Genomic DNA, 115,343 nt, shown 5'->3' on the forward strand with positions numbered 1-115,343 from the left:
TCCTTGCTAGATAAACTAATCCATAATTTAGATGAGCAAAACATTCATATTCCATTCTATCAAAATGATTTTGAGGATGTAAAAAACAATATAAAGGTTTTGCTCAATGCAAAAATTAATGATTGTTATGCTGTAAAAAATTTAGGAATGCCTAATATGGCTGATATTAATCTTAACTCTAATGAATTATGCGTATCAATGGCCAAGGAAATAAGAAAACTAATTGATAACTATGAAAAAAGAATATGTGTAGTTTCTATCACTTATGATAATAATTTAAGTCCTTGGCAACTTTCTTTTATTGTAAAATGTTTTTTTCAGGATGATCGTTTTAAAGAATTTAATATAGAAATCATCTTTAAAAACAATAGATATTGCGAGGTTAAATGAAGGATAATATTTTTTATTATCAAAAAGAGCTTGAATATCTATATGAAAAAAGAGAGTATTTTATAAAAAATTATCCAAAGTTAACACCATTTTTGGCATATGATAGCAAAGATCCTGATATAGAAAGAATTATTGAAAATTTAGCTATTTTAAGCTCTAAAATCCATCAAGAGCTTGATGAAAATATACCACACATTGCAGAATCTTTGATTAATATTGTTTCTCCAAATTATACAAATCCTTTACCTTCTTTATGCATGCAAGAATTTAAATTTGAACAAAATAGTAAAGAAAATAATTTAATTATTCCCAAAGGAACTCTTATTAAATCAAAACCAATAGACAAATGTGTTTGTGAATTTAAAACAGTATATGATGTTTATCTTTATTCTATCTCCATCAGCGAAGTTTTTATATCTAGTAAAAATCAAGATTATACTTTCAATTTAACTTTGCAAGTCAATAAGGCAGAAACAAAAATATGTGATTTGGGTTTGGAAAAAATTAATTTATATCTAGGCAATGATACCTATATGTCTAGTACTTTATTATTATACATGCATTCTTATTTAAAAGAATTAAAAATTCAAAGTTTAGATACTGATGAAGAATTTTTTCTTAATACCTATAATATTGAAAAAATAGGATTGAATCCAGATGAAAGTAGTTTATCTTATAATGATTTAGGTTTTGAAGCATTTTCCTTACTAAGAGAATATTTTTTCATGCCACATAAATTTAATTTTTTAAGAATCAATGGTTTGGATATTTTAAATAATTGTCAAGGAAAGACAATTAATATTGAATTTAAATTCTCTAAACCATTTCCTGCAAATTGTATTTTTAGAAAAGAATTACTTTCTTTAAGCATGACACCTATTATCAATATCTTTACAAAAAGCGCAGAACCTCTTATAAATAATCACAAAAAAGATAGTTATAGAATTTTTGTGGATAGAAGCCAACCTAAAGCTTACGAAATCATACAGACACTACAGGTTAAAGCACATAATAGTGAAGGCGGCAAAAGGTTATTAAAAAACTATAAAAGTTTTGAACGCTTTGAATTTTTAAAAGATAATCAAAAGGATTTTTATAGCGTAAATACTAAAAAGAATTCCAAAGGAGAAGTATTTAGCGAAATTTCTTTCTTTTCCTCTTATATAATGGATGAAACTATAAGTATTGATCTTTTGTGCTCCAATGGAGATTTACCTTCAAAATTAAAAATAGGTGATATTAATACCTGCGATCTAAAAGGTGTCGATACCAAAAATGTGGAAATTCCAAGCGAAACAAGAAGATGTAGTGTTGATGGTAATTTATTATGGAAGCTTGTTTCTGTGTTATCTTTTTCATATCAAACAATATTGAGCAAAAAAGCTTTTTTTGGTGTGTTGGAAAGCTATAGCTTTTTAGATAATCAATCAAATTGGAAGATTTATAAGCTTTTGCAAGAATCTATAATCGATATTCAAAGTAAAAGCACTTATTTAATAGATGAAAATATCACAAAAAAAGGGACCTTAGCTATTTTTAGTATTAAAGATTCGAAGTTTTACACTTTAGGCGAGGTATATTTATTAGGATTGATTATATCTAAATTTTTAGCTTCTTTTGCTAGTATTAACTCCTTTTGTGAGTTAAAAATAAGATGCCTTGACTCAAAAGAAATTTTACATTACCCTGCTTCTTTTGGAAAAAAAGCTTTAATATGAATAATCTTACTTCATATAGTTTTTTTAAATTAATAAAAAAATTAGAAAAAGACTATGGAAGAAAGAATATATTTTTAAGAACAAATAAAAGTTTAAAACATCCAAATAAAGATATAGAAAAAATCATTTTTTCAGAACACGAACAATCAGTTATAGAATTGTTTATAAATTTCATGGGGCTACATGGAGTCTCTTCACAACTTCCTTCATTTATGCTAGATAAACTGTCAAGAAATGAAGATGGCGACCAAGGTTGGACTCTATTCTTTGATTTCTTTAATCATTATTTGCTTTGGATATTTTTTGATGTAATAAGCTTAAAAAATTATCCACGATCTTTTAATGAAAATTTTAAAGATTCTATTTCAAAAATTTTATTTAGCATGTTGGGAATTAAAGAATACGATATTGCAAAAAAATATTTACCATTTGCACCTTTACTACTAAGTTTAAGACGACCTAAAACACACATTGAAAGAGTTTTACAAGTCAATTTTAAACTTAAGGATAAATTATCAATTATTGAAAATTTACCCCATCAAATTTTAATTTCAAATTCGCAAAAAAATAACTTAGGAATAAAGAACAATATTTTAGGAAATAATTTTATATTGGGCGATAAATTTATCTCTTATCAAAACAAAATAGCGATCTATATAAAGGATATTTCATATCAAGAAGCGGTTAAATTTATGCCCAATGGAACCAAACACGATGATTTAAAAAATAGCATAATGTTTTTAACAAATAATGAATTTTGTGTTGATTTATATCTTAAAATCAACTATTCTTCAGAAATGAAGTTTGTGTTAGGAGAAGAAAATACTGCCAAACTTGGTTGGGCAAAAATTTTAGGTAATACGCAAAAAAAATATACAATAGTATATATGAAACTATGTGAATAAGCTAACACAAAAATATGTTTAAAAAAATCACAACCTCTCTTCGCCCATAAACCATACCCTAAAATAAACTTTATTTTACCCACTTTATGCTAAAATAAATCACATAAGCTTATAGGCTATTAATCATCAACAACCCCAAAGGATCATCAATGTCCCTTAATTCTTACATGAGTCTTAATATATCAAATTCTACTTCAAATCCCCTACCCTTTAAAATCACTAAAGCCCTCATCAAAGAAAGTCTTGAAGAGCTTTTTTCTATAGAATGTGAAGGCTTTTTTGAAAGTTTAGAACAAGATTTATTTTCTTTAAATACTTTAACCAATGCTTCATCTCATCCAAGCACCCCTACAACTTTTAATTTTCATCCTAATGTTTTAATCGATCAAGAAGCTATTTTAAGTATCCATAATCCTTATGAGAATAATACCTTAAACTTTGATAACAATGAAGTAAAAAACTATAAGGGAATTATCACTTATATAAAATATCTAGGTATTAATCATGAAAGTGCTTTAAATATTAATGATAGCACTTCAAATACTAAGCAAATAAAATACAAGCATTTTTTTTCTTTTAAGCTTCAATCAGTCTTGATAAGACTTTCTTTAAATAAAGCCAATCGTATTTATACTCATACTAATATTATAGAAGTGATTAAACAAACCCTTGGTTTTTATCAAGATATCTTACATAAAGAAATTGATTATTCTAATATATATTTTAATTATGAAGAACAAGAACTCATCTCTCAATACAATGAAAGTGATTTAGACTTTATTACAAGATTAAGCCATAATAATGGAATCTTTTTTTATGAAGATGAGAACACTATTTATTTTTGTGATGTGTATAAAAATGTAAAAAATAAAGAAATTGAGTATAATCCTAATATTAATAATATTTTAAATCAAGCTTGTATTTCTTCTATTTATAAAGAGCAAAGCTTAAGAACTAATTCTTTTACACATTCTAGTATTAATGCCAATACTCCTTTAAATCTTTTATCTTTACACTCTAGTAAAGTTCCTTATGAACAAGAACTTAATAACAAAGCTTGTTATAATGAACATTTTTATGAGAGTGAATATTCTTTTACAAAAAGCATTGATTTAAAGACTAAGCCTTCTCTTAAAGAAAAAAGAGCCTTAGTATTAAATGAAAGCTTACTAGCAAAAAGTAATATTTATCATCTTAGCTTAGGAGATTTTATCACTTTAAATTATAAGGAGTTTAATCATCAAGAAGAAATAAAAAATCAAGATGAAGAAAAACAAGATAAAGCTTCTTTGCTTAAAGACTTTATTATTATCGCTAATACTCAAATCTTAATTGATGATGCCATCTTAGCTAATTCTATTAATACTAATGATCATTTAAATTTAAAAGATTTAAATTTAAATAAATCTTATTCTAATACTTTAACTTTACTAAAAAAGAATATTATTTTTACTCCAAGTTTTAAAGCTAAACCTAAAGCTCCTAATAGCACTCAAGGTATTGTTATAGGAGAGAGTAAGGATATAGAAAGTGAGAGAAATACTATTTATACTGATGAGCATGGAAGGGTTAAGGTAAGGATTAATCTTTATGCCAATCAAGAAGAATTAGATAATGATACTTTTATTGCAAATGATATAGATATAAATTCTTCTAATTTATCAAGCAATACTTATAAATCTTATCATCACACTCCTTTTTTAAGAGTAGCTTCTCATATAGCAAGCAATCATTCAGGTTTTTTTCATACTCCAAGAATAGGAGATGAAGTGATTATTTCTTTTTTAGATGATGATATAGATAAACCTTATGTAAGTGGAAGTTTATATAATGGGGCTACAACAATGCCCCAATATAATTATCCAAGATATAAAAGAGAAATCGCTACAAATGCATTGAGTTATTTAAGCGTAGTTCCTGCTATGATTGATAAAGGTTTAGATACATTAAAACTTCAAGAAAATACTAATTATGAATTAAGCTCTATAAACAATCATTATCTTACTTTGGCTAATTCCACAGTAGGAGTGGATAACACCGATGCAAGAGTAAGGAATGAAATTACCCTAAAAAACGACAAAGACAAAGAAGAAATTTATATCCTAGCACAAAAAGATTATAAAGAAGAAATAGGTAATAATTATGAGCAAACCATAAAAAATAATAAAACTTCAGAAGTGGGAGCCTTATATACCGAATTTATTACTTTAGGACATATGCAAAATATCATAGGTTTTAAAAATGTCAATGTAGGAGCTGAATATTTAGAAAATACCCTACTTTCTAAAGATACTAATGTGGGCTTAAGTAATACTTTAAATGTAGGAATCAGCAATGAAGTCAATATCGGACAAAACCACGAAGAAAAGATAGGAAACGATAAAAGAGTAATAATCAATAACAATCTAGAGCAAGATATCAAAAATGATTTTATCCAAAGAATAGGACATAACAAAAATGAAACCATAAAAGGTTCTTATGTGCTTCAAACCAATCAAAGTATAAAATTTTATTCCAAACAAGATCTAAGCATAGAAACAAATGAGTATTTCAAAGCTGAAGCTGATGATTCTATTAGTTTTAAAGCCAAGAAAAATTGCTCTTTTACAGCTGATAATGTAAATACTATGGCAAATCAAGAAAGTGTTTTAACAGCACAAAAACAAATCGTTTCTAGGGTAGGAAATACAACTATTACACAAACAAAAGATAAAATTATACTCCAAGTAGGAACAACACAAGTGATTATAGATAGCAAAGGTTTAAGAGTAAAAGGAGGTGATTTAAGAGCGGATTAAAAGCAATTTTCTTAAAATTAAAACTAAAATCATAAAAAACCCAATTTACAAAGAAAGGAAAAACAATGAAAACCTTAGAAGATATCAAAGCTATGAGCTATCAAGAAAAAGATGAATTAGAAGATTTAGTTCTTGAAATTATAGATAATAATGATTTAGTTAAGCTAAAAGATATTTTAAAGGATTATCCTGTAAAAATATCTTGTTATGAGCTTAATATTAAAGATGAGGATGGAGACTTTCCTTTATTTGATCCTTTTAATCTAATAATAAGAGCTGCACATGCTTGTGAAGAAAATAATAATGATTTTTCTATTTTAGATTATTTATTTGATGAGTATGGTTTAAGTTTAAAAGATCCTAAATATAACTTTGCTTTTCATGATATGAAATATATCAAAGAAGCTAATGAAAAATACATCTTAATGGAAGAAGTAGAAGATACCATTATTTATCAAAACGCCCTAATCTATGATTATATACTCAATGCTGATAATCCAAATTCTCAAATCATTAAGTATCTAGTCAATCGTGGAGCTAAATTTGAAGTGCATAAAGATGGCTTTGGTTGGACTCCTATGCATTTTTGGGTTATGCAAAATAATTATGAATTATTAGAATTAGCTATTAAAGGAGGAGCTAATGTAGATATGCAAACCTTGCTTGATCCAAAAAGCGAATACAATGAAACCCTTTTATTTGAAGCTGTAAAAGAAGCAGAAACCTATAGGGTTACACAGCTTTTAATTGAACTTGGAGCTAATGTGAATTTTGCTACCCCAACATCTCCTTTAGATAATGCAAAAGGATCTAGAAATAAAAAGCTTTTAAAAGATGCAGGAGCAATGACTTCAGCTCAACTTGACAAAAAATACAATATATACTGGGATAGTGAAGAGTGCGAAAAAGATGAAAGCTATATGGAAAAATATTGTAAATTACTAAACGATGCTATAAAAAAGGCTAAAGAAAGTGAATGAGGGAATAGAAATTGACTTTGCTAAAATAAATTTTCATATCAAAGAATTCCAAAAAGTTTATATATTAGAAAATTGTAAATTATGTTTTTACAGTCCTTTTCATTTGCAAACACAAAATGGAAAAGAAGTGAAAAAAATAGAAAAAAAAGGCAAATCTAAAATTTATCTTATAGATGAGGATGGAAAAACTGTAGATATTGATAAAACTTCAGAGCAAAACAAAATAAAAGCAAAAGAAGAAACAAGAAAAAAAGAAGAAAAAAGTAAAAATGTATTATTTAGCAATGATGAAAAGGGAAATGATGCAATCAATGCTTATTTTGGTGAGAAGAATATTGATACGCTAAATAAAGCCTATGAAGAAAGAGAAGCCAAGCCTTTATCAAGAAATACAGAAAGTTTTAAAGACTATGATGTATTTTATGATGTTTATACAAGTAAAGATAACAAAGATAACAGTGTAAATAAAAAACTAGGATGCGGTGATGGCTTTGAAGTAAATAATGGCATAGCTGAAGTTGGAGCAGAATTTTTTGATAAATGCTTTGAAAAAGGAATTTATGTTTTAATACCAAGATTAGTATCTTCAGATAAAAACGAAGAATTACACTTTGATCCTGTGCCTTTAGAAGATAAGGGCTTTGTGGTTACTGATTTTAGAAAAGGAAAAAAGGGAGAAAAAAATATAGATTTAAGCTTTCAAAGAAATATAGCTAAAATAAAAAATCCTAATTTAACTTTGCAAAGCCCTAAAGAATTCCTACAAGCCTTAAATGAAAATAAAGAATTTACAGAAGATGATAAAATACAACAAGCACAAGCTATTAAAAAAGCTTGTGGAAAAAAAGCAGATGAAATAACCAAAATATTGCTTAAAGATGATAAAAGTTTAAAAGATGTTATTAGAGATAAGCAAGAATTAAAGAAGAAAATAGGTAAATTACAAGATAAACAAAACAAATCACCTAAAGAACTAAGCCTACTAGGCAGGCTTGAATTTTTACAAAGAAATCAAGATAAAGCTAAAGATTATAAAAAAACAATCAAAGATCTTCAAAACCCTCAACAAGCTAGTAATGCCAATAAAAATAACACTGATGATAACAAGAAAAAGAAACTGACTAAAAAAAATCAAAACCAAGAAGAACAAAAAAATAAAAATATCAATTCAAAAGATATAGGAGATGCAGGTGAATATGCTGCTTCTATGCTTTTTACTAAAAGATCAACTAGGTATTTATCTAATAGAAGAAAAATAGATGCTAATTTTAATACCCATAGTTTTAATCATACCATACCTGATTTTTTAGTAACGCTAAATGATTACCCTACCTTAGTAGAGGTTAAAAATGTCCAAGATCAAGCTTTAACAGAACAAATAAGCTTTGAGTTAAAACTGGCTAGAGAATATGAGCTTGATTATTTATTTATATGCAATCACTATACTAAATTGGTAGAGAATATAGCAGGAGGCAATGTAACTGTAAAAAATGAAAAAGAAATCAAATTAAAAGAAATCCAAAATCATGATGACAAAAAAAAGAAAGGCTATGAAACAAATACCAAAAATCTTACAAAATTTGATGAGCGGTATGATTGGGGATCAAGAAGAGGCTTTATCTACCACAGACATGCTCACAGAAGCATAAAAACAATATTTAAAGAAATGTATCTACATCACATAAAAGGAGCAGCACCTAATAAAATTATCATAAAAAGATTAAATTTAAATAATTCTGCTAATATAGAAGAGGAATTAAACAAAAACAAACAAATACAAAAAAATTAAAGGAAAAACAATGAAAACCTTAGAAGATATCAAAGCTATGAGCTATCAAGAAAAAGATGAATTAGAAGATTTAGTTCTTGAAATTATAGATAATAATGATTTAGTTAAGCTAAAAGATATTTTAAAGGATTATCCTGTAAAAATATCTTGTTATGAGCTTCATTTTAAAAATAAAGATAATGAATACCCTTTATTTGAACCTATGAATTTAATATTAAGAGCTGCATTTGCTTGTGAAGATAATAATAATGATTTTTCTATTTTAGATTATTTATTTGATGAGTATGGTTTAAGTTTAAAAGATCCTAAATATAATTTTTATCATAGCGATATGAAATATATCAAAGAAGCTAATGATAAATATATCTTAATGGAAGAAGTAGAAGATGATCCTTGTATTTATCAAAACGCTCTAATTTATGATTATATATTAAGTGCTGATAATCCAAATTCTCAAATCATTAAGTATCTAGTCAATCGTGGAGCTAAATTTGAAGTGCATGATGAAGGATATTCCGGTAGGACTCCTATGCATTTTTGGGCTAGACGCAATAATTATCAATTATTAGAACTAGCCATTAAAGGAGGAGCTAATGTAGATATGCAAACCCGACTTATTCAAGAGAGTGAATACAATGAAACCCTTTTATTTGAAGCTGTAAGCGAACCTGAAACCTATAGGGTTACACAGCTTTTAATTGAACTTGGAGCTAATGTGAATTTTGCTACCCCAAGAACTCCTTTAGATGATGCAAAAGGATCTAGAAATAAAAAGCTTTTAAAAGATGCAGGAGCAATGACTTCAAATGAAATTAGAAAAAAATATAATTTACCAGCATATGATGATTCTCATTGTGAAATTGATGGAAAAGATGATATGGATTTACTAGGTAAATATCGTAATGAATGTGCCAAACTTTTAAACGATGCTGTAAAAAAGGCTAAGGAAAGTGAATGAGGGAATAGAAATTCACTTTGCTAAAATAAATTATAAGGAAAGATAATGAAAAATAAAAAATTATTGGATGATGAATATATACAAGAAGTGTTTAAATACTATCTTAAAAATGATAATTATTTAAAAGATGCTTTATATGGTTTAAAAAAATACGAACGAAGAGCTTTTATAAGTAGCATTTTAAGCTATGAATATAAAAATTTAGTAGAAAATGGCAATTTAAAAGTTGATGCAAAATATAAAGTTACCTTGCCGCCTAATCTTATTGCTGTTTTAGAATATGATAAAAGTGAATTTAATGGCGTAAATCTTCGAAATTTTATAAATGATTTGGAATTTGAATTAGAACATATAGAAATGGAACTTTATGACGATCCTGCTGACTTTGAAGGGGGAGATTATTATAATGAAGATAGCGATTGTGATGAAGATTATACAGTAGAAGATTGGGTAGAAGATCAAGTAAGTGATATTAAAGACTTTTTATATGCTTTAAAAGATTTTAAATGAAACAAACATTAAGCCCTAATCGAGTAAGCTTTTATCTTTTTTCTACTAAAACTTTTAGTGATGAAAAATATCTTAATGCTTGGAGCTTAAAAGGCGATCGTTTAAATGCCAAAGATTGGTTTGAATTTAAACAAGCCAATAAAGACAAATTTTATAATAAGCATTTAGAAAATACCTTAAAAGCTATGCAAGAGTTTAAAGCTTATTTTAGTGTTGATCAATTTGAAGGCATAAATCTACATGGTGATGATGAATGGCTTGATTTTTTGCCTTCAAATTATACTCAATTTTATAATCGTTTATGTAGAGATAAAAGTAAATATATTTTACATCGATATTATCAAAAAAATGATTTGGCAGAGATTGGTATGCTTAAAAATCTTTCTCCTAATTTTCCTTTTTGGGATGAAAAAGGAGAAAATTTTTCTCAAAATCAAATTGATATTTTTATAGAAAAAGATAATTTAGCACCCTACTTTAATAAATATGATATTTATTTTAATTCTTCACTTGAGCTAAGCTTTAATTTTAGTGATGAAAGCTTAGAATATTTAATTAACAATTATAATCACAGAATCAATCATACTTTTACTCCAAAAAGTCAAGATGAGATACAAAAAGAATTAAATTTAAGCAAAGAAGATAAAATCATTTTAGAACTTGAAAATATGTTTTTAAATCTTTGTAAAGGCATCAGTGCTGATTATGCTTTTATGGATTTTTCTTATTTTTTTGTAGGATATGATCATACTTTAGATTCTAAAAATAATACTTTAAAATCTTATCCCATTAATCAAGATAAATTAATTCATAAAAGAAGTTTTAAAGAATATATAGAAGAATACGCAAATACTTACTTTTTAAATTATTATTCTAAAGAGTTTTTAAATGAACTTGACAATCAAGAATTAAACAAAGATAGACTTAATTATTATCTTATTAATTACAACAAAATTCCAAAAAACACAGAAGAAGAAAACATACAAGGCATACTTTCTAAACAAAAAGATATAGATATCAATTTTGTAAATTTTATAGATTATAAAGACTATGTTTATAAAAATAAAGATGATTTTTGGGAGTTTTCAGCAAAAGAAAATTCTATACTTTGGGAAAAATTTCTAAGTAAAAATACCCTAAAACCTTTTCCTTTAAATTTTGATTGCTCTTTAGAAGAAAAGCTTCTTTATGCTAAAGATGAACAACTAGAAAACATACTTAAAACCCACAAGACTTTTCATGGCTAAAAAAAGAACAATCCTTATTCCTAGAATAGAAGATATTAATATAAGTCCTGATACTTCTTGTATGCATCCTATCTTAGAAGATAATACTTTAGTATGCTTACATGGAGGTAGAGTTAAGTTAAAAGCAAAAAAAGCTAAAAGAATAAAATCAGACAATGTTCCTATTATGCTTGATAATGAAATACAAGGAGCTAGTATAAGTGGATGTTTAAATCCACCTATACTAGGAGGACCTTGTACTAAAGTAGCTATGGTATTTGCTTATACTTATTCAGATCATAAAGTTAATAATAAACATTCTGTATTACAAATGGGTTTGATAGGAATGAGTATAAAAGGTTATCCTATATTTGCTATACCCAAAAAGAATAAGATTAAATTTGCTTTAGCTAAAATACAAGCTAGTCCTCTTGCTAAGATTAAATTTGACAGGATAAGATGGGAAGGGATGGGAGGTAAATTAGGAGCGGCGCAAAGAAGGAGAAGAGAAAAAAGTAAAGAGAAAGCAAAAATGCTTTTATATTTGGAAAATGAAAATAAAAAAGGTAAGGTAAGTGATAAAGAAGTTCATCTTTATAAACATAATGGAATATGGCCTAAAGATACTCCAAAACCTAGAAGTTTTGATAATATTCTTGAAGATGGGGAGATTGATTGGCCTAAAAAATATGGCTATAAAATCCCACCTATACCAAAAGAAATCACTTTAAAAAAAGGGATGAAACTGGACAGATATGGAGATAATTCAGGTAGCTTTGTTTGTCCTTTTAAAGAGAAAAAAGGAGTGATGCCTTATGAAAAAAGATCATTGCCTTATGAAGATAATGAAGCCATGCAAAAAACCTATAAAAGATATGAAGTATTAGAAGATATTAACATGGAGAGTGTTGAAAGAAAGATTAAAATGAGTGGGGATGATAAATTAATAGAAAAAATTAAAGAGTTAAAAGAAAAAAACAAATTCCATTCTCCAAAAATAGGTAAAATATCTCCATATTTTGAACAAGAAGGTGGAGGAACACAGATTAAACTTCCTATTTCCATAGAAAACTTAATACAATTAGATTTTATCAAACAAATATAATAATAAAGGATAGAAAATGACAAGAGAACAAGCAGAACTAATTATAGAAGAAGAAAAGTTAATCTATATAACTTGGCGTGATTATGATAATACAGCAGGAGAATATCATTTTACAATTTGGTTTAATCCTAACAATAATAAATACGAAGCTGTTTATATTGGAGAAAGGGGCGGTGTTGAACTTGAGTATTCTTTTGATAGTGAAAAAGAAGCCATTGATAAAATGTTACAGATGAATTATAAACAAAAATATTTTAGCGTAAATGAAGACTATTCAATGCAAAATAGAAAAGAAGTGGCACTAAGAATCATCCAAGAAGAAAATCTAGAAGTGATTTGGTATGATGAAGCACTTAAACCTTTATGTGCAGGTATTAAACACGATAAACAAAGAGATAAATATATATCTTTTATCACTAATGCTAAAGCAGAGATTATAGAATGGAAAAGTATTGAGTTTGATGGAGATGAAGAATTTGAAGGAAAAATATATAATGATGAAAGTAAAGCCCTTTATGCTCTTATCAATCGTGCTAGAATGATTAAACAAAATAGAATTAGCTTTGTATAAATGTTTTATGATTTAATATAATCTTAGTGGGTTAAAAAACCCACAATAAAAAAAGAAAAATCACTCTTCCTAGAATAGAAGATATTAATATAAGTCCTGATACTTCTTGTATGCATCCTATCTTAGAAGATAATACTTTAGTATGCTTACATGGAGGTAGAGTTAAGTTAAAAGCAAAAAAAGCTAAAAGAATAAAATCAGACAATGTTCCTATTATGCTTGATAATGAAATACAAGGAGCTAGTATAAGTGGATGTTTAAATCCACCTATACTAGGAGGACCTTGTACTAAAGTAGCTATGGTATTTGCTTATACTTATTCAGATCATAAAGTTAATAATAAACATTCTGTATTACAAATGGGTTTGATAGGAATGAGTATAAAAGGTTATCCTATATTTGCTATACCCAAAAAGAATAAGATTAAATTTGCTTTAGCTAAAATACAAGCTAGTCCTCTTGCTAAGATTAAATTTGACAGGATAAGATGGGAAGGGATGGGAGATGATAACAAACAATCATCAATTCAAACCCATCATATTGCCACTGATAAGAATAAAAAATTTACTAAAGAATTTCGAAAAATAACAAAAAAATATAACATGGAATTGGATGAAGACTGGAATAAAGTTAAAATGCCACATCGCGGAAGACATCCTAATGAATATCATGAATATATTCTTGAAAAAATGAGTAAAATTGATAAAATAGCAAGAGGAGATAAGGATAAATTCTTAAAAGAATTTGAAAAACTAAAAGAAGAAGTCAAAAACAATCCTGCTATACTTCATAAAGATTACTATAAGGAGAGAAAATAATGAAATATTATAAAATGATGTATAACTATAATCATAACGATGTGGATAATTGGTACTCTTGTGATCTTGTAGATATAAAAAATAACGATGAATATGCACTTTTAGAATCCAAACCTATCACAAATTGGCAAACACCTAGTTTTGAAATCGATAAAGATGATGGTAAAATACTGACTGATCTTATACACAATGACTGTGGTTGGCGTATAGTCTCTCCTAAATTTATAAATTTAATGCAAGATTTAATTAAAGATTGTGTGCAATATTTAGATGTAGAAATTAAAAGTCAGGAAATAAATTATTATGGTTGTAAAATTATGCATGTAACAAAATCACTTGAGGCTTTAGATTATGAACATTCTGTATATACTTATATGGGTGATAATGATGAATATTTAAGTATTACTAAAGCTGTTTTAAAAAAATCAAAACTTGATGGAAGCCATATATTTAGAATTAAAGATGATGAAGTACCTGTTTTTGTATCAAGTGAATTTAGAAAAATAGTAAGAGAAAATAATTTATTAGGTTTTAGTTTTAGTGAAGTTAAGGTATATGAAAATTGAAAGACTAAAAGCTATAAAAAATTTTGCAATTTAATATAAAAAGATTTTTAGTTATAATTTCATTTTATATTTAAGGAAAAATTTATGGAAGATTTAAAACTTTTACAAAGGCGTTGGGAAGAAGCTTATGAAGCTATGCCTAAACTTTATGAAACACCAGATGGGTTAATAATAAATTTCACCCTAAGTGAAGATACAGATACTATTCTTTTTAAAAAACCTTGGGAAAATTTTGAATTAGATGATGAAGATAAAGAAACCAAATGGAGGCTGAGTTTTTTTAGCATTAGCAAAGATGAGCCTTTGGGGTATTTAGAGTATAAAGAAGCTTTAGAGAAATTGCAAGATTTTTCTTTAATTCAATCAGAAGAAAGGATTTTAATTAGAGCAATGAGTTTAGAAGAGCTTGAAAGCTTAGAGCTTAAAGGGTGGTAATGCTTCCTCAACCTATATTTTTAAATAAACTTATAGAATTTTTATCTGATGAAAATTTAGATATTGTAAATATGAAAAAAGGTGTAGATAAAATTTTTTCTAAAAAAGATTTTTACGCTATATTAGAATTAAATATTAAAATTATGAATATAGCGAAATTAATTTTTAAAAGTGATGAACAATTAAATATATTATTACCACAAGCTTCTGATTATAAGAATACAAATTATTTTCCTCAAGAATTAGAGTTAAAAAAAGAAATGGATGTTAATCTTAATGATTTAAAAAATTGTGATAATAAAAAAATAATAGAAATAATTAAGCAAGAATATCAAAATAATCTAATTAAAGAATTGGATATTAATTCTCAAAAAGAAAAAATCAAAATACTTTTTATTATTAATGAAGTGCCAAAATTTTTAAAATCAATCTATAAAGAATGTGAGTTTAAAGAATATGGATTAGCAAATTATTTGGAATTTGATGAAATTTGGGGTTTTTATGAAAATAATACTAGATATTTTACTATTTTAACTCCCATGGGTGCAAATAAAATAAAATTGCGTTTAGAAAATACACAAAACAGCGAAAAAGAACTCAATATCATAGAAGTAAATTTAGATAAAAAATAGATTTTAATAACAAAAATAAGCAATTTCTTTTTCTACTCAAATTTAGACTATTTGTGTTAAAATAATAAATATAAAAATTAAAAACATAGTGGATTTATACCAAATTATAAACACCATAAACTCAACCCCAAAGGATCATCAATGTCCCTTAATTCTTACATGAGTCTTAATATATCAAATTCTACTTCAAATCCCCTACCCTTTAAAATCACTAAAGCCCTCATCAAAGAAAGTCTTGAAGAGCTTTTTTCTATAGAATGTGAAGGCTTTTTTGAAAGTTTAGAACAAGATTTATTTTCTTTAAATACTTTAACCAATGCTTCATCTCATCCAAGCACCCCTACAACTTTTAATTTTCATCCTAATGTTTTAATCGATCAAGAAGCTATTTTAAGTATCCATAATCCTTATGAGAATAATACCTTAAACTTTGATAACAATGAAGTAAAAAACTATAAGGGAATTATCACTTATATAAAATATCTAGGTATTAATCATGAAAGTGCTTTAAATATTAATGATAGCACTTCAAATACTAAGCAAATAAAATACAAGCATTTTTTTTCTTTTAAGCTTCAATCAGTCTTGATAAGACTTTCTTTAAATAAAGCCAATCGTATTTATACTCATACTAATATTATAGAAGTGATTAAACAAACCCTTGGTTTTTATCAAGATATCTTACATAAAGAAATTGATTATTCTAATATATATTTTAATTATGAAGAACAAGAACTCATCTCTCAATACAATGAAAGTGATTTAGACTTTATTACAAGATTAAGCCATAATAATGGAATCTTTTTTTATGAAGATGAGAACACTATTTATTTTTGTGATGTGTATAAAAATGTAAAAAATAAAGAAATTGAGTATAATCCTAATATTAATAATATTTTAAATCAAGCTTGTATTTCTTCTATTTATAAAGAGCAAAGCTTAAGAACTAATTCTTTTACACATTCTAGTATTAATGCCAATACTCCTTTAAATCTTTTATCTTTACACTCTAGTAAAGTTCCTTATGAACAAGAACTTAATAACAAAGCTTGTTATAATGAACATTTTTATGAGAGTGAATATTCTTTTACAAAAAGCATTGATTTAAAGACTAAGCCTTCTCTTAAAGAAAAAAGAGCCTTAGTATTAAATGAAAGCTTACTAGCAAAAAGTAATATTTATCATCTTAGCTTAGGAGATTTTATCACTTTAAATTATAAGGAGTTTAATCATCAAGAAGAAATAAAAAATCAAGATGAAGAAAAACAAGATAAAGCTTCTTTGCTTAAAGACTTTATTATTATCGCTAATACTCAAATCTTAATTGATGATGCCATCTTAGCTAATTCTATTAATACTAATGATCATTTAAATTTAAAAGATTTAAATTTAAATAAATCTTATTCTAATACTTTAACTTTACTAAAAAAGAATATTATTTTTACTCCAAGTTTTAAAGCTAAACCTAAAGCTCCTAATAGCACTCAAGGTATTGTTATAGGAGAGAGTAAGGATATAGAAAGTGAGAGAAATACTATTTATACTGATGAGCATGGAAGGGTTAAGGTAAGGATTAATCTTTATGCCAATCAAGAAGAATTAGATAATGATACTTTTATTGCAAATGATATAGATATAAATTCTTCTAATTTATCAAGCAATACTTATAAATCTTATCATCACACTCCTTTTTTAAGAGTAGCTTCTCATATAGCAAGCAATCATTCAGGTTTTTTTCATACTCCAAGAATAGGAGATGAAGTGATTATTTCTTTTTTAGATGATGATATAGATAAACCTTATGTAAGTGGAAGTTTATATAATGGGGCTAATCCAAGTTTAGTAAATCTTCCTTTTAGTGATCACCAAACTTCTCTTTCTTCTAAAACCATAGGTGTTAATGAAGAAGGTTATAATGAACTTACCCTCTCAAATATAAAAGATAAAGAACAAATTTATTTAAAAGCGCAAAAGGATTATGATGAATTAGTACAACATAATTTCACTCAAAGAATTTTAAATGATAAAGATTCTATAGTGGATGGAATTTATAATGAAAGGATTAAAAAGGTTCATACTCAAACCATAGACTTAGCTAAAAATGTCAATGTAGGAGGAGAATACTTAACTAATGTAGGCTTATCTAAAGATACCATAGTAGGATTAAGCAATACCTTAAATGTAGGAGTAGATAATAAAGTAAGAGTATCTAAGAATTCTAGCGAATATGTAGGAGAAAACAAAGATATAGAAATAGGTGCTAATCAAAACACTATTATCCATAAGGATGAGATAAGAAATGTGAAGGGAAATAAAAAGGAGGTGGTTGAGGGGCATTATGATATTAATATAAAAGAAACATTAAAAATCCAAACAGAAAAAGAGACTTCTATAAGAAGCAAAAATAATCTACTAATCACCACCAATGCTTCAATGGGCTTTGAAACAGATAAAAATAATACCTTTGTATCTGATAATTCATTATCGCAAACAAAAACAGATTATGAAGTAAAAGCAGGCAATCAAATCCTCCACCAAGTAGGCGATACTCAAATTGTTACTAAGGGAGATTATGTGATTATTAAAGTAGGTGGAGTTGAAGTAGTGATAGATTCTAATGGGCTTGTGGTCAAAGGTGGAGAGATTAGGGCAGAGTAATGGAAGCACTTAATCAAAAAAATAGTTTAAATATTAGGCTTTTAAGTTCTAATAATATTCTTCTGCATAATCAAGAATTTAAGCTTTATGAAATAGCACAGGGCAATAAAAATGAAATCAAGACTATTTTTACAACCAATAGAATGGGGGAAGCTCATTTAAATGCTAGTGAAATTTTTAGTAAAGAAGCACAAAGCTTTGAATTAATTTTAAACCAATCTAGTGTTTATAAAAACAAACCCATCTATAATCATAGATTTTTATTAAGAAGTTATGAGTATGGGCATTGGTGTGAAATAAAATTTGAAAGAAAGGCAGATAAAGGCTCTATAAACTCTATTAGGCTAAAATCCAAAGAATTTACCTTAGAAAATAATGAAAAAATAGTGCGTAATTTCTATACTTTTGGTGATATAGTAGAATTTGAAGCTATTTATGAGGATGCAAAAATCAAAGAAGAGCAAATTAAATGGGGTTATGTTTTTATTCAGGATAAAAACACCTTAGATAAGTTAAACAAAAACCAATTAACTAATGACAAAAAGGAAAGTTCTTTATTTGATGAAGAAATTTTAAAAGATTGTTTTTATATTGAAAAAGAAGAAGATAAAGCCCTATTATCTTCTTCTATCATTTATAGACATTTAGAAAACAACAAAGCTTATTGTGGAAAACATCTTAGTTTGCAACTACCAAACCCTAAAGACACACAAGAGCAAAAAACACTATTAGTCTTTGCTTATAAAGAAATACCCAATTATAATGCCTCTTATCTTATAAGAATTAATGATTATCCACAAATTACCATTGATTGCACTCTAGCAGAAACACTAAGGGCACATACAAACAAAGATGAAATCTCAAGGCTTGGTTGGGGGGTAAGCTATATCTGTCAAAGATTATGGCATGATAATCCAAGTGATGCTAAAGAATTAAAAGATTTAACCTTTAGAAGCTCTACTTCACAAGATTTTATAGATACTATCCCTAATGAAACAATGAAAACAATAGTAAAGGAGATATTGCCTAGAGTAGAGATGCAACAATTAAAGACTGACAACACAAAATCAAGAGATAAAGCAAGATTTTATGCGGAATTAGATTGGGATAGTTTTTATATGAAGTTTCCTATAATGCAAGAGCTAAAGGGCGAGTATATGAATCTCAAAAAGCTTTTTGGAGAAGAATCTGATTTTCAAAAACAATTCGAAGATTTTCTTAATGATACTTTACTAGATATAAAAAACATTAAAAATACACAAGAATATACAATGGCACTCAATATCCAAGCAATGAAAGAGAATAAGACGAAGAATGCAGAAGTCTTTAAGCTATATAAAAAAGAGGAAACACTCCCAGAAACTCATAAAGCTATAAAAGACTTACAAAAACCATCAGATATTATCGATAATAGTTTATATTTTCAAAGGTTTGATATAAAAAATGATGTGTTTTTACCGCATTTAGGCTTAAGTAAATTTGATGCATTTTCATTGCAAAACTCCATACAACATGAAAAAGAAGTTTTAGATAAATTCCACTCTAACCCAAAATACAAGCAGAATTTTGCTCTATACTCTATCGCAGGGGCTTTTAATATCTTATATATACCAAGCCTTATACAAATCACGAGAGTTACAAGATTCTATAATTACCATTCTTTATATGCTGCGTGCAAAAAGGTGCGTGCTTTTATCATTGATACTGTGAATTTTAATAATAATGGTAGCGATCAGCCTATTGGGGCATGGGATTATGAGAAGGTAGGATTTGATTTATATAATTCGATAATGCAATACCGAAATACAAAATTTCATTTTAAATATACCTCACCAAAATCATTCTTATTTCCCTTATATAATTCAGACTTTCTAAAAACAAAACAGTATTTTAATCTAGGCTTAGATTTCTTTTTATATAGCTCTACATTTTTGGATATGGATTTTAGTCATACGCAAATGCAAGATACTGCTTTTATAGTGGGGAAGTAAGATGTTTTTTGCTGGTGGTGATTATGAGCCTTTTATATATGGGCTTAGTCTTATTGCATACTATTTTCTACCCCTTTATTGTCTGACGCTTTTATTGTATAAATATAAGCCTCAATATGTGAATCTTACTCTACATATTGGAGCTTCAGTGTTGTTATACTTAGCTATGTGGGTAATATTTGTCGATACAACTATTATCAGCCTTTTTGAAATTTTTCAAATGTTTTTAATCCCCATTATCTTGCAAATTATACATCTTACCTTTATACTCTATGCTATTATCTATACTTATTTTGATATGCAAAAGATTTCATTTACAAAGAGACTAGGCAGATATATCGTTTCATTTTTTATTGGGATTGGACTACTTATCCTTTCTTTTGTAATGATGTATGCTATTGGATATTATATCAGCTCATGGTGTGATAGATATTATCTTAAAATCGATGAGAGAAATGAGGCGATTCGCACTATAACTTTTTATGTTCTTGTTGTGGTTTTTCCCAGTATAATTACACTACTCCTTAGCTATATCCTCTATAAAAATCATAAGTCATTTTTTACTAAGATTCTATATAGAATCTTATCTATGATAGGCAAGGACAAACCATAATGCAAAAACTTATATATCAAAACCACGACTACCAACAAATACAAATCCAACAAACACAGAAACATTTCAATCTTGGTTGTGATTTTATAGTTACAAGCAAAGGTTTTAAAAATATTAAGATTCCAAATAATTTGGATACAAAGAATCTATTGAGGATTATAGTAAAAAGTGAGGCGAGATAATGACTGATGGATTTGGGTTTTTAGCATATGTCTTTACATTGCCTGTATTGATTCTTGGTGGTATATCTTATGTATGTATAGTATTTTTGATAAGATTTCAAAGCTTTTGTGGGTTTGTATGTTCAAAAAGTTTTTGGATTGCTTGGCTTTTTTCATATTATTTATTATTTTTGATTATCTGCATTACTTGTGAATGGGAGTTATTAATAATGTATATCTGTGGTATTTCTTTACCTTTGGTATATTTTTTAAGAAAATTTTTTATGCAATCACATTCAAATCTAGCTCTAAACGAATTTTCATTATGGATTATCCCAATGAGTATTTTCTCTCTTTGTATTCATAGTAGCCTGTGCGTTGCTATTGCATGGATGTTAATATTTTTTCAAACAAATTATGATACCCAAACACTTCAATCTTGGCTTAGATTTCTTTTTATATAGCTCTATATTTTTAGATATTGTGCTAGAGGAGTAGTTATTATGTTTGAAGCGACAAAAAATACAGAGTAAATTAAAGGAGTTCTTATGCAAAAGTTTTTAATAGTTTTAGGATTGTGTTTAATGTTAGCCATTAGTGCTAATGCACAATCCCCAAAAGAAGCCAAACCTAGTTTTGATTGTGCTAAAGCAAGTACAAAAGTAGAAAAGATGATTTGTAATGATAAAAGTGGGGAGTTACAAAAACTTGATAGATTGTATTCTAAACTCTATTTTTCAATACTAAAGAGTATCCCAAAAGATACAAAAGAGGGGCAAGAGACAAAAAAACAAATGCAAAAATTTGCTAAAAATTTTATAGATTATAGAGACAATATGCGTTGTTTTTTATTGGCAAAAAATGATGATGAAAAAGAAGTGGAAGAAGTATTTAACAAAGGACGCGAAAATGGAATAATGTATGAAAATCTTGACTCGGTTCATTTTGGTTTTAAACCACATCATTACAAGCCTTGTATAGCAAGGGTTTATAAAATGGGAATTTTATTGCTTAGCACCAATACTATCATAGATACAAGTTTTCTCATAGACAAAGATACTTTTTATACTTGCAAGGGCAATATGATACTCGATATTTTTTCTATTAAAGGTTTAGCAAAGTTTAGATTTTACAATAAATTGTTTCCACAAGGATATAAAGAAACCATTATAGAAGCCTCCAAAGCATTACAGGAATTAAGCTCAAATGGTCGCTATACTCAAGTATGTGTGTTTGAAGATGAGGGATTTATATGCACAAATGGAGGGTGTGAGTTTGATTTAGATGAAATGCAAACTAGAGTTATTCAGCCACTTGATAATTTTATTCAAAATATAGATTTTAGGAAACTAAATGCCAATTAAGACAACAAATTTAAGCTATGAGGAATTTTATAATAAACTTTTTAGTCTATTAAGGTTGGTTGAAGGGATTAGAACAAAGATTTATGCTGATAGTGCAGATGATCCAAAAATTACCATTGGTATAGGATTTAATATTGACGAAGATAAATGGAGAAATGTTATTTTGATGTATAAAGCAGGGATTTTGCAATACACAGACTTAGAAAATGGCGTCTATACCCTAGCTAATATACTAGGCAAACAATCACAATCTATGCAAATTCTCATTAATACAACTTCTAAAGAAATAAAAGATAAGATTAATGAATATAAGGCAAGTAATAAAATTCAAAAAAATACCTATCAAACAGGTAAAAACCCAAATCAAAATATGATTAATTTACAAAAAGATATCAATGCCATTTTGCAAAATAATATAAAAATCTACAATCAAAATCCTGAAAATATTAACCAAAAACTTGATGAAAATATAGTTTTTAAGCTTACAGATAACGAAGCAATAGAAGTTAAAAATATCATCAGTTTTAGTGAAATTAGGGCACTAAGACACAAATTAAACAAATGGAATGCAAACTATCTTACTTCTTTTAGTAAGACAGAATTAACCAATCCACAAGAGTTTATTCCCTTATTGTCTATTTATTATCAGCGTCCAGCAAGATTTAACCCAGAGAGTGGACTCATCTTGCTTCAAAAAGTCCTTAAAGATAAGAATAGATTTTTAGTGTGGTTTTCTGTGCGTTATTATGCTGATATACGACAATTCAAAAACCCTTATTATTCTCGCAGAATCCAAGAATCTAACTTTAGAGAAGCCAATACCAAGCAAGGACTGAAGCTGCCAGATAAATACACTTATCTTTCTTTTATGCAAACTTATAAGAAATGCAAAGAAGTTGATGAAAAAAACAGAGTATCTCTTAAGAGAATACAATACATATTATACTAAAGACAAACACTATTATTCTTATGTTGCTAAAGAAGAATTTCAGGGTATAGCTGATATTCTCGCTCCCTATCTTAATTACCTAAACACCCTCACTCAAAAAAATTTTAGCTTAGATAATATTTATTGTATTGCTAATTATTGTGAGAATTTAGGCGCTAATAAATTGGATAATGTTGCCTTGCTTAATAAAACTTTAAGACAAAAGTTTGAAAAACTAGAAGCAAATACACCCCATAATATTCTTATCCTCTATCCAAATCCCACTCCATCTATTATACAAATAGAACAACCTAAAAATACTTTTATTACTTTACTTATAGGAGCAAAAGCAAAAATAGATTGCACTAAATTGATAGAAGATCAATGTGAGCTAATGTATTTAAAATATGATCCAACACAAGAAGAACAACAAGCAATTAATCCACAAGCTTTTTCTTGTAGCACCCAAGAAGAACTTATTTTAAAAAAAGAAAATGAAATATACTTTAAAGCAGTAAAAAACAATATATCATATTTTATTAATAAAAACGATGGAATTTTAAAAGTTGCTCTTACTGGCAATGAAGAAAATGCTATAGAATTATACAGTTTTGCTAAAGAAAATCAATTTAAAATTTTACAAGATAAAGCTTCAAAGATGCTAAAAATCTATTTAAAACTAGAAAGATATAGTAGCGAAGAGATTTTATTACATAGAGGGGGAAATTTTGAATTAACACTTAATAATCTTAAGATTTTAGATAAAAATGGAAATAATCATGAAACCATCACTAAAATATTTCTTCATAATTGTGAGAATAGAAGGATTTATGAAAGTTTAAAGCTAGAGTATCAAGAAGGCATTTATAAGAGCAGTTTTAAAATTGATTTAATTTTAGATGAAAACTCTTCTTTTTTTAAAAGGGCTACAAAATGTATTATAGCTACAAAAACCTTAGAAGGCTTTAGCACAAGTCAAATGCATAAAATTGGAAATGTGGCAATAGTCTCTTTAAGTTCTGCAGATAAGAAAGGTGGAAGCTATACTTTTACAAATAAGGTAAGCATGCAAGATTTTGGAGAAAATCTTTATTTAGATACTGAGGCAAATGGGTATGAAAAACAAATAAAAAATTCAAGAGAGAATTTATATATCACAAATTTGAAAGCTTATAAAGAAAAAGAACAGCAAAATACTACTGATAAAATCCCTTACAATGAAACTATTTTTATTAGAGCCTACTTAAATAATGAGGAGAAATTTTTCTTCGATGAGACAATTAAATGGGCATATTGTATAAAAAAGAAGAGGAATTAGAATGTAATCAATCTAAAATTAAAATTTTAGAAAATCTTCAAGGAAATGATATAACCTTTAATACTTCTATGCTTTCACAAGATGATAGGAATAAACTTTATAATATGAATGAAAAATATCAATTAATCTTATTTGCTTATTTTAGTGCACCTGCATTTAAAACAACACAAGGAATAACGCATTTAGTGTTAAAATTTAAACTATACAAAACAAAGCCATTGAACTTACCCTCTCAAATATAAAAGATAAAGAACAAATTTATTTAAAAGCGCAAAAGGATTATGATGAATTAGTACAACATAATTTCACTCAAAGAATTTTAAATGATAAAGATTCTATAGTGGATGGAATTTATAATGAAAGGATTAAAAAGGTTCATACTCAAACCATAGACTTAGCTAAAAATGTCAATGTAGGAGGAGAATACTTAACTAATGTAGGCTTATCTAAAGATACCATAGTAGGATTAAGCAATACCTTAAATGTAGGAGTAGATAATAAAGTAAGAGTATCTAAGAATTCTAGCGAATATGTAGGAGAAAACAAAGATATAGAAATAGGTGCTAATCAAAACACTATTATCCATAAGGATGAGATAAGAAATGTGAAGGGAAATAAAAAGGAGGTGGTTGAGGGGCATTATGATATTAATATCAGCGATAAAATGCAAGTATTAAGCGAGAAAGAGATGGATTATAAAAGCAAAGACAATATTCTTTTTACAAGTAATGAATCCATAGGATTTGAAAGTGATAAAAATACAAGCATGGTAGCTGATAATATCACAACTATTCATGAGTTAAAAGCCGATAGCGAAGCGACTATACAGGTAGGAGAAACAATTATTAATGCAAAACCTGATTGTGTTATCATTAAAGCAGGTGGAGTAGAAGTAATTATAGACTCTAATGGACTTGTGGTTAAAGGTGGAGAGCTTAAAGCAGAGTAAAGGATAAACAATAAAAAAACCTTTTTACAAACTTAAAAGATTTTATATACCTTGTGGTGTGCTTATAGCTTTGATTATTTTTATAAGCTTAACTTATCATTTTTTACAACGACCTTTAGAGCTTATCTTTTGGGATAGATATTATTATGAAAAAGAATATCAAAATGCTAAAGATATGTATAAACTATTTAAAAGTAATGAAGAAGAATTTAAAAAAGTTTTTAAAGAGCAAAACTTAAATGAAGAATTAAAAACAAATCAAAAAGAATTGTTAAATTATATGCATCATTTCAAAAGAGATTCTAATTTTATGCAAATTTTAGGTTTGGATAATGCTTATCTTAAAGCTCTTAGAGATAAGACAAGTATATTTGGAAGAAAAAGTGAAAATAATCTTAATTATTTTTATCTTGCTTCTAATAGCACTACTAATTTAGATGAAATGAATAATTTTATAAGCATTATAGATAAATATATCATTTTTATCAATAAAATAGATACATTGCCTGACACTTATACACTCATGAAAATAGCCTTTAACGCTGATTATTTTCTTTTTAATCTCGTCCCATTTGCTTCAAGCCTAGATAAAAACTTTATTTGCTCTATACCGCAAAAAGAACAATTATTAGAAAATATGATAAATTCTTATGAAAAAATGGATTTATTATACAAAACAAAACTAAAAACCGAAATTCAAGAAATGATATACCCAGCGATATATGCAACAAAAAAACTTAATCATTTCATAGATATTGCCAAAGGAAGATTAAATGCATGTGGAAAATAGTTTAAATTTTAGATACAATATTATAAATTAAGGAGTAATTATGAATTTATTTTACAAAATTTATTTTTTTATTTTATACCACCCTATAAAAGCTTTTTTTATTCTTGTCCTTATTGTGAGTTCTTTTTCTTTTGTTGATAAATTTATTCTACCTAAAAAAGAAAGGGAGCTATCTCCAATTATACAAATTGTAATAAAAGATTCTGAAAGCATCCCTGATTATATAAGCAATACCAAAAGCAAAGAAGTTTTTCTTTCCCAAAACCCAAGCTTAAAAGATTTATTTGAAAAAATGGCCACAGAATATCCTTTAAAATCAGGACTTAATTTTGGAAAACCTGAATACATTGCAGGAGTTGCCACTGTAGAAAAGGATTGGGGAGAATATATGGAAAAAATTTTAAAAGAAGATAGCGAAGAGCTCTTGAAAAAAGCTAACTCTTGTAAAATTATAGATGTAAAAAGTAAAATGCAATGTTTTATAGAAAAGATAAATTATGTTTTTAAGATTATAGACTCTCAAAGTGAAAATTGCACTCTTAATCTTATTAATAATAAAGATTTTTATAATAATCTTTATGAAGTAATTTACTTTGCTTTTTATGATGATGAATACGATAAAAATTTGAAAAAAGAAGAATATTTCTTTTCAAAAGCTTACTATGCAGCAAGGGTTTATTTTTTAGCAAACAAACAATGCTTCATAATGGAGTAAAATAATGGCTAGCTTAAGCGAATTAAGAGAATCATTGACTTATGTCATACCACTACAAGAATTGTTAGAAAACGAAGATATTCTAGGAGAAGCTGTTAATAGATATATTAAAAAATCACTTAGCCATCTGGATTTAGTAACAAATTTTATAGAATCAGAAGAAGTATATCATAAGACTAAGAATTTTAGAAAAGCTGTAGTTCATTTTACAAGTAATTTAGTTAGCGGTCCAATTATTGCAGTAGGTATTGTAGGTGGCATAAGAACTGGTCAAGTAGAAGTTGCTGTAATTACAATTATTTATGCAAATGATATTCCTGTCGCAATCGAGAATGCAACCAATAAAGCTTTCGATATCTATGATAATACTTTAGATGCAATATTAGAATTTATTTTTGATGGTACAGCTTCTCGCATAATAACAAATTTTCTTAATTCTACATATGAAAAATTTCTTGCACCAAGAAATTTTAAGCAAATTTGCAATAGTCCAGAAGAATGTCAAATTTTACAACAAGATAATTTTCAAATTCTCATAAACGGTTTATCCCTCTTCACCCCACACCCCTACCCTAGCTATTCTAAAGAATACGAATTTGTCCTAGCAAAGAAAAAAGAACTTATAACTAAAACAAGCATAGCTTCTAATTCCTATAATTTTATGGATGAAGAGTATTTAAAAAACATACAAGATTTACAAGAACAAGATCAAATCATTGATCAAGAAGAACAAAAATATCAACTTGCTTTAAAACTTTACAAAGAAGATAGTAAAATCAAAAATGAGATTTTTAATTCTTTATTTAAATCCTTAAATGAAAATCTAAGCTTTCAATTAAAACAAGAAAGAAATACTTTTTTAAATCCAAATCAAAGTTTAAACATTATCGCTACTAAAAAATACTCATTAAAGACTTTAAATTTACAAGATATTGATAATATTAATATCAATTCAGAACTTTATTTGCTAAAAGCTTTATATTTTTGTGAAGATTATGTTTTATTTGACAAAGATAAGCAAGCTTTATTTGATAAAAACACAATAAAAGAATTAGAATTTGATTCTAGTTTTTATACTATCTTTGTCTCCCACAAAGACAAATTAAACAATACTTATTTAAAAGCAAGAAAAGAGCTTTATAAAAGTATTGATGAATTTAAAAAACTTGGCTTTAAAGATTTAGAAAATGCTTATCAAACTTATATTAATTCTTTGATTGTAAATAAAGAAATAAAGATGACAATTTTATAATTAATGTTATAATGCAAAATAATATTATTTTTAAGGATAAAACCTTTGTTTAAATTCTCAAAAAAATCTTGGATTATCATTTTCATCTTGGTGGTTTTATATGTAGTTATTAGCAATATTTATGAATTGTTTAATTCTATGGAAGCTGATAATAACAAAGCAAGAGAAAATCTTAGTGCTTTAATCAAGTGGAGCAAAAACGAAGGCAAGGAAGAATTAGAGTATGCTAAGAATTTAAGCAAAGAAAACTATAATCAAGAAAAAGTTACACAAATGATTATTAAAAATCTTAAGATGATACAAGCTAGTATTGAAGATATGAAAACTTTAACCTCTTACTATCCTACAGAAGAAGATGTTGAGCTTATGAGACAAGCTGGACATGTTACAACAAATTCAAATACTGATATTATACTTTATCTTTTATACAATGAAAGAAATATCACAAATCATAAAACTTATTTTTTATTTGACAAGGAAAGATTTAAAGTTTTTGAAGATTTTTTATTTTTTCTAAATACTCGTTTAGAAGAGGATTTTTTACAAAAAGATATTCATAAGTTTGATAGCTTTGATGTAGTTAGAATCGGAATGTATATTAACGACCTAATTGGCTATAATAGTGGATTTACTAGTATGTATTTGAGTGAATTTTCTCAAGATTATATTTGTGATTTAAATACCCCTAAAACTATGACAATTTTAAATGGTATGAGCAAAATTGATTTTACTTCTAATAGAATTTTATTATTTTTTAATAAAGAATTAGAAAAATATGCTTATACTGATGATAATAATTTAATAAAAAACCTTCAAAAATTGATCTATATTTTTAAAAAATTCAAACTTAACCAAAAACAAACTAATAAACTTAAATCCATACAAACCAAACTAAAAGAATGCACAAATGAATGAGATAAAACTTAACACTCAAAATAAAACCTTAAACGAAACAGAAAAAGACACAAAAACTATTTTTAAAATATCAAGGAATATAAATGAAAAAACCTTTTTACAAACTTAAAAGATTTTATATGCCCTGCGGTTTGCTTATAGCTTTGATTATTTTTATAAGCTTAGCTTATCGCCCTTTAGAGCTTATCTTTTGGGATAGATATTATCATGAAAAAGAATATCAAAATGCTAAAGATACATACAAACTATTTAAGAGCAACGAAGAAGAATTTAAAAAAGTTTTTGTAGAACAAAACTTAAATCAAGAATTAAAACTTAATCAAAAAGAACTATTAAATTATATGCATAATTTTAAAAAAGATTTTAAATTTATGCAAATTTTAGGTTTAGACAATGCTTATTTGGTAGCTCTTAAAAATAAGGATGTATTATTTGGTTTGCAAATGCAAAATAATCTTAATTATTTTTATCTTGCTTCTAATAGCACTACTAATTTAAAAGAAATTAATAATTATTTAAATGTTGCGGATGAGTTGCTTGTCTTTATGAGTGAAATTGAAAAATTACCATCTAAGTATAATTTAGGTAAAATAATGTTTGAAATTAATTTTATGACTTATAATATCTTGTTTTTTGGTTTTACTTTAGATACAAATCTTATGTGTTCTATACCTCAAAAAGAACAGTTATTAAAAAATATGATTAATTCTTATAAAAAAATAAATTTATTTCATGATGCGGATTTAAAATTTCAAGATCAAGAATTATACGAAGCAATATATGTAACAAAAAAACTTAATTATTTCATAAATTTTGCTAAAGGAAGATTAAATGCATGCGGAAAATAATTTAAGTCCTGAAGATAGACAAGGTATAGAAAATGCTGTGCTTGCTAAAAAAGATATAATACCGGATTGGATAGCAAATTTTAATAGACAAGATATAGAAGACTTACAAGATAAAACTCAATATTTGCGGGATACTGTAGATAGATTAAAAAACACCGTAAATTCCTACTCCAAGCAATATCCTACTTTAGAACCAATAGCAAGAAAAATAAGAATAATAACCAAACCAACAGAAAACACTTTAAAAATTATGGATTATTCTTTAGAATATGTCCTTAATGGCGAAAGGTCGGTAGTTATTAAAGCTATAGCTGAAGGGGTTGAAACTATTGTTTATACAGTTGGTATTTCTGCGACTGCAATTGCAGCTGGAATTGTGAGTTTGGTTGGTATATTATGTCCAGATTCAGCACCTTTGGTAGCATTTGGTGCCTTTGTAATATTCACTCAAGGAGAGGAGCTGAGTTACTATATATCACAAAAAGCTAAAGAAATAATAATAAATTTTTTAAATCCAAAAATACAATATTTTCCACAAACTATCCATCTGGGCAATGGACAATATTATAAAAATGATAAAAATATAGATGAAATATTCAACAATATATACGAAGTTCTTGGTTTATCCCTCTTCACCCCACACCCCTACCCCAGATATTCTAAAGAATACGAATTTGCCCTAGCAAAGAAAAAAGAACTTATAACTAAAACAAGCATAGCTTCTAATTCCTATAACTTTATGGATGAAGAGTATTTAAAAAACATACAAGATTTACAAGAACAAGATCAAATCATTGATCAAGAAGAACAAAAATATCAACTTGCTTTAAAACTTTACAAAGAAGATAGTAAAATCAAAAATGAGATTTTTAATTCTTTATTTAAATCCTTAAATGAAAATCTAAGCTTTCAATTAAAACAAGAAAGAAATACTTTTTTAAATCCAAATCAAAGTTTAAACATTATCGCTACTAAAAAATACTCATTAAAGACTTTAAATTTACAAGATATTGATAATATTAATATCAACTCAGAATTTGCTTATTTAAGAACTTTGTTTTTATGTGAAGCTTTTTTAGTTTTAGATAATAATGATAAAGCTTTATTAAATGAAAAAATAGCTAAAGAAATTTTAGAATATGATGAAGATGAATATATTCTTTTTATTTTCCACAAAACCAAACTAAACGATACTTATTTAAAAGCAAGAAAAGAACTTTATAAAAGTATTGATGAATTTAAAAAACTTGGCTTTAAAGATTTAGAAAATGCTTATCAAACTTATATGAATTCTTTGATTGTAAATAAAGAAATAAATAGTAAAGACGAAACAATAAATAAAAATAAAAATAAAGAAATAAATAAAAATTTAAATCAAGATGAAAATTCAAATCAAGAAAGTGATACAAAAGAAAATACAAATAGCATAAAAGAACAAGATTTTTATCTTTTATCTTCCCACTCTAAAAACCTAAACCATTTCATCTTAGAAAATAAAGACAAAAATAAAAAAATTATCTTTTTAAATAATACTTCATCGATGTCAAATTTAATCCATATTTATGATAGTCATTGCGATATTTTTATTAAAAATGAATCTTTACTTGACATTAAAAGAATAGAAAAAGAATATGATATTAAATTTAAAGAATTTAATACAAGAGTGTTTTTTTACGAAAAACTTCTTTTAGGTGCAAAAGAAAATAATGAGTTTTCATTTGAAGATAAAGAAGAAAATTTGCTTTATTATTTTAAATACGATAAAGAGGATTTAAATTCTCTAGGGGATTTGAATATAAAATATAACAATCATAATGCAAAGATTAAAAATTATTCTTTATTAGAAGAAAGTTTAAATATTAAACTAGAACCCAAAGAGCTTAAAAAAGAAATTGTTTACAACAATACAAGTTTTAACAAAATTTCAAAAGAACCCTTAAATGAATCCTCATCCAGTGCTAAAGAACCTTGCTTTATCACTTTATATTTAAAAGATGAACACAATAAACCCATTGCTAATGCTAAAATCATTATCAAAGGTTTTAAACATGATGAAGCTTTAAGAGTAGTTAATCTAAAAAGACGCAGTGATGAAAAGGGTAAAATAAAATTTGATAAAGAAAAGTATTTTAGTGATTGTTATAGCTTTAAAGTAAAGCTTGATGAAAGTGAAGCTTATTTTCCTACTCCTTTACAAAATGCTAAAAGGATATTTAATAATTATACCCATCACAAAGTTGGACTCATGCTTAAATTTAAAGCAAAAGATCATTTAGTTTATGATGGATTTAATCTCTATCATTATAAAGGAAATGAATTAATTAATTCTTATATGGCAAGAAGTGGTACTGCTAAGGCAGATAATGAAAAAAGAAGTAAAAAGCAAATTGCAAATTATTTTTACCAAGATGAAAAAGATACAAGTAAAGGTAAAAAAGCTTATTTTTATTATGATGATGAAAGTATTAAAGATAGATTTGGCACTTTGCCTGAAGGAGAATATTATTTAAAGATTAATGAAATAGCTAAAGATACTAACCCTAGCTTTTTAAAAGATTATCCCTTTGAAATAGGAAAAACTTGGGGAAAATGTTGTGTAAGATTATATACCAATAAAGAATGTTCTAAAACTTTTAAAGAAGTAAAAATAAAAGAAAGTAATGAAAAAGAAAACAAAACAAGCAAAAAAGATAAAAAAGAGCAAAGCATAATAAAAGATAATCTATATCTTTACTCTATCAATGAAAAGGGAGAATTTGGCAGTAATGGTAGCATAGGTATGGCACAAGCACAGTTATTAGAGGATTTAAGTAAGCAAGTTAAGTTTGTGCAGAGTGAGGGGGAAAATATAATCTCACTCAAAGTGGCTTACCCTGAAAAAATAGATAATAAAATTATATTTGTAGGAAAAGTTTATGAATAAAACACTAATATTTCATGAAAATTCCCATATTGATTTAAATGCTTCTTTTGCACCAGAGACTTATATAGAATTGCAATTAGAAAAAGAAAGCGATAAAACGCTAAATTGGAGTTATGTAGAGCGCAATAGTGAGAAAAAATGCGATCTTTGTTGGATGTTGATTGTCGTTCTATTGAGGCTAAAGATCTTAAATTTATAGCGAGTTTTAAAGGTAATATTTGTGGATTTCATTTACCTATAAGTAGAGATAATGAACCAATAAAAGATATAAAAGATTATAAATATTACATCATAGTCTTTGCTTATGATGAAAAAAAGGCTATACCTAGTTTAGAAGATTTTCATATAGTTATAGATATGAGCTTTAGAGTAGGAGTTGGAAGGGATGAGGATGTAAAAGAAAGCAAACTAAGGAATGATTTTAATAGTGATATAATTCAAACAAATTGTATTTTTAGTGTTCTTGAGGCTGTAGAGTTTTTAAAAGCTTGCCAAAGTTTTAAAGAAAAAGCAAAAGAAACAAATAATTATGAATTTTTTAAAAATTATCCCCAACTTACAGGAAAAATTGCTTATATTTATTATAGATTTGATTTAGCTAATGAAAAATTTATTAAAAGTGTAAGTGATGGAGATAAGTATTTAAAAGAAAGAGAGAAATTTGTTAAAAAATTTATAGATGTTTATTCTGATGAGAAATTTTTTATCATACCAAGCTATAAAGCAAAATTTAGTGAATTTTCAAACAAAAGTGATGAGGAAAAAATTATGTTTTTTCAAGAATTTCTTGAAGATTTGGTAAAAGCTTTTGACATAGAACCACCAATTCCAACTATTTATAAAGAGTTTAAACAATACAATAACGGATCTTATAATAGTGTAGGAAAAAAAGCATTATATTTGAATTTAAAAAACAAAAAAGAACAGATATTATCAACTTTTTTTCACGAATTTAGACATTTTTATATTGATAAAAATAATTCTAAAGAAATAAAAAATCAACATACAGAAAGCATTTTTAAACTCATATATTCTAATGGATATTTTAAATTTGAAAATGTTGTTATGTTTTGGGCGTATGATAAAAAATGCATAATTAGTAATAATTATACAGATTGTGTCGGAGTTAAACCTTATAAATACAGTATATTTTCAGATAAGCCTGCAATTTATTGGTTTTCTCCAAGTGAAAGAGATGCGAGAATAAGCACATTTTATTTTGAAAAATATAGGGGTTGATATGTTAGAAGTAGCCATAAAGAATATATTTAAACATAAAGATTTCTTACAAACCAGAAAAGAACCTTATGCTATTTATTTAGCCATAAATACAAACATAAAAAGTTATAATAATATTTGTCCTAGCGAGCAATATTTTTGGAAATTTAATGATATGAATGAGCTTGAATGCTATAATCCAAAATTTGGCATATATCTTGGTAAAATTGTTTTTGATAAAAAAGGCAACAAACTCATCCCAAAATACATACCCGCTAAATTTGAAAATTTAGAAGAAGAAGTTAAAAAGATAAAAAATCCTTTATGGCTTGCTAATAAAAATCCTAATTATATTAAACCTAAATTTTATGATGGTATGGGTGGGGGTTATTATTTTGAAAGTCCAAATAATTTAGAGTATCAATGTAAAATAGAAAAAGACACTCAAATTTTAAGCCAAGAACAAATCATTTCCTATGTGAAAGAACTTTATAGTAAAAACACAATGATAATAAAAAATTATATTGATGCAATCAATAAAAATCATGGCATAAAACCTTTCGTATTTAATGATGAAATTTATGATCAATTAGGAGAAGTTGGCATTCTTACAAAAGAACAAGCTAATAATTTTAAAGATAAAAGTTATATTAAAAAAAATCCAATATTGCTTGCTATGCTTGATTATTTAGCAAAACAAAATAAAAAAGATGAAGATTATTTAATCACTTTTGATGATGAGTATTTTTATGCTGATTTGGTTTGGAGTTTAAAAGATTTCTTATTAGAGCTTTCTTATGGTTTGTTTCAAGATGAAACCAAGCTTCTTTTTAATCCTGCAGCTTATATGGATGACACAAAAATAGATTATAAAAATTTAAACGAAGAAATAAATAAGCGTTATGAAAAAATATTGCTTGATATGGGATTTGAAGGAGAAAATGGTTATTTTAATGATTATTATGATTATAGCTTTGGCAATAATGGTATTTTTAAATTTAACATATATGATTATTTTGCTTATGATGAAATAGGAGTGCGCCCATATGTTTCTCCTAGAAGCCCTTTTTATAGCCCTAATTTTGTCTATTCTGATGGAAATTATCACGGAGATGCAAAGCTTATCCCTTCTGCTTTAGGAAAGTATTATTTTGAGCTTTCCTATCAGAAAGGAGTTTATATAGAACTTTTACGCCCTTATTATCCAAGCATAAAAGATTTACCAGAAGGTTGGGACAATAAAATGCTAGAAAAAGCTAATTTAAAATAAATATGAGCATCCATGAAAAAACCTTTTTACAAACTTAAAAGATTTTATATACCTTGTGGTGTGCTTGTAGTTTTGATTATTTTTATAAGCTTAACTTATCATTTTTTACAACGACCCTTAGAGCTTATCTTTTGGGATAGATATGATATATCGAAATTATCTATTAATAACGAAGAGAAAAATTTTAAAACAATGAAAACTGTGAATTACTCCTACTTTCGCTAACGCTTAGAAGTAGGAGCTTCCTAACTAAAGCCAAGTATTCTTAGCTAGCTCGAAAGGCTTCTTGTTTATAGCTTACACCTAAATTTTCATATAAAATATTAAAACTTATACAAAAATCTTTCATAAATTGTTTCAGAAGTTAAAGAGTTTGTTTGGTAAATTACATTAAGGGTTTAAGCCGCAGGCTGACCCCCTACGGCTAAATTGTGAAACCCCTGAAAGGAGGTAACTCAATGAGGCTCATAAAACTCATTCTAGTGGTTATTATACTGCTTTGTTTATTTATAGTCAAGGCATATTAACCAAGCGCCATTTTGGGGAAACTAGAGTGGGTTACCTGCGGTATCAAACAAACTTTTAACCAAGCTTATCTCCTTTATATTGAATTATTTTATTTTTTAATTTATATTTTTCTTGCTTATACTAAAAGATAAGATTCAATTATAAACAAAATGTATTAAGAAGCTAAAGAGTTTGTTTGGTATAATTATAAAAGGTAGATGCCAAAGGGCTGCAACCCTTTAGCGTTAATTTACCGCCCAGAAGGGAGGTGATTAAATTGCTAAACAAAATTATAGTAATAATTATACTACTTTGTATAATTATAGTCAAGTGTTATTAATACTTGATTTCCCATTTTTTAAAGGGGAGCTATAATTTTCCTTTGGCTTACCAAACAAACTTTTAACTAAACTTCTCTTCTTCTATTGATTTTCTATATTTGAAAAATTTTATTTTTTAAAAAGTATATGTTAAAGTATATGTTTTTTGTATTATTAATTTTTCAAGTATGTTCTTTTGGTTATTTTAACTATAAATCACAGTCCTCTTGAGCGCACCATATTATTTATCTTCTTTAATTTTTCTTTTAGCTAATCCCATATGCTCGTAAGCATCAATTTCTTTTTTGTAAGATCCAGAAATTTTCTTAAGTTCTTTATTTAAGTAACTTACTGTTTGTGCACTTGCATTAATATTTGCAGCCAAAGCAGAAACAAATTCTAGTTTCTTTTTTGCTGCTTCATCTAATTCTTTAGAAATTTTTGAACCAAGTTTATGTGTCTGCACATAAAGTTTGGCAAGTTCTTTTAATTCAATATCCGTTAGTTTAACATCGGAAGCAGCAATTATCATTTTATCTAAGTCTGTATCAAATTTTTTAGTCTTTTCAGCTACATGCTGCTTTTGGCTAGTTTTTTGCTTTTTAATTGTTTTTTTGCCATCACTTGTAATAAGATAAGCAATCATGACTAAAAACAATAAAAGCGCTAAAGCAGCACAAAAAATAACCAAAAAAATATGGCTCATTTAAAGTTTGCCCACAAAATTTCGCTTCCTTTTTGCAAAAAGAGCTAAAACCACCATCAACGCAAATCCCAAATAAACATAATTAGGAATTTGAGCCGCTTCACCTGCGGCGTAAGAATGAAGTCCTGTTAAAAAGTAATTTACTCCAAAATAAGTCATAATAATAACCCAATAAGCAAACATACTCCATAAAGCAAACACAAATTGATTACAATATTTTGGAATCATTCTAAGATGCAAAATTGCTGCATAAACCAAAATACTAACTAAAGCCCAAGTTTCCTTAGAATCCCAACTCCAATATCTCCCCCAACTTTCATTTGCCCAAATTGCACCTAAAAAATTTCCTACAGTAAGCAAACAAAGTCCAAAAATCATTGCCATTTCATTAATTCTTGTAGCCTCTGTAATATTTCTCAAAATATTAAGATTATATTTTCCATCTTTCTTAAGAAAACACATTAAGAACAATGTAAAGATACCAAGTAAGGCACAAAGTCCTAAAAATCCATAACTAGCAGTAATAACAGATACATGAATACTAAGCCAATAAGAATTAAGCACAGGAACAAGATTTGTAATTTGCGGATTCATTTCGCTTAAATGTGCAACCATTAATACAACACCAGATAAAATAGAAGTTAATGACAAGGCTATAGGACTTTTTCTAGAGAAAAATATACCCGACAAAGACAACGCCCAAGCTATATACACCATACTTTCATAGCCATTACTCCATGGAGCATGACCTGATAAATAAGCACGAAGTCCAAGACCTACTGTATGAATTACAAAAGCTAAAACATTTAAAACATATACCACTTTAAATATAAAAGAGATTTTTAAATTCGGTACGACCATTTTAGAAAAAACAAGAATCAAAAGTAAAAAACCCGCAATTAAATATACAGGAGCGAGTTTAACGAAAATTTCAGCCTTATTAGAAAAAATTTCCATTTCAACCTTGGTTTTACTAGGCATGACTTTATATCCTATTTTTTCTTGATATTCTTTGATAAATTTCAAGCCTTCATCAGCTCTAGTCCAATTACCATCTTTAAAAGCATTTTCCACGGCACTAAAATAATTCTGTATTAAAGCCAAAACAATATGCCCTTCATCCCCCTTAAGAGTAGTTACAGCAGAAAAAGGTGCAAGCCAAACATTATTTGGATTATTTTGAATAGGAATAAATTTAAATAATTCACCACTAAAAACTAAATTTACAACATTAGCTCTTTCATCTAGTTTTATAATTTCCTTATCAAAAACTCCTCTTGCATTTGGGTTTTTACGATTTGCATTTTCAACATATTTTTGAAGTTTATATCGGTTATTCTCATCAAAGAAATCTTTATAAGAAATATATTTAGCACTAGGAATTTCTAAAATATTTGCAATAGCATCACGAACTGCTTGATTTTGTGGCATTAAAATAAAAGGTTCCATTTGCCATTTATCTACATCAACGAGCATGGAAAGCATAACAGCGTTAGAATTTTGATCCTTATAGCTATCACTTTGATGAATTTTTTCTAAAATTTCTCTTGATAGCGTATCAAAAGGCACCATTCTTCCATCTGCTGATTTTTGAACTATTAAAGTGGCAAGAGCTTTAGCATGATTAGTATTTACCACAGGTAAGGTCGAATTTAAATCTTGAGCAAAAGTCTTTTCAGAACCAAAAGATAACAATAAAATAAAAATAATCACACTTGTATGTTTTAAAGTGTCTTTATTAATTAATCTTGCCAAAGTTCTAAATCTAGAATGTGGATTTAAAAAATTCATAAACATTCCAAGACAAAGCAGAAAATAACCTATATAAGTCGGTATTTTGCCCGGATCTTTATTTACAGATAAAACAGTCCCTTTTTCATCTTGATCATAAGAACTTTGATAAAATCTATAGCCATCATAATCTAAAACATTATTCATAAAAATTCTATAATCAAAATTTTCATTATTATTTTTTACGGTAATTTCACTTGCATAAGAAGCTGGAGACATAGAACCTGGATAACGATCTAATACAAAATCTCTTAAATAAATATCAAAAGGCAATTGTTCATAAGAAAGCGCCCAAGAAATAAAGAATTTTTGATCTGCAAGTTCTATCATAATAGGTTTATTATATTCAAAAATATAAAATTCTTTACTTTCATTTTTATAGCTTAATTCTAATTTTAAAGCATTAGAGCCAGTTAATTCTAAGTTTTTATTCTTATTGCTTAAGGCAAAATCTTTAAAATGCAATAATAAAGAATTTTTCCAATTTTGAGGCTCGCCAAAAGTAGAAATCAACATAGTTCTACCCACTTCTAACCAAGCAGATTTAAACCATAACCAAAAACTTTCATCTTGAGGTCTATTGGAACCTTCTAAAGCTTCTTGCGCATGCAAAGAAGCAGCTTTAACTACAAAACTAATATCATTAATTTCATAAAGTCTTCTTTCCTTAGCATTTGCCTTTTCTCCAATTTTAAGGTCTAAATTTTGTCCATCTAGCATACTTAGAAAATGTAAGTTTTCACTTGAACTTAAAGTTAAATTTTCATCAATTTTTACAAAAGGTGCTTTAACATTATCGTTCATAAAAGCAAAGTTAACCCCTTCTATATTCTTAACTTCACCTTTTTCAAATTTAACATCAACACCTTGAGATCCTTTTTGAGAAAGCATCAAAACCAATAAAGGATCAGAATTATTATTTTCTTTATAAGTATAATGAGCATTTAAGATTAAATCTTTATATTTTAATACAGCTTGATCATCACCTAAATTAAGTTTTAGTTTAAAAGAATTAGCAAAAGGCAAATTTCCTATATAACGATCATTAACCGCACTATAGCGTTCTCCATCTTTTATAGCAGAAATACGCAAAGAAGTCTTAGAACTTTCTATAAGTGAATTTTGAGTATGCTCTCTAATAGGTAAAATACCTTCAAAACCAGCATATCTTGTCATTGCAGAACCCACTAAAATAAATAAAAAAGAAATATGAAAAATCATTAAAGGTAATTTTTTAAGCCCAAACATTTTATAACGAAACATCCCGCATAGTAAATTAATACCAAGTAAAAGTTGTATATATTCAAACCAAAAAGTATCATAAACCATTGCCCAAGCCGTAGGAGTTCCATAAGCACTTTCAATAAAAGTTGCCAAAGCACAAAAAAGCGCAAAAAGCAAAAACAATACAACCGAAACTCTTAAATCCCCTATGCTTTTTATTATATTTTTCATTCTTTTTCCTTTAAATTTTAAAGCCCTAAATATTTCTTTCTAATCTCATCATCACCTATTAAATTTTTAGCCTCGTTTTCCATTACAATGCGACCATTTTCCAAAACATAAGCATAATCACTTATTTTTAATACAGAATAAGCATTTTGCTCTACCAAAAGAATAGTTATACCCTCTTCTTTTAAACGCACAATAATATCAAAAACTTCACCCACAATCTTTGGAGCAAGTCCCAAAGAAGGCTCATCCAACATCAAAAGTTTTGGTTCACTCATTAAAGCCCTTGAAATCGCAAGCATTTGCGCTTCTCCTCCACTCAATGTTCCAGCTAAAGCATGCTTTTTACTTGCAAGTCTTGGAAAAAGTTTATACATTTGCTCTCTTAAATGCTCATAATTTTCAGCATTATTAAAAGCACCTATTTTTAAATTTTCCTCTACGCTTAAATTAATAAAAACACGCCTTCCTTCAGGAACTAAAGCTATACCTTTTTGAACTAAAGTATGAGTTAAATGCCTTTTAGTATCATAACCTAAGAAATTAACCTCACCAGTTCTTTTAACTGAGTTTAAAAGCGCATTTAAAGTTGAAGTTTTACCTGCTCCATTTGAACCTATAAGAGAAACAATATGACCTGTTTCCACTTTAAAATCAATCCCTTTAACAGCTTCAATTAATCCATAATAAACATGCAAATCTTTAACTATTAGCATCAAAATCCCCTAAATACGCAGCAATTACTTCTTTATGATTTACAGCATCGCAAAGTTTACCTTCAAAAATTGTTTTTCCATAATCAAGTACCAATACGCGATCACACAATTTATTTACAAATTTCATATCATGCTCTATAAGCAAAACGCTAATTTTATAATCTTTTCGTAATTTAAAAATGAGCTCAGCAAGTTCATCACTCTCAGTGCTATTCATCCCAGCGGCTGGCTCATCAAGCAATAATAATCTTGGTTGAGTAGCCATTGCTCTTGCAATCTCAACTTTTCTTTGTTGTCCATAACTCAAGCTAGCAGCCTTTTCATAGGCAAATTCTGCAATACCAAGTTCTTCTAATATTGCATAAGCCTTCTCTTTAAATACTTGTTCTATTTTTCCAAAACGCCCTAAATGCAAAAAGGCTTCAAAAATATTATATTTCATTTGTTTATTAAAACCAATAAGAACATTTTCAAGCACATTCATGCTTGAAAAAAGCCTAATATTTTGAAATGTTCTAGCTATTCCTAAATGCACAATCTTATGAGGTTTTAAGTGATCAATTCTTTCTCCTAGAAATTCAACCGAACCTGAACTAGGTTTATAGTTACCTGTTATAATATTAAAAAGAGTTGTTTTGCCAGCCCCATTAGGTCCAATTAAAGCAAAAATTTCACCCTCGTTGATTTTAAAAGAAGTTTCATTAATAGCCTTAACACTACCAAAACTTTTTGAAATTTGTTTTAATTCCAAAATCATTTTTTGCTCCTTTTAAAACGCTTTTTAATCCCTCTAATCACATCACTCAACTCATAATAACCCATTATGCCTTTTCTTGCAAAAAGCATTACTAAAATCAGAACAATAGAAAAAACAACCATTCTAAGCCCTGGCATTGATTGGATATCAAGATTTAAAGAATCTATTTTTATATTTAACTCATCTAAAAATCTAAGCCATTCACTTCCACCAATAACCAATATCGCACCTATAATAGCACCTGTAGTAGAACCAAGTCCACCTAAAACAATAATAATCAAAAGCTGAAAAGTAAGTAAAAAATCAAATTGAGTTGGAGATACGGTAGTCAACAGACAAGCTAAAAGTCCGCCACCTACACCTTCTAAAAATGCTGAAGTGCTAAAAGCTAAAGTTTTTATCCAAAAAGTATTTATTCCCATAGCGCTTGCAGCATCTTCATCATCTCTTATAGCCTTCATTGCACGACCATATTTAGAATAAACTATATTTAAAATTAAAATAACCGCTACAATAGCAATACCACCTGTCCAATAGATCGTGGAAAATTGTGGAATATCTACCAGCCCTCTTGAGCCATTAGTAATAGAAGGAAAATTAATAGCAGCTATTTTAATAATTATTCCAAAGCCTAAAGTTACAATAGCCAAATAATCCCCTCTCACGCGAAATACAGCAAAAGCCAAAATCAGGGCAAGTAAAGATGAACAAATTCCAGCCATAATTAAAGCTAGAATAAAGGAATTTGAATGGATAGCTAAAATAAAAGAACTAGGACCATCTAAAAAAAACTGATCATTTTTTGCATCAGCACTTAAAAGAACTAAAGCAGCCACATAAGCTCCAATCGCAACAAATCCATTGGGTTCTAGTGAAAATTGTCCAGTTATACCATTAATAAGGTTGTAACTCACAGCCAAAATAATAAAAATAGCAATTTGATTAACAATGTTTAATCCATAGTCCCCAAAAATATAAGGAGAAATGAAAATAAAAATAATTGAAGCAATTAAAAAGATTAAATGTGAAACCTTAATTCTAACCATCATTAAAACCTACTCTTTTCAAAATTTATACCTAAAATTCCCGTAGGCCTAAATAACAATATAAACACCAAAAAAATAAAAGCAAATGCATCTTTAAAGCCTGATAAATCTGGAAAAAAAGCCACAACAACAACTTCAGTAAATCCTATAATAAGTCCACCCAAAACTGCACCTACTACAGAACCTATACCTCCTAAAACTGCGGCAGCAAAAGCTTTTAAACCTATTAAAGTTCCCATAGTAGGTTCAACAGAGTAATAATTTGCAGCCCAAAAAACACCCCCAACTGCTGCCAAAGCTGAACCTAGGGCAAAAACTATAGCAATAATACGATTTGCATCTATACCCATTAAATTTACTGTTTGTATATCAAATGCCAAAGCACGAATAGCTATACCATATTTGCTTTTATACAAAATCCATAACACTGCTATTAAAATAACAAATGTAAGAGCAGGAACCATTAAAGAACCATAAGTTGTTATCACTCCACCAAAATTAACACTTTCCTCAAAATAACTTGGCGGTGTAAAAGTTCTAGGTGTTGAAGTAAAAAGCATATTAAAAAGATTTTGCAAGAAAAAACTAATACCGATTGCTGTAATCAACAATGAAATTCTAGGAGCCTGTCTTAAAGGTTTATAAGCGATTCTATCTGTAGCTATTCCAACACAAGCAGCAAAAATCATTGCTAAAGACAAAGCTCCTAGAAAAGGAACATTTAGATTAGTCATGCAAAAAAGAGCCGCATAAGCACCAACCATCATAATATCGCCGTGAGCAAAATTAATAAGTCTTAACACGCCATAAACCATAGTATAGCCAACAGCAATAAGGGCATACATACTGCCTAAACTAAGTCCATTAACAAGTTGTTGTAAAAATAAAGTAGAATCCATAATCTTTCTATTTTTCCTTTAAGGATTGATAATATCTTTATAATTTTGCTTCTGATTTTTAATTTCTTTAACCACTACAGAACGAGTTGCATTTCCTGTTTGATCAATACTGATAACACCAGAAACGCCTTGATAATTTTTAGTTTGGTGAATTTTTTCATTGACACACTTACTAGTAAGATTTTCAACGCAAGCATTCATAGCATTTAGCATTACAAAATACGCATCAGCACCCATAGCTGAAAAATTTGGAACTTCTTTTGTTCCCTTAGCTTTTTCATAAACACTGATAAATTCTTTGCTTAATTTTGTAGTTGGATTATTAGCATCAAAACTATCTGTGAAAATATAACCCTCGCTTGCATCTCCAGCTAAACTAATAAAAGTTTGATCAGCAACTCCATCTGCAGAACCCATAGGAATATTTAAACCTGCGAGTTTTGATTGTCTTGCAAATAAAGAAGCTTCACTATAATAAAGCGGTAAAAAAATAAATTCTGGATTTAAACTTTTAACTTGAGCTACAATAGCTCTAAAATCTTTATCACCTGAATTAACTCTTAAAATTCTAAGAATTTGACCACCATTAGACTTGTACTGTTTTTCAAAAGCTTTTGCTAAACCTAAGGAATAGTCAGTGCTTTGATCTACTACAATAACAGCACTTTTGTAATTAAGTTTTGAAAAAACATATTTTGCTAAAGATGAACCTTGAAAACTATCCATAAAACATACTCGAGAAGAATATATTTTTTTATCAAGCAATCTATCACCAGTTGCAGCAGGAGCGATCAATGGAATTTTATTATCTTCTGCTACGCGCATAACTTGCAATGTATTAGCAGTAACCATTTCCCCTATAAGGCCTATAACTTTATCTTGAGAAACTAAACGATTTGCTCCACTCGAAGATTCTAATTTATCACCTTTAGTATCAATAATAGCAAGAGAAACCTTATCTCCATTACTTAAAGCTGATTGCATTGAATTTGCAAGTTTAATCCCTTCTAGTGCGCTTTGTCCATATGCTGCAGTAGCTCCGCTAAGCGGTAAAACAACTCCTATTTTGACTTCCGCAGCACTTAAACTTAAACTTAGAATACTTGCTAAAATTAAACTTTTTTTCATTCTCTACCTTTATTTTAGTAATTATGGATTTATAATTGTTTTATAATTTTGTTTTTGATTTTGAATTTCTTTAATCACAACAGAACGAATGGCATTACCGCTTTCATCTATGCTAATCACACCACCAACAGCTTGAAAATCTTTAGTTTGATGAATTTTGCTATTAATACATTCGCTGCTAAGATTACCAACGCAAGCATTCATAGCATTTAACATTACAAAATACGCATCAGCCCCCATAGCCGAAAATGCTGGAAGTTCTTTTGTTCCTTTAACTTTCTCATAAGCTGCAACAAAATCTTTTCCTAATTGTGTAGATGGATTGTTATAATCAAAACTATCAGTGAAAATTACTCCATTAACAGCACTTCCGCCAAGATCTATAAAAGTTTGATTGTTAACACCATCTCCTGCTGCTAAAAGTTTATCAAAACCAATTTGTCTTGCTTGTCTCGCAATTAAAGCAGCTTCAGGATGATAAATAGGCATATAAACAAAATCAGGATTTAAACTCTTAAGTTGAGAAACCACAGCTCTAAAATCTTTATCTCCTGAATTAATAACAAGTTTTTTTATAATTTTCCCACCATTATTCTTAAAAGAATTTTCAAAAGCTCTTGCCAAACCTAAAGAATAAACATTGCTTTGATCTATGATGATAACAGCATTTTTAAGTCCTAAATCCTTAGATACATAAGTAGCAAATTTATCTCCTTGAAAACTATCTTTAAAACAAACTCTACTTGCATATTTCTTTTTATCTAGCAATTTATCTCCAGATGCCACTGGAGCTATTAGGGGAATTTTTTTCTCTTCTGCTATAGAAATAGCTTGAATGGTATTTGGAGTTGTAGCTTCACCAATAATCCCAAGGACTTTATCTGTTGCTATTAAACGATTAACTCCATTTGAAGTTTCAAGCTTATCTCCTTTTGTATCTATTGTGATAAGTTTAATAACATCTCCATTTGAAAGTTTTGGCTGTAGCTTATTAGCCAGTTCAATTCCGTTAAAAACATCTTGCCCATAAGCTGCCACAGTTCCAGTTAAAGGTAAAACTACTCCTATATTAATATCCTTAGCATATAAGCAATTTACCATAGTTAAAACACTTAAAGTTAAAGTTAGTTTTTTCATAGTATTCCTTTTAATTATAGTTTTTACATTTTATTTTAGAAATATATTATGTTTTGTTTTTTGCGCAGGTTCTTCTTCAAGAAGATCTTTTACTTGCAAATCAAGCGCAAAATTTCCACCTTTAATATAAGCAATAATATTATCTATATCCTCGTGGCTTAAATTTCTAGCATAAAAAGCCATTTGAGAAGCTGTTGTAGAACTGCTACTATCAAGAGTATAACCTATCAAAGCTCCTTTAATATCCTCAGGAGACATATCTTTTAAAATTCTAGATCCTATAACACTCTTTTCAGCATTATCTCCATGGCAAGTATTGCATTTATTTTGAAAATACAAAGCCTTCGCTTTTTCCATATCATATTGCTTATTTGCATCAAAGGTATAAGTAAAAAATGATTTCAAGTTAATACCAAAAAGCGCAACAACAAATATTGAACTAATAAACAACCAGCGTGCAATCATGATTTTCCTTATTTTATTGTAATTTCTGTTTGTGTTTTATTTTGATATCTATGTGTTTTTTTGTTGTATTTTTTTTCTTTTTTAATATCATAGCGATAACGAACAGTCCCTGAAACTTCTATATCTTTAAAGACTTCATCTAACGGAGCTGCAAAAACAAAATGATTTAAAATCATACCAATTAAAAATATTTTTTTCATTTTTATTCTTTAAACACAAAAAAACGATTATATCAAAAAAAGATAATCCTTGTTAATGACCACCTTTGTGTAAAAAATAAAGTCCTACACAAAGAGCTAAAATCGATCCAGCAAGAAAAGCCATATCCACAGGAGTAGCAAATTTCATCTGTAAAACCCTTTGAAAGAAATTTACCACTAAGACCATAATGATAACTTTTGCAAGCTTGTCTTTTAATTGATCTAAGCTATGCACCTCTAAAACCTTGCTTTGTTTTGTTTGTTTAAATTCTTCTATTTCGCTGATAAAAAGCTCATAAACTCCAAAAGAAAAAATAAACAAAACTAAAGCCATAAGATAAAGATCAACAGCTCCTATAATTAAAGCCACCACATCCTCATGCAAATCCACATTAGAACCTGCATCAAAAAAATAATTATAAGTATAAAATATAACTTTTAAAACATCATAACTTGCAATAAAAAACAATACAAAAGCTCCAATTAAACCAAAAATTACGGGTAAAATTGTAACAATACGACTTCTAACAAGTAAAGATTCAAATATTTTCTCTAACATTTTTTTCCTTATTTATTTTTTAATTCTAACCATTTTTGCGCAATACGCACAGCATTTGTTGCAGCACCTACACGAATTTGATCCGCCACACACCAAAGATGGAGTATTTTTTTATCATACACATCAGCACGAATTCTTCCTACATAAGTTTCATTAGTATCGCTAGTCATTAAAGGCATAGGGTATTTTTTATTTTTAGGATCATCTATGACAATAACACTTGGTGCTTTTTCTAAAATTTCTTTAGCTTTTTTTACATCTATTTCTTTTTCAAAATGCATAGTAATGGCTTCGCTATGACTTCTTAAAACAGGCACTCTTACACAAGTTGCCGAAACTTCTAAATTTTTATGTAAAATTTTTTGAGTTTCATTGACCATTTTAAGTTCTTCTTTAGTGTAATCATTATCCACAAAAACATCAATTTGTGGAATAAGATTAAGTGCTAAAGTATAAGGAAAAGTTTGAGGTTCAAATTCATCAAGTTTAAAAGCAAAAAAACTTTGCATGGCTTCAACCAATTCTTGCATTCCTTCTTTTCCTGCTCCACTTGCAGCCTGATAGGTACTTACATCAACACGCTTTAAATTAAATGCATCATTTAAAGGTTTTAAAACTTGTACCATTTGTATGGTAGAACAATTTGGATTAGCAATAATCCCTGTTTTTTTCCAATCTTTAATATCCTCAGGATTGCATTCAGGAACCACCAAAGGAACATCTTTTTCCATTCTAAAATGACTTGTATTATCAATTACAATAGCACCTGATTCTACTGCAAATTTAGCATATTTTTCACTCACACTTCCACCTGCGCTAAAAAAAGCAATATCAATAGGATTTTCTTTAAATACATTTTCGGTAAGTTCTTTGACTTTATAAGCTTTGCCTTTAAATTCTACTTCACTACCTACACTTTTTGCACTTGCTAAAGGTAAAATACTTTCCACTGGGAAATCAAGTTCATCTAAAACATTTAAAAGCTCTTCCCCAACCGCACCAGTAGCACCCACAATGGCTATTTTTTGTTTTTTTGACATTACTTATCCTTTATTTGATATTTTTTAATTTTTTCATTTAAAATTTTTATATCCATACCTAAAATTTCAGAAGCTTGATCCTTGTCATAATCTACACTTAAAAGAACTTCACAAATCAATTCTTTTTCTAAATTCTTTACATCTTTTTTTATACTTCTAGCTTCTAAGAACAAATCTTCACTTGAAATTTCATCATTTTCACTTAAAATACAAGCTCTTTGTACAACGGATATTAATTCTCTAATATTACCAGGAAAATCATATTCAAGTAAAGCATTTTTAGCTTCTTGGCTGAGCTGTTTTTCCTTAAAATCATATTCTTTACAAGTATCTTCTAAAACCTTTTGAGCTATACCTAAAATTTCTTCTTTACGCTCTCTTAAAGGCGGGATATTAATAGGAACAGTGTTTAAACGATAATATAAATCTGAACGAAATTCGCCATTTTTTATTTTTTCATCTAAATTTGCATTAGTTGCACTAATAATTCTTACATCTATTTTGATGCTTTTTGTACTTCCAAGTCGTGTGATTTCTTTTTCTTGCAAAGCTCTTAAAAGTTTAGCTTGAATTTCATAAGGCATTTCACCAATTTCATCTAAAAACAAAGTGCCCTCATTAGCCATTTCAAAAAGCCCTATTTTAGTTGCATTAGCATCAGTAAAAGCACCTTTTTCAAAACCAAAAAGCTCACTTTCAATCAAATTTGCAGGAATGGCTGCCATATTAATAGCAACAAAAGGCTTATTAGAGCGTTTAGAATGAGTGTGAATATAACGAGAAAATACCTCTTTTCCTACTCCACTCTCTCCAAAAAACATTACAGAGGCATCAGTTTTAGCCGCTTTTTGACTTAAATTTAATGTTTTTTCTAAATTAGGAGAAGTTGAAAAAAAATCTTTATTTTCTTCTTTTTTTTCATTTTTTTTGCTTTTTTTATCGGCTGTTTTTTCTCTTATGATTTTAGCACGCTTAATAGCCTCGACTAAAGTATCAACATCAAAAGGCTTGGTTAAAAAATCTTTTACTCCCAAACGAACCGCTTCTATAGCACGGCTTAAAGTAGCATTTCCTGTCATAATAATAAAATCATATTTATTTTCACAGGCTTTAACAAATTCTATGCCATCAATTCCTGGCATATTAATATCTGTAATAATCAAATCTGTATTCTCATCTATTTTTTTTAAAGCTTCAGTAGCAGATTTATAAGATTTAATATTAAATTCTTCATACTCTGCTAATGCAATTTCTAAGGATTTGCGCATATTAATATCATCTTCTACTATGACTAAATTCATCCTAAGCCTTTTAAAAAATTTCTACTATAGTATCCAATTTGCGCTTAATTTTGAATTTACTTTTTTTTAAGATAATAAATTATCGCATTTTGTTCGCCAAATTCCACGGTAAAACGCAAGGGTAAAATTTTAACATAAGTTTCACTTTGAGCACGTAATAAGTCAGTATTAACAATATCCTTAACACTGATTCTAGCCCCTATAAAGCAATCGCTTAACTCATCTTTATGAGAATTTAAAAAATTAAATTTAATTGTTTTTGGCATATTATCATCAATCAATCCTAAAGAAGTTCGAGGTAAAACTTTTAAATCTTGATCACTATAAGAAATTTCACATACCCATTGTTCTTCAACATTTTCGCTTTGCGTCATTGCTAAGGATAAATTTTGATTTTGATGAAAGAGAATGAAATTTTTACTAGAAAGCTCTGCCCAAAAAATAAATTCATCTTGGGCAAAAAGCTTAAAGCTAAGAAAGATTAATAAGCAAACAATTCTTTCCACTTGTCTGCATCGATTTTAAGTTCTAAGTTTACCCTATAAAGCCCTTGATTAAAATTCTGATCAATAATACTTGCATTTTTTATCAAACCATTTACTTGCGCAGTAATAGTTGAACTTCTAAGCATTGCATCTTTTACGGTGTCTTTACCATTCACTTTCACACCATAAAGCTTACTTGCAAGCTGTCTGTAAGCATCTGTAATCGCTGCTCTTTTTGCTAAAGCTAGGGCTTGAGCAGTAGAAACTGTATTCATCGGAGCAATCCCTTCACCAACTGCTGTAAAACTAAGTTCCGTTTCGCTAGCATCTGGAGCCAACATTTTTTCTTCTCTGATAATATCACGCACATCATCTTTATCGACTTTTTGCACGATAACATCTTGAGATGGGGCAGTGCTATTTGCACTTGAATTTTTAGTTGCACTGTTTGCACTTGATACACAACCAGCGAAAATTCCTGCTATTGCTAGCATAAAATAAATTTTTTTCATTTTTACACCTTCAAAATATTGTAATTAGTAAAAAATAAAAAGCAATAAGCGTTCCAACTTTAAACTTATTACAAATCTAAACCAAAGTTTTCATCGCTTAACTCATCCTCATCATTTTCCTCTTTAGGACACTTAGCGATGCTAACCACCTCGTCATTTTCCACATTAACTACAATGACACCACTCGTATTACGCCCTGCTTTTCTAATGCTTTGCATATCAACACGTATCATCTTGCCTGAACTTGTAAGAGCCATCAAATCCATAGTTTCATCTACTATAACTACGCTAATAAGATCTTTGGTTTTTTCTGTAAGTTTCATACAAATTACACCCTTACCACCTCTGCTTTGCAATCTATATTCTCCAGCATTTGTGCGTTTTCCTATACCTTTTGCACTTATGCTTAAAATTTCTTGCTCATCATTTTCTATAACAACTGCACCTACTAATTCGTCATTTTTCTCTTTAAACTTAATAGCCGTCACCCCACGACTTACACGGCCGATTTCACGCACTTTAGCAAGTGGGAATTTGATACACATACCTTTTTTGGTTACTGCAAAGAGCATTTTACCTTGTGTGCTTACACTTTCTTCATTTTCAAGATTTTCATCATCTAAATTTTCAATTTCTTGATTTTCTAAATTTTCTTCACCACCAGTGGCAAAAATTTCATCTTCATCTCTTTGAACAATAATAGCAGTTACCAACTCATCATTTTCATCCAAGTTGATCGCTCTAACTCCTACACTTCTGATATTTTGATATTCACTCAAATTTGTACGCTTTACAATACCATTTTTAGTAAAGAAACATAAAGATTTACTCTCATCAAAATCCGTGGTTGGAATAATAGCCATGATTTTTTCTTCAGCTTGTAAATTAATAAGATTTACCACTGCTTTTCCTTTAGCCGTTCTTGAGCCTTCAGGAATTTTATAAACTTTAAGCCAATAAAGCTGTCCACGATCTGTTACAAACATAAGTGTATCATGTGTATTTGCCGTAAAGAAACTTTCTATAAAATCATCATCATAAGTCGTAACGGCTAATTTTCCTTTTCCGCCTCGTTTTTGCTTTTCATATTGTTTACTAGGCACACGCTTAATATAACCACGATGCGTAATAGTTACAACCATATTTTCATTAGGAATCAAATCTTCAATATCAATATCATCATAATCATCTTCAATTTGAGTAATACGTGGCACATCAAATTTACTTCTAATTTCTTTTAATTCATCGCGAATTAAATTTTCAAGCAAGGTTTCACTTTTTAAAATTTCTTCAAGTCTTGCAATTTCTTTCATTAATTCTGCAAGTTCATTTTCGATTTTTTCTCTTTCAAGTCCTGTTAAACGACCAAGTTTCATATCTAAAATAGCATTGGCTTGAAGCTCACTAAGACCAAATTTAGCTACCAAAGAATCTCTTGCGGTATTATTATCAGAACTATTTTTAATTAAAGCAATCACTTCATCTATATTATCAAGTGCAATTTTAAGACCTTCTAAAATATGAGCTCTTGCTCTTGCCTTTTGAAGTTCAAAAATCGTTCTTCTAATAATAACTGTTTTTCTATGGGTTAAGAAAAGATTTAAAAGTTCTAACAAAGAGAAAATTTTAGGTTCTTTATTGTGAATTGCCAACATAATCACACCAAAAGTACTTTCCATAGTAGTAGATTTAAATAGATTGTTTAAAACAATTTCACTCATAGCCTCACGTTTAAGCTCTATAACAACGCGGATTCCTTCTTTATTGCTCTCATCTCTTACTTCAGATATTCCTTCAATTTGCTTTTCTTTAACAAGCTCTGCAATCTGCTCTATAAGCCTAGCTTTATTGGTTTGATAAGGAAGCTCATCTATAACAATAACATCTTTATTTGTCTTTTTTTCAATATGAGTTTTAGCGCGCACTTTCACGCGACCACGCCCTGTGCGATAAGCTTCTATAATACCTTTTTTACCATAAATTATTCCACCTGTTGGAAAATCTGGACCTTTGATAAACTGCATAATCTCTTCTAAGCTTGCATCTTTACTATCAAGCAAATATAAAAGTCCATCTATCAACTCATTTAAACTATGAGGTGGGATGTTTGTCGCCATACCTACAGCTATACCACTTGAACCATTTAATAATAAATTTGGAACCCTAGAAGGTAAGACATCAGGTTCACTTTCTGAACCATCATAATTTGGAACAAAATCGACCGTATCTTTATCTATATCTTTTAAAAGCTCATGAGAAAGTTTACTCATTTTTGCTTCAGTATAACGCATCGCAGCAGCGCTATCACCATCTATAGATCCAAAGTTGCCTTGTCCTGTAATACTTGGATATCTCATAGAAAAATCTTGAGCCATTCTAACCAAAGCATCATAAACTGCTGTATCTCCATGTGGATGATAACGACCTATAACAGCACCCACTATACGGGCTGATTTGACAAAATCTGTTCTACTTTTTGCCTCATCATTTTGCATAGCATATAAAATTCTTCTATGAACAGGCTTTAAACCATCTCTTGCGTCAGGCAAAGCACGACCTATAATAACACTCATAGAATAGTCTAAGTAACTACCTTTTATAGAATTTTCTATATCTACAAGTTCAATATCAGAATCTTTGCTAAAAATATTCTCCATAAAAATCCTTCTATTAGTTCAAAGTTTTGATTATAGCATATTAAACTTTTGCATCAGCTAAAACAAGAGCAAAAAGTACAGAAATTTTATTTTCTTCTAAAACTTTTTTAGCTTCCAAAAGGCTAGAACCAGTCGTTACAATATCATCTACTAAAATTACAGGTTCGTGAATGGTTTTTAAGAGTTTGTAATTTCTTTTATGTTTTTGACGAAATTCTAAACTTTTTCCAGAATATTTAATATGATTTTGTGCTTTTAAAACATTAAAAACAGGTTTTACAAATTTTGTTTTAAGATATCTAGCTAAAATAGCAGAATGCGAATAAAGCATATCTTCAACCTTATCATCTAAAGCTATAACATTAATTGTCATTCTAGGATCAAAAAAATCTTTAAATTTTGCAAAACTTAATTTAGCAAGCATTTTATAAACAAAATAACCATAAAAATAATGTTTAGAGTGAAGCAAGTGTTGTATTTCATGGTATTTATAAAAAGAATAGACTTTGAAATTATTATCAAGCTTTCTTACATTTAAGGAAAATTCAGAAAGCTCTAGCTCGCATAATTCACAAAAGCAGAGCAGAGTAAAAGCTCCGCAATTTATACACCTCAAAGTTCAGAGATTAAACTAGCTGCTTTATTTGCCATTTGTTTTATTAACAAATGAGTATAAAAAGTTGTTTCTTTTAAATCATCAAAACCTTGTACATCTTGCTTGGTGCGGATTGTAAATTTCTTATTTTTATTTATATCACTAACTTGTAAAACTCCTACTAGTTTTGAATGTAATCCTATAGCATCTTGAGTTGCTCCATAAGATATAAATTCTAAATCAATCTTACTCACATAAGGTGAATTTTGATCGTTATTGTCAAGCACAACTATTCCTCTAGCTTCAAGTTCTTGTTTTAAATAAGTATAAAATACCGCATTAAAATTCACATCAACAAATAACTTTTTCCCTTTAGCATTTAAAACCTTTTGCCCTTCTTTTAAATCATAAAATCTATGTAAATAAACCTTTTTCAAAGCAATACCAGTGTCTAAAGTGCGTTTATTGGCACAACATTGAATTCCAACATCGCTAATGTATAAAAGCCCTTTAATCTTTGCTTCAAAACCACCAGGACTTTCACAAGAACTGCATTGAGAATTTTTAGAAATTTGATTAACTTGAGCAAAAGTATCTTGTTTAGTTGCACAAGCACTCAAAAATAAAATAGGCACTATAAAAATCAAAAATTTTTTAAACATTTTTTCTCCTTAGAAAATTATTTTAAAATTGTATTAAAAATACAAGCAAATTTCAAGCCAAGTTTTAAATTTATCATCAATCTATCTTTAAAACACTCAAAAAAGCCTCTTGAGGTAAATTTACCTTACCTATAGCTTTCATTCTTTTTTTACCTTCTTTTTGCTTTTCTAAAAGCTTTCTTTTTCTAGTAATATCCCCACCATAACATTTTGCTGTCACATTTTTACCCATGGATTTAACAGTTTCTCTTGCGATGATTTTATTTCCAATACTTGCTTGAATGGCCACTTCAAAAAGCTGTCTAGGAACTATTTCTTTCATAGCACTAACAAGTTCTCTTCCTTTACTTTGCGCTTTTTCATTAGGCACGATAATGCTTAGCGCATCAACATTTTCACCCGCTACCTTAATATCAAGTTTTACCAAATCCCCTACTCTAAATTCTATAGGCTCATAATCAAAACTTGCATAACCTTTTGTTAAGGACTTTAATTTATCATAAAAATCCATCACAATCTCATTTAAAGGCACATCATATTCTAGCAAAACACGCTCAGGTGTGATATAGTCCATTTTAACCTGTACTCCTCTTTTGCGATTTAAAAGAGTGATTAAATTCCCTAAAAATTCACTTGGAGTAATGATAGTAGCTTTAACATAAGGCTCTTTTATATGATCGATTTTATTAACAGGAGGAAGCTCGCTAGGATTTTGAATTTTAATAAACTCTCCATCGGTTTGATAAATTTCATAAGTCACAGTTGGAGCTGTAGCAATCAAATCAAGATTAAATTCTCTCTCAAGCCTTTCTTTGATAACTTCCATATGTAAAAGCCCTAAAAATCCTACCCTAAAACCAAAGCCTAAGGCCAAAGAAGTTTCAGGCTCATAAGTAATAGAACTATCATTAAGCTTTAATTTATCCAAAGCATCTCTTAAATCTTCAAATTTATCCGTTTCTATAGGATAAAGTCCCGCAAATACAAAAGCTTTAGCCTTTTCAAAACCACCTATGGCTTCTTTAGCTTTGTTTTTTACCAAAGTGATGGTATCGCCTACTTGTACATCACCTACGGTTTTAAGCCCTAAAACCACCACACCTACTTCGCCTGATTGTAAAGATTGAGTTTTAATTGGACTTAAAGGGTGGGGATAAAAAAGATCTTGAACTATATGTTTTTTATCCGTACTCATGACTAAAACTTCATCGTTTTTAGCAATACTTCCTTCATAAATCCTAACCAAAGCCAAAGCACCCAAATAATTATCAAACCAAGAATCATAAATTAAAGCCTTAGTAGGAGCTTCATCATCTGTTTTTGGTGCAGGGATTTTAGTAATAATTGTTTCTATAAGCTCTTTTATACCCACTCCTGTTTTTGCACTCACACAAATTGCATCTTTGCAATCTATACCTATAATATGCTCGATTTCATGCTTTACTTTCTCAACATCAGCATTAGGTAAATCGATTTTATTAATCACAGGAATGATTTCAAGATTATTTTCAAGCGCTATATAAACATTAGCTATAGTCTGTGCTTCAACACCTTGAGAAGCATCTACTACAAGCAAAGCTCCTTCACAACTTGCCAAAGAACGACTCACTTCATAAGAAAAATCCACATGGCCAGGAGTATCAATAAGATTTAAAACAAAATTTTCATTATTAAATTTATAATTTAAACGCACTGATTGTGCTTTTATGGTGATACCACGCTCTTTTTCTATATCCATAGTATCCATAACTTGTGAACTCATCTGCCTATCGCTAATAGCACCACACTCACTAATAATCCTATCTGCAAGAGTAGATTTTCCATGATCTATATGAGCTATAATAGAAAAATTTCTAATATTTTTTACCGACAAAATTTCATCCTAAATATAAAATTTTAAAGCTAGGATTTTAACAAAATTTATGTTTAAAACAAATAAATTTTATTTTATATAAAAAACTTCAATTGAAATTTATATAAAACATATTAAAATATCAAAATGTTTGAAAAATATTTAAAATCAGCTATATTTTTAGCTCTTTATCCCTTAGCAATGTTAGCTTCTAATTTGCACGAATTTATAGCACTAAGTCAAAATAATGAATCCTATCTCATTAAGCAAATGCAAAGCGAACAAGCAAATTTAGACAAAGAACAAGCTTTTAGAAATTACCTACCCTCTCTTAGTCTAAACTCAGCTTATGTAGCCAACAATAAAGATCGCTTCATTATCGATCCACAAGAAAGTTTATTTGCTAAAGTTTCTCTTAATTTTTTGCTTTTTGATGGGGGTGCTAGAGAGGCTAATTTAAGAGCTTTAGAAAGCAGAGAAAAATTAAGCCTTTTAGACAAAGAACAAAATAAAAATTACCTTGCCCTAAATGCAATCACACTTTATTTTAACACCTTAAGTCTTGAAAAAATTTTACTAGCCAATCAACAAAAAGTATCTTTTTTAAAATCAACTTTTGAAAGATTGCAAAAATTTTACGACGCAGGACTTAGCCCTAAAGATGAACTTGAAAGCATTAAGGCTAAATACCATTTAAGCTTATTAGAGCTCAGTCAAAATGAATTAAAACTTGCCAATATACAAAAAGAGATTAAAATTTTAAGCGATACGGATTTTAAAGTGCAAGGGAATGCTTTTTTAGAAAATCCGCAACAAGAGAAAAGTCAAAACTATGAAGTAATGATAGCTAAAGAACAAATCAATCTTGCTAAAGAAAGTGTAAATTTAGCAAAAGCTGAATATTTTCCAAAATTTTATATTCAAGATAATTTTAACTTTTATAAAAACAATTATAATCCAAAAGTTCCAGCTCCTTTTGCAAATTTAGCGGATCAATTCTTAGAAAAATATTCTCAAGGTAATCAATTTATTTTAGGTATGGAATGGAAAATTTTTGATTTCAATGCAAGGGCGAAAGAAGTTGAAAAAGAGCGTTTAAATGTTCAAATAGCCAATGCAAATGCAAGATTTAGCGAGAGAAAAAATAAAGAAGAATTAAATTATTTAGACAAAAGTTTAAAAGTTTTACAAGAACAAATTTTAGCTCTTAATCTTAGCTTAAATGCTGCAAATTTAGCTTTTGAAAGTGTAGATAAAAAATACCAAGCAGGACTTGTTTCTTATGTAGAATATCTTCAAGCTTTAGAGGTTAAATTTAAAGCACAAAGCGATTTAGAGCTTGCTAAAAATGAATTTGAAATTACTAAAGCAAATTATTATTTTAATGCGGGTATAGATCTTAATTCAAAGGTTAAAGAATGAAAAAAATTCTATTTTTACTTCTTGTTTTTAATTGCGCCTTTGGCGAAGAAATTTACGCAAGTTTCAATGTAGAAGCATCAAAACAAAGCAAACTTGCCCTTGAAAGCATAGGTTTGGTTCAAAAAATTCCTGTAGAAATTGGACAAAAAGTCAACAAAGGAGAACTTTTACTTGCTCTTGATCAAGAAAGTGAAAAAATAGCTCTTCAAAATGCTCAAAATTCTTATCAACTTGCCCTTGTAGAATACGAAAATACCAAAAGTAGGATGCAAAAAATCAAAGCTGTAGAAAATGTTATAGACAAACAAAGCTATGAAGATATGAAAGCTAAGTTTGATGCTGCTAATTTAAATTTAAACAAAGCAAAAATCAATATAGCTTATTATAAAAATATCATGGCAAAAAAAGAATTACGCGCACCTTATGATGCTATTATCGCAAACAAATTTATACAAGTGGGCGAAGGAGTAGGAGGAGTAGCTCAACCTTTAATAGAAATTTTTTCCTATCCACAAAGCAAACTGATTTTAAGTTTTGATGAAAAATATAAAGATAAAGTTAGATTAGGCGATGATTTCTTTTATAAAATCGATCAAAATGGTACAGAATTGAAAGGAAAAATCAGCCTTATTTATCCAAGTATAGAAGTAAAAACAAGAAAAATTTATGCTGAAGTGCAAACCACAAATCTAACACCAGGGCTTTTTGGTGAAGGTAGAATCATCACTAAAGATTAAAAATGTTTAAACTAGCTATAAACCGACCTATTACCGTGCTAATGTTTTTCTTAGCTCTTATGATTTTTGGGCTAATCTCTGCTTTTAGCATGAGTGTAAATTTATTTCCTAATGTTTCCATACCTCTTATAAAAATCACAAGCAAGATAAATGGGGATTTAAATTTCGTAGAATCAAAAGTCACTAAAGAAATAGAAAATGCTTTAAGTGAAATCGATGGAGTAAAGACCATAACCTCAGCTGCATATGATAATTTTAGTGTAAGTGTAGTCGAGTTTAAACTGGGTAAAAATCTTGAAGTAGCTGCCAATGATGTGCGTGATAAAATAGGAACTTTAAGCCTACCTTCTAAGCCTGAAATTGAAAAAATCAGTTCAGATTCTGGTTCTGCTATTTCACTTTTTCTATATTCTAAAGATAAATTACAACTCATGCGTGAAATCAATGACAAAATAAAACCTTTTTTGCAAAGAGTTGAAGGAGTAGGTAAAATCGAAGCTAAGGGGTTTTTAGAACCCCAAATTCGCATAGAATTAAAACCAAACGAACTTAGAAAATACAATCTTAACGCCCTTGATGTAGCAAATATCATCAAAAGTCAAAATTTTAAACAAGCCCTAGGCGAACTTAACAACAATCAAGATAACTATATCATCAAAGGCTATTTTGAAGCCACAAATTTAGAAGAACTTAGCAATCTTCGCATAAAAACAGGAGTATTTTTAAGTGATATTGCTAATATTTCAAGCCTTTATGAAGATGAAAAACAAAGTGCTTTATACGAAGGTAAAGAAGGGGTGCTTTTAGAACTCGGAAAAATCACAAATTATAACACCCTTGAAATGATTAAAAATATCAAAAATGCCTTGCCTATTTTAGAAAAACAAATTCCAAAAGATATAAGCATTAATATGCTTTATGATAAAAGCTTAAATATCCACAAGCACCTTTCTCAAGTGATTTTTGATATGGTTTTGGGGATTTTTCTAACCCTTGTTATCGTGTTTTTATTTTTAAGAAATTTAAGTGCAACTCTCATTGCTTGCATAGCTATACCTACTTCTATCATTTCAACTTTTTTTATTATCGATCTTTTAGGCTATGATTTAAACCGCTTAACTTTTATAGCTTTAACCTTAAGCATAGGAATTTTTATCGATGATGCTATAGTAGTGATTGAAAATATTGCTAAAAAACTAAAAACTTATCCGCCTTTACAAGCTGCTTTTTTGGGTATCAATGAAATAGGTTTTAGCGTTTTAAGCATAAGTATAGTTTTACTTTGTGTTTTTATCCCTATTTCTTATATGAACTCTATATCAGGGCTTTTTTTCAATGCCTTAGGCATAAGCGTTGCAAGTGGGATAGTTATAAGCTTTTTGGTTTCTGTATTTTTAATACCTAGTATTGGGGCAAGATTTTTAAATCCAAAAGAAAACAAGTTTTATGAAAAAACAGAAGCTTTTTTTGAAAAAATAGAGCAAAAGTATGAAAATTTACTCTATAAAATTTTACAAAATAAAGTAAAATTTATCCTAGCCACTCTTGTTTTTATAGGGCTTTCTTTTGCTTTAGCCACTCGCATAGGACTTGATTTTTTACCTATGGAAGATGATAGCGAAATTCAAGTTTTGCTTGAAAGCAAAAAGGATTTAAGTTTAGAAGCCATGAAAGAAAAAAGTTTAAATTTGCTTGAAAAAATCAAAAATGATAGCAATGTCAAATACGCTTTTTTACTTGTAGGCTATGATGATGCCAAAGATGCTACAAAGGCTAAAATTTATGTTAAACTTAAAAATTTAGACGAAAGAAATTTAAGACAAAGTGCCATAGTAAGTTTATATCGTCAAAAATTTCAAGATGAAAGTTTAAAAATCAAAATTTTAGAACTTCCAAAGATAGAGGGTGCAGGCATTGATGATCCCGTGCAATTTTTAATCTTAGGAGATGATTTAAACACTCTAAAAGAAGCTGCTTCTCAGGCAAAAGAAATTTTAGGCACTAATGCACGCATTGTAGATATAAGTGATAATGCTAATGCTACAAAGGATGAAGTAGCCTTACACATCAACAAAGAAAAAGCCAAACTTTTAGATGTCAATCCTCAATATATCGCTGGGGTTTTAGGGTATTCTTTCTCGCAACTTAGCGTAGGAAGCATGGATAGAGGCAATTCAAAAGATGATATTATCCTAAGTTTTGCTCCAGAATTTAAAAAAAACATAGAAGCTTTAAAGCGCATTAGCATTAAAAACAACCAAGGTATAAATTTAGAACTTTCAAGCGTGGTGGATTTTATATACAGTAAAGATTTAAAAACTATCAATCGTTACAATAAAAACCGCTCTGTGAAAATCACAGCTGGAGTGAATGATCTTTCCTTAGGAGCGGTGCAAAAACTTTTACTAGATAATATGGATAAAATTTTAAATAACAATCCAAGTCTTAGCTATGCTTTTTCAGGCTTTATCAATCTTTTAGGTGAAACCGTGCAAGGTTTTGCTATGGCAGTAGCACTTGCTTTTGTTTTAATTTATCTTGTTTTAGCCGCACTTTATGAAAGTTTTATTCTGCCTTTAATCATCATGATAACCATGCCTTTAGCCTTTGGCGGAGCTTCTATAGGGCTTTTTATCACAGGGCATAATTTTTCACTTTTTGTACTTATTGCCATCATCTTACTTTTTGGTATGGTGGGGAAAAATGCTATTTTACTCGTAGATGTAGCTAATAAAAAATGCCATGAAGGTTTAGATCCCGATAAAGCTCTTTTAATCGCTGGAAAATCACGCTTAAGGGCTATATTGATGACAACTTTTGCTATGATTTTTGCTATGCTCCCACTTGCTCTTTCAAGGGGTGCGGGCTATGAAGCTAATTCTCCTATGGCAATAGCCATTATCTTTGGACTTATAAGTTCGACTTTGCTTACCTTACTCGTAGTACCTGCACTTTTTAAATTTTGTTTTAAACTAGATAGCAAATTAAGAAAAATTTATGAGAGAGAAAAATTAAATTAACCAAAATGATTAATTTAATTTTTTTAAGTATTATTCTTATAAAGTGCTTTTAAGTTATCATAGGCGATTTGTATTTTTTCAAACTGTTCTCTTGCGTAAGCTTTTTCTATTGCACTTTTTCCTTGATGAAAATCAGGATGATAAAGTTTTACCAAAATCAAATATTTTTGTCTGATTTCACTAAGATCATTTTGCGGAGTGCATTCTAAAGTATTAAAATAATTACTAAAAAGCTTAGCTAAAGCATTAAATTTCCATTTCATATTTTCTTTATTGTGAATATTTTGGCGAAATTTTTTATACTCTTCGCGGTCAACTTCAAAATTCACGCAATATTTTAAATGCTCGCTCTCATCTGCAAAAGCTTCAAAAAGTTCAAGGGTATTCTCGTTTTTATATTCTAAAATTAGAATATTTGTCATTTCATTATATTCTATATTATGATTTTGAAAATAATTTCTTATATAAGTAATAAATAATTTTTCATTAGAGCTTAACTTCATCAAAATTCTACCCGCAACAAAATCAATCTTGATAAACAACATAGGCTTAAGCATATTATTTTGCTCAAAAATTAATCTAAAAGTTTTAAAATGAGCATCTTGTAAATTCTCTATACCTTCATTTGTGCTTTTACGATATTTTTGATCTAAAACTTTTAAGAAATAACGGCGCTGTGGAATTTCATTTTCTTCAAAAAAAGAAAAAATTTTATTTTTTCGTCCTATGACCTTTGTGAAATTTTTGGTAATCAAGTCTTTAAAATACTGAAATACGCTAATATCATCTGTATTAACATTGATAGTTTCTAAAGTTTGCACGATTTGCATCTATTTCTCCCATAAAACCTCATTTTCAAAAAGCTCTTTAGTGCCTTTTAAAATTTCATTAGGTGTATAATCGGCTTTATAAGATAAAGATTGACACTTTTTTACAAAATACCCAAGATAAATATAATCTAAGTTCATTTTTTTAGCTATTTGTATTTCATTGAGCAAAGAAAATTTACCCAAAGAAAAATACGAAAAATCAGGATCATAAAAACAATAAATGCTTGAAATTCCATCCTCTAAAATATCAATCAAATCAACACAAACGAGCTTATCTTCTATATAAAATGCAAGCTCATATCCAAAATTCATAAAACCATCGACATAAAGATTATAATACTGTTTAAAGCTTAAATCATAACGCTTCCAGTTCTTTTTTTCTTCCATAAAACGATGGTATTTATCATATAAAAACAAATGTTCATTGCTTAAATTGGGTGTTCTAAGTATAACTTTGGTGTTAATATTTTTATTTACAACCCTTCTTTCACTTCTTGAAAAATTATATTCATTAACTAAAATTCTAAGACTTAAACATTCATCACAATCTTTACAAATAGGGCGTGAAAAATACCTACCAAAACGACGCCAACCTCGTTTTATTAGCTCATTATTGATTTCTTTAGGGCAATTTTCAATGTATTTATACTCTATTCTTGAACGTTTATCCTTTAAGTAAGGACACTGATCTTCAAGAGTACAAAAACCAATCTCAAGCATTAAATTTTCTTAATATCTGCATTTTTGATAAATTCGGAAAATTCATCCTGTAGTTTTTCTTGCTTTAAGAAAATTTCTTGCATTTCCTTATCTATGTTTGTTTCTTGATTTTTTTCGCGAATATCTTTAGCTAGTTTTTCTAAATTTTTTACACTTGCACCACTCTTGCTTGACTTCTTCGCTAATTTTGGAGTATTGGCGTTAGCTTGCATTTCTTTTTTAATACTTTTAAGACTCTCTAAAAAATCCATCTATTATTCTCTACTTTCTCGTATTTTTTTAAGCGTAGCAGCTATTGCAACTATAACTTCTTCTTTATTTTCTTGATGACGATCTTCTGTTTTTTCTAATAATTCTTGCATATGTGTTTCTATGAAAGAGGTGTCTAAATACCCTCTTCTAAATTCTCTTGTTTTTGTAATAGCAATTAAAAATGGTATTGTTGTTCTAATATCATCAATCACAAATTCCTTCAAAGCACGCTCAAGTTTATTAACCGCTAAATCATAACTTGTTGCTTTAATAATAAGCTTTGCAAGCATGGAATCATAATAAGGCGGCACAGTATAGTCTTTATAAATATGACTATCAACCCTAACAGATGGTCCAAGAGCTGGGTAGTATTCTCCTATTTTTCCAGGACTTGGAATAAAATTTTTCCATACATTTTCAGCAGTAATTCTAGCTTCAATAGCAAAACCCCTAGGTTTAATATCGCTTTGTTCTAAGTCCAAAATTTCTCCTGCTGCAATACGAATTTGTCTTACAATAAGATCAATACCTGTAATTTCTTCAGTAATTGGATGCTCAACTTGAATTCTTGTATTCATTTCCATAAAATAAAAGCGATTATAATCATCAAGCAAAAACTCTATAGTTCCAGCATTTGTATAACCTACAGCCTTAGCAGCTGCCACAGCTGTAACACCCATAGTTTTTCTAAGATTATCTGAAATTCCAGGGCAAGGTGCTATCTCAATTACCTTTTGATGTCTTCTTTGAATAGAACAATCCCTTTCACAAAGATGGATAATATTTCCGTAGTTATCTCCTAAAATTTGAAATTCTATATGTCTGGGATTAACTACATATTTTTCCATAAATACTTCATCATTATTAAAGTATGTTAAAGCTTCTCTTTTGCAAGATTCAAAGGCATTTTCAAGATCTTGTTCTTTATGAACAACGCGAATTCCGCGTCCACCTCCACCACCTGAAGCTTTTAAAATAACAGGATAACCAATCTTCTCAGCAAAAATTTTAATTTCTTCCATGCTATAGGAATTTAATTTTTCAGTCCCTGGAACAATAGGTATGCCATTTTTAGCCATTAACTTACGAGCGATATTTTTATTTCCCATCTTATGGATTACTTCAGATTTTGGACCTATAAAAATAATTCCAGCATCTTCACAAGCCTTAGCAAATTCGTAATTCTCACTTAAAAATCCATAACCAGGATGGATCGCATCAGCACCACAAGCCTTAGCAATCTCGACAATACGAGCAACATCTAAATATCCTCTTATAGCATCCGTTCCTATGCGATAAGCCTCATCTGCGATTTTTACATGCAAACATTCACGATCAGGCTCTGTAAAAACTGCAACACTTTTAATATGTAAATCTCTACAAGCACGGATTACTCTAACAGCTATTTCAGCTCTATTTGCTATGAGAATTTTATGGATTTGATTCATAATTTGCCTTTTTTGTTATATTTTTATTGTTAATTTTAGCAAATTTTCCTTACAAAAACTTAGCAAAAAATTTAATTTATTTTAGTTATAATAAAACTTTTTAAAATTTTAATTCCAATAAAGAAAAGTTATAATTATAATGGTTGCTGATAAAAGATTATTTTATTTAAGTTGTATTTTAATCACCATAGGAATAGTATTTTCATACTCTCTTACAGCTTTTACTGTTCTTTTTCTTGACTATAGCGAGTTTCATTTTTTTATTCGTCAGCTTTTTTTTGGAATTAGTGGAATACTTATAATGTTTTTTATTTCTCGATTGGATCCTGATAAAGCACTTTCTAAAAAAATTATTTTAGCTATTTTGATTGTTTCTTTTATCTTTATCATCATTTTACCATTTTTACCTTCTGCACTAGCAACAGCTAGCGGAGGAGCTAAACGCTGGATACGCTTAGGCCCACTCTCTATCTCTCCTGTAGAATTTTTCAAAATAGGATTGATTTATTTTTTAGCATGGAGCTATACAAGGCGTATTGATGATAGCAAAAAAGCCATCAGGCACGAGGCTTTAATTCTTCTGCCTTATTGTATCTTAGCTTCTATAGTTATAGGATATATTTATATCACTCAAAACGATTTAGGACAAAGCGTAATTTCTTTCTTTTTGATTCTAGCTTTAGCTTTTTTTGCAGGAGCTAGTAAAAGACTTTTTGCTTTTGGAACTTTAATCATTATGATGATAGGTATAATGGTAATTTTTAGCAACCAAAGAAGAATTCAAAGAATCGCTTCTTGGTGGGGAAATATACAAGATGCTTTTTTACCTATGCTTCCTGATTGGCTGGCAAATGCTTTAAGAGTAAGTAGCAACAGCGAGCCTTATCAAATTTCACACTCTTTAAATGCTATAGCCCATGGAGGAATGTTTGGCGAAGGCTTAGGACTTGGAACTTTTAAATTAGGCTTTTTAAGTGAAGTGCATACTGACTTTGTTCTTTCAGGAATTACTGAAGAAATAGGACTCTTAGGTCTTGGGGTTATTTGCTATATTTATCTTTGGATGATTTTAAGAATTTTTAGAATTGCAGGAAGATGTGAAGCTAAACAAGATTTTATTTTTTGTTCAGGCATAGCCTTACTTTTACTTTTTTCTTTCTTTATGAATGCTTTTGGTATTATTTCTCTTACTCCACTAAAAGGTGTAGCGGTTCCACTTTTAAGCTATGGAGGAAGTTCAATGTGGGCAATTTGCATAGGCATAGGATATGTATTAATGATTTCAAAAAAGGTTAAATTATGACAATAGCTTTAACAGGTGGTGGAACTGGAGGACATTTGGCCATAGTGCGTTGCTTATTAGAAAGTGCGATTAAAAAAAATATAGAATGTGTATACATAGGTAGTCAAAATGGTCAAGATAAAGCTTGGTTTGAAAATGAAGTACGCTTTAAGGAAAAATTTTTTTTAAGCTCTAAAGGAGTGGTTAATCAAAGCAAATTTGACAAAATCAGTTCTTTACTCCACACCTTAAAACTCTCCAAAGATTGTAAAGAAATTTTTAAAAAATACCACATCCAAGCCGTTTTTAGTGTAGGTGGATACAGTGCAGCTCCTGCATCTTTTGCGGCTTTATTCTCACATTTGCCTCTTTTTATACATGAACAAAATTCAAAAAGCGGCTCTTTAAATATGCTTTTAAAACCTTTCGCTACAAAATTTTTTAGCGCCTTTGAAAAAGAAATTAGCCCTTATCCTGTAGCAGATAAATTTTTTGATAATGCTAGGATTCGCAAAGAATTAAAAAATATTATTTTCTTAGGAGGATCACAAGGAGCTCAATTTATCAACGAACTAGCTTTAAATTTAGCACCAAAACTTCAAGAACAAAATATCAAAATCATCCATCAATGTGGAAAAAATGATTTTGAAAAGTGCAAAAAACATTATCAAAGCTTAAATATCCAAGCTGATATTTTTGATTTTAGTTTAAATTTGGAAGAAAAAATGAAAAATGCAGATCTAGCTATATCAAGAGCAGGTGCAAGTACTCTTTTTGAACTTTGTGCTAATACTTTGCCCACTATTTTTATACCTTATCCTTATGCAGCTAAAAATCATCAATACTTTAATGCTAAATTTTTACAAGATCAAGCTTTATGTCAAATTTTTATGCAAAACTCTATTAATCTTGATGAATTTTTTAAGTCAATATTAAAACTAAATCTAGAAAATATTTCTACAAGATTGCAAAATATAACCCAAAAAAATGGCGCAGATATGCTAATCCAAAAAGCTTTATTTGATAATTTGACTTTTATAAGATAAATATCCAAAGATATTTACTAAAATTCCAACAAAAACTAACATCAAAATAGCAAATGAAAAATTTTCAAATTTGTCATGCAAAAAACCTATAATCCATTGTCCTTGTGCTGCAATTAAATATCCAAAACCCTGAGCTAAAGCAGAAAGTCTCGCTGCTATTTGAGCATTAGAGCTTTTTTGTGCAATAAAAAGCAACGCAATGCCAAAAACTCCACCCCATGGAAAACCCATGATAAAAGCACTGATAATAATAGAAATTTTACTATCAAAAATAAAGAGCATACCAAAAGCGATCACATACATACTGCACAAACCTGCTATGTAAAAAGTATGTAAATTTTGTCTTAATTTTCCTAAAAGTAAAGGGCCAAAAAGAGACACTGGAGCTGCAACAAGTTGAGCAAATAAAACCATACTTGTAGAAAATTCTTTATCAAATCCTTTTTCTACAACAATTTGAACATACCAAAAAAACAAAGAATAAGCTAAAAAACTTTGAAATCCCATAAAAAGAGTAATTTTCCAAGTTGTTAAATTTATAAAAAGATTGATTTTTTTATGAGCTTTTTTCTTAATACGAAAAAATCTACCATTTTTAGCTTGAGGATAGTAAACTACTAAAGCTACAAAAGAAAAAATAGCCCAGAAAAACATAGCTCCAGCTAAATCAAATACACTAAGCAAAGGTATAGCTAAAGCAATACCTATAATCGAAGAAATACTCAAAACAAGACTATAAATTCCCATTATACTTGCCATTTTTTTGGAAATTTTTCTTTAATAAAACTAGGAAGTAAAACATTTGCAATTGCTATACCACAGCCCATTGCTAACATTCCTAAAAATAAGCCATATACACCAAAATAAGAACGAATAATTTCGCCTAAAAAAATTAAAAAAATTCCAAAAACAATAGCACGAATAGGAGAAAAATACCCCACAATAAAAGAAATACCTCCAAAAGCTATCAAAGGAAGACTTGTAAGTATGCCTGCTACGGTTGAGTTTAAATAATACTTATCTTTAATAATATCAATAATAGGCCCCACTGCAGTAATTGGGGCTCTAAGATTAAAAGCTACAATAATAACAATAATAATATTAATCCAAAATATCTTTTTAAAAGAAGCCATAAAAGCCTTATTTGTTAAGTTCTACTTTGAATATTTTACCTTCTGCCATCTTAGGAATCCATAAAATATTACCTTCAATAAATATATCTGCAGGACCTTTCATCAAAGGAAGTTCAAGTTTTACAGATTTAACATTATCTAAATTATAAATATATCCATTTAGATTATTTCCCCAAGAACTTACCAATAAACCATCTTTATAAGGAACTATTCCATCATAAGATTCTTTTTCATTTTTAATTATACTGAGTTCTTTTGTATTTAAATCATAAGCCATTACAACACCGCCACTTACACCATCAGGATGATAACCAGTTATAAAAAGCTTATGTTTTTTTCTATCTAGATATAACCCATTTGGACCGCCAAATTTTGCTAAATCAAGTTTTAATAATTCATCATATTGCTTAGTTTTTAAATCAACCTTTAAAATAAGCCCTGTGCCAGTATCGCTAACCAAAAGCGTATTGTCGTCTAATTTTTCTATGTCATTTAAAAAGATTGCACCTTTAATAGGTAAATTAAAAATTTCTTTTTTAGTTTTAAGATCAAAACCGCGTAAAACATCGATATCTACCACATAAAGAGTTTTTCCAATCTCCATCATGCCTTTTGGTGCATTAAGATGGGTTAAAAATTTATATTCTAGCACTTTGCCATTTTTATCAAGCTTAGAAATAAATCCATCATTATCTTTCGCCAAAGGTTCAAGTTTTTCTCCTACATTAGATACATAAACATAGTTTTTATCTACAAAAATACTTTCAGGGCTTTTAAAACCATCAAATTCTTGATATTTTAATTCACTTGCACCAAGCAAACTTCCAAGAAGCGCTAAACTTAAAACATATTTTTTCATATTTTCTCCTTTATTTAAAAATATTTTCATTGAATTATATTTATTTAGATAAAAAAAATGTGCTAGTTTTTTGATAAAAAATACAAGTTTTTTGTTTTTTGATATTGCTTAGGAGTTTGCTCATATTTCTCTTTAAATCTTTCAATAAACCAAGCTACCGAAGAAAAAGCGCACTCATTAGCTATTTCATTGATATTTTTTTTAGAAAATTTAAGTAAAATCTTTGCTTTTTGCAACCTTTTTTCATCTAACCATTTTTTAGGACTTTGTCCAAAACATTTCTTAAATTCTTTAGAAAAAGTTGCTAAATCTAATTTCGCAAAATTAGACATTTCATTTACGCTTAAAAATTCTCTACCACAATACTCAAAAAGTTGGGAAAGATCAAGGCGAAATTCTTTTAAAATTCCTGATAAAAAACTAATAAAATAAATATTCTTATTTAAAAGCAAATGTAAAAAAATCTCTTCAAATTTCAAACTCACTATAGGATCTAAAATTTGCGTATTTTCTTCAAAATGCGGTGAAAAACTTTCCAAAATTCCTTGCAAAATCTTATCATTTTTTACCCAAAAAATTTCATAGTTTTGAAACTTTTGATCTAGTTTAAAAAAATCTTTATACTTATAAATAAGCTCAATTAAAAATGCATTGTCAAAAAAAAATAAATAAGCTTCATAAACTCCTTTACTAAGTCCTACATTGCTTAAAGTATAGCTCCCAGCTTTTAAAAACAAAGTTTCATAAGAGTTAATCTTATAATCTTTTGATGCAGTGTGTAAAATTTTATATCCTTTGCGAACAAAAGTTAAAAGATGACTTCCTACATTAACAAAAGTAGAATGCGAAGTATCCGTTTGTGTATATTTAGCAAAAGTGCAAGATTTAATTTTTTTATAATTGACACCTTTTAATTGCTTTAAATCTTCTGGTAAAGAAAGAATTTTATTCATCGTAAATTTTGCCTACATTCTAAAAGATACTTTTTAAGATCTTTTTCTTTCATTAAAATTTCACGCATGCAAACACCTACTACATTTATATCTTTAAAATTTTCTATATTTTGAGCATTGATACCGCCTATAGCATAAAGTGGAATTTGACTAAATTCAAGCAAGGATTTTAAAAAATCAATCCCTTTAGGTTCTAAACCCATCTTGCAAGAACTTTCAAAAATATGCCCTACAAAAGCATAATTTACCTTATAGCTCATCGCCTCTAAAAGCTCTTCTTTGCTATGGACTGAAGTACCAAGTATATGAAAATATTTTGTTAATTTAGGTTCTTTTCTTAGCAAAGAAAGCGGTGCGTGAAAATAACGATGTCCCAATTTTAAACACTCCCTATCAAAAAAATGCAAAAAACAAGTCACTTTTTGCTTTGCGCAAATGCTTAAAACTTCTTTTGCTAAGTCATAATACTCAAATTCGCTTAAATCTTTTTCTCTTAAAACTATAGCATCTACCTTAGCCTTAGCAAGTTTTTCAATCTGCTTTAAAAAGTCTATCTCTACACATTTTCTATCGCTTATGGCGATGATTTTTTTACCCCACATAGATACTATCGCTCATCACAGCTTGCAAATTTGATCTTTTAAGCATAGCTAAAATTTCATCTACGCTTCTATCATCTGAAATTTCAAACTGCTCATCACCCTTTTTCTCACCCTTATGCTCACCTATACCCACACTCACTCCTGCACTCATTTTAGTAGCACCAAGCTTGATAACCTCATCTCTAAAACCTATTCTTTCACGACTTGAAATGGTAATGCCCGCAAAAGGCAAAAAGAGTCTATAAGCACAAAGTACTTGCAAAAGGCGTTTTTCACTTACATCTTTAGGATGGATTTTGGCATTATTGATAATAGGTCTTAAACGCGGCACTGAAATAGAAATTTCAGCATGCGAATAAGCTTGTTGTAAAAAATGTGCATGAAGCGCCGTAGCAAGAGCGTCTTTTCTAAAATCATCTATACCCAAAAGTGCCGCAAAAGCCACTCCACGCATACCCGCTTTTAAAGCTCTTTCTTGAGCATTAAAGCGATAAGGAAAAATGCGTTTTTCACCAGCTAAATGAATTTTAGAATATTTTAGAGGATTGTAAGTTTCTTGAAAAACAGTCACATAATCACAACCCTTTTCATGCAAAATTTTATATTCATCTTCATTCATAGGATAAATTTCAACGCCCACAACCTTAAAATACTCTCTAGCTATTTTACAAGCATTTGCTATATATTCTACACTTGCAAACTCCCTGCCCTCGCCTGTTAGCATTAAAATTTCTTCTAAACCACTTTTAGCAATGGCTTGCATTTCTTCGTGAATTTCAGCTTCATTTAGCTTAGCTCTTGCGATTTTATTACCTTTTTGAAAACCACAATAAACACATTTAGAATTACAATAATTTGACAAATAAAGTGGGGTAAAAAGAGAGATAGAATTTCCAAAATATTTTTGCTTGACTTTAGCGGATTTAAAGGCTAATTCTTCTATGAAATCTTCTGCTGCACTTGAAAGCAAGGCTTTTAAATGCTCTATGCTTAAATGTGTTTGATTTAAAGCATTTTTAACATCTTTAGCGCTAAATTGACTCTCATCATAGCTTTGAACTTGAGTTAAAACCTTATTTAAAATTTCGCTTTTTATTTCCTGCATGTGAGGTAAATACTGCATATAATCTTGCATAATCAATCCCTTAAAAAGCCTGTTAATGGAGAACTTGCTTTAGCTTTACTCACACTTGCCAAACCTGCTAAAAAAGCCGCTCTTCCCGCATTTACTGCCAAAGAAAAAGCTTTAGCCATCAAGGCTATATCTTTAGCTTCAGCTATGGCTGTATTTACCATCACCGCACTTACCCCCATTTGCATAGCTTCACAAGCTTGTGAAGGACTTCCAATACCCGCATCTACAATAATAGGCAAATCAATTTCATTAAGCAAAATTTGTATAAATTCCTTAGCACATAAGCCTTTATTACTCCCAATAGGTGCTGCTAAAGGCATGATAGCCGCAGCTCCAGCATCACGCATAGCTCTAGCTGCGTAAAGATCAGCATGCATGTAAGGTAAGGGTGTAAAACCCTCTTTAGCTAAAAGCTCGCAAGCTTTAATCGTTTCATAATTATCAGGCAATAAATACCTACTATCGCTTATCACTTCTATCTTGATAAGTTCTCCACAACCAAGCTCTCTTGAAAGCCTTGCAATGCGTAAAGCTTCATCGGCGTTTCTTGCGCCTGAAGTGTTGGGTAAAAGTGTGATATTTTTAGGGATATAATCAAGTATATTAGCAATTTCCCCTGTATTTGCACGGCGTAAAGCTAGAGTGATAATCTGCGCTTTAGCTTCTTCTATGGCTGATTTTATAAGCTCTAGTGAATATTTTCCAGAACCTAAAATAAATCTTGAATCAAACTCGTATTTGCCTATTTTTAATTTATCATTTTTTAAATTTTCTTGCATTTTTACTCCTTATTCGCTAAAAGCTCTAAAACAAGGTTACTTTGATGTCCTGCGCAAATATTTACCCTTGGCGCCATAAGTCCATTTCCTAGCTTAGCACCATTTACCAAATCCCCACATACATAGAAATTTTTAGCAATTTTTCTTGTTTGTATGCTGTTGCTATCACCATAGCCCGCAAGCCCTGAAGCACAGATTAAAACACTATCTTTGTAAAATCTATGAAAATTTTGCGCTATCATCGCTTTTGCGATAGCACTATCAAAGGCTTCACAAACTATATCTATATCTTTAAACAAAGATTTTAAATTATCCTCATCGATTTTCAAAGTGCAAATTTCAATGCTGATATAAGGATTAATTTCGCTAATTTGCTCTTTTAAAGCTTCGGTTTTAAACTTGCCCAAATCACTTACACGATAAGCCTGACGATTCAAATTGCTAGGCTCAATCACATCAAAATCAATCAACTTTAAATACCCCACTCCACTTCTTGCCAAATTTATCGCTATATGTGATCCAAGTCCGCCTAAACCACACACCGCCACGCGCCCATTTTTAAGTTTATCGTGAAGCTTTGGTGTATGTCTTGCTCTCATCATAGCATCTAGTGCGTCTTTTGGAGGTAAAGTATTTTTTTCTATACAAAAAAGCTCATCATTTTCATTTAAAGCGATATTCTCTTTTGTTGCAAAACCATTGATAATCCATACATCATTTTCATTTTTGCTGATATTTTCAAAAAATTCCAAACTTGTTTTAAAGTCTGTATCAAGTTCTTTGCCATTGAATTTTACTCTCATCATCCACCTCCTACAAAACTTACGATTTCAGCTTTATCATTTTCTTTTAAAATCAAATTTTCAAATTCACTCTTAGGTATAATCTCTCCATTTAATTCCAAGGCGATAAGTTCTATTTTCAAGCCTTTTTCTTTGATAAAATCCATAAATTTAAGCTCTTTTAACTCAAGCTTTTGTCCATTGATAATCATTCTAAACCTTTAAAAATTTTCTATCAAGTCTTTAAAAACAAGACAAAGTTTTTCAAATTCTTCTATACTTACCCTTTCATCAATAGCGTGAATTCTATCATTACAAACCCCAAATTCTACTACCTTTACACCGTATTTTGCAAAATACCTTGCATCACTTGTACCGCCTTTGGTATTAAGCTCTGGCACTTCATGGGTGATTTTTTGAACACTTTCATTCATTTTTTGAACGATTTTATTATCGATATTTGTCAAAAAAGCTTCGCTTGATTGTTTTAGCTCTAACTCATAGTTTAAACCATGACAAATTTTTTCTACATAACTTTTTACATCTTCTAAGCTTGTATCAGGGGAATTGCGAACATTAAACATAAGTTTTAAATCATTTGGAGTAACATTGCACACCCCCATACCTCCACGAATATCAGTTATAACGATTTTTGAAGGACTAAATTCAGCACTTCCAGGATCAAGATCAAAACCCGCTAAAAGCTTTAACACTGGTGCAAAATCATGCACAGGATTGATACATTTTTCAGGATAAGCAACATGCCCTTGTTTTCCACGGATTAAAAGCTTACCATTGATAGAACCACGACGCCCTATTTTAATACTATCGCCGATTTTTTTAACGCAGGTTGGCTCGGCAACCACAGCATAATCAGGTAGCATATCTCTTTCTTGCATCCATTCTAAAACAGCCTTAGTTCCATATATAGCTTCGCCTTCTTCATCACTTGTTAAAATAAGGCTAAGCCTAGCTCCTTTAAAATCCGCATTCTTTACCGCATCTACAAAGGCTGCTACTCCGCTTTTCATATCTTGAGCACCCCTTGCATAGATAAAGCCTTCTTTTTCCACAGGCGCAAAAGCATTATTACTCCAACCCTCGCCTGCAGGCACCACATCTACATGCCCACCAAAAGCTAAATGCTCGCCTTCATCTTTAAATTTTTTAGTGAGTAAAAGGTTTTTAATGCCTTCTTTTTCTATAAAAAAAGCTTCAAAATCACTCAGTTCCATAGCGATGAAATTTAAAGCTCCATCATCATTTGGCGTAACAGATTTAAATTTTAAAAGTTCGATTAAAAATTCTTTTGCATTCATTTTTTTATCCTATAAAAGTTTTATATAATAAATTAAGAGCAAAATACTCTATAATTATAGCTGAAATTATATTGATTATAAAAACAACTTTTGCACTAAAAACATGACTATATCTTGCCACCACAAAGGCTAAAGCACTTACCCAAAAAAGTATAGCCACAACAAGCCCTAAAGTCATCAAATAAGCATGATCACTACTTAAAACCACACTTGCAGCGCTAAGCCAAAATCCTATCACAAAAGGATTTGAACCATTTAAAAAAGCTCCCTTAATATAACTTTTCAAAAGACTTTCTTTAAATTCTTTATGCTCTAAATTTAAGCTTTCTTTCTTTTTTCTTAGCATCAAATACGCCATATAAGTTAAAAAACAAAAACCAAAAATCGCCAAAGAACGCATAAAAATAACATTACCTAAAAAATTTAAAAGCCCAAATTGAAGCAAAAAAAGATAAAGCATATCTATGCTAAATGCTCCAAGTCCTACAGCTATGGAATTTTTAAAAGCTTTTAGCGCATAAGTTAAAATCAAAATATTTACAGGCCCAAAAGGCACACTCACTCCAAAACCCAAAAAAACTCCACTTAAAAAAGAATCAAACATTACCATCTTTCATAAAATTTTCTATATCAAGTGCGATTTTATCAATAGCGCTTATAATATCTTCAGTGTAGATTTTATCAAAATACCGCTCTAAATTCGCATCTTTTTCGTAGATATTTAAAATACTTTTTTCGCACATTGAAGCATAACGTCCTACAGGCAAAACCGCCCCACTTGTGCCTACGCTGATAAAAAGCGAAGTTTGATTTAGCAAAGAATAAAGCGTAGCATAAGCAGGAGCTTGCTCTTCAAACATGACTATATTGTGTCTTAAATCCTTACTTTTGCATTTTGGGCATTGTTTATCTGTGATTTTTTCATAGCCTATATTAAAAATTCCTTCACATTTTAAGCAGCGAAGTTCAGGCAAAAAGCCATGCAAATGTACTACATCTTTACACCCTGCACGCTCTAGCAAATCATCTACATTTTGCGTGATGACAAAAAGGTTTTTACCCCATTTTTCTTTTAATTGTGCGATTTTTTCATGAGCATGATTTGGCTTTACATTTTGAAGTTGTGCCCTTCTTGCATCGTAAAAATCAAGTACTTTTTTAGGATTTTTTCTAAAACCTGTTGCAGAGCAAACCTCCATAACATCGTATTCTTCCCAAAGTCCATCATTATCTCTAAAAGTTTTAAGCCCACTTGGAGCAGACAAACCCGCTCCGCTTAATATCATAATGTTTTTCATCGCTAAACCTTATAAAATTTACAAAGTTTAGCGAAAAATGCTTTAAGAAAATAAATATTTTTGCAAGATTTTTTCTTTTTCTTTTTCTAAAAATTCTAATTTAAAATTAAGAAAATCAATTTGTTGTTCTACTAATTCAATGTTTTGAACAATTTTTTCTTGAATTTCTAGCGGTGGGAGTGAGATTGTAAGATTTTTTATAAAATTAGAATTAGCCATAGCAAAATCTCCTAATTTTCTAAATTGGCCATATAAGCCCATACAAGCATAATATAAATATTTTGTATTTAAGATTTTTAGATTTTTTGGATATAAGCCAGTAATATTCTGATTTGTTGCACTTTCAAAAGTTAAAAAACCGATTTTACCTATAGTAGCACCAACTAATGCAATTAATGTTGTTTCTTTCTTTAATAATTTTGCCGATGATTTTTGTAATCCTAATTCTGTAATTTTTTCTTTAACCTGATAATCATAAACATAACAATTTTGACATACTTCAGATTTTACCCAATTGATATTTCCATTCCAATATTCTTTAACTTTTCTATCAGGTGTTCCTCCGCTTTGAATGCTAACAATTTCATTTAGTTTTTCTTTATTCCAACCTTGTTTTGGTGGTGTTGAAAAGGTACCTAAAATAGCTTTTATATTCTTGACGAATTCTTTAAATTTCTTTAAGTCTTCTTGCCTTGCATTAGTAAAATCATCTATAAATGAAAACAAGAGATTAAAATCAAGCTTAGATTCTAATTTTTGCAAATTTTCTAAAATAGAATTTAGTTCATATTCTTGATTGTCCTCTATAATACCACATTTTTGAAGCATTGCTTTGATTAGCTTTTGATACTCTTTTATACTCAAGCTTAAAGTATTATACTGCTCTTCTACCTTTTCACACTCTGCTACGATTTGTTTTTGAATTTCAAGCGGTGGAAGTGGGATTTTTAAAGATTTTAATTCAGTTTTTTGCAAATGCTTTAATCCGCTCCCTTTAAACAAAAAGCAATTAATAAAATTTTCTAGTTGTTTTAATAAAATATATAAAAAATATGTATCAATATAATTTTCATTATTACTTTTTAACGCATATGTATCAGTTGAATAAGAACTTTTGCCATTATAAAATTGCACTATTGCATTCCCGCCAGTAGATAAAAATATATTTTTTCCTTCAATAAGATATTCATCATAACGATAGATATTTGTACCGCTTGTAAAAAAAGGATATTTTCCAGTTATATTTTCTTTTGCTTCTTTAACTTTGATTTTGGACTTTAAATTATCAATAATAATATCTCCTAATCTCACCAACTCATACTTAGAATTTGCAAAAGGATTAGACATCTCACTTTGCGTTGAATTGCTAGGATTTAAACTTATAGCTTTATTAAATTCCACTTTTTCAAAATCTATCATATCAACAAGCCTTGCTTTTGTAGCATAAGTCTGTAATTCTTGCGGGATAACATCAAGCGTATTTAAAAAAGATTTGTAGATTAAAGTATTAAGCTTAGTCTCATTTTGTGGATTGCCTCTTTCAAAAAGTGGGCTCAAATAAGGCTCATGCAATTCTTTTAAACCTTCATCGCCTTTTCTATTGCTCCACTCATAACCTAAAAATTTCTTTTGTTCTTTTATATCACTTGGGGATTTTATGATTAAGACTTCTTGATTAAGACTTAAGCAAAAATAAAGCAATTTATCCTTTTCGATCGCCTGAGCATAAGCTAAAAAGGCTTTATCTTCTAAAGCTTGTTTATCCTTACTCTCTTTATAAATTTTAGATTCTTTAAGTTTTTTATAATCACTTGTTTGCCTAAATGCATTGCGATAATCTTTAAAGGCTTCTAGCTCTGCAAGTTTAGAATCTAAGTTTCCATTTAAAAAATTGCTATAAAGCTCTTTATCAAATTTTCTAAAATCACAATACGCACTTAGATAATTTTGATAAAAGTTTTCACTGTCTTTTAAATTTTCAGCTTCTATGCGTTCTTTAATCAAACTATAATCTTGAGAAATAAGATGATTTTCTTGTTTAAAAGTTTCTTTTTTGCGTAAAAATAAAATAATCGTATTTGTCCCTGTTGCTCCAAATGTTTGGCTCCCAAGCTCAACAATGGCAATAAAATCAAAATTTTGAAACAATATTTCTCTTGTATTTTTATAAATAGAATCTTTATTTAAAATAGAACTTGGTAAGATAATAGCAGCTTTAGCATTATCATTTAAAATTTGATTTGCTCGCTCACAAAAAAAGCATTCGATAGAATTATTTGTTTCTATGTTTATATCATCGTTAAAAAGTTTATAGGTATTTTTAGATTTATCACTTAAAGTTTCTAAAAATCCTTTTACAGAATAAGGCGGATTTGCTATAAGCAAATCAAAACTATTTGATTCTATTTGTGGTTTTGCTTTTTCTCCTTCTAAATTATTTGTATTTGCTAATTCAAAAGAAGCAAGTGCATCAGCGTATAAAATATTGATTTCATTTTGCCCATACATTGCACTTGATACCTTAGAAACCTTACTTAAGCGATACTCTTTTTCAATACCATAAATATTTTTATAATGCTCTTTAAGCTCATCTTCTGTTAGATAACGCTTAAGCTCATTAGCATACGTGTTTAAAAAATGTCCAGCACCACAAGCATAATCAATCACCCTTAAAGCTTTAGAGTTTTTGCTTAACATTTCTTGAAGCGGTAAAGAATACATAATAAATTCACAAATTTGAATAGGGGTAAAAAACTGCCCTTCATCTTGCTTCATACCTTTTTGCAAAAAAAGTTCAAAAAGATTGCCTAAAAATTGATTTGTAGAGTTTTGGGTAAGCTTGTAATTTGCAAAAAGCTCTACTATTTCTTTTAATACAAGTGCATTTTTTAAGAATAATTCTTTATTATGCACTTCTAAAAATGCAAAATCATTATTTGAATAAAATTTTAATTCTTTGATGTAATTTTGCATTACTTCTTTTAAAGTTTTTATCTTTAATTGCTTAAAGTCTTTTTCTATATCTTCATTAGATACAAAGGTAATTTTCTCTCCTAAGAATTCTTTCATAGCTTCTTTATAAAGCCACATTAATCTATCTTGCATATTTGCATAAGTATCTGCCATTACACCAAAATATCCAAATTTGAGATTGTTTTTATTAAAAGTTTCATCATAAATTTTGCAAAGAAAAATATTTACAAGTTTATCAAAGGCATTTTCCTTGCCTGATATATTATGCTTGCGTAAAATTTTTGCAAATTCGTGATATTTGCCTTCTTCTTTAAGTTCTTTAAGATTATCAAAAGTTGGAGTAATTTCTAAAATTTTATAGGCATTGACATTTGCTTCAAAAATACCTTGTTTAAAATATTGCAGTTCATAACTTTCTTTCCAAGTTTTAAAAAGTTCTATATTGTTATTAGATTTTTTATAAGAATTTTGTAATTCCTTTTCTTTTAGATATTCTTCGTTATCGTAAGCTTGTATGATGTAATTTTTATATTCTAACTTATCGCTAAAATCACTTGTATAAAGACAAAGATATTTTACACCTTTTTCTTGCTGAAAATAAGAAAAAAGCTGTCCGCCATCTTCTTGCATTCTATTCCATTCTTTTATAAATTCACTATTTTTAGAATCTGTGGTTTTACATTCTATAATCAAATAAGGATTGTTTTCATTATCCTTTACTAAAATATCAGCCTTACCACCTTTTTTATCCCTGCCAAGATTCCATTTTGGCTCTAACTCTAAATGTTCAGCCTTATAACCTTTTTCTAAAAGTCTATGCACACATTCAAAAACTACAAAATTTTCAGGGTGTGAAAAATTAGAAGTAGTTTTATCATGAATTTTTATTTCTTTTGGATAATTAATACTTTGGTTTTTATAATCTATTAAAAGAGTGTAATTATTGATTGTTTTTACATAATTTTCATTTTTATTTTTAAAGCCTAAGTTTTCTAAAACTTGTTTTAAATTATCTTTTGTAATCATTTATTTCCTTATAATTTTACCACCTTAGCACCAAAACCACCTTGATTGATCGGTGCATCATTAAAGCCTTTGACGCTTTTGTGAGTTTTTAAAAACTCTCTTACCGCAAAGGCAAGCTTTCCTGTGCCTATGCCATGATAGATCAAAACCTCATCAAATCCTGCAAGCAAAGCATCTGAAATAAATTTATCAAGCCTTGAAATAGCCTCATCACTCCTAAGTCCATGCAAATCCAAAGTTACACTTAGATTGCTTGGTTTGCTTATGCTTATACTTGTTTTTGCTACTTTTTTTGGCATTGCGCCACTTTTTTTAAGCAGTTTTAAAGGCACACGAAGTTTGATCCCATCGCTTTCAACCATAGCATCGTTTTTAGAAATGCTTATGATTTTACCCTTAATTTTTTCATATTTTACAAAATCCCCCACACGCAATTCTTCGTTTTGCTCCATACTTGGCAAGATGATTTCTTTTTTAAGTTCATTGGCTTTATTAAGGCTTCTTTGCTTATCTTTTGTGTCTTTAAGCTGTATGGTTTTCTTAGCTTCTTCTATGGCTTTGTGAAATTTAAATTCTAAATTTCTCAAACTCGTGCGAAATTCTTGTTCATTTTTTTCTTTTTGATCTTTTAAAGAAAGTAAAATTTCATCGACTTTTTGCTCTTTTTTCTCAACATTTTCAAGCTTAGCTTTTAGTTCTAATTCAAGATTGATATTTTTACCCACAAGCTCTTCTAAATTTTCTTTATCCTCGCCATAAAGCTTTTTAGCCTCGCTAACTAAATTCGGCGGAATCTGATAACGCAAAGCGGTTTCAAAGGCATAAGATTTTCCTATAGTACCTTTTAAAAACTCATATTTTGGGCGTGAAAGCTCTTCATCATATAAAGCAGCAATGAGTTCAACTTGCTCATTCTTTGCTAAAAGCATAGCAAGGCGTTTGTGGTGCGTGGTGATGATGATTTTAAGATTATTAGCTATGAGTTTTGAAATTAACACACTATACAAACAAGCCGCTTCTTCAAAATCTGTTCCAAGCTCTATTTCATCGATACCTAAAAGCAAATTTTTCTTAGAAAAAAGTCTAGAAAAATGCAACATTCTTCCTGCAAAAGTTGAAATGTCGTTTTTAACATTTTGCGGATCTTCTATGATGGCATCAAATTCTTTAAAAGTACCAATTTTACTTTCACTTGCTTTGATATGCATAGGCAAAAGATGTTTAGCTAAAAATGCTGCACTTAGCATGGATTTTAAAAGCATGGATTTTCCGCCTGCATTTACCCCTGTGATGATTAAAACTTGTTTTTTAAATTCCAAACTCACGCTTTTTGGATTTTTTAAGGCAGGATGAGCGAAATTTTTAAGCACTAAATCCGTACTTTGATCGCACAAAACAAATTCAAAATCCTTTTTTTTAGCAAGCAAAACCCTAGCACTATAATGATCAAAAAGATCAAAGGCTGTATTGATAAATTTTAAAAAAGGTAGGTTTTTTGCTAAAAAAGCTGAGAAATTTTTAGCGTATTCATAATAAATTTCTTCTTTTTGATTTTTGATTTTTTCTATATCATTTTGCAAATTTTCAACACTTAAAGGCACGATATAAAAGCCACCGCCACTACTTCTACCTATGATTTTTGCTTTAATAGCGTGATTAAACCCACCTCTTACAAGCAAGGCTTCAAGATTGTTTACAAGATGGATTTGTGTATCGATAAGATAAGGCATCAAAGCTTTTGTATAGCAAAATTTCTTAAACTCAGCTATTATGCTTTCATTTTTTAATCTTAGAGCGGCATTAAGATTTACAAGTCTTTCATCTAAACTTTCTTTTAACTCCCCTTTTTCATCGAAATTCAAACAAAGCTCCAAAGCCCCGCTAACAAATTCTATCTTTTGTAGCCAAGAGTCTAAATTTGTTCCTAGTTTTATTTTTTTTAACTTTTCAAAATAACGAAAAATTTTTACAAATTCAAAAATTTCATCTAAATGTAAAATTCCTTGCTTGCTTAAATGAACTAAGACTTTATCAAGATTGCTAAGCTCTGGTATAGTAGGAAATTCCACCTCGCAAAGCTCATGTATACGTTTAAAATGAAGATTAGAATCTCCTTGCAAAAAAATCTCCTTATCTCTTGCAAAAAGGGCTTTAAACTCTTCTAAATAGCTGTTTAAATCAAGCTTTGAGATCAATTCTTCTTTTGTATCATTCATCATTTAACCTACAATCTTTAATATCTATGATTAAAGAATTAAAACTTTGATTATTATCCTTTGAAATAAAACTTCCTGTACCAAATTCATAATTAAAATACGCCTTAGAAACATTGATATCTTTACATAAAATATTTTTATTTTGATTAAAAGCTACGATAATATCTGTTCTTAAATGACTTTTTTGTGTGTTTTCAAATTCAAAAAATACTGCTAAAACAATAAAAATCACAAGCAAAATACCAAAAAAAGGTTTAGTTTTTTTGCCTAATTTTTCACGCAAAGCAAAAGTGATTAAGGCTAAAATTAAAATAATTAAAAAATATAAAAAAAACCTACTCATTTTTTTGCCTTAATTTATTACTGATATCTCCTGCACCAAAACCTATAATAAGCCCTTCTTCAAAAACTTGCCCCTTAGAAGCCACCAAAAATTTACCCTCTCTTTTGATATCTTCTACAAATAAAGCCTTAGGAAAAACCGCTTTTAAATCAAGCCCTATAGGCTCTTCTCCTGCAGCATAAACAGGTAAAATTATAAGCTCGTCTACACCTTCAAAAGCCTTTGCAAATTCCTTTAAATTTGCAGCCAAACGCGTGTAGCGGTGGGGTTCAAAGATAGCTGTGATTTTCTTATATCCGCCTAATTTTGCGTATTCTTGTGCTGCACTTAAAGTCGCTTTTATTTCGGTGGGATGATGACCATAATCATCGATTAAAACCAAATTTTCATCAGCATGTAAAATATCAAAACGCTTTTTAATACCTTGATAATTTTTAAGCCTAGTTCTTATCGTTTCTATATCTAAGAAATTTAAAGCCGCCAAAATCGCCAAAGACGCATCAAGGGCTAAATGATATCCCATGCCAAAAACCTTAAATTCACCTAAATCTTTCAACTCAAAGCTTGTAAAAGGTTTGAAATTTTCTATACGCATGGTGCAGTTTTTGATATCTTTGCTCGGATAAAGCTTGGTTGACTCATTTTTATAATTTTTCAAAAACTCATCTTCAGCATTAATCACGCGAATTTTAGCCGTATCTAAAAACTCCGCATAAGCATGATGGAGTTTTGAAACTTCATTACCATAATGATCTAAATGCTCTGCTTCTGCATTAGTAACTATAGCCAAATAAGGATTTGAATTTAAAAAAGAACTATCGCTCTCATCAGCTTCAAAAACAAGGTTTTGGCTTTCTTTATAAATCATATTTGAACCAAATTCTTTTAAAATCGCTCCGATGATCACAGAAGCATCATCAAGCAAAGAAGCCAAAATACTTGAAGTTGTGCTTTTTCCATGTGCTCCTGCAACTGCAAAAACGCGCTTATCTTCTAAGATAAGAGGTAAGGCCTCCTTGCGTGAAAGGCATTTAATGCCTAATTCTTTAGCGTGTTTAAATTCAGGATTTTCTTCTTTGATAGCAGCAGAATAAATAACTAAATCTTTGTTTAAAATATTGTCTTTATGATGAGGGATACTGACCTTAACCCCTTCTTTTTCTAGTTCTTTAGTGATTTTACTCTCTTTAAGATCACTTCCGCTAATTTTAAAACCTTTTTCTTTTAAAAATCTTGCTAAAGCGGAAATTCCTATACCGCCTATGCCGATAAAATGGATATTTTGCATCATTTAAACCTTTATACTTTAAAGGCTAAATTTTAGCACTTTTTTACTAAAAAGAAAATATAAATCCTATTTTGAAATGCCTAAACGCTCGGCTAATTGATATAAATTTAACTCTCTATAAAATTTATCAAAGTCTTTAGTATAAACATCAAGATTAAAAGCTTTATTCATATCTTTTAAAGTATCATTACTTTCAAAATAGCACCCTTTACCGCCACTATAAATACCTTTTTTATCAATCCATACAGCATCGTTGATCCCAAATTCTAATTTCTCATCACTTGGTCTTGCTAACATATTTCTTCCGCCTACGCTTAAATACTTGACATTATTTAAACTTAAAGCATAAAGAGTTGGAAAAATATCTTTATGAGATCCTACACGATCTTTATCATAATAAATATTATCTTGCAAATCCTTAGGAATATAAAGATAAAAAGGTACACTATAAGCAAAAGCTTTTTGGGAATTTAAATCCATACTCATTTCGCGTACTCTATGATCTCCAGTTGCTGCTATAATAACACTATTCTTAAATGGACTTTGTTTTACTTTATCTAGAAATTTTCCAAATTCATTATTTGCATAAGTATAAGCTTTGATAATATTATCTTGTTTATCTTTTTCATAAAGAAGCATATTAAGCAAAGTTTGTGGAATGTTTTCTAATTTTGGCAAATCATTTTGTGGAATTTTATAAGGTGGATGATTGGATATGGTAAGAGCAATTATAAGGGTGTTGTGTGGATTTTTTTGAAGCAAGTCATAAACTTTTTTATATAAAAACTCATCAGCTACTCCATAACCATTTTCACTATCTTTTGCTCCATTATACTCTTTCATTAAAATATTTTCATCTATAATCTCATCTACTCCCAAAATACTGAGATAATTTTTAATATTTTGCCAAGATCCATTACCTGCACTTACAAAAATCACCTTATATCCTGCTTTCTTATAAATAGCAATAGGTGTTAAATCCAAATAAGTTTTCTGAAATTTGCTTGTAGAAATATTAGAAAATGGACTTACAAAAAATAAGTTTGCAAAACTTGGTATAGTTCCATTACTAGAACTCAAAAAACGTTTGAATAAAAAATCTTGCTTAAAATGTTTATCTAACGAACCCAAAAAATTATGTTCTGTATTTGCAAAATCAGCCAAATTAAGCCCAAAACTTTCCATTAAGTTAACAAATACACTAGGATGATTCTTTTCAGCTTTTAGATTTATAGGACTTTGATGCAAATAATCAAAAAGTTTTTCTTTAAGTTCTTGTGCTTTTAAAGGTGTGATAGCCTTCAAAGCTGCTTCTTCTTTATATTGTTTTAAAGCCCAAGAAAATGCCATAATTGGATTTAACATTGTATCATTTACAACACTATATTCGCTAAAAGAATAATTTTGCACATTTATAGCCACATGCTTAAATGGACCCCTTAAGGCTACAACATAAACAATAATTAATATTAAATTTAAAGCTATCAAAGGAAATAATCTTAAATTAACAGGTTTTAGCTTTAAATTTAATATTTTCAAATTTAAAAAAACTACAAAAACTCCAAAAATCAACATTAAAGCTAAAATTTTTAAAATTGGATAATCATGATAAATAATACTTAAAATAGTTTTTGCGTTATCATCTTTTAGAGTAAACATAAAAATATCAAATTTAGTCTTGTAAATTTCGTAATAATAGTATTTTGCATAAGAAAATCCTATACAAAGACAAGAAATAACAATTATATAAATGCTTGAAAAAATGAAATAAAAATTTTTACTATATATTACTAACTTATTATTTATTTTTATATTAGAAAAAATTAAACTTAAAAAACCACAAAGCAAGAATGGTAAAAACGCTGCGCTTAAAAATCTTATATCATGAAAAACACCTAAAAGATACATTAAAAAGATTTCATTTTTATCACTAATTAAACCAGTAGGGATAAAAGAATTTTGCATTAAAACACGATTAATGGTAAAAGTTACTACAAATAATACACTAAAAATAAAAATTTGAAGTAAAATTTTTCTCATATTCACCTTCTTTAAAAATTCTTAAGAATTTTATCAAAACCCCAAAGTTTTCTTGCTTCATCACTTTTTTTAGGCTCTATAATAAGCATTTCTTCTTCAGAACCCAATTTACTTTCTATCTCACCAAAAGCATTAATAAACAAAGTATCGCCGTAAAAATTCCACTCATCTTTTGTTTTGCCTATGCGATTTACTCTTAAAATGCTTGTAGAATTTAAAAAAGCTCTTGTTTTTAAAAGTTCTTCCCATCTTTGTTTGCTTTCAAAGGTACAAGCACTAGGAACGATAACCAAATCAATTTTTTTCGCCATAATCTGTTGCCAAAAAATATCAAAATGTGTCTCAAAACCAAAAAGCAAAGCACATTTTAATTTTTCATAATTAAAAGTAAAAATTTTTAATTCTGATGGAGTTTTGTTGCTGAAAAATTTTTCTTCATTCCAATGTTCATAAGGCATTAAAATTTGCTGTTCATAACTTTTCACACCATTTGGAGTAACTTTTAAGCAAAGTTTTTTATAACTTTTAGCTTCAACGCTTACATAAGGAGCGATGATTTCTAATTCGTATTTTTTAGCAAGTTTAATCAAGCTTTCTTTTTTAGCTTCGCTTTGTTCTTTTATCATATTTTTTGGCATATGCAAAAGTTCTGTAAAAAAACTGTTGATCACATATTCTCCCAAAACTACTAAATTTACTCCATTGTCTTTTGAAGCTTTAAGATAATAATCAAGCCTTGATTCACTTAAAGCTAAAGTTGGAAACTGTAAAGCTGCTATTTTACTCATCAATTTGCTCCACTTCTAATTTTGCTTTTTCAAGCTCAAGTCTTGCTTTTTTGATACTCTCTAAACCTTCTTTATAAATTTTTACACTTTCATCTAAGGCAAGCTCTTGATTATTTAATTTTTCCAAAGATTCATTAGCGTGTTTTAAATTTTCTTCAAAACTCATTGATGATTAACCTTGTAGTTTGGTGCTTCATGAGTGATAGTAACATCATGCACGTGACTTTCTTTAAGTCCTGCAGTGGTAATTTCAACAAATTCGGCTCTTTTTTGAAAATCTTCTATATCTTTAGCCCCAACATAACCCATAGAAGAACGCAAACCTCCTAAAAGTTGATGCACCACGCTTCTTATACTTCCCACATAAGGAACACGCCCTTCTATACCTTCAGGAACGAGTTTATCTTGAGCAGTACCTTGCTGAAAATATCTATCCGAACTTCCCTTTTGCATAGCACCAAGTGAGCCCATACCACGATAAGACTTATATTGTCTTCCTTGATAAGTAAAAAGCTCTCCTGGACTTTCATCTGTTCCAGCTAAAAGCGATCCTATCATAACAGAACTCGCACCCACAGCTAAAGCTTTTGCGATATCACCTGAATATTTGATCCCGCCATCGGCTATCACAGGAACGCCAAATTTATTTGCTTCTTCTACGCATTCATCAATGGCTGAAATTTGAGGCACGCCCACACCTGAAACAATACGTGTAGTACAAATACTTCCTGGCCCAATACCTACTTTAACCGCATCTACTCCTGCTTCACAAAGTGCTTTTGCTGCAGCTGCAGTGGCGATATTTCCTGCGATAAGATCTAAATTTGGATATTTAGCCTTAATTGCTTTTACTGTATCAATAATACCCTTAGAATGCCCATGCGCAGAATCAAGCACAACAACATCAACGCCTGCTTCAACTAAAGCATCCACACGATCCATTTGCCCTACTCCTATAGCCGCACCCACGCGTAATCTTCCAAAATTATCTTTATTGGCATCAGGATATTCTTTGCGTTTTTTAAGATCTTTTATAGTGATAAGTCCTTCCAAGCGTCCTTGTTCATCCACTATAGGAAGTTTTTCTACTTTGTTGGTACTGAAAATTTTTTCCGCATCATCTAAAGTACAACCCTTTGGAGCAGTGATTAAAGGCATTTTAGTCATAACATTTTCAACCAAATTTGAAAAATCACTCTCAAATCTTAAATCACGATTGGTGAGTATGCCTATTAGTTTCTTATCTTCATCTACTACAGGAACACCTGAAATTCTATACTCTGCCATAATTTCTAAAGCCTCCGCAACACTTGCCTTAGGACTTACAAAAATAGGATCGATAATCACCCCGCTTTCGCTTTTTTTCACTCTTTTTACTTCTCTAACCTGCGAGGCTATATCCATATTTTTATGAATCACTCCAAGTCCTCCAAGTCTTGCCATCATGATAGCAGCTCTGTGTTCGGTAACTGTATCCATAGCCGCAGAGATTAAAGGCATATTTAAAGTGATATTTTTTGTTAGTTTAGTGTGAATTTTTACTTCCTTAGGTAGAACTTCAGAATACCCAGGACGCAATAATACATCTTCAAAAGTTAAAGCTCTTTTTACAATTTTCATCTTTCATCCTTAATGTTTAATCATTTGTTCTAAACTTAAAGCCCCATCTAACAAGGTTTGTTCATCATAAGCTTTGCAAATCAGTTGTGCTGATATATTAAGCCCTTCTTTATCTTTTGCAACAGGCACACTAATGCCTCCAAGTCCTGCTAAATTTACAGAGATAGTATAAACATCTTCTAAATAAGTTTGCATAGGGCTTTTTTGAGTATCAAATTTAAAAGCCGTTGTAGGAGTTACAGGCATAAAAATAAGATCACAATCTTGCAAAATTTCTTCATATTTTGCCTTAATAAAAGCTCTAGCTTTTTGTGCTTTAATATAATACGCATCATAATATCCACTGCTTAAAACAAAAGTTCCTAACAAAATTCTTCTTTTTACTTCTTCTCCAAAACCTTCGCTGCGTGTATTTACATACATTTCTTTTAAATTTTGGATATTTTCAGAACGCTTGCCATAACGCACCCCATCATAACGACTTAAATTTGTACTTGCTTCAGCTGTTGCGATGATATAATACGCCGCAATATCAAACTTAGAATCAAGCAAATTTTTATATACAATCTCATGTCCATTAGCTTTTAACATATTTATGGTTTTTAAAAGTGCATTTTTTACTTCACTATCTGCATCATTGACATAATTTTCAATCACTGCAATTTTTAATTTTTTATTTGCATTTAAATTTGGAGCGGTTTTGATAAACTCGATATTTGCACTCGTGCTATCCATTTTGTCATATCCTGCGATCGCATCATATAAAATTGCCGCATCTTCTACATTTTGCGTTAAAACCCCGATTTGATCCAAACTTGAAGAATAAGAAGCTAAACCATAGCGACTCACTCTTCCATAACTCGGTTTAAATCCTACGCAACCACAAAAAGCTGCAGGCTGACGTACAGATCCTCCTGTATCAGAACCCAAACTTGCCAAAGCCAAGCCACCCGCTACCGCAGCAGCACTTCCGCCACTTGAACCACCTGGCACACGCTCAAAATTTAAAGGATTTAAAGTTTTGCCATAATAAGAACTCGCTGTTGAACTTCCCATAGCAAATTCATCCATATTACAACGCCCAAAAGGAGAAAAACCATTAGCTTTTAAATTAACAATCACACTTGCATCATAAGGGGCGATATAACCTTGTAAAATCTTACTCGCACTAGTAAGCTCCCAGCCCTTTACGCTGATATTATCTTTTATAGCTACAGGCACACCTTCACCTGAAACACTTAAGTCTTTATCTAAAAATTGTTCGATATAAGCACCTATTTTTTTTTCTTTTTTTGCTTTTTCATTGAGTTCTTTTTTTAAATTTTCAAGTTCTTCTTTGGAGTATTTTAAAGCTTCTTTTAAAGTTATCATTTATTTTCCTTTGTTTTTTTGATCAAAAATACTGCTAAAGCACTAAAAGCCAAAACCACCGCTACAGTTGTGATGATAATGCTATTTGGAATAGGATTTTCTAGCATTGAATCCCTTTTAAAACTTCTTCACATCTTAAACAAGGTGTTTCTTCATCTTTACTTTGAAGTTTCCAACATCTTGGGCATTTACAAAGCGAAGCTTTGGTGATTTTAAATTTCTCATTCTCTACTTCAAATTCAGCCAAAATTTCTTCATTTTCATTGCTGATTTGACTTACCATAAACCAATCGGCTAATTCCTCATTTGGGAATTTATTAAAACTGATGTTTAAATTTAATTCCAAAGTAGATTTGATGATTTTATCTTTTTTAAGTATATCAATTTGTTCAAAAAATTTCTCTCTAGCACTCATTAAAAATGTATCATCTATACCAAAATCATAATCAAAATCTTGAGTTAAACTTAGATCAAATACATCTTTTGCATCACCTTTGATTAAAACATTAGCATGTTCTAAAGCCTCATCTACACTATAGCTTAAATTTGAAGCAAGTAAATTTAAAAGCTCTTTTGCTATCAAAGCCATAGCCACTTGAGCGGATTTTCTTCTTTGAGCATTTTCGCTATCACAATAAAGTCTATCTTTACTGATATCAAGATAAATCCCACTTAAATCCGCACTTAAGAAATTTAAAAGCAAACTAAAACCTTTAGCAAATTCATAAGCAAAAAATGCCTCTTTGCTTGCTTTAAAAACTTTAGTTGCACGGCTTAATATCCATTTATCAATAAAGCTAAATTCTTTAACTTCTAAATCTTTTAAGTCATTTATATTGGCAAGTAAAAATCTTATAGTGTTTCTTATTTTGCGATATTGTTCACCCACTTGTTTTAAGATATTGTCTGAAATTTTTAAATCACTTGAATAATCACTTAAAAGTATCCAAAGTCTTAAAATTTCAACTCCATAGGTTTTTGCTACATATTCAGGAGCAATCACATTGCCTTTAGATTTAGACATTTTTTGCCCTTTTTCATCGGTGGTAAAACCATGAGTTAAAATGCTTTCATAAGGTGTGCTTTCATTGATCGCTGTACCTACAAGCAAAGAGCTTTGAAACCAACCACGATGTTGATCGCTTCCTTCTAAATACATACTTGCTCTTTTTTCTCCTGCGTCATAAAGTCCGCTATTTAAAACCGCATTAAAAGTACTTCCACTATCAAACCAAACATCTAAAATATCATATACTTTTTCTAAATTTTCAGCGTTGTATTTTGAATTTGTAGGAATTAAATCTTTGATTTCAAACTCCCACCACGCATCAGCGCCATGTTTTTCAAAGATAGCTGCTACAAAGTCAAAAAGCTCATCATCAAAAATCACTTCTTTAGTGTTTTTATCTCTAAAAAAGGCTATAGGCGTTCCCCAGTCTCTTTGTCTTGAAATACACCAATCTGGGCGATTTTCCACCATAGAGCCTATTCTTTTTACCCCACTTTGCGGATAAAAAGTTGTTTTTAAAAGTTGTTCTTTTGCACACTCTCTTAAAGTTTTTCCTTGAAGTTTTGGCTCATCCATTAAAATAAACCATTGTTTAGTAGCTCTATAAATCACAGGCTTATGCGTTCTCCAACAAAATGGATAAGAGTGTATAAATTTAGAAGAATGTAACAGTTTTGCGCCTAAAAGTTCTAAAATTTTTTCATTGGCCTTAAAAATATGAAGACCTATAAACTCTTCAAGCAAATGAGAAGGCAAAAGCTCTTTAGCTCTTAAAGTTTCATCATAACATCCACCATCATCAACAGGCATTAAAACTTCAATACCGTATTTCAAACAAGCATAGTAATCATCTTCGCCATGTCCTGGTGCAGTATGCACAAGTCCACTTCCACCATCCATCAATACATGCTCACCCATGATTAAAACAGATTTTCTTCCATTTAAAGGATTGATAGCTTCAAGTTTTTCAAATTCTTTTGCGTTTAATTCTTTTTGAATTTCTCCACTTGTAAGTCCTTTTTCTACCATACTTTTAAGCAAAGCACTTGCAAAAACCAAACCCTCTTTAGTGATCACATAATTTTCATTAGGATTTAAAGCTATAGCTTGATTAGCCACCAAAGTCCAAGGCGTAGTTGTCCATATCACTGCGCTTGCTTTTGAAACGCCTAATTTTTCGCAAGCTTTTACATCTAAATCAAAAGCCACAAAGATAGAATAATCTTCTTTATCTTGATACTCTACTTCAGCTTCCGCTAAAGCTGACTTTGCCGCCCAACTCCAAAAAACAGGCTTAGAACGCTCGCAAAGTAAGCCTTTTTTAGCAATCTCGCATAAAGTTCTATAAATCGCTGCTTCAAACTCAAATTTCATAGTTAAATAAGGCTTATCCCAATCTGCAATAATGCCTAAATTTTTAAATTCTTCTCTTTGGATATCTACAAATTCACTCGCATGTTGTCTGCAAAACTCACGAATTTCTTTTTTACTTAAGCTTTTTTTCTTTTCTCCAAGCTTTACTTCTACTTGTTGTTCTATAGGCAAACCATGACAATCCCACCCTGGAGTAAAACGCACACTCTCACCTTTAAAATAATGCGTTTTGATAATAGTTTCTTTTAAAATTTTATTTAAAGCATGTCCTATATGGATATGTCCGTTAGCATAAGGGGGGCCATCGTGTAAGGTAAAACTTTTTTTCGCATTTTTGCGATTTTCTTTCATTTTTTCATAAGCATAATTTTGCTCAAACCATTTTTTAAATCTTTGCGGTTCAAGTTCCGCTAAATTCGCCCGCATAGCAAAAGTAGTGCTGGGCAAAAGTAGAGTTTCTTTGTAGTCCATTTTTTCCACCTAATTTTTAATAATCTTAAATTTTACTCAAATTAGCTTTAATTTCTACTTTGTTTTTGGCTATAATTATAAGAAAAAAAGGAAAATTTATGAAACATTTGCTTTATCTTATAGGAGATGAGCTTACTATAAACGAAAAATTCAAAAATTATATTTATAGAACTTATGAAGAAAAATTTAAAGAAATCAACGAAATTCGCATACAAAATAAAACCGATAAAGATTTACCCTTTTTGCTTGAAAACCTCTTAAATCAGTATGATTTTATCACTTTATTTACAAGCCCTTTGCATTATGCGACTGTTGCTAAAATTTTAGCAACTTTAAATGATGATAATCTTATCTTAAAAGATGATACCTTGGTTCCAGATAAAGCAGAATTTAGTAAAAATAGCTTTGTGTGTAATTTTTCAAATTCAAAAATTAATGTCGTTAAAATAAATCCAAGCGAAAAATTACCCAATCTTCTTGGGCATATAAAATTAAATTTTGCATATTTTTGCATTTTTGGCATGGATGATGAAAGCGCTATATTGCTACTGCAAACCCTAACAAAATCTTATGAGATAAGTATAAAATCAACCAAGCTTTTAGATAATCTTGTGCTTATTAAGGCCACTTGCGCTAATTTTGGAAAACTTGATGGTTTTTTAAATAGCGTAAAAAATCTTTTTGGACAAAAGGTATTTTTAGGTAAAGATCCTATACATTTTATAAGCTCTAAACTTTTAGAAAAAAAATTAAAAATTTCTTTTGCTGAAAGTTGCACAGGCGGACTTTGTGCAAGCACCTTAACCAAAATTTCAGGTGTAAGTGAAATTTTTGAAGGTTCTATTGTAAGTTATTCCAACCGCATCAAACACGAATGGCTTGGAATTAGCGAAAGCGTCTTAGAAAATAATGGCGAATACAGTGAACGTTGTGTTTATTTTATGCTAAAAGGTATTTTTAAAACAGCTAATCCTGATTTTGCCTTAGCTATTAGCGGAGTAGTTGGCGAAAAAGATGAGGGAAAAATAAAATCAGGCACTATTTATATAGGTGCAATGTTTAGAGATGGAACTTTTATCCAAGAAACGCTTTATTTAGATGGAGATCGTGAATTTATGCAAGAACAAGCTGTTTTGGCAACTTTTTGCTTACTTTTAAAATTAAAACCTGAAATTTTTGAAATTTAAGGGATTTAAAAATGAAAGAAATTAAGCTAAAAGAAGACTTGGAAAAAATTTATCCCTTGATAAAACAATTAAGAAATAACCTATCTTTGAAAGATTTTTTAGACAAAATCCAACTTGCTACACAAACTCAACATTATAAACTTTTTGCCTATGAAAATAAGGGAAGCTACAAAGCAGCTTGTGGAGTCATGCCCTTTAATGTACTTTATCATAATCATTGTCTTTATATTTGTGATTTTGTCGTAGATGAAACTTTAAGAGGAAAGGGTATAGGTCAAGCTTTTTTGAAAAAAATCCAAATTTGGGCAAAAGATCGAGGATATGAAGAATTAGAACTAAGTTCAAGTTTTTTTAGAACACAAGCTCATGAATTTTATATCCAAAAAATGGGTTTTGAAAAATCCGGTTTTGTTTTTAAGAAAAATATCAAACTATAATATTTTTTGATTAAGCTTTGCATTTTATAATTAATATTATTATTTTTGATTTTAAGGAATAAAATGAATTTTAAAGAACTAATTTCAAAACGCAGAGCTTGTAAACTTTTTAATGATAAAAAAATCAATGAAAAGGATTTGCATTTTATCTTAGAAAGCGGAGTCTTAGCCCCAAGCTCACATGGATTTGAGCCTTGGAAATTTGTAGTATTAGAACAAAAAGAACATAATCTTAAGCTCTCAACTCTATGTTACAATCAACAAAATGTAGCAAGTGCGAGTCATAATATTATTTTTCTAGCAAGAAAAGATCTTCAAAGCAAAGATGAATTTGCACAAAAACAAGTGCGTCGTTTCTCAGGTTCTAGCGAAGAAAATTTTCAAAAAATTTTAGAAATTTATACTCATAAAACCAATGCAATGAATGATAATGAACTCTATCATTATGCACAACTTCAATGCTATCTTGCTATGATGCAAATGTCACTAGCTGCAATGAGCTTAGGTATTGATTCTTGTATGATAGGTGGCTTTGAAAAAGCTAAGGTTGATGATTTTCTTAATTTAACTTATCCTTTTGAAACTGCTGTAATTTTATCCTTAGGATATAAAGCCCATGAACCAAAATATTCTACTCAACGCTTAAATTTTAATGAAGTCGTCGAATTTTACAAGGAAAAATAATGAAAAAAGAACTTGAAATTTTTAGTACAAGATATTCTTGTAGAAATTTTAAAAATGAAAAACTCAAAAAAGAGGATTTAAATTCTATTTTAGAAATAGCAAGATTAAGCCCAAGCTCCTTAGGACTGGAACCTTGGAAATTTATAGTAGTGCAAGATGAGAAAAGAAAAGAAGAACTTTCTAAAATTTGCAACCAGCAAAAACATGTAAAAGATTGCGCTGCGTTAATTATCATCATTTCAAGACTTGATTTTTTGGATTATTTTGAAGAAAAACTTAGAAAAAGAGATATGAGTGAAACAGAAATTCAAAAACGCTTAGATGCTTATATGCCTTTTTTAAAATCTCTAAATCAAGAAGAAAAAATATCTTATGCAAGAGAACAAGCTCATATAGCTCTAGCTAGCATACTTTACAGTGCTAATGCTTTAAATATAGCAAGCTGCACTATAGGTGGTTTTGATAAACAAAAGCTTAATTCTTATTTATCACTTGATATTCAAAAAGAAAGATCAAGTTTGGTGGTGGCTTTAGGATATTGCAACGATGAAAAAAATCCTCAAAAAAATCGTTTTAGTTTTGATGAAGTTGTAAAATTTATTTAAATTTTGCTTTTAAGCAAAATTTAAATAAAAATAAACTGATTCTTTTTTGTATTTTTACTAAGTCTTTGCTTAAATTTTATACAATTTTGATTATAATTTTACATTTAATTTCACAAGGCTTGTTATGAATTTACCCAATATCTTGGCGATTTTTAGAATGGTTTTAGCGCCTTTGCTATTTTTTTTATTAATTCATCATTTTGAAAATATTCATCAAAGTTGGATTAACTATTTTGCTGCTTTAACTTTTTCATTAGCAGCTTTAAGTGATTTTTTTGATGGATACATCGCAAGAACTTGGAAACAAACTACAAAACTGGGTGGAATCTTAGATCCATTAGCCGATAAAATGCTTGTTTTAGCAGCTTTTTTAGGGCTTTTACTTACAGGAAAAGCTAATGAATGGGTAATTTATATTATATTAGTAAGGGAATTTTTTATCACAGGTTTTAGAGTTGTAATGATTAGCGAAAATTTAAATGTCAATGCTTCTTTTGCAGGCAAACTTAAAACCGCTTTTCAAATGACTGCGATAGGATTTTTAATCATGGAGTGGATAGGCGGTGAAATTCTACTTTACATAGCTTTGATTTTAACTCTTTATTCTGGATTTGAATACATCTATACTTATATAAAAGCTCAAAAAAAAGGAGAAAAATGAGATCTTTATTATTTTTAATTGTTATTTTGATTTTGGGAATTAAATTTTATTCTATTGAATTTTTAGCAACTGTTTTAGTCATCTCATTTTTAATTTTCTTTCACGAATTAGGACATTTTTTGGCTGCAAGATCTTTGGGTGTAAAAGTTGAAGTTTTTAGTATAGGATTTGGAAAAAGTCTTATAGAGCGTGAATTTAAAGGCACAAACTATCGCTTAAGCACTTTACCACTTGGAGGATATGTTAAACTTAAAGGACAAGATGATATGCGTCCTGGTTTTGAAAATCTAGACAAAGATAGCTATAGCATTTTAAGTCCTTTAAAAAAGATTTATATTCTTTTTGCTGGACCATTTTTTAATCTAATTTTAGCTTTTTTTCTTTATATTATCATAGGAAATTTAGGTCTAAACAAACTTGCTCCGCAAATAGGAAACATAGCGCCAAACTCTGCTGCACAAGAAATAGGACTTCAAAAAAATGATACTATCTTAGAAATTAACGGTATAAGAATTCAAACCTTTGATGAAATTTCAAAGCATTTAAGTTTAGATCCTTTGAAAATATTAATCAATAGAGAAGGAAAAAATTTAGAATTTATTTTAACTCCAAAAATAGGACAAGGATACAATGACTTTGGACAAATCGTTGAAAAACCTCAACTTGGAGTCAGTCCAAATGGGACAAGCACTCTTGTAAAACACCAAGGTTTAGAAAGTTTTAAATATGCCGCACAAGAAAGTTTTCAAGCTTCTACACTCATCATCAAGGGTATTGTAAAACTCATAAGTGGTGAAGTTGAAGCAAAAAATTTAGGCGGTATTATCACCATGACTGAAATTACCTCAAAGGCTGCACAAAATAGCTTTACTTTGCTTTTATTTATCACTGCTTTAATTTCTATAAATTTAGGCATTTTAAATCTTTTACCTATTCCTATGCTTGATGGAGGACATATACTTTTTAATCTTTATGAAATGATTTTTAGACGCAAAGTTCCACAGCGTACTTTTGAATATTTAAGCTATACAGGCATGGCAATACTTTTAAGTTTAATGCTCTTTGCAACTTATAATGATATATCAAGGATTATAGGTGAATAAAAAATTTTCCTACCCTATTCCAAATTTTACTGATAGAAGAAAAAGTATAATCTTTTGGCGCTATTTGCGTTTTCAAGCAAGAAAAATTTTATATTTTCCTCAAGTAAGACTTCTAGAAAAAACGCTTAATAAAGAAAAAAATAAACATTTAAAAGACTTTTTCTCTCAAAGACCCTATGCTTGTTACAATGCTACAAGAAGATTTTGCGATAAAAGTTTTAAAGCAAATGAACGTGTTAAAACACTTATTTATGATGTTGATAAGGGACTCGCTTGTTTTAAATTTCTTCCCGAGGAACAAATAATTTTTTCTTTTGATGAAGATTTTGAGCTTTTTTTAGGATATAACTATAATGTTTGCGAAGAAGGTTTTTGGGCTTTTTCTTTAAAATTTAAAAAATACACAATCTTACAATGTAATTTTTGCTTTACTTTAGAAAACAATCTTCTACTTTCTTGTATACAAGGACATAAATACAAAGATTTTAATATTTTAGAAATTAATAAAATTTTAACTAAAAAATGTCATGGTTTGCGCCCTGTTGCTTTACTTATAGAATGCTCTAAGATGCTTTGTGAAATTTTAAAACTTCAAACTACTTTAGGTGTACATGAAAAAAATCAAATCCGTTCTCAAAAAGGAAAAGAAAAAGGCTATTTTGTAGATTATCAAAAAATTTGGCTAGAAAATGGTGGAGAATTAATAAAAATCAATAAACACAAATACTATAAACTCCACCACTCTCAAAAAAACCTAGAAGAAATCCCTTCGCAAAAACGCTCCATGTATAAAAAACGTTTTGCTATGCTTGAAGAAATCAAAACAAATTTAGATAAAACCTTAAGTATTCAAGACTAATTAAGTATATTTTGATATAATCTAGTCTTGCTTTATGCAAAATCCTTGCTCATAAAAATGGGCTTTAATATCCATAAGGAGAAAAGATGAAACATTATGAGGTTTTATTTATCTTAAAACCAACACTTACTGAAGAGGAAGTGAATGCGAAGTTGGAATTCGTTAAAGAAGTCCTAACCAAAAATAGTGCAGAAATTGAAACTGTTGTTCCAATGGGTACTAGAAAATTAGCGTATAAAATCAAAAAATACGAAAGAGGAACTTATTTTGTGATTTATTTCAAAGCTCCTACAAACTTGATCGCTGAGCTTGAAAGGGTGTTAAGAATCACTGAAGAAGTAATAAGATTTTTAATCGTAAAATATGAAAATAAAAAAGAAATTGCAGCTTGGGAAAAACTGAGCCACGGGATTAAGCAATCTAAAAAAGAAATTAAACCTTTAGATGCTCCTGAAATTCAATAAGGAAAAAGATGTTTAACAAAGTTGTTTTGGTTGGAAATCTTACACGTGATATAGAAATGCGTTATGCACAAAGCGGTAGTGCTATTGGAGCTTCCGCTATAGCAGTAACAAGAAGATTTACCGCAAATGGAGAAAAAAGAGAAGAAACTTGCTTTATTGATATAAGCTTTTATGGTCGCACCGCAGAAGTTGCAAACCAATACCTTACAAAAGGTTCAAAAGTACTCATAGAAGGACGTTTGAGATTTGAACAATGGAGTGATCAAAATGGACAAAATCGCTCTAAACATAGCATTCAAGTTGAAAATATGGAAATGCTTGGCAATTCCAATGCTCCACAACAAGGCGGAAATTTTGGCAATAATAGCTTTTCAAACAACAATTATAGTGGAAACTATGAAAATCAAAGCTATGATCCTTATATGAGTGAAAATCAAAATTTTAATAAAGCAAAAGCAAACCCTGCTCCACAAAGAAACCAAAACCCACAACACGAAGAAAAATTAAAAGAAATTGATATCGATGCTTATGATAGCGATGATACTAATTTACCATTTTAAAGGATAAACTATGGCAGAAAAAAGAAAATACTCTCGCAAATATTGCAAATACACTGAAGCAAAAGTTGAATTTATTGATTATAAAGATACAGCAATGTTAAAACATGCTTTATCTGAAAGATTTAAAATCATGCCACGCCGTTTAACAGGCACAAGCAAAAAATACCAAGAAATGGTAGAAGTTGCAATCAAACGCGCAAGACATGTAGCCCTTATCCCTTATATAGTGGATAGAAAAGAAGTAATCAATAATCCTTTTGAAGGACTATAATCTTTTAAAGCAAACTTGTAAAAAGTTTGCTTTCTTATACATTTATTCTCAAAATAAAGTTAAACCAAAGTATATTCTAAAACATCACTGAAAGTATCAACAGCAATGATTTCCATATTGTCTCTAACCTCACTAGGAATATCTTTTAAATCTCTTTCGTAATTTTTTCTTGGAATTAAAGCTGTTTTTATATCTGCTTTATAAGCTGCAATTAATTTTTCTTTTAATCCGCCTATTGGTAAAACTTTTCCTTTTAAATCTATTTCACCCGTCATTGCAACATCTGCTTTAACCTTTTTATCACTAAAAATAGAAGCAATAGCTGTGCTTATCGTAATACCTGCACTTGGGCCATCTTTTGGAGTAGCTCCATCTGGCACATGTATATGAATATTATAACTATCATAAACATTAACTTTAGGATCAATAATTATTTTTTTAGGTATTTTTATTTTTCCTTCATCGATTAAAACTTTTATCATGCTAAAAGCAATTCTAGCTGATTCTTTCATTACATCACCCAAACTTCCTGTGAGCGTTAATTCTCCTTTACCTTTAATTTTTACAGCCTCTACTTTTAAAACATCTCCACCTACGCTTGTCCAAGCCAAACCATTGACCTGACCTACTTGATTTTCTCCATTATTTTTTTCTATTTCAAAAACTTTTTTATCTAAAAATTCATTCAAATTTTTTGTATTAATAATGACTTTTTTAATATTTTCTAAAAGTAGTTTTTTAGCACTCTTACGACACAACTCTGCCACTTTGCGACGCAAATTTCTAACTCCTGATTCACGAGTATAATCGCTAATGATTAGCTCTATAGTTTCATCATCAATAAATAATTCATTGGATTTTAAGCCATGTTTTTTAAGCTCATCTGGAATTAAATATTTTTTCATTATATGAAATTTTTCACTTGGAGTATAAGAGCTAAGTTCTATAAATTCCATTCTATCTCTTAAAGGTGCAGGAATATTGCTAATATCATTTGCCGTTGCTATAAAAATGACTTTACTTAAATCAATATTAAAATTTAAATAATAATCCCTAAATTTAGAATTTTGCTCTGGATCTAAAATTTCTAAAAGCACCGCACTTGGATCGCCTCTAAAACTGCGATTTAATTTATCAATTTCATCCAATACAATTACAGGATTAATTTGTTTTGCCTCTATGAGTCCTTGAGTAATACGTCCAGGCATAGCGCCTATGTAAGTTCTACGATGACCACGCAGCTCATTAACATCTTCAAGTCCACCTAAGGCTATACGAATAAGCTCTCTTTTTAAAGCTTTTGAAACAGAATTTGCCAGTGAAGTTTTACCCACGCCAGGAGGCCCATAAAGACAAAGTATAACTTTAGCACCATCTTTTTCTGCTATTTTTCTTTTTTCTAAAAGCTCCCTAACTGCAAAATATTCTTCTATGCGTTCTTTTGGTTTATTTAATGCATAATGATCATGGTTGAGCTGTTTTGAAACTTCCTTAATATCAAGTTTTTTCTTAGAAATTTTTTCAAAAGGAACATCTAATGCTGTTTCTATGTAAGTTTGAATCATCGATGCTTCGGAATTATCTTGATGAATGCGTTCGAATTTTTCAATTTGTTTTTTGATTTCTTTATAAGCGTCTTCGTGCATAAATTTCTTCTTTAACTCCAGACGCTTTTGATACTCTCTAACCTCATCTTCTTTTTGCGTATCAGAACCAAGCTCTTTTTGAATTTGTCTTAATTGTTCTTTTAAAAAATATTCTTTATTTACCTTATCAATACGAGAATGTACTTTATTTTTAATTTCTTTTTGAATTTTATTAGCTTCTATTTCTTGAGCAATTAAATCTATTAATTTTACTAATTTTTGCTCAAGATCTGTTAAAACAAAAAACTCATAAGCAACTTGTTTTTTAATACGCACAGTATTTAAAATCAAATCGCAAATCCTAGATGCATCAAAACCTTCTTCAATTGTTCTTAAAAGATCTGGAGAAAAATAATGACTAATATTTGCCAAATTTTTTACTTTCTCTTTTAAAACTTCAAGAAGTGCTTCTTTTTTAGTTCCTTCTAAAAAGTCTTCTTTTATAAGTTCTATCTTGGCTTCTAAAGGTTTATTAGAAATTTGCTCTATAATTTTACCCTTGGCATATCCTTGAAAAAGTATTTTCACTCTTCCATCAGGCAAAGGAACTTTTCGCATGATAGTCCCAATCACTCCGCAATTATAAATTTCATCAAAATTTCTTCCATTTTCCAACTTTGAAGGTGCAACAAAAAGCATGCTATCATTTTTAATCGCAAGATCTAAAGCTTTCATATTGGATGAATCGTTAATAAAAATAGGAGTTATCATAAAAGGATATAAAAATAATTCATCTTCAACCAATACTGGTAAATTTGCTGGATAATTTTGTATCTCTTCAATCTGCATTTATTTTCCTTGTTTATTAAAATCTTTCAAATATACTTCTATACCAAGGAAGCTCAGGTTTGATAATACTTTGCTGATAAAATTCACTTTCTTGAAGTCTTTGTTTATAAATTTGTGCACTTTCATCATGCCCTATGCGCTGGTATAGATTTTCTATAGTACTATTAAGATAAAAAACCGCTAAATTAAATTTTGTAAGCATTGTTTGAACCAAAGGTTCATATTCTGTATAAGGATAATCTTTCAAAAAAGTATCTATTTCCTTTTGGCTTTCAAGCATTAAAGCCTGATTACGATTTGGCACTGCAAATGCATCAAATTTTGCTTTAATTTTAAGATAACGAATATAATCAGCATTGCGCGAATTTCCAAATTTTTTATTATATTCATCTAAATAAAATTCAGCTAACTTATATTCCTCTTCATCCATATGAGCTTGTGCTAAAATAATTAAAGTAGTTTCCAATAAAGGATCGGCAACGTGCTCACTTGCCATACCATTATAATGATCATCAGCTTTTTCCAAATCCTTGTCCTGTAAATCTTTAATAATTTGTTTATACCACTCACTAGCACTAAGATTGTATAAACCTTCATCATTTTTCGTACTACACGCATTAAAAAAAACACTTAAAAAAACCAATAAAAAAATACCTTTTTTCATACTTCACCTTGATTTATATTCTCAAAAATATATATTTTAACGATTTTATAATTATGTTCTTCTAAAATTATAATAAAATTAATTAAATAATTTAAAATTTTGGAATGATTATTGCTTATTTTATGTTAAAATATTAAACATTATAACTTGAGGAGAAAACATGACCCTAGCTGTTAAATGCCCTATCTTAGGTTTTGAAGAAACCAAAAATATGGAATTTTCAACTATCGATGAAGTATTTGTAAGACTTAAAAGTCTTGATGGTAAAGACTTTTCTTTTGTTTTAATTAATCCTTATTTGATTAGACCTGATTATGAATTTGATATACCAACTTATTATCAAGAGCTTCTTTCTTTAACACCTGAATCTAATATGAAAATTTTTAATATAGTAGCCATAGCAAAAAGCATTGAAGAATCGACAGTGAATTTTCTAGCTCCAGTAGTCATTAATCTTGATAATAATACCATGGTACAAGTGATACTAGATACAGTTAATTATCCCGACTTTTTTCAAGCTGATCAAATTGCTAATTATATTAAAAAATAATGCTCTATATACTTGCAAATGGATCTATGGCAACAGCCTTAGCCTATGGGTTAAAAGATGATTATGAAATTTGTATAGTAGGAAGAAGTATAGAAAAACTTCAAGCCCTCGCCAAAGAAGGCTTTAAAACCTTACTTTACAAAGATTTTAACATAGAAGGTAAAGATGTTATTTTAGCATTTAAACCTTATGCTTTAGAAAATATTGCTCAAATGCTAAAAGGACAAGCACGTATCTTAATCTCTGTTTTAGCCAATGTTGATTTTGAAAAACTACAAACCATCAAAGCTCAAAATTATGTTAGAATAATACCCAATACAGCAGCTAAATACAAGGCTTCAACCACACCATATATACTTAAAAACTCTCATTTTGAAAATGAAATTTTAGACATTTTAAAAACTTTTGGCTCGGCTTATAAATTAGATAATGAAATACAAATGAATGCAGCTATGGCGATTAGCGGCTGCGCTCCTGCTTTTTTAGCACTTATAGCAGAAAGCATTGCTAATGCTGGAGTTTATGAAGGTTTGTCAAAAGAACTTAGTCTCAATCTTACGCGCTCTTTATTTAAAAGCTCTAGTGCTTTACTAGAACATGAGCATCCAGCTATTATCAAAGAAAATATTTGCTCCCCTGGAGGAGTTACAATAAAAGGCATAAAAATACTCGAACAAAAAGGAATTCGCGGAAGTTTTTTTGAAGCCATAAATGCTAGCAGCGCTAAATGAAAAAGGCTTTCATACTTATAGAAAGCATTAGTGCTATAACGATCATATCTTTAATTTTCATTGGCATTTTTTATTACTATATTCAACTTTACAAAAACTATGAAAATTTAAATATTTTTGAAAGACTCTATAAACTTCAAGAAGAATTATATGAAAAGCCTATTTTTAAAACCATCATACTTCAAACTTCAGCCTTAAAACCTATAGTTTTACAAGAACAGTTTGTTAATGATGGTATATTTCAATTTCAAAAATTATACTTTCAAGATCAAAATTATAGCGTTTATTTTAAAGAATGAGCAAAGCTTTTACACTTTTTGAACTTATAATATCACTAATACTTTTTACTTTTATAACTAGCTTACTTTCAAAACCTTTAATGGATTTTTATCATTTAAATTTTACTGCTTTACATACAAACAATCTTATCACTCAAGCACATTTAAACTTGCTTAAAATAGAAAAATTAATACAAAATTGTATTAATATTACATTTTCACAAAATACATTAAAATGTCTTTTAAAAGATGAGTTAATTAGCCTAAAAGATAATAAACTTTATCTTATTAATTCTGCTCTTATTTTAGAAAATAATCATACACTTTATTCACCTCATTCTGATTTTAAAACACAACTCCAAAATAGAAAAGATTTATATAACGACAATGAACATATTAGCTATGCTTATAAAATTAATAAGATTGAAAAAATATCTATCTTGGAAAATGGTATATCTGCAAATTTTACAGGTAGTTTTATTCCTTTGCAAGCTCAATTAGTTATCAAATTGCAAAATGAAGAACTTATATATGAAATAAAGCCAAAATTTAATGAACAATTAAACCAACAAGGATTAATTTCTAAAAACATAAGCTCATTTAACCTGCAAAACAATAAATTAAAAATTTGCCTAAAAAGACAAACAAAACATTGCCTTGAAAAAAGAATTTTACTGTGAAAAAAGCTTATGTTTTAATTTGGACAATTTTTTTAATACTACTAATAAGTCTATGGATGAGCTTGACCTTAAACATATCCAGCTATACTCCAAAAATAATCCAAGATAGTTATTACTACCTTCAAGCTCAAATTTTAAGTCACAATGCAACGCAATTTTCTAAATATTTTTTATATCAAGCAAAGCAAGAAAATAAAGAATGTTTAGACAATATATATTTTAATTACACAAAAGCTTTGATTAAAATAAAATATTTTTATCCTATTGCACAATGTGTTAATTTTAAATTTTCCAACTTCAATCCCGATGCAAATTTAAGCAAAGATGGTGTTATTATAGCCCACATTAGTATTGCTTTAAATCGTGATAAAAACGTCAATGATGAAATTTTACTCACAAAAAGCATTATTATTTATCCCAAAGAAAATTTTTGGAATTTAAAAAATTAAACCAAAGTCTTAGCGAGCTTAACACAGTCTAAAAGACTTTGATTTTCGCATATATAAAGATTTTTAAAATTTAAAAGCTTCTTTGCTGTGCTTTGCCCTATAACTACAACCTTATCTTCTTCTTTTAAGCTATAAAATTTTAAAAAATTTTCTACACTTAAAGGAGAGGTGAATATAAAAATAGCAGGATAGATAAGCTTTTTGTCGCCTTTTTTAAAAACATTTTCATAAACTATCATTTCATCTAAATCCACACCTACATTTTTAAGATCCAAATTTAAAGTTGAAACAATATTTTTAGCCCTTAAATACAAACATTTTTGCATTTTTAACTCCTCTTTAAATTCAAGAAAAAGATCTTTTCCATAAGCCTTTGATGGAATTTTAATCTTTTTAAAACCTAAATTTTTAGCGTATTGAGCTGTACTTTGTCCCACAGCGTATAAATTGAGTTTGAAATTTAAAGTGATTTTTGCATGTTGTAAAGCTTTTAAAGCATTTTTTGAAGTGCAGATTAAAGCATCATACAAACTCAAATCCACACTAAAATCATAAAAAACAATCTCATTTAAAATAAGATTTTCCACCCCTTCAAAAGGAGTTTCATTTAAGAGATAAATTTTCATAGATTTTACGCTTTAGCTCTTTAGCTGCCAAAAAAGCATCTTTAGCATCCATGATCGCCCTAACCACAGCCACACCGCTTAAATTTATACCCTTTAACTCAACAAGTGCTTCTTTGTCAATCCCACCTATGGCTACAACCCCTATAGGGCTTTTATCACAAATTTGACTTAAAAGCTCAAGGCTTAAAAGCGAACTTTCTTTAGTAGGCGTTGCCTTAATAGCTCCACAACCTAGATAATTTACTCCTTGTATAAACTCAAGTTGTTCTAACTTTTTAAGACTTAAGCCTATGATTTTTTCATCTCCTAAAAGCTTTCTAGCTAATTTTGCTTCTAAATCTTCCTGTCCTAAATGCACCCCATCAGCATCTAAGGCTAAAGCTATATCTACCCTATCGTTAATCAAAAAAGGTATTTTATAAGACTTGCAAAGTTTTTGCACCTTTAAGCCTAGTTTATAAAATTCTCTTGCATTAAGCTCTTTTTCACGAAGTTGTATGATACTTACTCCGCCTTTTATAGCATTTTCTAAAGTATTTAAAAAACACTCCTCGCTTTTATTTCCCTTAGTAGCAACCAAATAAAGGCTAAGATCTAATTTATTTTTCATCTAGAAACTTGAAAAAATGATTTGTAGGACCACAACCTTTTCCAAGATTAAGTGAATAATAAATCGCATTTCTTACATAATCTTTAGCTTCACTAACAGCGTGAAATAAATCCTTGCCTTTAGCTAAATTACTAGCAATAGCCGAAGAAAGCGTACAACCTGTACCGTGAGTATTTTTAGTTTCTATGCGTTCGCCTTTTAAAATATAAATTTCTTTTCCATCATAAAGCACATCATTGGCATTTGCTTCACTATGTCCGCCTTTAAGTAAAACTGCCTTAACCCCCAAGCTGCATAAATGCTTAGCTGCTTTTATCATCTGCTCTTCATTAGCGATCTTAAAACCACATAAAAACTCTGCTTCAGGAATATTAGGAGTAAGAATGTCTGCAAATTTTATTATAGTTTGTTTGAAAAAATCACAATTTTCTTGCGGCATTAAAGCATAGCCATTTTTGGCAAACATTACAGGATCAATAACTACATTTTGAGGTTTAAACTCGCTTAAATTTTTAGCTACACAGCTCATTAATTCACAAGAACCTATCATTCCGATTTTAGTTGCCTTTGGCACTATATCTTCAAACACGGCAAGCATTTGTTCATCCACGCTTTGAGTAGGTATATCGTGTACAGAAATCACCCTTGCGGTATTTTCAGCTACCACACTTAAAACCACACTCATACCAAAAAGATTGTGTGCACTAAAGGTTTTAAGATCGGCTTGTATCCCTGCTCCACCACTACAATCACTCCCTGCTATAGTTAAAACAGGTATAAGTTCACTTCCTTTTGCTTTCATAAATCTTCCTTTAAAATTTTGATCCATTCTTCACCCTTAGGGCTTAATTTTTGTCCTTTAAAACTCTGTTTTGCAAAAGCTACAATCAAAGCATGAAAAATTTGATAAAGTTCGTAAAGTTCGCATTTTTTTCCTAAAATTTTATACAAATTTTCTTGCTCACTCTCTATGTCACTTTGAAAAAATTCTCTTAATTCTTCATAATTTTCAAACTCATAACCTAAGTAAAAAGCCAAACGCAAACTATAATTATCTACAACCAAAATCTCTCTTTTGCAAAGATAGTTTAAAATACTATCAACGCTTTCAAAACCTAAACCTTTGATATTTAAAAGCCATTCTCTGCTTGCATTTGTTTTAAAATTTTCTAAATTTTCATAAGTGTTTATGATACTTTCTACCAAACCTTTTAAACGCTTAGTTTTGGTATTATAAAATCCGCTAGGCTTAATTAAAGTTGCAAGTTCTAAATTGGATAAAGTATTGATTTGTTCTAAGCTTGCAATATTTTCTTTTTTTAAATTTTCTAAAGCTTTTAAGACATTTTTCCAATTTGTATTTTGAGTTAAAACGACAGAAATTAAAAGCTCAAATTCACTCAATCCTTGATTTTCAAGCCAATCAAAATCATGATAATTTAAATCCAAATTTAAAAGCTTGGTAAAAATTTGTGCTCCAGTCATTTAAAATTCTCCTTAAAAGCTAAATAAAATTGCTTTGCGGTACGACCACTTCTACTTGCTCTTAGAGTAGCAAATTCTTTAGCTTTAACGTGCAAAAGCTCTTTATCACAAGAATAATCTTTAAAATAAAAATCTATCATCTTTAAATACTCTTCTAAATTTCCCTGATAAAAACTTAACCACAAACCAAATCTATCACTCAAACTTAATCTTTCTTCAGCAGCATCGCTTAAATGAAGTTCTGTATGTGTGATTTGCGTATCAAGATTATCAGTAATGCTTTCACTTAATAAATGCCTACGATTTGAACTCGCATAAATAATTACATTATTTGGGGCTTTTTCTATGCTTCCCTCAAGTAAAGGTTTTAAAAATTTATAACTATCATCTCCCTTTTCAAAAGAAAAATCATCACAAAAAAGTATGAATTTAAAATTTTCTAATCTGATTTCATCGATGATATCTGCTAAGGCAAATAAATCTTCTTTATTTAATTCGACAAGTCTTAAGCCCTGTTCTTTAAATTCATTAAATATAGCTTTAATTAAACTTGATTTTCCAGTGCCCTTAGATCCCCATAAAAGTGCGTGATTTGCTCCCTTATCTTGAATGAAATTTAAAGTATTTTCATAAAGTGCTTTTTTTTGACTTTCCATACCTACTAAATCTTTTAAAGCAATAGGATCGATTTCAAAAATAGGCTTTAAATAATCTTTTCTTGCTCTATAAATTGCTGCATAAGTTTTATTCCAATCCATTTTAAGCCTTTCTTAAATGCGTTAAAATTGCCTCTAAAATATCATCATCATCTTTGCTTTTTGCCTTGATGAGTTCTTTTTCATCATTTAAAGCAGTAAATTGAATATTTTGCTCATAGTTACTAATGCTTTTAAATTTATTTAAAGCTAAAATTTTAATAGTAATCAAAGATAAAAATTGCTTAGTATAAATGTCAAGTTTTCCAAAGCGATCTTCAATTTCACCTTCGATCTCATAAACCTCATGAACTTGCTCACACTTGCTAAGTCTTCTATAAAGTTCTAATCTTAAGCGATCTTCGCTGATAAGTTCGCTGTTTAAAAAGGCATTAACATTGAGTTTTAAATCAAGTTTATTTTCTTTTTGATCCACTTCATTTTTACTTAAAGCATTAAGTTCATCTTCTAACATTTTAAGATATAAACTATATCCAATTTGCTCAATATGTCCACTTTGATCTACGCCTAATAAATTTCCACCGCCACGAATTTCAAGATCATGATAAGCCAAAATAGAACCTGCGCCTAAAAAAGAATTACTTTCTAAGGAAACTAGACGCTTTAAAGCATCTTTTGTAATAGCATTTTTATCTTCAATTAAAAAATAACAATAACCTTGCTTATCACTTCTTCCTACACGCCCACGCAATTGATGCAAATCAGCCATGCCAAAACGATCGCTTTTTTCTACTATGATAGTATTTGCATTTGGTAAATCAATCCCACTTTCTACGATAGAGGTACTTAAAAGCAAATCATATTCTTTGTTTTCAAATTTCAACATTTCTTCTTCTTGCATCTTGGCATCGATTTTAGAATGTAAAATCAAAATACGCAAAGTAGAAAAAAGTTCTAATAAATGCTTTTTACATTGCTCTATACTTGCAATATGATTATGAATATAAAAAATTTGCCCACCACGTCTTAACTCTCTTGCTATAGCTTCTTTTAAAAGTGCGTCATCATTTTCTTTGACAAAAGTTCTTACATCCATTCTATCTTCTGGTGGAGTTTGCAAAACACTATAAGATTTTATAGAACTTAAAGCTTGATTTAAGCTTCTTGGTATAGGGGTTGCTGACATGGATAAAATATGTGAATTTTGAGTGATTTCTTTAAGCTTTTCTTTTTGCTTCACTCCAAATTTATGCTCTTCATCAATAATAACAAGGGCTAAATTTTCACATTCTACACTTAAAAGTGCATGAGTTCCTACAACTACACAAGCTTTATTTTCTTTTAAATTTTGTAAAACTTGTTTTTTTTCTGCGCTACTTGTAAAGCGATCCAGTTTAAAAACCTTTATATCAAAAGGATCAAAACGCTTTTTTAAGGTTTTATAATGCTGATGAGAAAGCAAAGTCGTAGGCGCAAATAAAAATGCGCAAAATCCACTTTTAACTACTGGATAAATAGCATTCATAGCGACTTCTGTTTTTCCAAAACCCACATCACCGCTTAAAAGCCTATCCATGACTTTTCCACTTTGAAAATCTTGCAAAATTTCATAACAGGCTTTATCTTGATCGCTTGTATAAATAAAACCCGCACTAGCTATAAAATCAGTCTGTCTATTTAAATCCACTGTAATTTTTTTTGCTTGCACCAAAGATCTTTTAGCCGCCATAATAACAATTTCAGAAGCTATGGCTAAAAGTTTAGTCTTTAATTTTTCTTTAAGTTTAATAAAGCTTGTTTTACCTAGTTTATCTAAGCTTGGAATAGATCCACTCACGCCCAAATATTTATCAATCAAATAAAGATTTTCCACTGGTAATAAAAGCTTATCAGAATTTTGATACTCTATAGCAACAAACTCTTTTTTTGCTCCGCTTATCACTATCATCTCAAGACCTAAAAATTTACCTACCCCATAATCTTCGTGTACTATATAATCCCCATTTTTAAGCTCATCTATAATCAAACTAGCTTTTTTTCTTGTTTTTTGTTTTTCTTTTTGATTTAAAGAAATAATTAGCTCTTCAGGACTAATAAGATTAAGCCTTAAATCACTTTTTACAAAATGGATATTTTGAGTATCTTCAAGCTCTAAAGCTTTAAATAAAGCTTCGTTTTTAGCTAAAAGTGTGATTTTTTTATTTTTATGAAATTCAAAAAAATCTTTATTGTAAGAACTTTGCAATTCTTTAAATTTTTTAGCTTGAGGTAAAATTTTTGCATTCACAAAACTTATATCTTTTTCATATTCATTAATATCAAACTTTTCACAAGCTAAAAAATCAAGTTCTAAATAATCAAAAAAATCATCAATACACCAAAAGCCTAAAGAATTGATATCATGTATTAAAGTATCGCTTTGAAAATCTTCTAATTTGTCCTTAAAAATTTCATAATTTTCTTTGTCAAAATATTTTAAAAAAGGACAAATTTCAAAATGTTCTAGTTCGTTAGGAATAGACTTTTGACTTTGCAAATCAAAATATCTTATACTTTCAATCTCTTCGCCAAAAAGTAAAATTCTAATAGGATTTTCTTCATTGATACAAAAAATATCAATAATATCCGCACGAATTGAAATTTCACCTTTATCCTGAACTATATCTACAAATTCGTATCCCAATCTTGAAATTTCATCTTCAAAACATTTCAAATCAAAATTTTGTTTTTTATCGATATGATAATTTTGTAAATGTTTTTTTGAAGGAAGTTTTTTTAAAACAGTATTTAAAGGAGAAATAAGGATTTTTTTTTCTTCTTCTTTATGATAAGCATTTAAAATCTTACAAAGATCAAAAAGTTCTTTAGAAAAAGCCCTTAAATCATCTCCAAACTGCGCTCTAAAATCAGGTAAAACAAAGGTTTTTAAACCCTTAAATCGTGAAACTTGAGCGAGTAAATCTGCTTGTTTTTCATCTTTACAAAGAAAAAGTTCACAAATTTTTGGATTTTGTAAGTATTCATAAAATGAAGCTTGCATTATTCTTCGTTGTTATTTTCAATAAGTTTGATAGTATCTTCTTTAATTTTACTAGTTCCATTAAAGCGACCGCCATTTTCTATAGAAATTTTTTGCGTTGAAATATCACCATTAACAACTCCGCCCGCTAAAATTTCTAAACTATTAGCCTCAAGTTGCCCTTCAAAACACCCATTTACTACAATTTTATCTGCTTGTAATTCACCTTTTAAATTTCCATTTTTTCCGATAACCACAATGCTTTCAGAATGAATAATACCACTTAACTCTCCATCAACATGGAGCATAGAAGCAAAATAAAATTTACCCTCAATTCTCGCACCTGAAGAAATTACTGTTGTTTCTGAGCTAGAGCTGGATGTTGGGCTGATACCGCCTTTATTAAAGATTGCCATGGAACTCTCCTTTCTTGATTAAAAAAATCATTCATATTTTTTCTTTGCAAATTTAAAAAATACAAAGGTTCTAAAGTTTTATTAATAAACCTTACCTCATAGTGCAAATGCGGCCCCGTAGAAAGACCTGTATTGCCACTATAACCTATCAACTGCCCTTTATTAACAAATTGACCTGCTTTGACCACTTCTTTGCGCATCATATGAGCAAATACTGTTTTAAAACCAAAATTATGCAATAAAATTACATTATAGCCATAGCCATTATCACTATAACCTGAAAATTCCACTACTCCACTTGCTGGTGCATAAATAGGGGTACCAATTTCTGCTCTTAAATCAATACCAGGATGAAATTCCCTTCTTTTTAAAAGCGGATGCTCTCTCCAGCCAAAATTTCCTGTAATGCCTTTATTTTCAATAGGCCATCCATTAGGAATTTGTCCCAAAATTCCAAGTTGCTGCTCATTGGTAAGCTGAAGATTATCAAGTCTTGCACTAATTGTAAGATTATTTTCTACTTCTAAGCCCAAAGCCTCTTCAAAAGAAGCTATTTTATCTTCTATAGCTGCATACTGCTGAGTTTTTTCTTCTATGCTTTTTTGCATTTGCGAATTAGATAATTCCAATTCTTTGCTTTTTTTCAAAAGCTCCTCACGCTTTTCACTGATATCGCTAAGTTTGCTATCGAGATATTTGATATAAAAACCACTAAAAACTAAAAATAAAACAATAAAAGCAATAGTATAAAAAACTATTTTTTTGATTATTTGATTTAAATAAAAATGTCTTGAACCGTTAATATCTGTAATGGTAATAGTGAATTTATTTTTTACCACACCACTCCTTTAAAAAATTTTCTACCAGCATAAAAGAACCAAAAACTAGATTTTTTTTATTCTCTTCTAATTTTACAAATTCTTTGCATTGTATACCTAGCTTTGATGCAATACTATAAATTTCATCATCGGCCAGCTTTCGTTCTGCACTTTTATATTTATATATTTGTATTGTATCAATAATAGGCTTTAATGTATTTAAAATTTGAAAAATATCCTTATCCAAATAAGCATTATAAATAAGATTTATTTTTTCTCCTTGAAATTTATCAAGCATAGCCTTAGCAGCCATGGGATTATGACCCACATCAACAAAAAAATTTGGAGAAATTTCTTGGCATCTTCCTTGTAAATTTAACTCTTGTAACTTTTTTAAAGCTTCTAAGGTTTTTTCTTGCGAAGTTAAAATTTCACAAGCCTTTAATGCAAGCTTTAAATTATGCTTTAAAAAACAAGGTAAAACAAACTTTTCACAATAAATCTCAAATTTTTCTTTCAAAAAAGGATTTAAAGAAGAAACTTGCAAATTAGCTTTTTTTAAAAAAGCAATTTTTTTTGCTAAATTTAAAACATTTTGCTCTTGCTCATCACTTATAAGTGCTATAGGCGCCATAACTTTAAGCTTGGTTCTTGCAATATCTTCTAAAGAATTGCCCAAAATTTGAATATGGTCAAATCCAATTCTTGTAAAAATATTCATTCTTCTTTCAAAAACAGAAGTAGCATCATATTCTCCACCCACTCCTGCTTCTAAAACAATAAAATCACATTTTTGAAATAAAATCATAGCTAAAAAAGTAGCATATTCAAAATAACTTAATTTTTGCAAGTCTTGTTTAAAAATTTCTTCAAGTCTTATATGAGTTTGTTCTAATTCTTCATCATTTGCAATCTTACCATCAAGATAAAATCTTTCATTAAAACTGAAAATGTGCGGACTAGTATAATGCCCTATTTTATAATTTAAATTTTCTAAAAGTTGGGTTAAATATCTACCCGTGCTACCTTTACCATTTGTGCCTATAAGTTGGATTATGGGAGTATTTTTAAAATATTTCTTATATTTTTCATACATTCTAAACATCAAAAAACGATCAATTTTATCGTAATTTATACTTTTTTGAGCTAAAAAATTCTCAACTTTCATTATATTGTTCATTAACCGCTGCAATTTGCTTTATTAACTCATCTAAAATATTAATACTTGGCTTACTTTGCTTATCAAGATAAGCCACGTGAATTTTAGGAGTTATAATATCTTGCTTATAAATAAATCTAAAATTTTCTATAGTTTTAAGATTTGTATTTACAAGCTGTGTAATTTCATCTTTGCTTTTTCCTGGCGAAACAATCAAATAACTCTTTTCATCTATCATCCACAATTCATCAAATTCGCTACAAGAATCTTTTAAAATTTTTTTAAATCGAACAAAAATTTCATTCAAACTTCCCATACCGTATTTTTCCATAATGAAACGGTAATTTACTATAGAAAATAAAGCTAAAGAATAATTAACTTTATACTTATTAAAATTTTCATCCATTTTATCAAGCTCTTTAAGAACACTCCAAGCCTCTCTCTCTTCTAAGCTTTGCGTGAATTCAATTTGATTATTTAAAGATGTAATTTTTTCTCCAAGTTGTTTAAATTTTAGTTTTAAATCCTCAAAACTAAGTTTTACTTCCCCATTTTCATCTGGTTTTAGAGTATTGATAAAATCCATATTTTTTTCATTCGATTTATTAAGTAAGACAAGCAATTCATAGATTTTTTTTAGATTATCATTAAAAAAATTTAAATTTTTTTGGACATACATATTATCAACCATTATACGATGATTTATAAATTCCATTAGTTCATTTTTAAAATTTTCTTCGCCTATTACAAAAGGCTTTTGTGTTAAATTTTGTATAAAACCTTGAATTTTTAAATCTTCTACCAATGAAGGATTTAAACCCAAGCATAATAATTCACTAAAGTGCTCATAACTACGCTCTTCAAGTTTAACTAAGAGTTTTTTAATCACGCTATCATAATCATCATATTTACTAATACCATATTTGCGAGCTTGTTCTTCTAAGTCATTTTCATCGTAATTTCTTTCAAGCTCTTTCCATTTTTTAGTAAGCAAGTAAATACTTTCACTATCCATAGTTTTAGAAATTCTAATCGAAGTCACCTTAGCCAAATCTCTTATCTTTTTATCCTTACTTATTTGCAAAGTTTTAGATATGGTATATAAAAAATCAAAAAATTCACTAAATTGTTTTCCGCTTTGTCTATTTAAAACAGAAATTAAAAAACTAATTAGTTCTTCTAAACTTCTTATAGTTTTAGAATTTAATTCTTGTTGATAAATCGGTAAAAGCAAGGTTTTGTATTTATCAAGTTTAGCCTTATTTGAACTTGTAATACCATATTTTAAAGATAATTCTTCAAAAATTTCCGTATAATTTTCAGGAGTTGGTTTTAGTTTTCTTTCTTTTAATGCAATTAAAGTTTGCTTTGCTATTTCATTAGTATTTGAAATCACGTTTTTGTCCTTTAATAGCAATTACGGAAATAAACTCATCAAATGCCTCGCTTGAAGCTGCTCGAATAGCCTCATACCTTGCAGAATCACTAATAATACTATTTGGAGAAATTTCAAAATTATAACTTCCACTTGTACTAAAAGCCTGACTTGAACCATCTTTAAAGACAACATTAAAATCTAAATTTAATTTAGCTTTATAACTAATAACATAGCCATTTTTATCATAAGCTAAAGGAATAAATTCTAAATTATTCATTTTAACATTGATTACATCATCAGCTTCATGTTTTAAAGCAAGTT

At 29.2% G+C, this 115,343-nt stretch carries 109 protein-coding genes and 1 pseudogene (2 of these 110 only partly in view); 52 read left to right on the top strand and 58 right to left on the bottom strand.

The window, feature by feature from the left end; translation table 11 throughout:
- The 32 genes from tssE to FBF06_RS05950 form a co-directional block, all read left to right on the top strand.
- Positions 1–390 carry the 3' portion of a type VI secretion system baseplate subunit TssE gene (gene tssE, locus FBF06_RS05795; protein WP_002779655.1) on the top strand. The gene continues 3 nt to the left of window position 1, outside the view, so 390 of the gene's 393 nt are visible here — the last part of the coding sequence; its start codon lies off the left edge, out of view; its stop codon occupies positions 388–390.
- The gene (gene tssF / locus FBF06_RS05800; protein WP_002779654.1) at positions 387–2,108 is read left to right on the top strand and encodes a type VI secretion system baseplate subunit TssF; all 1,722 of its coding nucleotides are present in this window, start codon (positions 387–389) and stop codon (positions 2,106–2,108) included. Before tssE ends, tssF begins: the two co-directional genes overlap by 4 nt.
- Positions 2,105–3,013, top strand: coding sequence for a type VI secretion system baseplate subunit TssG (tssG, locus tag FBF06_RS05805; RefSeq protein WP_002779653.1), 909 nt, complete (start codon positions 2,105–2,107; stop codon positions 3,011–3,013). The genes tssF and tssG overlap by 4 nt, the downstream gene beginning before the upstream one ends.
- 149 nt (positions 3,014–3,162) lie before the next feature.
- On the top strand, positions 3,163–5,811 hold the full coding sequence (locus tag FBF06_RS09840) for a contractile injection system protein, VgrG/Pvc8 family (protein ID WP_248276703.1): 2,649 nt from the start codon (positions 3,163–3,165) through the stop codon (positions 5,809–5,811).
- A gap of 65 nt (positions 5,812–5,876) precedes the next feature.
- Positions 5,877–6,791 carry an ankyrin repeat domain-containing protein gene (locus FBF06_RS05820; RefSeq protein ID WP_168977577.1) on the top strand — a complete coding sequence of 305 codons (915 nt, stop codon included), beginning with the start codon at positions 5,877–5,879 and terminating at the stop codon, positions 6,789–6,791.
- Positions 6,784–8,580, top strand: a complete 1,797-nt coding sequence (locus tag FBF06_RS05825; protein WP_153886020.1) for a putative toxin — start codon at positions 6,784–6,786, stop codon at positions 8,578–8,580. Before FBF06_RS05820 ends, FBF06_RS05825 begins: the two co-directional genes overlap by 8 nt.
- Positions 8,581–8,590: 10 nt before the next feature.
- Positions 8,591–9,538, top strand: a complete 948-nt coding sequence (locus FBF06_RS05830; RefSeq protein WP_079757074.1) for an ankyrin repeat domain-containing protein — start codon at positions 8,591–8,593, stop codon at positions 9,536–9,538.
- Between the two features lie 45 nt (positions 9,539–9,583).
- The gene (locus tag FBF06_RS05835) at positions 9,584–10,048 is read left to right on the top strand and encodes a hypothetical protein (RefSeq protein ID WP_002779732.1); all 465 of its coding nucleotides are present in this window, start codon (positions 9,584–9,586) and stop codon (positions 10,046–10,048) included.
- Positions 10,045–11,295 carry a hypothetical protein gene (locus tag FBF06_RS05840; RefSeq protein WP_168977578.1) on the top strand — a complete coding sequence of 417 codons (1,251 nt, stop codon included), beginning with the start codon at positions 10,045–10,047 and terminating at the stop codon, positions 11,293–11,295. Before FBF06_RS05835 ends, FBF06_RS05840 begins: the two co-directional genes overlap by 4 nt.
- Positions 11,288–12,379 (top strand): TNT domain-containing protein, encoded by a 1,092-nt coding sequence (locus FBF06_RS05845; RefSeq protein ID WP_168977579.1) that lies wholly within the window; start codon positions 11,288–11,290, stop codon positions 12,377–12,379. The genes FBF06_RS05840 and FBF06_RS05845 overlap by 8 nt, the downstream gene beginning before the upstream one ends.
- A 16-nt stretch (positions 12,380–12,395) precedes the next feature.
- Positions 12,396–12,950, top strand: coding sequence for a hypothetical protein (locus FBF06_RS05850; protein ID WP_168977580.1), 555 nt, complete (start codon positions 12,396–12,398; stop codon positions 12,948–12,950).
- 110 nt (positions 12,951–13,060) lie between these two features.
- A complete protein-coding gene (locus FBF06_RS09845; protein WP_248276704.1) occupies positions 13,061–13,768 on the top strand; it encodes an AHH domain-containing protein in 708 nt (235 codons plus the stop codon).
- Complete coding sequence (locus tag FBF06_RS05860; RefSeq protein WP_137075760.1) at positions 13,768–14,334, top strand: DUF1629 domain-containing protein; 567 nt, start codon at positions 13,768–13,770, stop codon at positions 14,332–14,334. Before FBF06_RS09845 ends, FBF06_RS05860 begins: the two co-directional genes overlap by 1 nt.
- Before the next feature lie 84 nt (positions 14,335–14,418).
- On the top strand, positions 14,419–14,769 hold the full coding sequence (locus FBF06_RS05865; RefSeq protein ID WP_002791053.1) for a DUF4299 family protein: 351 nt from the start codon (positions 14,419–14,421) through the stop codon (positions 14,767–14,769).
- Positions 14,769–15,401 carry a hypothetical protein gene (locus FBF06_RS05870; RefSeq protein ID WP_002779716.1) on the top strand — a complete coding sequence of 211 codons (633 nt, stop codon included), beginning with the start codon at positions 14,769–14,771 and terminating at the stop codon, positions 15,399–15,401. The genes FBF06_RS05865 and FBF06_RS05870 overlap by 1 nt, the downstream gene beginning before the upstream one ends.
- Before the next feature lie 141 nt (positions 15,402–15,542).
- Entirely contained in the window at positions 15,543–18,059 is a 2,517-nt protein-coding gene (locus tag FBF06_RS05875) for a contractile injection system protein, VgrG/Pvc8 family (protein WP_168977581.1), read from the top strand.
- Positions 18,059–20,050, top strand: a complete 1,992-nt coding sequence (locus FBF06_RS05880) for a hypothetical protein (protein ID WP_032584909.1) — start codon at positions 18,059–18,061, stop codon at positions 20,048–20,050. Before FBF06_RS05875 ends, FBF06_RS05880 begins: the two co-directional genes overlap by 1 nt.
- A gap of 166 nt (positions 20,051–20,216) precedes the next feature.
- On the top strand, positions 20,217–20,663 hold the full coding sequence (locus FBF06_RS05885) for a hypothetical protein (protein WP_168977582.1): 447 nt from the start codon (positions 20,217–20,219) through the stop codon (positions 20,661–20,663).
- Positions 20,664–20,844: 181 nt separating this feature from the next.
- Complete coding sequence (locus tag FBF06_RS05890) at positions 20,845–21,288, top strand: hypothetical protein (protein WP_002789078.1); 444 nt, start codon at positions 20,845–20,847, stop codon at positions 21,286–21,288.
- 84 nt (positions 21,289–21,372) lie between these two features.
- Positions 21,373–22,188, top strand: coding sequence for a hypothetical protein (locus tag FBF06_RS05895; protein WP_002910301.1), 816 nt, complete (start codon positions 21,373–21,375; stop codon positions 22,186–22,188).
- Positions 22,178–23,137, top strand: a complete 960-nt coding sequence (locus tag FBF06_RS09850) for a hypothetical protein (protein WP_002910292.1) — start codon at positions 22,178–22,180, stop codon at positions 23,135–23,137. Before FBF06_RS05895 ends, FBF06_RS09850 begins: the two co-directional genes overlap by 11 nt.
- Positions 23,088–24,434 (top strand): hypothetical protein, encoded by a 1,347-nt coding sequence (locus FBF06_RS09855; protein WP_002910284.1) that lies wholly within the window; start codon positions 23,088–23,090, stop codon positions 24,432–24,434. The genes FBF06_RS09850 and FBF06_RS09855 overlap by 50 nt, the downstream gene beginning before the upstream one ends.
- On the top strand, positions 24,410–24,676 hold the full coding sequence (locus tag FBF06_RS09860; RefSeq protein ID WP_164071399.1) for a hypothetical protein: 267 nt from the start codon (positions 24,410–24,412) through the stop codon (positions 24,674–24,676). The genes FBF06_RS09855 and FBF06_RS09860 overlap by 25 nt, the downstream gene beginning before the upstream one ends.
- Before the next feature lie 98 nt (positions 24,677–24,774).
- Positions 24,775–25,383, top strand: a complete 609-nt coding sequence (locus tag FBF06_RS05910) for a VgrG protein (protein ID WP_228589006.1) — start codon at positions 24,775–24,777, stop codon at positions 25,381–25,383.
- Between the two features lie 70 nt (positions 25,384–25,453).
- Positions 25,454–26,173 (top strand): hypothetical protein, encoded by a 720-nt coding sequence (locus tag FBF06_RS05915; protein ID WP_060806661.1) that lies wholly within the window; start codon positions 25,454–25,456, stop codon positions 26,171–26,173.
- 40 nt (positions 26,174–26,213) lie between these two features.
- The gene (locus FBF06_RS05920) at positions 26,214–26,888 is read left to right on the top strand and encodes a hypothetical protein (RefSeq protein ID WP_002801461.1); all 675 of its coding nucleotides are present in this window, start codon (positions 26,214–26,216) and stop codon (positions 26,886–26,888) included.
- Positions 26,889–26,892: 4 nt separating this feature from the next.
- Entirely contained in the window at positions 26,893–28,140 is a 1,248-nt protein-coding gene (locus FBF06_RS05925) for a hypothetical protein (protein WP_168977583.1), read from the top strand.
- Between the two features lie 45 nt (positions 28,141–28,185).
- The gene (locus FBF06_RS05930; protein WP_002870327.1) at positions 28,186–29,055 is read left to right on the top strand and encodes a hypothetical protein; all 870 of its coding nucleotides are present in this window, start codon (positions 28,186–28,188) and stop codon (positions 29,053–29,055) included.
- An 83-nt stretch (positions 29,056–29,138) separates the two neighbouring features.
- Positions 29,139–29,903 carry a hypothetical protein gene (locus FBF06_RS05935; protein ID WP_011049864.1) on the top strand — a complete coding sequence of 255 codons (765 nt, stop codon included), beginning with the start codon at positions 29,139–29,141 and terminating at the stop codon, positions 29,901–29,903.
- On the top strand, positions 29,887–32,826 hold the full coding sequence (locus FBF06_RS09865; RefSeq protein ID WP_248276705.1) for a hypothetical protein: 2,940 nt from the start codon (positions 29,887–29,889) through the stop codon (positions 32,824–32,826). The genes FBF06_RS05935 and FBF06_RS09865 overlap by 17 nt, the downstream gene beginning before the upstream one ends.
- A gap of 138 nt (positions 32,827–32,964) precedes the next feature.
- Positions 32,965–34,065, top strand: coding sequence for a hypothetical protein (locus FBF06_RS05945; protein ID WP_248276706.1), 1,101 nt, complete (start codon positions 32,965–32,967; stop codon positions 34,063–34,065).
- The gene (locus tag FBF06_RS05950) at positions 34,046–35,314 is read left to right on the top strand and encodes a hypothetical protein (protein WP_052795895.1); all 1,269 of its coding nucleotides are present in this window, start codon (positions 34,046–34,048) and stop codon (positions 35,312–35,314) included. Before FBF06_RS05945 ends, FBF06_RS05950 begins: the two co-directional genes overlap by 20 nt.
- Positions 35,315–36,382: 1,068 nt before the next feature.
- Here FBF06_RS05950 and FBF06_RS05955 read toward each other — a convergent pair.
- The 19 genes from FBF06_RS05955 to lepA all read right to left on the bottom strand — a co-directional run bounded on the left by FBF06_RS05955 (position 36,383) and on the right by lepA (position 56,122).
- Complete coding sequence (locus FBF06_RS05955; RefSeq protein WP_079460379.1) at positions 36,383–36,832, bottom strand: hypothetical protein; 450 nt, start codon at positions 36,830–36,832, stop codon at positions 36,383–36,385.
- Between the two features lie 15 nt (positions 36,833–36,847).
- Positions 36,848–40,093, bottom strand: a complete 3,246-nt coding sequence (ccsA, locus tag FBF06_RS05960; protein WP_070317357.1) for a cytochrome c biogenesis protein CcsA — start codon at positions 40,091–40,093, stop codon at positions 36,848–36,850.
- 17 nt (positions 40,094–40,110) lie between these two features.
- Positions 40,111–40,806, bottom strand: coding sequence for an ABC transporter ATP-binding protein (locus tag FBF06_RS05965; protein ID WP_168977584.1), 696 nt, complete (start codon positions 40,804–40,806; stop codon positions 40,111–40,113).
- Positions 40,793–41,563 (bottom strand): ABC transporter ATP-binding protein, encoded by a 771-nt coding sequence (locus FBF06_RS05970; RefSeq protein WP_002859185.1) that lies wholly within the window; start codon positions 41,561–41,563, stop codon positions 40,793–40,795. Before FBF06_RS05970 ends, FBF06_RS05965 begins: the two co-directional genes overlap by 14 nt.
- A complete protein-coding gene (locus tag FBF06_RS05975) occupies positions 41,560–42,612 on the bottom strand; it encodes a branched-chain amino acid ABC transporter permease (RefSeq protein ID WP_052795898.1) in 1,053 nt (350 codons plus the stop codon). Before FBF06_RS05975 ends, FBF06_RS05970 begins: the two co-directional genes overlap by 4 nt.
- Complete coding sequence (locus tag FBF06_RS05980; protein ID WP_002852952.1) at positions 42,612–43,508, bottom strand: branched-chain amino acid ABC transporter permease; 897 nt, start codon at positions 43,506–43,508, stop codon at positions 42,612–42,614. Before FBF06_RS05980 ends, FBF06_RS05975 begins: the two co-directional genes overlap by 1 nt.
- Before the next feature lie 18 nt (positions 43,509–43,526).
- Positions 43,527–44,636, bottom strand: a complete 1,110-nt coding sequence (locus FBF06_RS05985) for an ABC transporter substrate-binding protein (protein ID WP_002852953.1) — start codon at positions 44,634–44,636, stop codon at positions 43,527–43,529.
- Between the two features lie 21 nt (positions 44,637–44,657).
- Positions 44,658–45,773: an ABC transporter substrate-binding protein gene (locus FBF06_RS05990; RefSeq protein WP_002859183.1), complete on the bottom strand. Its 1,116-nt coding sequence runs from the start codon at positions 45,771–45,773 to the stop codon at positions 44,658–44,660.
- A 30-nt stretch (positions 45,774–45,803) separates the two neighbouring features.
- Positions 45,804–46,238 carry a c-type cytochrome gene (locus FBF06_RS05995; protein WP_002853050.1) on the bottom strand — a complete coding sequence of 145 codons (435 nt, stop codon included), beginning with the start codon at positions 46,236–46,238 and terminating at the stop codon, positions 45,804–45,806.
- A gap of 8 nt (positions 46,239–46,246) precedes the next feature.
- Positions 46,247–46,438 (bottom strand): mini-MOMP protein, encoded by a 192-nt coding sequence (locus tag FBF06_RS06000; RefSeq protein ID WP_002853004.1) that lies wholly within the window; start codon positions 46,436–46,438, stop codon positions 46,247–46,249.
- A 52-nt stretch (positions 46,439–46,490) separates the two neighbouring features.
- Positions 46,491–46,997: a YqhA family protein gene (locus FBF06_RS06005; protein WP_002852919.1), complete on the bottom strand. Its 507-nt coding sequence runs from the start codon at positions 46,995–46,997 to the stop codon at positions 46,491–46,493.
- A gap of 8 nt (positions 46,998–47,005) precedes the next feature.
- Positions 47,006–48,037, bottom strand: a complete 1,032-nt coding sequence (locus FBF06_RS06010) for an aspartate-semialdehyde dehydrogenase (protein WP_002867161.1) — start codon at positions 48,035–48,037, stop codon at positions 47,006–47,008.
- Entirely contained in the window at positions 48,037–49,338 is a 1,302-nt protein-coding gene (gene flgR / locus FBF06_RS06015; protein ID WP_168977585.1) for a fla regulon two-component system response regulator, read from the bottom strand. The genes FBF06_RS06010 and flgR overlap by 1 nt, the downstream gene beginning before the upstream one ends.
- Before the next feature lie 56 nt (positions 49,339–49,394).
- Entirely contained in the window at positions 49,395–49,844 is a 450-nt protein-coding gene (flgQ, locus tag FBF06_RS06020) for a flagellar assembly protein FlgQ (protein WP_002852929.1), read from the bottom strand.
- Complete coding sequence (gene flgP / locus FBF06_RS06025) at positions 49,820–50,335, bottom strand: flagellar assembly lipoprotein FlgP (protein ID WP_002859181.1); 516 nt, start codon at positions 50,333–50,335, stop codon at positions 49,820–49,822. Before flgP ends, flgQ begins: the two co-directional genes overlap by 25 nt.
- Before the next feature lie 68 nt (positions 50,336–50,403).
- Complete coding sequence (gene gyrA, locus FBF06_RS06030) at positions 50,404–52,992, bottom strand: DNA topoisomerase (ATP-hydrolyzing) subunit A (RefSeq protein ID WP_002873314.1); 2,589 nt, start codon at positions 52,990–52,992, stop codon at positions 50,404–50,406.
- A gap of 40 nt (positions 52,993–53,032) precedes the next feature.
- On the bottom strand, positions 53,033–53,608 hold the full coding sequence (locus FBF06_RS06035; protein WP_002909146.1) for a ComF family protein: 576 nt from the start codon (positions 53,606–53,608) through the stop codon (positions 53,033–53,035).
- Entirely contained in the window at positions 53,605–54,249 is a 645-nt protein-coding gene (gene mapA / locus FBF06_RS06040) for an outer membrane lipoprotein MapA (protein WP_002852941.1), read from the bottom strand. Before mapA ends, FBF06_RS06035 begins: the two co-directional genes overlap by 4 nt.
- Before the next feature lie 76 nt (positions 54,250–54,325).
- On the bottom strand, positions 54,326–56,122 hold the full coding sequence (gene lepA, locus FBF06_RS06045) for a translation elongation factor 4 (RefSeq protein ID WP_002868661.1): 1,797 nt from the start codon (positions 56,120–56,122) through the stop codon (positions 54,326–54,328).
- Positions 56,123–56,248: 126 nt separating this feature from the next.
- Here lepA and cmeD point away from each other — a divergent pair, with 126 nt between their 5' ends.
- From cmeD to cmeF, 3 genes are read left to right on the top strand one after another with little or no spacing between them, the layout of a single operon-like run.
- Entirely contained in the window at positions 56,249–57,523 is a 1,275-nt protein-coding gene (gene cmeD, locus FBF06_RS06050; protein WP_002852947.1) for a multidrug efflux RND transporter outer membrane subunit CmeD, read from the top strand.
- Entirely contained in the window at positions 57,520–58,260 is a 741-nt protein-coding gene (gene cmeE, locus FBF06_RS06055) for a multidrug efflux RND transporter periplasmic adaptor subunit CmeE (protein ID WP_002853727.1), read from the top strand. Before cmeD ends, cmeE begins: the two co-directional genes overlap by 4 nt.
- 2 nt (positions 58,261–58,262) lie before the next feature.
- Positions 58,263–61,280, top strand: a complete 3,018-nt coding sequence (cmeF, locus tag FBF06_RS06060; RefSeq protein WP_052795900.1) for a multidrug efflux RND transporter permease subunit CmeF — start codon at positions 58,263–58,265, stop codon at positions 61,278–61,280.
- Positions 61,281–61,303: 23 nt separating this feature from the next.
- Here the strand turns inward: cmeF and FBF06_RS06065 are convergent, their stop codons facing one another.
- The 4 genes from FBF06_RS06065 to FBF06_RS06080 are packed head-to-tail and all read right to left on the bottom strand — an operon-like array spanning position 61,304 to position 64,530.
- A complete protein-coding gene (locus FBF06_RS06065; protein WP_002854035.1) occupies positions 61,304–62,110 on the bottom strand; it encodes an adenylosuccinate lyase in 807 nt (268 codons plus the stop codon).
- The gene (locus FBF06_RS06070; RefSeq protein WP_002853863.1) at positions 62,111–62,830 is read right to left on the bottom strand and encodes an arginyltransferase; all 720 of its coding nucleotides are present in this window, start codon (positions 62,828–62,830) and stop codon (positions 62,111–62,113) included. It lies immediately after the preceding gene.
- Positions 62,830–63,081: a hypothetical protein gene (locus tag FBF06_RS06075; protein ID WP_002853914.1), complete on the bottom strand. Its 252-nt coding sequence runs from the start codon at positions 63,079–63,081 to the stop codon at positions 62,830–62,832. The genes FBF06_RS06070 and FBF06_RS06075 overlap by 1 nt, the downstream gene beginning before the upstream one ends.
- Before the next feature lie 3 nt (positions 63,082–63,084).
- Positions 63,085–64,530, bottom strand: a complete 1,446-nt coding sequence (locus FBF06_RS06080) for an acetyl-CoA carboxylase subunit A (RefSeq protein ID WP_002854140.1) — start codon at positions 64,528–64,530, stop codon at positions 63,085–63,087.
- 139 nt (positions 64,531–64,669) lie between these two features.
- On the opposite strand from FBF06_RS06080, the gene ftsW reads away from it, so the two are divergent.
- Positions 64,670–65,833 (top strand): putative lipid II flippase FtsW, encoded by a 1,164-nt coding sequence (ftsW, locus tag FBF06_RS06085; RefSeq protein ID WP_002860171.1) that lies wholly within the window; start codon positions 64,670–64,672, stop codon positions 65,831–65,833.
- Positions 65,830–66,858 carry an undecaprenyldiphospho-muramoylpentapeptide beta-N-acetylglucosaminyltransferase gene (gene murG, locus FBF06_RS06090; protein WP_002860172.1) on the top strand — a complete coding sequence of 343 codons (1,029 nt, stop codon included), beginning with the start codon at positions 65,830–65,832 and terminating at the stop codon, positions 66,856–66,858. Before ftsW ends, murG begins: the two co-directional genes overlap by 4 nt.
- Here the strand turns inward: murG and FBF06_RS06095 are convergent.
- The 22 genes and pseudogenes from FBF06_RS06095 to ileS all read right to left on the bottom strand — a co-directional run bounded on the left by FBF06_RS06095 (position 66,829) and on the right by ileS (position 92,237).
- Positions 66,829–67,991 (bottom strand): annotated as a pseudogene (locus tag FBF06_RS06095) (CynX/NimT family MFS transporter). The gene murG and the pseudogene FBF06_RS06095 overlap by 30 nt on opposite strands.
- Before the next feature lie 7 nt (positions 67,992–67,998).
- Positions 67,999–68,850 (bottom strand): ATP-binding protein, encoded by an 852-nt coding sequence (locus tag FBF06_RS06100; RefSeq protein WP_002852987.1) that lies wholly within the window; start codon positions 68,848–68,850, stop codon positions 67,999–68,001.
- A 62-nt stretch (positions 68,851–68,912) separates the two neighbouring features.
- Positions 68,913–69,803, bottom strand: coding sequence for an AraC family transcriptional regulator (locus FBF06_RS06105; protein WP_002852985.1), 891 nt, complete (start codon positions 69,801–69,803; stop codon positions 68,913–68,915).
- The gene (locus FBF06_RS06110; protein ID WP_002865061.1) at positions 69,800–70,405 is read right to left on the bottom strand and encodes a thiamine phosphate synthase; all 606 of its coding nucleotides are present in this window, start codon (positions 70,403–70,405) and stop codon (positions 69,800–69,802) included. Before FBF06_RS06110 ends, FBF06_RS06105 begins: the two co-directional genes overlap by 4 nt.
- A complete protein-coding gene (gene thiH / locus FBF06_RS06115; protein WP_002867170.1) occupies positions 70,395–71,540 on the bottom strand; it encodes a 2-iminoacetate synthase ThiH in 1,146 nt (381 codons plus the stop codon). The genes FBF06_RS06110 and thiH overlap by 11 nt, the downstream gene beginning before the upstream one ends.
- Positions 71,541–71,542: 2 nt before the next feature.
- The gene (locus tag FBF06_RS06120) at positions 71,543–72,319 is read right to left on the bottom strand and encodes a thiazole synthase (RefSeq protein ID WP_002856549.1); all 777 of its coding nucleotides are present in this window, start codon (positions 72,317–72,319) and stop codon (positions 71,543–71,545) included.
- 2 nt (positions 72,320–72,321) lie between these two features.
- Positions 72,322–73,125 carry a thiamine biosynthesis protein ThiF gene (thiF, locus tag FBF06_RS06125; RefSeq protein WP_100621024.1) on the bottom strand — a complete coding sequence of 268 codons (804 nt, stop codon included), beginning with the start codon at positions 73,123–73,125 and terminating at the stop codon, positions 72,322–72,324.
- On the bottom strand, positions 73,122–73,313 hold the full coding sequence (thiS, locus tag FBF06_RS06130; RefSeq protein WP_002853007.1) for a sulfur carrier protein ThiS: 192 nt from the start codon (positions 73,311–73,313) through the stop codon (positions 73,122–73,124). Before thiS ends, thiF begins: the two co-directional genes overlap by 4 nt.
- 9 nt (positions 73,314–73,322) lie before the next feature.
- On the bottom strand, positions 73,323–74,420 hold the full coding sequence (gene dapE / locus FBF06_RS06135) for a succinyl-diaminopimelate desuccinylase (RefSeq protein WP_002855857.1): 1,098 nt from the start codon (positions 74,418–74,420) through the stop codon (positions 73,323–73,325).
- Between the two features lie 4 nt (positions 74,421–74,424).
- On the bottom strand, positions 74,425–75,024 hold the full coding sequence (locus FBF06_RS06140) for a LysE family translocator (protein ID WP_002867173.1): 600 nt from the start codon (positions 75,022–75,024) through the stop codon (positions 74,425–74,427).
- Entirely contained in the window at positions 75,017–75,718 is a 702-nt protein-coding gene (locus tag FBF06_RS06145; RefSeq protein WP_070262730.1) for an NAD-dependent deacetylase, read from the bottom strand. The genes FBF06_RS06140 and FBF06_RS06145 overlap by 8 nt, the downstream gene beginning before the upstream one ends.
- 42 nt (positions 75,719–75,760) lie before the next feature.
- Positions 75,761–79,717, bottom strand: a complete 3,957-nt coding sequence (locus FBF06_RS06150) for a restriction endonuclease subunit S (protein WP_168977586.1) — start codon at positions 79,715–79,717, stop codon at positions 75,761–75,763.
- An 8-nt stretch (positions 79,718–79,725) separates the two neighbouring features.
- On the bottom strand, positions 79,726–81,936 hold the full coding sequence (locus tag FBF06_RS06155; protein WP_168977587.1) for an endonuclease MutS2: 2,211 nt from the start codon (positions 81,934–81,936) through the stop codon (positions 79,726–79,728).
- Entirely contained in the window at positions 81,926–82,276 is a 351-nt protein-coding gene (locus FBF06_RS06160) for a hypothetical protein (protein WP_002783335.1), read from the bottom strand. The genes FBF06_RS06155 and FBF06_RS06160 overlap by 11 nt, the downstream gene beginning before the upstream one ends.
- Positions 82,269–83,567, bottom strand: a complete 1,299-nt coding sequence (murC, locus tag FBF06_RS06165; protein ID WP_074482757.1) for a UDP-N-acetylmuramate--L-alanine ligase — start codon at positions 83,565–83,567, stop codon at positions 82,269–82,271. Before murC ends, FBF06_RS06160 begins: the two co-directional genes overlap by 8 nt.
- A 63-nt stretch (positions 83,568–83,630) precedes the next feature.
- On the bottom strand, positions 83,631–85,604 hold the full coding sequence (locus FBF06_RS06170) for an LTA synthase family protein (protein ID WP_168977588.1): 1,974 nt from the start codon (positions 85,602–85,604) through the stop codon (positions 83,631–83,633).
- Positions 85,605–85,615: 11 nt separating this feature from the next.
- Positions 85,616–86,392 carry a carbon-nitrogen hydrolase family protein gene (locus FBF06_RS06175; protein ID WP_002852935.1) on the bottom strand — a complete coding sequence of 259 codons (777 nt, stop codon included), beginning with the start codon at positions 86,390–86,392 and terminating at the stop codon, positions 85,616–85,618.
- Positions 86,385–86,558, bottom strand: coding sequence for an exodeoxyribonuclease VII small subunit (gene xseB, locus FBF06_RS06180; protein WP_002853034.1), 174 nt, complete (start codon positions 86,556–86,558; stop codon positions 86,385–86,387). Before xseB ends, FBF06_RS06175 begins: the two co-directional genes overlap by 8 nt.
- On the bottom strand, positions 86,555–88,012 hold the full coding sequence (gene guaB, locus FBF06_RS06185; RefSeq protein WP_002852968.1) for an IMP dehydrogenase: 1,458 nt from the start codon (positions 88,010–88,012) through the stop codon (positions 86,555–86,557). Before guaB ends, xseB begins: the two co-directional genes overlap by 4 nt.
- 9 nt (positions 88,013–88,021) lie before the next feature.
- On the bottom strand, positions 88,022–89,383 hold the full coding sequence (gatA, locus tag FBF06_RS06190; protein ID WP_002892236.1) for an Asp-tRNA(Asn)/Glu-tRNA(Gln) amidotransferase subunit GatA: 1,362 nt from the start codon (positions 89,381–89,383) through the stop codon (positions 88,022–88,024).
- Positions 89,380–89,490, bottom strand: coding sequence for a hypothetical protein (locus FBF06_RS06195; protein ID WP_002860186.1), 111 nt, complete (start codon positions 89,488–89,490; stop codon positions 89,380–89,382). Before FBF06_RS06195 ends, gatA begins: the two co-directional genes overlap by 4 nt.
- Entirely contained in the window at positions 89,484–92,237 is a 2,754-nt protein-coding gene (gene ileS, locus FBF06_RS06200) for an isoleucine--tRNA ligase (RefSeq protein WP_100620937.1), read from the bottom strand. Before ileS ends, FBF06_RS06195 begins: the two co-directional genes overlap by 7 nt.
- 98 nt (positions 92,238–92,335) lie before the next feature.
- On the opposite strand from ileS, the gene FBF06_RS06205 reads away from it, so the two are divergent.
- The 10 genes from FBF06_RS06205 to rpsR all read left to right on the top strand — a co-directional run bounded on the left by FBF06_RS06205 (position 92,336) and on the right by rpsR (position 99,068).
- Positions 92,336–93,424 (top strand): CinA family protein, encoded by a 1,089-nt coding sequence (locus tag FBF06_RS06205; protein ID WP_002852915.1) that lies wholly within the window; start codon positions 92,336–92,338, stop codon positions 93,422–93,424.
- 11 nt (positions 93,425–93,435) lie between these two features.
- Positions 93,436–93,861 (top strand): GNAT family N-acetyltransferase, encoded by a 426-nt coding sequence (locus tag FBF06_RS06210; RefSeq protein WP_002860188.1) that lies wholly within the window; start codon positions 93,436–93,438, stop codon positions 93,859–93,861.
- Positions 93,862–93,924: 63 nt separating this feature from the next.
- Positions 93,925–94,545 carry an NAD(P)H-dependent oxidoreductase gene (locus FBF06_RS06215; RefSeq protein WP_002852938.1) on the top strand — a complete coding sequence of 207 codons (621 nt, stop codon included), beginning with the start codon at positions 93,925–93,927 and terminating at the stop codon, positions 94,543–94,545.
- Positions 94,545–95,150 carry an NAD(P)H-dependent oxidoreductase gene (locus FBF06_RS06220; RefSeq protein ID WP_002853045.1) on the top strand — a complete coding sequence of 202 codons (606 nt, stop codon included), beginning with the start codon at positions 94,545–94,547 and terminating at the stop codon, positions 95,148–95,150. The genes FBF06_RS06215 and FBF06_RS06220 overlap by 1 nt, the downstream gene beginning before the upstream one ends.
- 124 nt (positions 95,151–95,274) lie before the next feature.
- A complete protein-coding gene (pgsA, locus tag FBF06_RS06225) occupies positions 95,275–95,811 on the top strand; it encodes a CDP-diacylglycerol--glycerol-3-phosphate 3-phosphatidyltransferase (RefSeq protein WP_002853053.1) in 537 nt (178 codons plus the stop codon).
- Positions 95,808–96,914: an RIP metalloprotease RseP gene (gene rseP / locus FBF06_RS06230; protein ID WP_002852927.1), complete on the top strand. Its 1,107-nt coding sequence runs from the start codon at positions 95,808–95,810 to the stop codon at positions 96,912–96,914. The genes pgsA and rseP overlap by 4 nt, the downstream gene beginning before the upstream one ends.
- Positions 96,907–97,773: a VirK family antimicrobial peptide resistance protein gene (locus tag FBF06_RS06235; protein WP_002859152.1), complete on the top strand. Its 867-nt coding sequence runs from the start codon at positions 96,907–96,909 to the stop codon at positions 97,771–97,773. Before rseP ends, FBF06_RS06235 begins: the two co-directional genes overlap by 8 nt.
- Before the next feature lie 86 nt (positions 97,774–97,859).
- Entirely contained in the window at positions 97,860–98,237 is a 378-nt protein-coding gene (gene rpsF / locus FBF06_RS06240) for a 30S ribosomal protein S6 (RefSeq protein ID WP_002853062.1), read from the top strand.
- A gap of 8 nt (positions 98,238–98,245) precedes the next feature.
- Positions 98,246–98,797: a single-stranded DNA-binding protein gene (locus FBF06_RS06245; RefSeq protein ID WP_002853013.1), complete on the top strand. Its 552-nt coding sequence runs from the start codon at positions 98,246–98,248 to the stop codon at positions 98,795–98,797.
- A gap of 10 nt (positions 98,798–98,807) precedes the next feature.
- Positions 98,808–99,068 carry a 30S ribosomal protein S18 gene (gene rpsR / locus FBF06_RS06250; protein ID WP_002853032.1) on the top strand — a complete coding sequence of 87 codons (261 nt, stop codon included), beginning with the start codon at positions 98,808–98,810 and terminating at the stop codon, positions 99,066–99,068.
- A 59-nt stretch (positions 99,069–99,127) separates the two neighbouring features.
- Here rpsR and lon read toward each other — a convergent pair whose 3' ends face one another.
- Positions 99,128–101,503, bottom strand: coding sequence for an endopeptidase La (gene lon, locus FBF06_RS06255; protein WP_002853487.1), 2,376 nt, complete (start codon positions 101,501–101,503; stop codon positions 99,128–99,130).
- Positions 101,504–101,519: 16 nt separating this feature from the next.
- Positions 101,520–102,167, bottom strand: coding sequence for an outer membrane protein assembly factor BamD (locus FBF06_RS06260; RefSeq protein ID WP_002877748.1), 648 nt, complete (start codon positions 102,165–102,167; stop codon positions 101,520–101,522).
- A 160-nt stretch (positions 102,168–102,327) separates the two neighbouring features.
- Here FBF06_RS06260 and fliW point away from each other — a divergent pair, with 160 nt between their 5' ends.
- From fliW to FBF06_RS06285, 5 genes are read left to right on the top strand one after another with little or no spacing between them, the layout of a single operon-like run.
- Entirely contained in the window at positions 102,328–102,717 is a 390-nt protein-coding gene (gene fliW / locus FBF06_RS06265) for a flagellar assembly protein FliW (RefSeq protein ID WP_002852982.1), read from the top strand.
- Complete coding sequence (locus FBF06_RS06270) at positions 102,717–103,448, top strand: pyrroline-5-carboxylate reductase (protein WP_002859150.1); 732 nt, start codon at positions 102,717–102,719, stop codon at positions 103,446–103,448. The genes fliW and FBF06_RS06270 overlap by 1 nt, the downstream gene beginning before the upstream one ends.
- Positions 103,445–103,747 carry a type II secretion system protein gene (locus FBF06_RS06275; RefSeq protein ID WP_002853046.1) on the top strand — a complete coding sequence of 101 codons (303 nt, stop codon included), beginning with the start codon at positions 103,445–103,447 and terminating at the stop codon, positions 103,745–103,747. The genes FBF06_RS06270 and FBF06_RS06275 overlap by 4 nt, the downstream gene beginning before the upstream one ends.
- Positions 103,744–104,406: a hypothetical protein gene (locus FBF06_RS06280; protein ID WP_002858296.1), complete on the top strand. Its 663-nt coding sequence runs from the start codon at positions 103,744–103,746 to the stop codon at positions 104,404–104,406. Before FBF06_RS06275 ends, FBF06_RS06280 begins: the two co-directional genes overlap by 4 nt.
- Complete coding sequence (locus tag FBF06_RS06285) at positions 104,403–104,855, top strand: hypothetical protein (RefSeq protein WP_002859148.1); 453 nt, start codon at positions 104,403–104,405, stop codon at positions 104,853–104,855. The genes FBF06_RS06280 and FBF06_RS06285 overlap by 4 nt, the downstream gene beginning before the upstream one ends.
- Here the strand turns inward: FBF06_RS06285 and FBF06_RS06290 are convergent.
- The 11 genes in view from FBF06_RS06290 to lptE are tightly spaced (at most 1 nt apart) and all read right to left on the bottom strand, a layout consistent with a single transcriptional unit that may run on beyond the window.
- Positions 104,852–105,481: a uroporphyrinogen-III synthase gene (locus tag FBF06_RS06290; RefSeq protein ID WP_002859147.1), complete on the bottom strand. Its 630-nt coding sequence runs from the start codon at positions 105,479–105,481 to the stop codon at positions 104,852–104,854. The genes FBF06_RS06285 and FBF06_RS06290 overlap by 4 nt on opposite strands.
- The gene (gene thiE / locus FBF06_RS06295) at positions 105,459–106,091 is read right to left on the bottom strand and encodes a thiamine phosphate synthase (protein ID WP_002852670.1); all 633 of its coding nucleotides are present in this window, start codon (positions 106,089–106,091) and stop codon (positions 105,459–105,461) included. The genes FBF06_RS06290 and thiE overlap by 23 nt, the downstream gene beginning before the upstream one ends.
- On the bottom strand, positions 106,081–106,893 hold the full coding sequence (gene thiD, locus FBF06_RS06300; protein WP_002871792.1) for a bifunctional hydroxymethylpyrimidine kinase/phosphomethylpyrimidine kinase: 813 nt from the start codon (positions 106,891–106,893) through the stop codon (positions 106,081–106,083). The genes thiE and thiD overlap by 11 nt, the downstream gene beginning before the upstream one ends.
- Positions 106,890–107,576 (bottom strand): endonuclease III domain-containing protein, encoded by a 687-nt coding sequence (locus FBF06_RS06305; RefSeq protein WP_002852847.1) that lies wholly within the window; start codon positions 107,574–107,576, stop codon positions 106,890–106,892. The genes thiD and FBF06_RS06305 overlap by 4 nt, the downstream gene beginning before the upstream one ends.
- Positions 107,573–108,334, bottom strand: coding sequence for an ATP-binding protein (locus tag FBF06_RS06310; protein WP_002871793.1), 762 nt, complete (start codon positions 108,332–108,334; stop codon positions 107,573–107,575). The genes FBF06_RS06305 and FBF06_RS06310 overlap by 4 nt, the downstream gene beginning before the upstream one ends.
- A 1-nt stretch (position 108,335) precedes the next feature.
- Positions 108,336–111,272 carry a DEAD/DEAH box helicase gene (locus FBF06_RS06315; RefSeq protein WP_002871794.1) on the bottom strand — a complete coding sequence of 979 codons (2,937 nt, stop codon included), beginning with the start codon at positions 111,270–111,272 and terminating at the stop codon, positions 108,336–108,338.
- Positions 111,272–111,667, bottom strand: a complete 396-nt coding sequence (locus FBF06_RS06320; protein ID WP_002859143.1) for a polymer-forming cytoskeletal protein — start codon at positions 111,665–111,667, stop codon at positions 111,272–111,274. The genes FBF06_RS06315 and FBF06_RS06320 overlap by 1 nt, the downstream gene beginning before the upstream one ends.
- Positions 111,604–112,506 (bottom strand): M23 family metallopeptidase, encoded by a 903-nt coding sequence (locus tag FBF06_RS06325; protein WP_002853442.1) that lies wholly within the window; start codon positions 112,504–112,506, stop codon positions 111,604–111,606. The genes FBF06_RS06320 and FBF06_RS06325 overlap by 64 nt, the downstream gene beginning before the upstream one ends.
- Positions 112,493–113,677 (bottom strand): folylpolyglutamate synthase/dihydrofolate synthase family protein, encoded by a 1,185-nt coding sequence (locus FBF06_RS06330; RefSeq protein ID WP_074471048.1) that lies wholly within the window; start codon positions 113,675–113,677, stop codon positions 112,493–112,495. The genes FBF06_RS06325 and FBF06_RS06330 overlap by 14 nt, the downstream gene beginning before the upstream one ends.
- Positions 113,643–115,040: a hypothetical protein gene (locus tag FBF06_RS06335; RefSeq protein ID WP_032586312.1), complete on the bottom strand. Its 1,398-nt coding sequence runs from the start codon at positions 115,038–115,040 to the stop codon at positions 113,643–113,645. Before FBF06_RS06335 ends, FBF06_RS06330 begins: the two co-directional genes overlap by 35 nt.
- A protein-coding gene (gene lptE, locus FBF06_RS06340; protein ID WP_032586311.1) for an LPS assembly lipoprotein LptE crosses the window boundary here: on the bottom strand, positions 115,024–115,343 show its 3' portion. It continues 193 nt past the right edge of the window; the window shows 320 of its 513 coding nt (coding positions 194–513); the start codon falls outside the window, past its right edge — the gene reads right to left on this strand; it ends in the stop codon at positions 115,024–115,026. Before lptE ends, FBF06_RS06335 begins: the two co-directional genes overlap by 17 nt.

This window comes from Campylobacter sp. CFSAN093227 (genome assembly GCF_012897855.1).
Lineage (GTDB): Bacteria > Campylobacterota > Campylobacteria > Campylobacterales > Campylobacteraceae > Campylobacter_D > Campylobacter_D jejuni.

What these genes read in the sequence shown, in the direction of transcription:
- tssF (WP_002779654.1), top strand. Translation starts at nt 387, where the DNA reads ATGAAGGATAATATTTTTTATTATCAAAAAGAGCTTGAATATCTATAT.
- tssG (WP_002779653.1), top strand. Translation starts at nt 2,105, where the DNA reads ATGAATAATCTTACTTCATATAGTTTTTTTAAATTAATAAAAAAATTA.
- FBF06_RS09840 (WP_248276703.1), top strand. Translation starts at nt 3,163, where the DNA reads ATGTCCCTTAATTCTTACATGAGTCTTAATATATCAAATTCTACTTCA.
- FBF06_RS05820 (WP_168977577.1), top strand. Translation starts at nt 5,877, where the DNA reads ATGAAAACCTTAGAAGATATCAAAGCTATGAGCTATCAAGAAAAAGAT.
- FBF06_RS05830 (WP_079757074.1), top strand. Translation starts at nt 8,591, where the DNA reads ATGAAAACCTTAGAAGATATCAAAGCTATGAGCTATCAAGAAAAAGAT.
- FBF06_RS05835 (WP_002779732.1), top strand. Translation starts at nt 9,584, where the DNA reads ATGAAAAATAAAAAATTATTGGATGATGAATATATACAAGAAGTGTTT.
- FBF06_RS05840 (WP_168977578.1), top strand. Translation starts at nt 10,045, where the DNA reads ATGAAACAAACATTAAGCCCTAATCGAGTAAGCTTTTATCTTTTTTCT.
- FBF06_RS05845 (WP_168977579.1), top strand. Translation starts at nt 11,288, where the DNA reads ATGGCTAAAAAAAGAACAATCCTTATTCCTAGAATAGAAGATATTAAT.
- FBF06_RS05850 (WP_168977580.1), top strand. Translation starts at nt 12,396, where the DNA reads ATGACAAGAGAACAAGCAGAACTAATTATAGAAGAAGAAAAGTTAATC.
- FBF06_RS09845 (WP_248276704.1), top strand. Translation starts at nt 13,061, where the DNA reads ATGCATCCTATCTTAGAAGATAATACTTTAGTATGCTTACATGGAGGT.
- FBF06_RS05860 (WP_137075760.1), top strand. Translation starts at nt 13,768, where the DNA reads ATGAAATATTATAAAATGATGTATAACTATAATCATAACGATGTGGAT.
- FBF06_RS05865 (WP_002791053.1), top strand. Translation starts at nt 14,419, where the DNA reads ATGGAAGATTTAAAACTTTTACAAAGGCGTTGGGAAGAAGCTTATGAA.
- FBF06_RS05870 (WP_002779716.1), top strand. Translation starts at nt 14,769, where the DNA reads ATGCTTCCTCAACCTATATTTTTAAATAAACTTATAGAATTTTTATCT.
- FBF06_RS05875 (WP_168977581.1), top strand. Translation starts at nt 15,543, where the DNA reads ATGTCCCTTAATTCTTACATGAGTCTTAATATATCAAATTCTACTTCA.
- FBF06_RS05880 (WP_032584909.1), top strand. Translation starts at nt 18,059, where the DNA reads ATGGAAGCACTTAATCAAAAAAATAGTTTAAATATTAGGCTTTTAAGT.
- FBF06_RS05885 (WP_168977582.1), top strand. Translation starts at nt 20,217, where the DNA reads ATGTGGGTAATATTTGTCGATACAACTATTATCAGCCTTTTTGAAATT.
- FBF06_RS05890 (WP_002789078.1), top strand. Translation starts at nt 20,845, where the DNA reads ATGACTGATGGATTTGGGTTTTTAGCATATGTCTTTACATTGCCTGTA.
- FBF06_RS05895 (WP_002910301.1), top strand. Translation starts at nt 21,373, where the DNA reads ATGCAAAAGTTTTTAATAGTTTTAGGATTGTGTTTAATGTTAGCCATT.
- FBF06_RS09850 (WP_002910292.1), top strand. Translation starts at nt 22,178, where the DNA reads ATGCCAATTAAGACAACAAATTTAAGCTATGAGGAATTTTATAATAAA.
- FBF06_RS09855 (WP_002910284.1), top strand. Translation starts at nt 23,088, where the DNA reads ATGAAAAAAACAGAGTATCTCTTAAGAGAATACAATACATATTATACT.
- FBF06_RS05920 (WP_002801461.1), top strand. Translation starts at nt 26,214, where the DNA reads ATGAATTTATTTTACAAAATTTATTTTTTTATTTTATACCACCCTATA.
- FBF06_RS05925 (WP_168977583.1), top strand. Translation starts at nt 26,893, where the DNA reads ATGGCTAGCTTAAGCGAATTAAGAGAATCATTGACTTATGTCATACCA.
- FBF06_RS05935 (WP_011049864.1), top strand. Translation starts at nt 29,139, where the DNA reads ATGAAAAAACCTTTTTACAAACTTAAAAGATTTTATATGCCCTGCGGT.
- FBF06_RS09865 (WP_248276705.1), top strand. Translation starts at nt 29,887, where the DNA reads ATGCATGCGGAAAATAATTTAAGTCCTGAAGATAGACAAGGTATAGAA.
- FBF06_RS05945 (WP_248276706.1), top strand. Translation starts at nt 32,965, where the DNA reads ATGCGATCTTTGTTGGATGTTGATTGTCGTTCTATTGAGGCTAAAGAT.
- ccsA (WP_070317357.1), bottom strand. Translation starts at nt 40,093, where the DNA reads ATGAAAAATATAATAAAAAGCATAGGGGATTTAAGAGTTTCGGTTGTA.
- FBF06_RS05965 (WP_168977584.1), bottom strand. Translation starts at nt 40,806, where the DNA reads ATGCTAATAGTTAAAGATTTGCATGTTTATTATGGATTAATTGAAGCT.
- FBF06_RS05970 (WP_002859185.1), bottom strand. Translation starts at nt 41,563, where the DNA reads ATGATTTTGGAATTAAAACAAATTTCAAAAAGTTTTGGTAGTGTTAAG.
- FBF06_RS05975 (WP_052795898.1), bottom strand. Translation starts at nt 42,612, where the DNA reads ATGATGGTTAGAATTAAGGTTTCACATTTAATCTTTTTAATTGCTTCA.
- FBF06_RS05980 (WP_002852952.1), bottom strand. Translation starts at nt 43,508, where the DNA reads ATGGATTCTACTTTATTTTTACAACAACTTGTTAATGGACTTAGTTTA.
- FBF06_RS05985 (WP_002852953.1), bottom strand. Translation starts at nt 44,636, where the DNA reads ATGAAAAAAAGTTTAATTTTAGCAAGTATTCTAAGTTTAAGTTTAAGT.
- FBF06_RS05990 (WP_002859183.1), bottom strand. Translation starts at nt 45,773, where the DNA reads ATGAAAAAACTAACTTTAACTTTAAGTGTTTTAACTATGGTAAATTGC.
- FBF06_RS05995 (WP_002853050.1), bottom strand. Translation starts at nt 46,238, where the DNA reads ATGATTGCACGCTGGTTGTTTATTAGTTCAATATTTGTTGTTGCGCTT.
- FBF06_RS06000 (WP_002853004.1), bottom strand. Translation starts at nt 46,438, where the DNA reads ATGAAAAAAATATTTTTAATTGGTATGATTTTAAATCATTTTGTTTTT.
- FBF06_RS06005 (WP_002852919.1), bottom strand. Translation starts at nt 46,997, where the DNA reads ATGTTAGAGAAAATATTTGAATCTTTACTTGTTAGAAGTCGTATTGTT.
- FBF06_RS06010 (WP_002867161.1), bottom strand. Translation starts at nt 48,037, where the DNA reads ATGTCAAAAAAACAAAAAATAGCCATTGTGGGTGCTACTGGTGCGGTT.
- flgR (WP_168977585.1), bottom strand. Translation starts at nt 49,338, where the DNA reads ATGAATTTAGTCATAGTAGAAGATGATATTAATATGCGCAAATCCTTA.
- flgP (WP_002859181.1), bottom strand. Translation starts at nt 50,335, where the DNA reads ATGAAAAAAATTTATTTTATGCTAGCAATAGCAGGAATTTTCGCTGGT.
- gyrA (WP_002873314.1), bottom strand. Translation starts at nt 52,992, where the DNA reads ATGGAGAATATTTTTAGCAAAGATTCTGATATTGAACTTGTAGATATA.
- mapA (WP_002852941.1), bottom strand. Translation starts at nt 54,249, where the DNA reads ATGTTTAAAAAATTTTTGATTTTTATAGTGCCTATTTTATTTTTGAGT.
- cmeD (WP_002852947.1), top strand. Translation starts at nt 56,249, where the DNA reads ATGTTTGAAAAATATTTAAAATCAGCTATATTTTTAGCTCTTTATCCC.
- cmeE (WP_002853727.1), top strand. Translation starts at nt 57,520, where the DNA reads ATGAAAAAAATTCTATTTTTACTTCTTGTTTTTAATTGCGCCTTTGGC.
- cmeF (WP_052795900.1), top strand. Translation starts at nt 58,263, where the DNA reads ATGTTTAAACTAGCTATAAACCGACCTATTACCGTGCTAATGTTTTTC.
- FBF06_RS06065 (WP_002854035.1), bottom strand. Translation starts at nt 62,110, where the DNA reads ATGCAAATCGTGCAAACTTTAGAAACTATCAATGTTAATACAGATGAT.
- FBF06_RS06070 (WP_002853863.1), bottom strand. Translation starts at nt 62,830, where the DNA reads ATGCTTGAGATTGGTTTTTGTACTCTTGAAGATCAGTGTCCTTACTTA.
- FBF06_RS06075 (WP_002853914.1), bottom strand. Translation starts at nt 63,081, where the DNA reads ATGGATTTTTTAGAGAGTCTTAAAAGTATTAAAAAAGAAATGCAAGCT.
- FBF06_RS06080 (WP_002854140.1), bottom strand. Translation starts at nt 64,530, where the DNA reads ATGAATCAAATCCATAAAATTCTCATAGCAAATAGAGCTGAAATAGCT.
- ftsW (WP_002860171.1), top strand. Translation starts at nt 64,670, where the DNA reads ATGGTTGCTGATAAAAGATTATTTTATTTAAGTTGTATTTTAATCACC.
- murG (WP_002860172.1), top strand. Translation starts at nt 65,830, where the DNA reads ATGACAATAGCTTTAACAGGTGGTGGAACTGGAGGACATTTGGCCATA.
- FBF06_RS06100 (WP_002852987.1), bottom strand. Translation starts at nt 68,850, where the DNA reads ATGAAAAAATATGTTTTAAGTTTAGCGCTTCTTGGAAGTTTGCTTGGT.
- FBF06_RS06105 (WP_002852985.1), bottom strand. Translation starts at nt 69,803, where the DNA reads ATGAATAAAATTCTTTCTTTACCAGAAGATTTAAAGCAATTAAAAGGT.
- FBF06_RS06110 (WP_002865061.1), bottom strand. Translation starts at nt 70,405, where the DNA reads ATGTGGGGTAAAAAAATCATCGCCATAAGCGATAGAAAATGTGTAGAG.
- thiH (WP_002867170.1), bottom strand. Translation starts at nt 71,540, where the DNA reads ATGCAAGATTATATGCAGTATTTACCTCACATGCAGGAAATAAAAAGC.
- FBF06_RS06120 (WP_002856549.1), bottom strand. Translation starts at nt 72,319, where the DNA reads ATGCAAGAAAATTTAAAAAATGATAAATTAAAAATAGGCAAATACGAG.
- thiF (WP_100621024.1), bottom strand. Translation starts at nt 73,125, where the DNA reads ATGATGAGAGTAAAATTCAATGGCAAAGAACTTGATACAGACTTTAAA.
- thiS (WP_002853007.1), bottom strand. Translation starts at nt 73,313, where the DNA reads ATGATTATCAATGGACAAAAGCTTGAGTTAAAAGAGCTTAAATTTATG.
- dapE (WP_002855857.1), bottom strand. Translation starts at nt 74,420, where the DNA reads ATGAATGCAAAAGAATTTTTAATCGAACTTTTAAAATTTAAATCTGTT.
- FBF06_RS06140 (WP_002867173.1), bottom strand. Translation starts at nt 75,024, where the DNA reads ATGTTTGATTCTTTTTTAAGTGGAGTTTTTTTGGGTTTTGGAGTGAGT.
- FBF06_RS06145 (WP_070262730.1), bottom strand. Translation starts at nt 75,718, where the DNA reads ATGAAAAACATTATGATATTAAGCGGAGCGGGTTTGTCTGCTCCAAGT.
- FBF06_RS06150 (WP_168977586.1), bottom strand. Translation starts at nt 79,717, where the DNA reads ATGATTACAAAAGATAATTTAAAACAAGTTTTAGAAAACTTAGGCTTT.
- FBF06_RS06155 (WP_168977587.1), bottom strand. Translation starts at nt 81,936, where the DNA reads ATGATGAATGATACAAAAGAAGAATTGATCTCAAAGCTTGATTTAAAC.
- FBF06_RS06160 (WP_002783335.1), bottom strand. Translation starts at nt 82,276, where the DNA reads ATGAGTAGGTTTTTTTTATATTTTTTAATTATTTTAATTTTAGCCTTA.
- murC (WP_074482757.1), bottom strand. Translation starts at nt 83,567, where the DNA reads ATGATGCAAAATATCCATTTTATCGGCATAGGCGGTATAGGAATTTCC.
- FBF06_RS06170 (WP_168977588.1), bottom strand. Translation starts at nt 85,604, where the DNA reads ATGAGAAAAATTTTACTTCAAATTTTTATTTTTAGTGTATTATTTGTA.
- FBF06_RS06175 (WP_002852935.1), bottom strand. Translation starts at nt 86,392, where the DNA reads ATGAGTAAAATAGCAGCTTTACAGTTTCCAACTTTAGCTTTAAGTGAA.
- xseB (WP_002853034.1), bottom strand. Translation starts at nt 86,558, where the DNA reads ATGAGTTTTGAAGAAAATTTAAAACACGCTAATGAATCTTTGGAAAAA.
- guaB (WP_002852968.1), bottom strand. Translation starts at nt 88,012, where the DNA reads ATGAAAATTGTAAAAAGAGCTTTAACTTTTGAAGATGTATTATTGCGT.
- gatA (WP_002892236.1), bottom strand. Translation starts at nt 89,383, where the DNA reads ATGATAACTTTAAAAGAAGCTTTAAAATACTCCAAAGAAGAACTTGAA.
- FBF06_RS06195 (WP_002860186.1), bottom strand. Translation starts at nt 89,490, where the DNA reads ATGCTAGAAAATCCTATTCCAAATAGCATTATCATCACAACTGTAGCG.
- ileS (WP_100620937.1), bottom strand. Translation starts at nt 92,237, where the DNA reads ATGGACTACAAAGAAACTCTACTTTTGCCCAGCACTACTTTTGCTATG.
- FBF06_RS06205 (WP_002852915.1), top strand. Translation starts at nt 92,336, where the DNA reads ATGAAACATTTGCTTTATCTTATAGGAGATGAGCTTACTATAAACGAA.
- FBF06_RS06210 (WP_002860188.1), top strand. Translation starts at nt 93,436, where the DNA reads ATGAAAGAAATTAAGCTAAAAGAAGACTTGGAAAAAATTTATCCCTTG.
- FBF06_RS06215 (WP_002852938.1), top strand. Translation starts at nt 93,925, where the DNA reads ATGAATTTTAAAGAACTAATTTCAAAACGCAGAGCTTGTAAACTTTTT.
- FBF06_RS06220 (WP_002853045.1), top strand. Translation starts at nt 94,545, where the DNA reads ATGAAAAAAGAACTTGAAATTTTTAGTACAAGATATTCTTGTAGAAAT.
- pgsA (WP_002853053.1), top strand. Translation starts at nt 95,275, where the DNA reads ATGAATTTACCCAATATCTTGGCGATTTTTAGAATGGTTTTAGCGCCT.
- rseP (WP_002852927.1), top strand. Translation starts at nt 95,808, where the DNA reads ATGAGATCTTTATTATTTTTAATTGTTATTTTGATTTTGGGAATTAAA.
- rpsF (WP_002853062.1), top strand. Translation starts at nt 97,860, where the DNA reads ATGAAACATTATGAGGTTTTATTTATCTTAAAACCAACACTTACTGAA.
- FBF06_RS06245 (WP_002853013.1), top strand. Translation starts at nt 98,246, where the DNA reads ATGTTTAACAAAGTTGTTTTGGTTGGAAATCTTACACGTGATATAGAA.
- rpsR (WP_002853032.1), top strand. Translation starts at nt 98,808, where the DNA reads ATGGCAGAAAAAAGAAAATACTCTCGCAAATATTGCAAATACACTGAA.
- lon (WP_002853487.1), bottom strand. Translation starts at nt 101,503, where the DNA reads ATGCAGATTGAAGAGATACAAAATTATCCAGCAAATTTACCAGTATTG.
- FBF06_RS06260 (WP_002877748.1), bottom strand. Translation starts at nt 102,167, where the DNA reads ATGAAAAAAGGTATTTTTTTATTGGTTTTTTTAAGTGTTTTTTTTAAT.
- fliW (WP_002852982.1), top strand. Translation starts at nt 102,328, where the DNA reads ATGACCCTAGCTGTTAAATGCCCTATCTTAGGTTTTGAAGAAACCAAA.
- FBF06_RS06270 (WP_002859150.1), top strand. Translation starts at nt 102,717, where the DNA reads ATGCTCTATATACTTGCAAATGGATCTATGGCAACAGCCTTAGCCTAT.
- FBF06_RS06275 (WP_002853046.1), top strand. Translation starts at nt 103,445, where the DNA reads ATGAAAAAGGCTTTCATACTTATAGAAAGCATTAGTGCTATAACGATC.
- FBF06_RS06280 (WP_002858296.1), top strand. Translation starts at nt 103,744, where the DNA reads ATGAGCAAAGCTTTTACACTTTTTGAACTTATAATATCACTAATACTT.
- FBF06_RS06290 (WP_002859147.1), bottom strand. Translation starts at nt 105,481, where the DNA reads ATGAAAATTTATCTCTTAAATGAAACTCCTTTTGAAGGGGTGGAAAAT.
- thiE (WP_002852670.1), bottom strand. Translation starts at nt 106,091, where the DNA reads ATGAAAAATAAATTAGATCTTAGCCTTTATTTGGTTGCTACTAAGGGA.
- thiD (WP_002871792.1), bottom strand. Translation starts at nt 106,893, where the DNA reads ATGAAAGCAAAAGGAAGTGAACTTATACCTGTTTTAACTATAGCAGGG.
- FBF06_RS06305 (WP_002852847.1), bottom strand. Translation starts at nt 107,576, where the DNA reads ATGACTGGAGCACAAATTTTTACCAAGCTTTTAAATTTGGATTTAAAT.
- FBF06_RS06310 (WP_002871793.1), bottom strand. Translation starts at nt 108,334, where the DNA reads ATGGATTGGAATAAAACTTATGCAGCAATTTATAGAGCAAGAAAAGAT.
- FBF06_RS06315 (WP_002871794.1), bottom strand. Translation starts at nt 111,272, where the DNA reads ATGCAAGCTTCATTTTATGAATACTTACAAAATCCAAAAATTTGTGAA.
- FBF06_RS06320 (WP_002859143.1), bottom strand. Translation starts at nt 111,667, where the DNA reads ATGGCAATCTTTAATAAAGGCGGTATCAGCCCAACATCCAGCTCTAGC.